Genomic DNA, 115,343 nt, shown 5'->3' on the forward strand with positions numbered 1-115,343 from the left:
CACACATCTGCATCTGCTTTGTGTCTTATGCAGTCTTTAAGGAGCTGGAACGACTGCTTAAAATCGCCAAAGCAGAGTTTTCTGCAACAAGTGCAATAGAGCTGACAAAGAACATGTATCAGATAAAAGTATTCCTGCCAGAATCAAAAACTTATACAACTATACCACTAAAACCCACAGAGCAACAACAGGAACTTATCTCTATTATCATGAAAATTTAGAGTGGGTGTCCCATCGCACAAAACAGGGGCAATTCGTCAGAATAATGGACCATTTCGACTATTACATTTGTAATTTTTTCGATGAGCATAGCTCTCTTATCATCCATCAGTTCCAAGCCTGATTTATGCAAACCTTTTTTTAGCTTTTCTCTTTTTGCTTCCGAGAGATCTTTGGTGAGTAATACTTCACCAAGTTCTACAGACTTATACTTTATGTTTAATTTCTCCAATTCTGACTTTACCATCAACTTACATCGGAGGCTTACCATATATTGAATAAATATTTTCATGAATATTTCTTGTTTATAATGAAGTAAGCATAAAATCTAAGTGATTTTATATGTCAGAATAAAAGATTCAGACAAAACATCTCACTCAATAAAAAAACTATGAACAAAACATTAAATCCCTAACAATTAGGCATTTTGATAAATGTAGTCAATTTAAATTCAAAAACTACTTTCCTTAAAATACTAGAAAGATAATTATGCCAATAACATTGTGTGTTTTAAATCCCATAAACAAAAAAATGGTATCAACATCTGTTAAAAAGCAAAAATACAATGAGCGTTTTCATTGATTAAGGTTTTATTAAATTTAAATTCATTTATAAATTCAAATCTTTAAGTGAAGCTGAAAATCTCCCATAATTAAAAATAAACTTTATAGTCTAAAAATCTTAAATCCATATAACCTAAAAATGCCCAAAATTTCTCTTGAGCATTTAATACTAATGAATTAAAAAAACTTACTCTTCAAAACTATATGTTTTAAATGCAATTCCGTCTAGCTTGTAAATAACTTCACCTTTATCTTTCACTAAGAGATTTAGCTTTCCACTGATCCTTTTTTCTCCTATTTCGGTGTATCGATTTTCAATAATTATTTTTCCACTGGTTTCAAAATCTTTCCATTCTTGATATGGTGGTCCAGATTGATTGGCGACCTTGGTACCGATAGCTTTCCTAAAATCAATTCTATCCAATTCTTGATCTTCACCAAATACAATTTCATCGATTGGAAAGTCCCACAAGTCACCTGATAGACTAAAGGTTATGCTATAACCATAACTTAAAAAATACTGATGCCTTTGGGATTGATCGTCATGGCTTTTTGAAGCTCCACTTGAAATGGTATATAAATTCAAGATATCTGAAGAATAGAATACCCCAGTTTCAGCAACTCCACAATCAGTATCCAGTACAGATTTAACATTCAATTCACCAGAAACATTCTTTTGAATAGTGTTGTCACGTTCAAAAAAAATAGTCCCAGAAAAATTAAAATATAAGGACCCAGTCTCTTTATTATATGAAAAATTTGAAATTTCAAATGTTGAAGTTGGATCAAAATTTGGGGTTAAAAATATATCAATATTTCGATTTGAACCTAATGGCAAAATCAACTCGTCATACCAGACTTTTCGTAAATCTCCATCATGGGTAAAATCAAACTTAAGATTAAACCTTATTTTGTTTTCATCTCGATAAGAAACGTTCACGAATAAATGTTCACAGTTCTCATTAGCAACAACATTGTTGTTGACAACATTAAAATCATCTCCATCGATTTTTAGAACTGCTTGATTTTCAATCACGGGCTCTAATTCATCCTTATCGGTACAAGCTAAAAATGTTACGAAAGAGCAAAAAACCAATAATTTATAAAATTTAATTTTAATCATTTTAATTTGTTTTATTTCTAATAAAATTTAGACCTATTATGAAAAATTTCATTTCTCAAATATAAAAATAAAAAGAAAATTATTAAATGTTTTTTAGTTAAATCATGATTCTTTTTAAAATTAAAAAGCCCAAAATTAAAAATTCTGGGCTTTTTCATGCTTTATTGTGAAAACCTTCGATGTTTTGCAATTTGAAAACATCCTTTCTAAATCTTAGTTCTTGATGCTAGGATTGTCACATCCTGAAATTAGTTGACAGTTTTTCTGTTTTTTTCTCTACATTACCGATAACCATTCTATGCCTCCCGATAAGGATGCCGAACAGGCTTTTCAGGGCACCCTATCACATTTCTCGCCTCTTTCTTTACTTCTCACTTCGCTTCTTCCGCCACCATTTCTTCCAGTACGGCTTCTATTTCAGGCAAAGATTGATAAAGCTGCTCGTAGCTCTCGATGATGAAGTATTTATCTTGGAATTTGTCTTTCCAATATGGGGTATTCATGATTTTTTTGACATCATATTCCAAATGTGCTGGTTCTTCGGAAAGACTATATTTTGTTTCTCCAGCTGAACTTAAGATGCCTGCACCATAGATTTTCACTTCACCATTTTCACGTATCAGACCAAATTCAATGGTAAACCAATAAATCCTAGACAATATTTCAATGGCCCATTTGTTTTCAATATGCTTAAGCGCCAATCCACTTAGATTTTCCAAGAAATCTACATATGGCTGATTTGTCAACATCGGCATATGGGCAAAGGCGTCATGGAACATGTCTGGCTCTTCCAAATAATCTAGTTGCTCCATTTTGCGAAGCCAGGTGGATGAACAGAATCTTTTGTTGTTCATCAGTCCGAAAAACAGATCATCATCTATCAATCCAGGAACTACCTGTATTTCCCAGCCAGTACTTTCTGCTAACCTTCTATTTACATCTTCAAAGTTAGCGATCTTATCTGCTGTAAAATTCACTTCTTTGATTCCTTCCAGATAAGCAACAGAAGCTGCTTTTGGGAGGTTGACAATCTGTCTTTCAAACAAGATTTTCCAGACTTCAAAGTCTTCTGCAGTGTAAGCTGCATAATCTTGTTTCATTTTTTGGAGCCTTGGATCTGTAAAGACCCAATCTTTCGGTTTACTCATCATTATATTTGGGTTATATTTTTTCGTTTTTTTAAGCACAGACCTTGTTGCTTTCATTCCTCCTACCAATATCCAAATTTAAGCATTTCATAAATTTCTTCAATCTGATTTAATTGAATGGGAAGAATAATCAACTTCCTATCATTATCACTTTTTCTACAAAAAGCCATTCAATTTCAATCAATTGAGCTATACTGATAACTGATAACTGATAACTGATAACCTAATAACTATTATTAAAACAGTACTTTATCAAATCTTTAAATCAGATAGACGAGACATTCAATCCATCTCTCTAAAGAAGTGCAAATGTCTTTCTCAAAGCAAAGGTTTTTCTGATTTGCTCTGCCAAAAGGGAGCTTTGGGCAAAATCCAATGTTTGCTGACCATCAGAATATGCTTTTTCGGGAATTTCGTGCGTTTCGTAGATAATTCCATCAGCTCCAGACATTACTCCAGAAAGAGCCATCTGTGGCACGTATGCCCTTATACCAATTCCATGTGAAGGATCTACGATCACAGGAAGATGGGATTTTGCTTTCAGAATAGGAACGGCATTCAAGTCCAAAGTGTTTCTGCTTGCTCTTTCATAAGTTCTGATTCCTCTTTCACAAAGTATCAATTTTTCATTTCCTCCTGAAAAAACATATTCTGCTGACTGCAATAATTCCTCAATTGTACCTGAAATACCTCTTTTGATCATTACCGCTTTATCCACTTTTCCAAGTTCATCAAGCAAGTTGAAATTTTGGGTGTTTCTCGCCCCTACTTGATAGATGTCCACATAAGGATACATTTCTTCAATTTGGGAAACCTGCATTACCTCTGTGACGATTTTGATTCCTGCTTCTTGGGCAAGATCATACCACAATTTCAATCCATCGATCCCCAAACCTCTAAACGCATAAGGGCTAGAACGTGGCTTAAATACACCTCCACGCATCATTTTGATGTTATTCTCTTTCAAATGAGCGATGACTTTTCTGATCTGATCCTCAGACTCTATCGAACAAGGCCCTGCAATAACAGCCATGTCACCATCTTTGATGAAAATGCCATTTCCCAAATCAATAGAGGTAGGCTTGGCTTTCCATTTTTTGGAAACCAGCTTGTACTCATCTGAAACAATGTGTATATCTTCTATCCCTTCTTTTTTCCCGATTCTTCTGATATCAAAATCTTTCTTCCCTATTCCCACCAAATAATCCCCCAATTGGGTTTTTACTTCTGTGATTTTATATCCTATTTGATTGACTTCAGCGATAAGGGAGTCCTTTTGGATGTCGGTGATGTCTTGTTTTAGTTGTATAATCATAACTATTGAATAACTGACTGAATGTATGATTTGATATCAGCATTTAGATTTTTGCTGTCTTTGACTACTTTGATAAATGCACTTCCGATAATAGCACCATTCCCGTATTTCGATGCTGTGGTGAATGTCTCTGCATCAGAAATTCCAAAACCAATCAATCTTGGATTTTTCAAGTTCATATCTTGAACACGTTTGAAATAGGAAATTTGTTCTTCTGAAATGCCTGTTTTAGCTCCGGTGATGCTGTGTGAGGAAACCATATATATAAACCCATTGGAATTTTCATCAATTTCGCGAATTCTAGATTCACTTGTTTGCGGAGAAATCAAAAAGGTATTGCTCAAGCCATACTGATCAAACATTTCCTTGAATTCATCCAAATATTGCTGCATTGGAAGATCCGGGAGAATCAAACCGTCCACTCCTACTTCCTTACATTTCTGCAAAAAAGCTTCCATACCATATTGGATTATTGGATTCAGATAACCCATCAAAACAACTGGAATACTTACTGTTTGACGCATGTCTTTGATTTGCTCAAAAAGTTTTTTCAAGCTCATACCATTTTCCAAGGCAATCATATTACTGTCCTGAATGGTCGGTCCATCAGCAATGGGATCAGAATAAGGCACTCCTATCTCTATGATGTCAGCACCTGCTTCTTCAATGGCTTGCATAGTTGGCAAAGTATCCTCCAAAGCTGGAAATCCAGCAGTGAAATAGATGGACAATGCCCGCTCTTTTTTATTTTGAAATAATGTATGTATTCGGTTCATTGGAATTCTAAGATTTTAAAATTAGTTGGAAAGTTTTAATGTTTGAAAGTTGATTGGAAGATTTCAAGATTGTAAGATTGGCAAAAGCGAAATAAAGATTATTGAGTTATTAATTGATATCATCCTTTATTCCTCCAACTTCATCCTTAAACCATTTCTCCTTCAATACCCTCCCCACTTGATATAGGTATCTAAGTCTTTATCTCCACGTCCAGAAAGGTTGATGACAATAATATCGTCTTTTTTGTACGTTATCATGTTCAAAGCATGAATGGCGTGGGCAGTTTCTATGGCTGGGATGATTCCTTCCATTCTACTTAGCTCGATTCCAGCCTTCATGGCATCTTCATCTTCTACTGCTACAAATTCTCCCCTTCCAATATCAAACAAGTGCGCATGAACCGGCCCTATCCCAGGATAATCCAAGCCTGCTGAGATGGAATGTGGTTCTATCACTTGGCCATCCTCTGTCTGCATCAAGAGTGTTTTGCTACCATGCAAAATCCCCGAAGTACCTAGCGCTGTAGTGGCTGCTGATTTACCAGAACTAATCCCCAAACCTGCTGCTTCTGCGGCAATGAGCCTAACTTCGGGCACATTATAGTAATGGTAAAATGCTCCTGCAGCATTACTTCCTCCACCTACACATGCGATGACGATATCTGGATTTTCTGTCCCTTCTTTTTCCAACAATTGCTTTTTGATCTCTTCGGATATCACAGATTGAAATCTGGCTACCATTTCCGGATATGGATGTGGTCCAACCACTGATCCGATAATGTAATGCGTATCCACCGGATTGTTGATCCATTGGCGCATTGCCTCGTTGGTTGCATCCTTGAGCGTCTGACTTCCAGAAGTCGCTGGTACTACTTTGGCACCGAGGATCTTCATTCTTTCCACATTGGGACGTTGTCTTTGGATATCCAATGCACCCATGTAAATCGTACAATCCATCCCCATCAAGGCACAAACTGTGGCCGTAGCTACACCATGCTGACCAGCACCTGTTTCAGCAATGATCCTTTTTTTGCCGAGTTTTTTGGCTAAGATGATTTGTCCAACGGTATTGTTGACTTTGTGTGCACCTGTATGGCATAAATCTTCTCTTTTGAAATAGATCTTTGCTCCATATTTTTCCGACATCCGCTTCGCAAAATAAAGCGGTGTAGGCCTGCCTACAAAATCCCTCAATAGAGATTGAAATTCTTCCTGAAATTCACTTGTAGCAACTATTTGCTCATAGTTGTCTCTCAACTCCTCAATGTTTGGATGCAACATCTCAGGGATATATGCTCCTCCAAACTTCCCATAAAATCCTTTTTCGTCAACTTTAATCATTTTTTTATAATTTATGATCGGTGTTATAATTTGCTATAATCGAATCATTATTTAACATCGGGTCATGACCCGATGTTAAGATCAAATGCCTCCCGATTTACGGGACAGGCATTTCAGGGCAATCCGGAATGTAATTTCTGTCTTGACTCTTGTATCCTCGATATTCACCGAGGCAAGCTTTTGTCAGGTCCTGAAAATACTTGACACTTTTTTTATACTTAACCTCTCGTTTTATAGGCAAGTCATTTCGACTAAAAGGAGAAATCTCATACTGAATTTCACACCCCTACTTCAATTTTAACTTTCCAGTTTCAAATAGGGACGAGACCTCTACTGTCGTCGAGGTGACTCGAATCTAGTATCTTATCTCTCGCATCTAGTCTCTCGTTTCTCAAACCACACTTGAAATTCTTTCCTTAAACTCCCTAATTTTCCCAATTTCCTTCAATGCTGGATCGATTTCGAATTTTGAATTGATATCCAGACCTAGGAGTTGAGGAATCTCTAATTTAAGCTTTTGTATATCGGGAATGTTTTCGATACTCAATCCTCCACTCAAAAGAAATGGCTTCTCGAAGGGATAATTTTTCAAAACCTCCCAATCAAATGTCTTTCCACTTCCTCCATACCCTTTGGTAAACGTATCAAACAGGAAATAATCAACAAAAGGAACAAATACTTCCAAGGTTTTCCAGTCGATATCATCTTTGATCGAAAATACTTTGAATATTTCCAGGCCTGTATCTTCTTTTACCAACTTGGTGAATTCTAGGGACTCTTCTCCATGAAGCTGTATGATCTGAATTCCAAAGTCTCTAATGGATGTTTTGATTTCATCCAAACTAGCATTGACAAATACACCAACTTTCTTAATTGGCAAATCAACAATGGAATCTGCTAAATTTTGCGGTACGAATCTTGGTGATTTGGGATAAAATATCAAACCCATCCAATCTGGATTGATTTGGGCTATCAACTCCCTGATATTCTCTTCAGACCGCATTCCACAAACTTTCAGCTTCATTTCTCTGTCGTTTGTCCCATTGCTGCACCCAACAATTCTCTGTATTCGTTCATGAAATTATAAGCTGCTTGATGTGGTCGGCTGGATTTCATGAAATTTTCACCTATCAAAAACCCTTCAAAACCCACTTGTTTCAAGCTAACCAAAGTATCTGGTCTTGAAATTCCACTTTCAGAAATCTTTACAAATTCATTTGGAATTCTATCTACTAGATCATAGGAAGTTTGTAATGAAACATCAAATGTCTTCAAGCTGCGATTGTTTACCCCTACAAGGTCAAGGTATTCATTGACTGACAGAGCAAGTTCTTCTCCATCATGCACTTCCATCAAAACTTCCAGACCAAGTGATTTCGCAAACTTTGCTAATTCTTTTAGTCTTGCAGGCTCCAAAGCTGCTGCAATCAGCAAGATGCAGTCAGCACCTATTGATTTAGCTTCTATGATTTGATATTCTTCAATGATGAAATCCTTTCTTAACAGTGGGCAAAAGTTGAATCTTCTGGCTGTAACCAAATCTTCATTTTTTCCCCCAAAGAATTCTTGATCTGTCAAAATAGACAAGGCCGAAGCTCCTGCTTGCATATACCCAATGCTTGTAGTCTCTACTGATGCACTCGGATTGATATCTCCTTTTGACGGAGATTTCCTTTTAAATTCAGCAATGATCCCCGTTTTTTCAGGATCGGAAATATAGTCTTTCATCGAAACTACAGCAGATTCAAAATAGATACTCTTTTCCAATAATTTTACAGGAACTATACTGCTTCTCTCTGCAACTTCTGTTTTTTTGAATGCAATTATCTTATCTAAAATATTCATGTTTAACTAATTAGGCAAATGAAATGAGTTTTTTGGGATTGACCAAAGCATTGAACTTTTCAAGTGCTTTTCCCGAGAGCAAGGATGCTGTGGCTTTTTCGACCGCATCGGCAAATGGTAAGGATACATCTGCTGTGTGTAATGCAGCTGCAGCATTCGCAATAACAACTGAGTTTTGGGCGTTTGTACCTTTTCCTTTCAGGATAGAATCAAATATTTCTGCAGATTCTAAGATGGTCTCTCCACCTCTTATACTTTCCGCTTCAAGGATTGGCAAATTGATATCAGCTGGACCGAAGAGTTTCTCACCTTCCTGAGAAATCATCTTGAAGTCCCCTGTAAGGGAAATTTCATCATATCCGTCTAATGCGTGAAGAATACTGAAACTTCCTTCCTGATTTTGATAAAGATATGCATAAAGCCTCGCCAATTCTAAACTAAATACTCCAACTAATTGCTTTTTTGGGAAACTTGGGTTTACCATTGGCCCGAGCATGTTGAAAAATGTTTTGACACCTAGATCTTTTCTAATTGGTCCTACATTTTTCATTGCAGGGTGAAAAAGCGGTGCGTGAAGGAAGCAAATCCCAGCTTCATCTAGGCTTTTCTTGATTTTATCGACATCATTGGTAAATTCATAACCGAAGCTTTGAAGCAGATTTGATGATCCACAAATGGAAGATACGCCGGTATTTCCATGTTTGGCGACATTCTGCCCAGCTCCTGCTACAATAAATGAAGCCAAAGTGGAAATGTTGAAAGTATCTTTCCCATCTCCTCCTGTTCCGCAAAGATCCATGGCATCGTACTCGGCTATTTCTACCGGAACGCATTGGTCTAGCATCGCTTCCCTAAAACCACCAAGTTCATCCACAGTTACGGATCGCATCATATAAACTGTCAAAAATGCTGCTATCTGGCTTTGGTTGTATTCACCGGAAGTGATTTTTAACAGAACTTCTTTTGCCTGTTCTTTACTCAATGTCCGATGCTCTATTAAGTGGTTAAGTATTTCTTTCATTTTTATATAGTTAGAAGGTTTTAGGAATTGGAAGAATTTAAAGTTGGAAGAACTTGTCATCCGTGGAGGATTTGTCAGGTACTGAAATTAGTTGACACTTTTTTTTATTTTTCTTTATTCTCTTCAGTTATTCAATTGCCCCGCCAGAGCAAAAGTGAATCAGACATTTACCATTGCATTGGGTTTCAACCCAATGTTTGTGTCAAGTGCCTCCCGAAATTATCGGAACTGGCTCTTCAGGGCAAGATACCTTTGTCTCAAATCTCATGTTTCATGTCTGATTTCTAATGTCTCATGTCTCAATTATCACATCTTAATTCAAGCATCTAATCTCTCGCTTCTCCTCAACCTAGCCAATTCTTCATCATTGCTACCCCATGTTCTGTAAGAACAGATTCTGGATGGAATTGTAGCCCTTTAACATTGTATTTTTTATGTCTTACAGCCATGATTTGATTGTCAGGTGTACGTGCGATCACATCAAGTTCAGGACTCAGAGTCTGTTCATCTATCACCCAAGAATGATACCTGCCAATATTGAATTTCTTTGGCAGATCCTTGAATAATGGATCATTTTCTACAGAAACTTCCGAAGCCAAGCCATGAACCACTTCAGATAAGTTGATCAAGCCTCCACCAAAAGCTTCGCCAATAGCCTGATGTCCTAGGCAAACTCCAAGAATATCTTTATAACTCGCATATTTCTTAATTAATTCGGGCATAATTCCCGCTTCAGAAGGAATTCCAGGACCAGGAGAGAGCAGGATTTTATCATATTTCTCAATCTCCTCCACACTGATTTTATCATTACGGAATATATCCATCTGATCACCAAAACCAAGTTCACGGATGATATACACCAAGTTATAAGTAAACGAATCGTAATTATCAAGGACAAGTATTTTCATATAGTTAGAGTTTTGAGAGGGTGATAGAGTTGGAAAGTTGGAAGGTTATAAGGTTCTAAGGTTAGGCTCTGAGATTGATTATTTTGATTGCAATTATTTATGATATCAATTCTAAGTTATTTTAGTTTCTTAAGATTTGATTAGGGTTGGAAGGTTTTAAGGTTAGGCTCTTAGGTTGATTATTTTGATTACAAATATTTATGATATTAGTGCTAAGCAATTAAAGTGTTTTTCTATTATTTGTTATTCTTTTGATTGTATGTATTGAGGTAATTTATGAATGATTTTATTTTACTAGAAAGGGTGAACAAATCCATTTTTAGTTTTTCATAATCTTGATTGTTTACTCTACCCGCTGCAACCAAGATTGCAAGTTGGCTTCTAACTTCTCCAGCTGATCCTTTTGCATAGTGTAGGTATTTGACAAACACTTTATTATTGTTGTATTCAAATCCTTCAGCAATATTGTTTGAAATTGAAATCGCCGCTCCAATAATTTGATCTCTTGACTTATAATCATTCCTTAATGGACTTAAATCAGCCAATCTATATATTTCAACTGCAATTCTTACAGCTTCCTTCCATATTTCCAAATCTTCAAATGCCGAAACCTTTGCCATATCATTTCAATTCAAATCGTATTGCAAACTAATTATACTATTACCCAATATTTTCAATTTTATAACTTTTCTTTTTTTTAACGAACCAACAACATTAGATCTCTCTAGCTCACAATTCAATGATTCCCAACAACCTTACAACTTTCAAACGTTTCAACCTTTAAATTTGCTTCAATCTTACAATCCGCCACGGCGGACAAGATCTTACAATCCCTAAATAGTCTCCGCGGCTTTTAGAGCGACTCGGAGGGCTTCGAGTTTGTTGGTGACTTCTTGGAGCTCGGAGGCAATGGATGATTTGGCTACAACGCCTGCTCCTGCTTGGAATCGGAGTTGGTTGTTTTCTGATACAAAGGATCTGATCAATATCGCATGGTTGAAATCCCCATTGAAACCTAGAAACCCAATGGCTCCGCCATAGAATTTTCGGGATGTATTTTCCAATTCATCTATCAATTCCATTGCCCTGTACTTTGGTGCACCTGAGAGTGTTCCTGCCGGAAAGGTATCCGCTACAAGCTGTAATGGATTGGCATCTTTTGGCAATTGCCCTGTCACCTTGGAAACTAAGTGAATCACATGGGAATAATATTGAATTTCTTTGAACACTTCAACTTTTACTTTTACAGAAGATCTGCTCAAATCATTTCTTGCCAAATCGACCAACATCACATGCTCTGAATTTTCTTTGGGATCATCATATAGCTTGAGCGCCAATTCTGCGTCTGCTTGATCATTACCCGTTCTTTTGAAAGTTCCAGCAATTGGGAAAATGGTGGCTACATTATTTTTGACTACTATCTGTGCTTCTGGTGATGACCCGAATACTTTGTAGGATCCATAATCAAAATAGAATAAATATGGTGATGGATTTACTGAGCGTAGTGCTCGGTAAACGTTGAATTCATCTCCTTTGAATTTGGTGGTATAATTTCTGGAAATTACGATTTGAAAAACGTCACCCCTAAAACAATGCTCTTGACCTTTCTTCAAAATATCCAAGAACTCAGAGTCTGTATAATTTGATACTTCTTCACCTTCCAACTTAAATGAATATGAAGGAATGTTTTTATTGTTGAGGATTGTCTCAAGTTGGGAGATATTATCGGGTTTTTCTGCTCCTTCCACCTGATGCTCCAAAATATGCATTTCGTTTTTAAAATGATCCACTACGATCACATTTTGATAAACAGCATAATGCATCATCGGGATTTTTGACTCTTTGGTATTTTTGAGATCAATATCTTCAAACCTGGAAACAGTATCGTACTGCATATATCCAAAAAGTCCATTGGTAATAAATTTCAGGTTAAGAGATTTTTCTTCAAATCTAGCCGAAAAAGCCCTCAACGCATCAATAAGCTTCTTCCCATCAGACAAAGTATAACTTGAGCTGTTTCCCAAAGGAAGCTCTTCTTTGATTACAGTACCATCAAAAGAAAACGACGCCAAAGGATTGAAACAAATGTAAGAGTAGCTATTTTCCTGACCATGATAATCCGAACTTTCCAACAAAATGGGATTGGCAAACCTATCCCTGATTTGTAGGTAGATACTCACAGGTGTAATGGTGTCAGCCAAAAGCTTTTTGTACTGGGTATTCAGTTTGATTTTTGTCATTACCTGTAATTTTTTGGTGATTTTTTTGCATAAAAAAAGGCTTACTGGGAGAAACCAGCAAGCCTAAATATCTATTAACAAGCGTTACATTTTAGACAATAGCGTTAGGTTCTTCCCCTTGAAAAGAAGTCAAATGCCACCACCAATATTTTGCTTGTATTGTTTTCATTATTTTAACTTGCGACAAATATATAAATGCATTTCTTTTTACAAAAATTAAATCATAAAAATAAAAAGAATTATAGGTTATTCGTCAATATAACTTGTATTATCAGCAAAACCACAGAATAAATCACTTGAAACCATAGCATATCTTGAACTCAGAAGATGAAATTTAAAGTAAAATTCATGCTACTCTTTTATCTGATGTTAAGGATACTATTTCAAAAGCACGAACTATCTCTGTTTCTCTCAAAAAGAAGTATGGCTTTGTTTAAACCCCACTTAGTTTTTCAGTATCTCGATTAACTAATAACCTGGATTTTGATCTGTTGTTGGGTCTAGTCCTTTATTCAGATTTAGCTCCTCAAAAGGAATAGGCCATAAATAATGCTTTTCTGCAATAGTCCTGCCCTTTCCTTCCTGAATTACTGAAGCCGCTTTTCCTGTTCTTTTTAAGTCAAGCCAACGCTTTCCTTCAAACTGGAATTCATATGCTCTTTCCGTCAAGATCAAATCCAAAAAAGATTCCGAATCATAATCAGCTAATTGAAAATCAATATCTGAAGCAACATTTGGATCCAAACCGTAAGCTCTTCTTTGCACTTGATTCAATGCATCTAGAGCCTCTTCTGTAGGAGAATTTGCAGCTCTGCTTGAAGCTTCTGCAAACATCAAAAGCACATCTGAATATCTGTAAATCGGAAGATCATTGCCAGCACCTCGATTAGATATTGCTTGATTATCGATGAATTTTCCGGTCACCAAAGTATTGGGTCCCATCCCAAAATCTACTGGAATCCATAATGCTTTTCTTAAATCACCATCTTGCCAATTCGCATAAAAAGGATCTGTGGACAAAGCATAATGTGCAAATGCACCTCCAAAATTATAAAGGTTAGTACTTGGATGATTGACTATCCACAGAAGCCAATTTCCTTGAGCTACTTCCCTAGCATATTTTAGGTGAAATATTTCCTCTGTAGTAGTAGTCAAGTCAGGACCAAAAAGATTGACTTGAAAATCCCTTACTGATGTCACTCTCACTAGAGAATGTCTTTCACTGTTGATAACTTCCGCGGCTTTTGTCCTTGCTTCATCGAAACGATTTAAGGTAAGATAGACATGTGCCAAAAGTGTCTTTGCTGCATTTTGTGTAGGTCTTCCTATTTGCTGTTGCACCTCAGGAAGCTTTTGCTCAGCATCTGTCAAATCACTAATTATCAATTCAAAAATCTCCTCTTCCGAACTCTTGGACAAATCCAGCTGATCAAGGTTTGTTTCCATACGCATTGGCACTCCACCCCAATTTCTGACCAAATCAAAATACGCTAATGCCCTAAGGAATTTCGCTTCACCAATATTTCTGGCAAGCGCTTCTTCAGAAATGGAACTTCCTTCGGGAGCGTACCTAAGAACAAGGTTTGCATTTCTGATGCTCAAGTAATAGGCATTCCACCTGACTGTAGTGGCATTGATATTTCCTGCATTGAATCCTTCAAAGTCATTATATTGTGCTCGACTCCCTCGGCCATATCCCCAATCAGTGTGTGTATCCAAGATAGCAAACTGCTCTGCCATTTCCATTCTCAAAGGTGAATAGATGGCATTTACAGCACTTCGGACTTCTTCTTCTGTATTGTAAAAGTTTTCTGCTGCTATAGTTCTTGGATTTTCTTCCAAAAGATCTTCACAGGATGAAGCCAAGAACATAAAGGGAATTAACACCATCCAAGTTCTAAACTGAAGTCTGTTGATGTCTTTATTTTTTGAGTATATATTTGATGATTTCATTTTCTTCGATTAATGTTGACTGGAAAGAAACTGGTTTAAAAACCCAATTTGACACCTACTGTTAATACTTTTGGGACCGGATAGCTATAATGATCTATTCCAGCTTGTGTGTCAGCACCCCGGGAATTGACTTCAGGATCCCACCATGAATATTTTGTGAATGTCAGCAGATTTTGTCCACTTACATAAAGTTGGGCTTGACTTACAGCTCTCCAACCACAATTTTGTATTGGGAAATTATATGCCAATTGAATATTCCGCAATCTCAAATATGATCCATCTTCTACAAATCGATCTGAAATTCTAACTGAATTTGTCCTGCTTATGATTGGGTACTTTGCATTTGGATTTTGTGGCGACCAGTTGTCAAGCAAAACTTCCCTAGGCATATTAAGCCCTTGACCATAATCCATGGTACTTGGGATAGCACTGATATTGAATATGTCATTTCCATAAGCTCCCTGAAAGAAAATATTCAAGTCAAAGTTTTTGAAGGACATGTTGGAATTCAATCCATAGAAGAAATCTGGATTGGGGTCTCCTATAAAAGTCTTGTCATTTTCTGTAATGACACCATCACCATCCAAATCCCTGAATTGAATCCTACCTTGTTCATTGTACCCATCTTCTTGAAACCCCCAAAATTGTCCTATTGGCCTTCCTTCTTGAAGGATACTGATATTGTCAGCAACCACCAAAACATTTACAAAAGCTCCTAAGATGGATTCACCATTGTTTAGTGCAATGACTTTATTTCTATTAAAAGTAATATTGCCATTGATATTCCATTTGAAATTCCCATTTAAAACTGCCGCATCTACTCCCAATTCCAAACCTTTATTTTGCACTTCGCCTACATTTTGGATTGTTGTGGTAAATCCCGAAGAGCTCGGCAAAGTCACTGTGTTTAGGAGATCTGTGGTGTTTTTGATATAATAATCAGCTGTCAAAAAGACCCTGTTATTCAACAAACCAAAGTCCAATCCAAAATTGTATTGCTCTGTAGTTTCCCATCTGAGATTTCCTGGCAAAGTTGTACTTGGTGAAAGTGTTGTGAAAAGTTCATTTCCGAAAACAGTATTTCCTGGAAAAAGTCTGTTGAGTGTGGCATATGGTGAAATAGCTTGATTCCCTGTTTTTCCCCAACTTGCTCTAAGTTTCAAGTCCGAAAGGGCTGAATTATCACGAAGAAATCCTTCCTCTGAAATTCTCCATGCTATAGCTCCAGATGGGAAAAATCCCCATTTATTGCCTGGACTGTATCTTGAGGAGCCATCTGCACGAAAACTCGCAGTCAAGAGTAATTTATTATCAAAACTGTAATTGACTCGACCTAGATAAGATAGTAAAACAGATTTTGCATAGCCCGATGAAGGGATCCCTGGAGTCTCTGCAGCTCCCAAATTGCTACTTCCAAAGCTATCACTAAGAAAACCCACACCATTTGCTGCTAGAAAAGTTGTCGTGAAATCCTGATATGTAAATCCAATCAATGCATCAAGTTGATGTCTATCAGCAAAGGTTTTGTTGTAATTTATTGTGTTTTCACTAAGTAAACTTGTGAATTGTGAAGTGCTGACAGAAGCTACTCCTGGAGAGTTGAAAAAATTTCGAGTTTGATAATTGTCAGTTCTGTCATCTCTGTTTTCGATTCCTCCTGAAATCCTGATTGTCAATTCAGGAATAGGATTATAAACAAATGCTGCATTTGATAAAATTACATTTGCCCTAACTGTATTTGTTTGTTCATTGATAAAATTAAGTGGATTGATAATATCTGGTGCCATAAATGGGTATTCATTAGCCAATACAGTGTAAGAACCATCTTCATTGAAAGGCCTTGATATTGGTGCTGCAGAAATCGCCGCTCCGATCATTGAGCTACCTCGAGTTCCACCTCCACTATCCCTTCTATCTGTTTTCAGTCGGGTCAAAATGTTTGACATTTCCAACTTCATTTTGCTATTGACGGTATGGCTGATATTGAATTTGAGCGAATATCTGTTATAATCACTTCCCCTAATTATACCTTCTTGGCCCAAATGACTCCCACCGATTGCATAGGTTGTTTTATCATTTCCACCTGTAAAATTCAGCGAGGTAGTTCTGATTGGTGCACTTTGAAAAATCAAATCCTGCCAATCAAAACCTTGTCCAAAGCCTTGTATCTGTTCGGGTGTAAAATATGGGGCTTGACCATCATTCTCTGCTTGTAGATTTTGTAATGTGGCATATTCTGACCCATTCATCAAGTCAAGTTTATTTCTCAAAGATTGCACACCATAGTTTGATTCAAACTCAACGGTTGACTGTCCTGCCCTACCTTTTTTTGTAGTGATCAAAACTACACCATTAGCACCCCTCGAACCATAAATGGCCGTAGCAGAAGCATCTTTTAGCACCTCAATACTCGCTATATCTGCATTGTTTAGATTGGTAGGATTTCCAGAAAAAGGAAAACCATCAATTACATACAAAGGGTCATTACCACCTTGAATCGAATTAGTCCCTCTGATTCTAACATTGATAGTTCCACCTGGAGCACCATTATTTTGAATTATTTGAACACCGGCTGATCTACCGGAAAGTGCTTGCAAAACATTGGAGGTTGGAAAAGCATTGACCTCTTCAGGACTGACACGGGAAACTGACCCAGTCAAATCACTTCTTTTTGTCGTTCCATACCCCACCACCAGAACTTCATCCAACCCAACCAAATCTTCTTCCATTACCACATTGATGATCGTCCGATTTCCAACGGCAATTTCTTGCGTTTTGTACCCGACTGAAGAGAACCTCAATATGCTATTTTCTTCAGGAACCTCAAGTGAGTAAGCTCCGTCCAAATCGGTGACTGTTCCCAAATTGGTGTTTTTGAGAACCACTGTAATCCCTGGAGCTGCAACCCCATCTGAAGTTGTGACAGTACCTGAAACCTCTATTGGATCCTCTGTAATTATAAATGCAGACGCATTATTCGGAAATGAGAACAAAATAAAAATTGCCAAAAGCAAATTTATAGGTGTCTTTTTAAAGTTAAACTTGCTCATGGTAATTTTTTCTTCGATAAAATTTCTATTTAATTTACAAGACCCCATTTTGAGTTTTAATTCTACATATTGAGGCATTTATACACAAAACACATTTCAACAATTCTCCAAATGATCAAAAATCATAGAAAAGAGTCGGTTTTTGAGTGGTCAACTGGTGAGTAAAGAAAATTGTCAAGAATCATGCACCAAAAACAAGCCTATGTTTTTTTTTAGTTTGAAAAATAGAACACTTGCAATTCCATGAATTAAAAAATATGATTTTACACTTCTTTGAAAGTGTTTGTGTAAACAAACCATGATATTGTCAACAACCTTCATTTTTCAACAATAAACGGTAATAAAATTACCTTGCTTGAGAAACTTATTTTTAGCGAATAGCTAAGCAGCGTAGATACATGATGAAAAATATTATGACTATCCGTTTTCTTGCACGTAGCCAAACAATAGATTGTCAGATGAACGATTTGTGGCCCTCTTGACTGTGGGCTGTTGTATGCTGACGAGTATCCGCAACTTAAAAAGTAATTTTTTACCCAAAGTGCAACATTGCAGATACTCATAAAAAATCTTTAAACTATCACTTCAGATGCCATATATGGTTTGGAAGGCTTTGATTGATAGCGTATATTTGCACCTCGATTTACAGAATATGCCCATAAAAACGAAAATTTCTTTGGAAAATCTAGAAGTAGCTTTTGCTTCTAAATCCAATACCGAGTTGCGGAAAATGTATCTCATTTTCGCTACCATGAACAACAATACTGCCGTAAAATTGGGCATCAAAATGGCGAATTTGGCTTTCGCAATCAATTTCCCAATCAAAGGATTGATGAAAAAAACCATGTTTGGACATTTTTGCGGAGGGGAAAGTATAGAAGATTGCCAGAAAACAGTGGATGAATTGGCTGCTTTCAATATTGGGACAATCTTGGATTACTCAGTAGAAGGAAAAGGAAATGAAGCCAGTTATGAAGCTACCAAAAACGAGATTCTAAGAACAATAGAACGCTCAGCAGGTGACGAAAATATTCCATTTGCTGTATTCAAAGTGACTGGTCTTGGCAGTTATGAAATCATGACCAAAGTTCAGGAAGGAAAAACTTTGAATAGCAAGGAAGAAATTGCATTTGAAAACTTGAAAAAAAGAGTTGACGAGCTATGCAATGCAGCCTACAAGGCCAAAACAAAAATCCTAGTGGATGCCGAAGAGTCTTGGTTTCAGGATGTGATTGATGATTTGGCATATGCTGCTATGGAAAAATACAATATGGAAGATTGTATTGTTTACAATACATACCAAATGTATCGCCATGATATGCTCGAAAGACTAAAAGCTGCAAAAGCAGTCGCAGCTCACAAAGGGTATAAATTTGGAGCTAAACTTGTCCGTGGCGCATATATGGAAAAAGAAAGGGAACGAGCTAAAAGCAAGGGCTACAAAAGCCCAATCCAACCGGACAAAGCTTCATCGGACAGAGATTTTGATGCTGCACTAAAATTTTGCGTAGAAAACAATGGGCACGTAAGTCTTGTAGCAGGATCGCATAATGAAAAAAGCAATTTGCTTTTGACTAAATTGGTTGAAGAGGCCAACATAAATCCAAATGATAAAAGTGTGTATTTCGCACAACTCTACGGAATGAGTGATAACATTTCCTTCAACCTGGCCAATGCAGGATTCAACGTAGTCAAATATGTCCCGTATGGCCCAGTAGAAAAAGTCATGCCTTATCTTGGCAGAAGAGCCGAGGAAAACACTTCTGTTTCAGGACAAAGTTCCAGGGAATTTGATCTGATCAAAAAAGAAATAGCCAGAAGGAGAAGTGTAAATAATTAATATTCAAAAAAAAAAACAGGAGTCAGGCAATAGTGAACCAACTCCACATCTCAAATCTATACAAAATGCAATTGTTAAGCGAACAAGAAATAGAAAGAAGGAAAGACAGGGAAGAATTGATGAAACTGGGGATCAATCCATATCCAGCGGAGTCATTTCAGATCAATGTGACGGCAGCAGATATTCATAAAAACTACGAAAACAATAAAACTGACTACAAAGATATCACCATAGCTGGTAGATTGATGAGTAGAAGGATCATGGGTTCTGCTTCTTTTGCAGAAATACAAGATGCCACAGGAAGACTTCAAATATACGTTAGAAGAGATGACATCTGTCCTGAGGAAGATAAAACTTTATACAACACAGTATTCAAGAAACTTCTGGGTATTGGAGATTTTATTGGTGTCAAAGGTTACATTTTCACAACACAGACAGGTGAAATTTCATTTCATGTAACTGATCTAAAGGTACTTTCGAAAGCAGTGAAGCCGCTTCCAGTTGTAAAAAGAGATGAAGATGGCAATGTATATGATGGATTTACGGATCCGGAAATGAGATACAGACAGCGCTATGTGGATTTGACTGTAAACCCAGATGTAAAGAAAGTTTTTGTCACCAGAACAAAAATCATCTCCAATATGAGAAGGTTTTTTGATGACAACGGTTGGTTAGAAGTAGAGACTCCAATCTTACAGGCAGTTCATGGCGGAGCAGCAGCCCGTCCATTCAACACCCACCACAATACTTTGGATATGCCATTGTACCTTCGAATTGCCAACGAACTATATCTAAAAAGATTGATCGTAGGTGGATTTGATGGAGTGTATGAGTTTGGGAAAATGTTCAGAAATGAAGGAATGGATCGTACACACAATCCTGAATTCACTTCCATGGAAATCTATGTAGCCTATAAAGACTACATCTGGATGATGGAAATGGTAGAGCAACTCCTTGAAAAAATAACACATTCGATCCACGGAACTACTGAAGTAACTGTTGGCGAAAATCAAATTGATTTTGCGGGACCTTATAGAAGGATCAGTATGTATGATTCTATCTTGGAATATACAGGCATCAATGTGAGCGAGATGGACGAAAATGGACTTAGAGAAGTCTGTAAAAACCTCGGTATCGAAACTGACGCCAGCATGGGCAAAGGAAAACTTATCGATGAGATCTTTGGGGCAAAAGTTGAGGATAATCTTATCCAACCTACTTACATCACAGATTACCCGATTGAAATGACTCCCTTGGCCAAAAAACATAGAAGCAAAGAAGGCATGGTTGAGCGATTTGAGTTGTTTGTCAATGGAAAAGAAATTGCAAATGCTTATTCAGAGCTGAACGATCCGATTGACCAAAGAGAACGATTTGAGGAGCAGCTGAAATTGGCAGCAAGAGGTGATGATGAAGCCATGGCGATGGATGAAGATTTCTTGAGAGCATTGGAATATGGCATGCCTCCTACTTCAGGACTTGGAATTGGTATCGATAGGCTCACCATGATGCTGACCAACAAGACGACTATCCAAGAAGTCCTTTTCTTCCCTCAGATGCGTCCTGAGAAAAAAGTAAAAATCGCAACAGATGAAGATTTCATGGCTTTGGGAATTCCACAGGGATTGATCCCAGCCTTGAGAGACCTCAACATTCATACATTGGAACAACTGAAAGAGCAAGATGCCAACAAACTTTTCAATGATGTCTGCGGAAGAAGGAAAAAGCTTAAGCTTGATGCTTCCAACCCTACCAAAGAAGAAGTAGAAAGTTGGTTAGAATAGGTTGATTTTGATTTTAGAGTTTAAAATTAAGATTTTTGATTAGGCCGGATCGGGAGATTCGGCCTTTTTTTTTATTGGGTGCTCTATCATACAATTATGATGACTTGGGAATTTCTGACAAATTCATAATATTTATCGATTATCCTTGAGTATCTTATTTTGGGAAAGATTAGCTTATTTTTTTCTAGAAACAATTTCTATCACACAAATAAATCAATGAGTATTTTTTCATATTTGACAATATTTTAAACCAAATTTTAAATTTTTTACATTATTTTTAAGAAAATTAGTAAAAAATCAAACCATGAACCTACGACTTAACTCTGAATTTGGAACCTTAAAGGCTGTATTGATGCATAGACCTGGAAAAGAAATTGACCGGTTGACACCATACAATAAAGATTTTCTTTTATTTGAAGATGTTCCATATTTGGATGCAATGCAAAAAGAACATGATTTTTTCACAGACTTGATCAAACAAACCACTGGCGCACAGGTATTTCGGCTTCACGAGTTGTTGATCCAAGTCCTTTCGGATGAAAAACTTCTCTTCAAACTCATGCGTCAAGCCCTTACAAAATCAGGAATGACACACCTGACTGAACATATTATGGGTAGATTGTCCACCGCCGAATGCGCTACTGCACTCACAGCCGGTGTAAAAGTCCATGAATTGAAAAGAAAAATCCCAAACCTAGCTTCAGGAGAACTGATGGACTATGCATTTGTAATCCCTCCAAGCCCAAACTTGTATTTTCAAAGAGATCCTATGGCAGTCACACCGGGGGGAATTATTTTCTCCAGTATGAAAATGGACGGAAGACAAAGAGAAGCTGATTTGTTGAAAAGCATTTTTGAAAATCATCCTGATTTCAAGGAAAATGTCAACCAACTGTACCCTATCAATGGTCATGACAATCCACCAAGTATAGAAGGTGGAGATGTGATCGTCTTATCCAAAAAAGCAGTTGCAATCGGGAATTCGGAGCGAACTGATGAAAAAGCCATCTATCATGTCGCCAAAGCACTTCTGGCAGAAGGAACTGTGGAGAGAGTCTATGAAGTCCATCTTCCCCAAAAGAGAAATTACATGCACTTGGATACTGTTTTTACAATTTTGGATGAAAACCTTGTACTTACTTATCCTGATGCTCTCAATGCTGTATTGCAAACATCCTTATACACCCTCAAAGAGATAAAAGACGATAAGGTAAACATCAAAAGAGAGGTTCTCAATGAATCATTGTTGACAGTACTGGAAAAAGAAATCCCATATCTAGAAATCCTTCACACAGCTGATGGTAATCCAGACTATGCTATGCGTGAACAATGGTTTGATGGTGCCAATGTGTTTGCAATCGGCCCAAGAAGAGTTATTTCCTACAACAGAAACAAGCACACCAACCAAGCGCTCAGAAATCTAGGTGTAGAAGTCCTTGAAATCCCTTCTTCTGAACTTTCGAGAGGACTTGGAGGCCCAAGATGTATGACTATGCCACTCAGTAGGTCGAAGATTTAAGATTGGAAGATTGTGTTGTAATGTTAGAAAGTTGAAAAGTTGAAAGGTTCTGAGAGCTTGTCGCTGTGGCGGATTGGTTTACGCATAAAAAGCCATCCGGTATTTCTTGGTACTTGGTACATTATACTTTTTACAGAATAAGTAGATTTAGGATTGGAAGATTTAAGATTGGAAGATTTTAAAATTGAAAGATTGGAAGATTGTGTTGGAAGGTTGTGTTGGAAGGTTGGAGGATTGGACTATTTAAAGTTTACCTCTGTCTGATTCCAATTAGGCACTTTGTGGTTAATTGCATCTAGCTTTTTTTTACTTCTCTCTTTTGTCACACATCTCAATTCTACCTATCAAAGAAAGATCTTCTTCTACTGACTTTTAGATCTTGGAGGATGGCGGATTTTACTCTAATATCTACACTGTAAGAGGTAAATGTCCCAAATGGAATCCATGACACATTCATCTGCCAGCAATGCAAATCCCTTGCTATGGATATCATAGTTTGGGTGATTTTGGCTGTAGAAAAATCATACCCTGTATTAAAGTTAACTTTCCACTTCTCCGTCAAACTCAAATCTCCATTGATATTCAATGCTTGGGTGATATTCGTATTGCCGTTAGTTTGCCTATTGTAACTGACATTATAACCAAAACCTAAATTCCATGGAATACTCCAATCTATATATTGACTGGGGTCATTAACAATTCTTGTGATTTCATTTTCCACAAATTCATTCATCTGACCTCCCTGCTGCAAAAAGTTATTTGTCACCTCATCCCTAACTTCGCCAGGAGATTTTTCACTTTTACTAGGGTTTAAGCTACCATTCAGGTTGATTGTGGCATTTCTGATTCTACCAATTCCTTGTCCCCTTTTCCACGCATATTCATTGATCCTTCTACTTATTTGTGTTCCTTGATTATTTCTAGTTGTTCCTGTTGCATAAGGATCCATTGTAGCAGAAAAATTGACAGAAAGCTTATTCTCAAAAAATGAAGTCCTTGTGTTAAAGTTTATTGGTGCTAATTGAAATGAATCTGCGGCAAAGTTGTAATTGGTGGTTAAGTTTAAAGTCTGAAGTAAAGGAATCTTTTTAGTTTGCGCCTCTGCTGTATCACTTTTTGTTTTAATCTTTGCTTCCAATACATTTCTAATGGAAATACTCAAAGACCTAGATTCTCCCAAAGGTGCTCCTTGGAAAATAAACCCTTGGTGTCTAGAATACAATTGCCTTCTACCTGTACTATCCACTTGAACATTTTGGTAATAGCCGAAAGCTGGATTAGAGAAATCAGGCGTGTAATTGAATCCAAATGATGGTTGAACATGGTGTCTTATTGCCTCTATTTTCTTGCTGTTTTTGAAAGTGTAGAAACCATAAACGTTCGTATTCAAATTGAAAGAAGAGGTATAAAACCCAACTCTGTTGAAGCCATTTTCAATTATCCTATCAACTCTGTTTTCCAGATCATTGTAATAGTAATTGATTTTTTCTAAATACCATAGTTCCGTATAGTTTGCAGAGGCTGTACCTGTGAAGTATTTGAAAAGTGTAAAGTTTGATGAAATTGGAATTGTACTTCTGGCTCCATTATTTGCTTCTCTAAGCAACTGTGGTAGATTCGTCAAGTTAAAATCCATCACATCAGGTGTCAATTGTTGCTGGTCAAACTCTCCAAAATCCTGCTGAAAAGAAAGGTTTGGTACTCCTAAGGTAGGCGTGATTCTATTCGTGATTGAGTTTTGAGAACTAAAGTTCCAAGCTACGTTCAATGTTTTCAATGGCTCAAACTTGACATTTTGAAATGGGTTCTGCCTGTTCATATTGATTGCAATATCAGGAAGAGTCAAGTTCACTTCACCTGTTTGGATATTTTGGGAATGCCTTAAGTTGGCAGACATACTAAAAGGTGTACCGGCGAAAGTCTTGCTATATGCTACGTTTGATGTAAAATCAGAGCGAACATTATTGGCGAAAATATTGGGATTGATCACCAAGTTATTGTAATTCTGAGTTCCTGCATTTACCGAAGCAGAGAATCTCGAGTTCCCCCTTGACTCGGGACTATGCTGCCAACTCACCCAAACCGATGTGAAATCTAATGGATTTTCTTGTGTTTCAGGACTTTTGAATTTTTGAAAATCAACATTAAAACTACCGTTGTATCTATATCTTTTCTTATAAACTGTGGCAGCTTTTGCTCCCCAACCACCATTCGAATAAACATCACCTGTCAATCTAGAATGGATATAATCATTGAAAGCAAAGTAATAACCAAAGTCTCTTAAAAACAGACCCCTCCGCTGTTCTTGCCCATAAGATGGAAAAACTATACCAGAAGCTTTTTCTTCGGGAGTATCAGGAATTATCCCAAAAGGCAATCCAAATGGCGTGGGAATATCATTGAAATAAAGGTTAAAAGGTCCAGTTACTACCTGCTTTCCTCGAATGGATTTAATCTTTGCCGCGCTGATATGCCAATGGGGCTCGGCTAGATTACAGGTGGTGTAGTAACCATGATCCATATAGATACTCCCATCCTGTGTTTTCTTGATTGTTTCTCCTCTCAATAGCCCATCTTGCTGTTCAGTTACTACATCTTTGATAATCGCTCTTTGGGATTTGAAATTGTATCTCATTTCCTTTCTGATCTCGTAAGAAGTATTCCCTTCTTTAAACATCGGGTTCCCTGTAATATTTCCAAGTGAATCTGTCACTCCTGATGCGAAAAGTTCACTTTTATCCCAATCAATGATAATCAAATCTGCATCTAGTCTGATGTTTCCATACTCAAACCAAGCTTCTTTATGCAGGTAAATTTTATTCTGGGAAAAATCAGTAATAATACTATCTTCACCATAATAATTGATTACAGTCTCGATATCACCTTTAGGCACTACATTTGTAGTGTCGCGTTGTGGAATAGAATCTGAAAGGAATATTTCAGGAACTTCTACCTCAGGATTCAACTGAGATGGTGTCCTTAGAATCGAATCAGGAGCTACAATAGGCTTTTCTACGCGCCTTTGCCTTCTATCTTGAGAGAATACAAGTTGGGGTAAAACCCAGAATAAAAGGAAGATAAATAAATAAGGCCTGTTATTCTGCACTGATTGATTCAAATTTGTTTAAAAATTTATAAATTTCGACGAGCAAAGTTAATGGTATTTAATGCTTATGAAACGCATACGAGTTAAAAATATTCTTATAATTTCTTTATTAACATTTTCTTTCCTTTTTACGGGATTTCAACCAACTGGTTCGAGAGCTCCTGAGTTTAAACTAAAAAAGGTGGTAATTGATGCTGGACATGGAGGGAGAGACCCTGGTGCATTGGGTTCTTATTCTAAAGAAAAAGACATAACCCTCAAAGTAGCCCTTCTTGTAGGTAAATATATAGAAGAAAACCTTCCTGATGTAGAAGTGATCTATACCAGAAAAACAGATGTAGCGGTAGATCTCAAAGAAAGGCCAAATATTGCCAATAGAAACAAAGCTGATTTGTTTATTTCCATTCACTGCAACGCTGCTACAAACAGGTCTGCTTACGGAACAGAAACTTTTGTGATGGGTACAAAAAACTTTGAGGCCAATTTTGACATTGTAAAAAGGGAGAACTCTGTAATCATCTTGGAGGAAAACTACAAAGAAAACTATGAAGGCTTTGACCCTTCATCACCAGAATCATATATGATGTTCAATTTGACTCACAAAGCTTTCCTTTCCAATAGCTTATCCTTGGCATCAAAAGTGGAAAATGACTTTACTTCAAGAGTAAACCGTCACAGTAGAGGTGTAAAACAAGCTCCATTGTATGTTTTGTGGAATTCAAGTATGCCTTCTGTCCTTGTTGAGCTTGGATTTATCTCAAATGCAAATGAAGAAAGATACTTGAATAGCAAAGATGGGCAAACATATCTTGCCTCGGCTATCTACAGATCTGTAAAAGCATACAAGGAAGAGATCGAATCATTATAATTTTTTTTCAAATTAGTTTGAGAGAAAAATAATCTTGACCTATAAATATTTTGACATAAAATCCAGAACATTCAAATAGATATCTTTAAAAATTTTAAAAACCTGTTGTCACAATAATGGACAACAGGTTTTTTTATTGCTCAAATCAGTGAAAGGTCTGAAGAAATTGAATCTTTTGATCTTAATAGCTTAAATTTAGAATTGAAAAACAAACCCAATTAACTTTATGGATATTGAATTCAACAAAAACGAAGACCTAAACAAAAATCTACTTTTTCAACTCAATAAAAAGCTACAACAAGTCAAACTCGGAGGTGGTGAAAAACGAATTGCCAAGGAACATGAAAAAGGGAAGTTGACTGCTCGTGAAAGAATTGAATACCTTATAGATTCTGATTCAGAATTCTTGGAAGTCGGGGCCTTAGCTGCGGACAACATGTACCAAGAAGAAGGCGGATGTCCTTCGGCTGGTGTAGTCACAGGGATGGGTTATGTGAATGGCAGAATGTGTATGATAGTAGCAAATGATGCCACTGTAAAAGCAGGTGCTTGGTTTCCAATGACAGCCAAAAAGAATCTCCGTGCACAGGAAATCGCTATGGAAAATAGACTTCCCATCATCTATCTGGTAGACAGTGCAGGTGTATTTCTCCCAATGCAAAATGAAATCTTCCCTGACAAGGAGCATTTTGGAAGACAATTCAGGAACAATGCGAAAATGTCCTCCATGGGCATCATCCAAGTGGCAGCGATAATGGGTAGTTGCGTAGCAGGAGGAGCTTACCTTCCAATCATGTCTGATGAAGCTATGATTGTTGACAAAACAGGATCGATATTTCTTGCAGGTTCATATTTGGTAAAAGCTGCTATCGGAGAATCTGTGGATAACGAAACTCTGGGTGGTGCAACTACACATTGCGAGATATCAGGTGTCACTGACAACAAATATGACTCTGATCAAGAATGCCTCGATGCTATCAGAAAGATATTTGACAAAATAGGTGCTGCCGAAAAAGCAGGATTCGATCGAAGCGATCCAAAAAAACCAAGCAAAGACGAAAAAGAACTTTATGGTACATTCCCATCGGATCGTGTCAAACCTTATGATATGGTCGAGATCATAGAGAGACTAGTCGATAATTCTGAGTTTGAAGAATACAAAAAGGATTATGGAAAAACACTTCTTTGTGGAACTGCAAGAATTGATGGATGGGCAATAGGAATTGTTGCCAATCAACGTAAAATTGTCAAAAACAAAAAAGGGGAAATGCAAATGGGTGGCGTAATCTACTCTGATTCGGCAGATAAAGCAGCACGATTTATCATGAATTGTAACCAAAGGAAAATACCATTGGTATTTATCCAAGACGTATCGGGGTTTATGGTGGGTAGCAAAGCTGAACATGGTGGGATTATTAAGGATGGTGCCAAAATGGTGAATGCAATGGCCAACTCAGTGGTTCCCAAGTTTACAATAATAGTAGGCAATTCTTACGGAGCAGGAAACTATGCCATGTGTGGCAAAGCATATGATCCAAGATTGATTTATTCTTGGCCAACTGCCCAAATGGCCGTGATGTCAGGAGCATCGGCTGCCAAGACACTGCTACAAATAAAAGTCGCATCCTTGAAAAAATCCGGAAAAGAAATAACGCCTGAGGATGAAAAATCACTTCTTGACGAAATTACAGCTAAATACAATGAAGAACTGAGTCCCTATTATGCCGCTGCTCGACTTTGGGTGGACGGTGTGATTGATCCCCTTGACACCCGAAAAGTAATCAGCATGGGCATAGAAGCCGCAAATCACTCTCCAATTACAGAAAGATTTAATGTCGGCGTAATTCAGACCTGAAATACAAGACACAAGTGAATATTGAAGCGAGAGACTAGATCCCAGAGACCTTCGAGGTTTTTTTCCAAACCTCAAAGGTTGACAACATGACCTTTGAGGTTTTTTTCCAAACCTCGAAGGTCTTAATCAGTAACTAAAACCTTCGAGGTCCAAAAAAGACCTCGAAGGTAGACAACATGACCTTTGAGGTTTTTTTCCAAACCTCGAAGGTCTTAATCAGTAACTAAAACCTTCGAGGTCCCAAAAGACCTCAAAGGTTGACAGCATAACCTTTGAGTTTTTTTTTCCAAACCTCGAAGGTCTTTATCAATAACTTAAACCTTCGAGGTCCAAAAAAGACCTCAAAGGTTGACAACATGACCTTTGAGGTTTTTTTCCAAACCTCGAAGGCCTTAATCAGTAACTAAAACCTTCGAGGTCTAAAAAGACCTCAAAGGTTGACAGTATGACCTTTGAGGTTTTTTTCCAAACCTCAAAGGTCTTAAGCAGTAACTAAAACCTTCGAGGTCCAAAAAGACCTCAAAGGTTGACAGCATGACCTTTGAGGTTTTTTTCCAAACCTCGAAGGTCTTAATCAGTAACTAAAACCTTCGAGGTCCAAAAAGACCTCAAAGGTTGACAGCATGACCTTTGAGGTTTTTTTCCAAACCTCGAAGGTCTTAATCAGTAACTAAAACCTTCGAGGTCTAAAAAGACCTCAAAGGTTAACAGCATGACCTTTGAGGTTTTTATCCAAACCTCAAAGGTCTTAATCAGTAACTAAAACCTTCGAGGTCTAAAAAGACCTCAAAGGTTGACAATATGACCTTTGAGGTTTTTTTCCAAACCTCGAAGGTCTTAATCAACCGAAACCATGCAAAATCATAGAAAAGACGCTAGATATTAGATACAAAATATTAGATAACTTTAAACTTTTTTCACCTTAGCCATCCAAAAAATCGTAAATTAGAGATAATAAATACAGAGGATTTTCATGGAAGACCTTACTGAAAAAGAATTGCATGCCTTGATTTCACTTCTAGACGATGAAGATCCTGAAGTAAAAAGTCATGTTCAAGACAAAATAATATCGCTAGGACACAATGTGATCCCAATTTTGGAGAAAAAATGGGAAGATAGTTTCAACCCTGAGCTTCAAAAAGAAATCGAGGATCTGGTGCACAATCTTCAATTTTCCCAGCTTAAAGAAAGGCTATATGATTGGGTCAACACTCCTGATCAGGATTTATTGACTGGTTTATGGATTATTAATACTTATCAATACCCTGACTTGGAATTTGACAAATTGAATACTGATATGCATCAAATATACTTTGATGTATGGACAGCTTTCAAAAACAATCTTCTCCCCCACGAGCAAATCAGAATTATCAATAGTATTTTGTTTAATTCTTTAAGGTTTTCTGCCAATACCAAAAATTTTCATTCTCCTGGAAATAGCATGTTAAGCAATGTTTTGGATACGAAAAAAGGGAATCCAATTAGTCTTTGTGCAATCTATCTTTTGGTGGCCAAAAAACTTGGGCTTCCAATCTATGGTGTAAACCTTCCAAATCTTTTTGTTTTGACCTACAAATCTGCTGATGTCAACTTTTACATCAATGCATTTAACAAAGGCTTGGTATTCAATAAACAGGATATAAATAATTACCTAAGCCATCTAAAAATCGAACCTAGAGCTGTGTTTTTTGAACCTTGTTCAAACAGAGATATAGTTGTTCGGACAATCAGAAATTTGATCGTTTCATTTGAAAAATTGGGAGAAACCGAGAAAATCAATGAAATAAAAGAATTGTTGAAAATTGTAAATGAATGATTTTAACTAATTTTCTAATCAAATAATCTTCTTTTATTCTGAAAACGATCAAATAAATAATACACCAATTGATAAGAAACTAATTCAACAATCTAATATTGCACCCGACAGGCCGGCTTGAACTTGGGCTCGGATTTTTCTTGTTTTGAATATTTTCTAAAGCATTTTCCAAATACTTCATATTAGCACTTTCAGGTACCTGTGGATTGTTGTCAATAGCCCCTCTATATGCAACAGCAAATCCTGTTTGACTAGGTGTGATTACTATCACTTCTGGAAGTTTTGTTACTTGTAATTGCTTGGTAAGCGATTGGCTACCATCATTAAGCATAGAAATCCCAGAAATTTTTCCTTTAAACCTTCCTTCTACGTTTACCTTGCTTTCCTCTTCATCATTTCCAAAATGCGGATTTACCATTGCAAACACGAAATTGTCTTTTGAATAATTGTTGTAAAGATCAATGATCCTGTTTTCATATAATTTTGAAAATGGACACGAAAGTGTGGTGAAAACCAAGACAATAGCCCTAGAATCATTATGATTATTCAATTCAAACATTTCACCATTTAGAATATCCTCTAAACTAAAATTCTCTACTCTTTGGCCAAAAGATTGAAACGTTAGTAGCAAAAAGACAATAGGTAAAATTTTAATAGCTTTCATAGAAGTTTGATTTATATTCTTCATTCCAATAAAGATACTTACAAAATCTCTACCAAATAGTATAAGTCAATACCATTTGCCCCTCCACTTGAACTTTTACTTGGTAAAAATGATCTGAGAAATCTGTGAGATGAATTTTACCATTGATCACTTTGTCTTCAATTGAAAATGGTTTCAAAATTATATTTTCTTTAAGACTTATCCCCTTTCTTCCTTGGCATTTGTAGATGGATTCTTTTGCCGACCAAGCAATTGTATATAGAAGTGGATCATTATTTAAAAATTCAATTTCTGAAGGATCCAAAAATTTTGGACCAAGCCGTAAAATTTTTTCCCTTACAAAATCTAAATCTATGCCGACAGGCATGTCTTTGTGGAAAATAGCAGCAGCAAGACCTCTGGTATGAGTCAAAGAAACATAACCATATCCATCCATAGAATGCGATTTGCCATGCTCGTCTTTATAAAATCCAGGATAAGGAAGAGAAATAATATCCAAAGCATATTTGATAGCAAGTCGTGCCGCCTTCCACTCCTTCATTTTTTCAACATGAGAGATGTTTGCAAGAGAAAGTTTCTCTCTAAAACTAAGAAAACCAACTTCAACTTCAGAAACTTCTTGAATATTATTAACTGCCAAGGCCGATAAAGCACTTATTTTTTCTATTTTTGTTTGCATTGCCCTTTTTGGGTTTTGAATTGCTTACACTGCAATATATGACGAAAATTCAAGTAACTAAACTTCATACACTTACAGGACACAACGACTGCATCTATGCACTGGCAGAAGGTTTTGATCCACAGTTTTTCTACACAGGCTCTGGTGATGGAATGGTGGTAGAATGGGACTTATTGAATCCTAAAGATGGGAAATTAATTGCCAAATTACCACATTCTGTATATGCTTTGGAAGTAGATAAAGAAAAAAAATTACTTTTTATCGGTCACAACTTCGAAGGTATCCACGTCATCGATCTTCAGGAAAACAAAGAAATTTGGTCTCTCAAAATTACGGACCAATCGATTTTTGACATAAAAGTATATGAAAACGAAGTATTTGTAGCTACAGGTGATGGAGTCATCTCTATCATTGATATCAAGGAAAGATCACTCAAAAAGCACCTCAAACTTAGTTCAAAAAGTGCCCGAGTAATGACTATTGACAAGGCAAAAAAACAACTCGCAATAGGATTTAGCGATCATTCTGTCAAAATAATTGATATTGTCAATTACACTCCACTTCATTTGCTCAATGGTCATAGTAACTCGGTATTTGCATTGGCCTATTCTCCAACTCAGGATGTTTTGGTTAGTGGTGGAAGAGATGCTTCTTTGAAATTTTGGAACTCCAATACTTACGAGCAAACAAATAAGGTAATAGCACATATGTTTGCCATCAATTATCTTTCATTTAGAGAAGATGGCATGTTTTTTATAACTTGTAGCATGGACAAATCCATGAAAATTTGGGATGCCAATGAACACAAACTGCTTAAGGTAATAGACAAAGCACGACACGCAGGACATGGTACATCCATCAATAAAGTGCTTTGGAGCACATTTAACCAATCTATTATCTCAATCAGCGATGATAGAAGCATTTCAATTTGGAAAGTAGATATTTGACAATTATGAAGATAACAGCATTAGAAATCCGCAAAAAATCTTTTGAGAAAAATTTCAGAGGTTATGACAAAGAGGAAGTTGACGCTTTTATGAGCGAACTTTCTACTGAATGGGAGAAATTGGTAGCAGAAAATGAAGAACTTCAGAGAAAGCTGGATCAAAGCAACAAAGAAGCTACCAAACTCAAAGAAGTAGAAGCTTCACTTTTCAGAACTTTGAAAACAGCCGAAGATACTGGCGCAAGTATCATCGAAGAAGCAAATGAAGCCGCCGACCACATCGTCAACGAAGCACACCAAAATGCGGAAGCCATGCTGAATGATGCCAAAACACAATCTCGGAATCTCATAGATTCAGCAGAAAGCAAAGGCAAGCAAATCATGGCTGAACTCAAGGGCGATGTCAGTGATTTGGTAAATGGTTATGAATCCTTGATTCACCAAAGGGAGTTGATCTTGAAAAACCTCAAAAAGCTAGCTGAGGACATAGAAGACAACATCAGTATGTCAAACAATGACATCAAAAAAGTCAATGTGAAAGTCCATCAGGAAATGGTCGAAACACTCAATAAAAACAATGCTTTCACCATTGCCAACATCAATGACCTAAAAGAAGAAGAAATGGTCAAACACACCTTGGTAGATGAAATTGACAACTTAGATGAAGCTCCTGTTTTAGAACAAGATGAAGAAGAAATCATCGAAAATACAACTGTTATACAGGAAGATGAAAACTTGAAAGAGGATCAAGAGGAAGTATCCCCTGATCCTGTAACAGAGCCACAAATTAAGTCAAACCAGGAAATTGAGGAACCTGAAGAAGATAAAAATAAAGGAAATAAGAATAGATCATTTTTTGACGATATAGATTGATGGGAAAAGTATCATTAGAAGGAATAGAGTTTCATGCATATCATGGGGTATTCTCTGAGGAAACAAAACTAGGGAATCGATTTACAGTAGATATCCATGTAGATACAGACTTTAAAAATGCTATGCTTCATGATCAACTCCGAGACACTGTGGATTACGCCAAAATTTATCAAATAGCCAAATCCCACATGCTTGAACCAGTCAAATTGTTGGAACATTTGGCACACTTGATCATTACTGATATTCTAAAAATCTATCCTTCTTCAAAAAAAGTCTCTGTCACGATCAAAAAACATAACCCTGCTATCGGAGGTGTTGTCAACTTCTCTGTAGTAACAGTTTCTTACCCAGAAGATTATGCTTAAAAAAATCACACTTTATTGCTGCTTTACTTTTCTAAGCATTTCAGCATATTCACAAAGTAAGCTCTATCAAATCTTTACGAAAGAAGGGCAATTGATAGAAGAAAAGGCTTTTTATCAAACTTTAAATGAAAAAGAAGTCATTTTCTTTGGTGAATTACATAACAACAGTGTTGCACATTGGCTTCAGCTTCAAATTCTCAAAAGCCTAAAGTCAAACGAGAATGAAATTATTTTGGCAGGTGAATTTTTTGAAAGAGATGATCAATTGAACATCAATGAATGGCTAGAAGGAAGAATTACCGACAAAAACTTTGAAGCCGAAGCAAAGTTGTGGAACAATTACGCTACGGATTACAAACCATTGATGCTTTTTGCAAAAGAAAATAAAATCCCTGTAGTCGCATCCAATATTCCCAGAAAATACGCTTCAGTAGTAAGTCGAGAAGGTTTGAAAAGCTTGGAATCTTTCTCTGAAGAAGCCAAAAAATCAATCGCTCCATTGCCTATTGAAGTAGATATGTCTTTACCGGGGTATCAGGGAATGAAAGAAATGATGCATGGATCAAGTATGAATGTTGATTTTATGGTAGAAGCCCAAGCAATAAAAGATGCCACAATGGCTTTTTCACTTTTTGAACACATTGGAAAGGGAAAAACTATCTTTCATGTAAACGGTTCTTATCATTCCAATAATTATGAAGGCATCATTTGGTATTTGAGAAAGGAGTTTGAAGATGCTGGAATTGTTACTATTGCTACTGTGGAGCAAAATGATACGAAAGCGCTTGAAGAAAAATCAAAGGGAATAGCAGACTTCATCATTGTCCTTCCTAGTGATAGTCCGAAAAGTTATTGATAAAGAATGTATAGCAGAGCAGAAAAATCCAAAATCAGAAAAGACTTTTGGACGGCATTTGGTCAATACATGAAGCCGGTTCCTTCAGAAACTGGCTTTCGCGTGAATTGGTCCAATTACAAGACTGGTGTCAAGCATATTTTTTTCAGAATGAAGGCGGAGTTGGATTTTGCATCCATTGGTATTGAGATCAACCATGCTGATGAAGAGCTTCAGCTGCTATTTTTTGAGCAATTCCAAGAATTCAAAAAAATCCTTCATACTCAACTCAATGAAGAGTGGGATTGGGAATTGCACCATATTGACGAATCAGGAAAGATCGTTTCAAGAATTCAGAAAATAATCCCCAAAGTAAATGTTATGGATCAAAACGACTGGTCAAAAATCATATCATTCCTCAAACCGCGAATCATCGCCTTAGACGCATTCTGGGCAAATATGAAGCCTGCATTTGAGGAGCTTTGAGTTTGGGATTAGAAAATTGAAAGATTGAAAATACTTGACCATGGTGGATAAGATAATTGGGTTTGTGGATTTGTATTTTATTTTTCTATTCATTAAGAATAACAATTTAGGACTAAAACACTAGAGTTATTAATTTGGACTTCATTTACAGAATCTACTCCACCTCCACTTTCTCCAACAAAATCTCAGAAAGAAGTTCTAATTCTCCTTTTTTATACAAAGCTTCCATTTCTTCTACGGGTATCGTCTCATCCATAGGTTTGTAATTTTCATAATCTTGAAGAATCAAACCTCCTATTTCATGCCTATTGATGGCTTTTCGAAATCGGACTCCTCCTCCATCTGTATGGTAAGAGTATGCTAGATAATCCATCAAAAAGGAATCTTGGTTAATCCAAAATAGAAATTCATCATCAAAATCCTCTCCTCCTCCCTCTTCTGAAAAAGTCACTTTGATCAAGTGGTAATTCTTCCCATCAATATCTGTTTCTCCGATATAGGTCTTAAAAACAGCTGGATCATTCAATCCATAAGGCAAATAAGCAAAATACGCCACGGAATTTACTGAGTTAGAGAATGCTTTTAACCTCTCTTCTTCAAGCTTGACTATTTCATCGTTTATCTTTCTCGTAAAACCTTCATTATTCAAAAAATCTTTTACTATCCCAATGCTATCATTAAACTCCCGCGTATATTCAAATGCATTTTGGGATTTGAATATAGTATAATGTCGGTTTCTAAAATCAAAGCTGATCTTAACTTTTTCGAATCCTTCCCCTCCATGTGCTAGAATTGCCTGATCGATGATTTTTTCTGCTTCTGTGCGCTGCTTACAGCTTAGCAATACAGAAAATGCAATTAGTAGAATGAATAAATTTCTCATAATCAATCGATAAAGCTATAAGACACAATCTCCTTCAGGCGAATATGATTCCCCAAGCTATCTGCTTCATAAACCTCTCTTTTTGATGGGAAATCAATCCCACGATATTTGATCGTTTCAGCAGTATTGCTAACTGTGTATCCATTTTTTCCGCTAAGTTTATACCCTATAAACTCACTTGTATTTGGTAAGAAATAGCAAGAATAAACCTCCGAATTTCCACCACCTTCTTCTCCAAAAACCAATTCCACGGTCTCTACTTCTTTTTCATCCATCAATTTGATTTTGCTCATATAATTGATCTTAGAAGCTTTGTCAATAACACCAAAAGGCAGAGTGAGTGCAATAAAAGCTTTTTTGATTTCAGCTTCTTTATTGGCCAAAAACCCTTTATTCTGAATATCATTTTCCCCCATCAAATACTTTGTATTAACTCCATCAAAAGTGACAATGTGATTTACACTGTCTTTTTCCCAAGAGTTTTTAGCCTCAAAAAAAGGCTTCAATCTAAACTCCATTCGAAATTCACTCGACTTGCTTACTTTTCCCGATTCATCAATTTCTTCAACTTTTTTCAAAACCGAGAACTTTTCCAAGGTACTCCAAGCACTTTCTGGATCATGGAATTCTTGTGATTCTTCTATGATATTCTCAGCTTTTTTGTTTGGTGAAGTTTCACAGGCAGCTATTACCAAAATGATTGCACAGGGTATTATATATTTATTAATTACTTTCATTGAATAGAATATTATGATAAAACGCTTTTAGCAGTAAACAAGGTTGATCGTTTTTAGATTTCGAGAGTAATGTTGCCAGTTGACAATTAATCTACCGTAAATCTCTTCAAAAAAGTCCAAATAATCATACCAAAAACAATCCCATATTGAATAAAAAGCAAAATAGCATTTTCTTCTACCAAATCATTGCTGTAAGCAGCATAAGAAAGAAATACAGTCCCACTCCAAGCCAATAAGACTTTGTTTTTGGTCAACAGACTCAGCCCAAACGCAGGAATAAGATACCAAGGGTGAACTGTAGTTTGAAACAACAGATAAACCAAAAATATCCATACTATCCCTTCAGCCAATTCAGCTGTTTTCTGAATTTTCCATTTAAAAACCAGAATTATAATTGTTATAAATGCCAATAAATTTAAAACAGGCCCGAGTGTTTGGATCGGATTATAGTCCAGCCAAAAACCAGAAATCCAACGCAAAATATAATATATCGAAGCATTGAATTCAAAAGAACTTTGGTACAACCTGAAGCTTTTCCAAAAATTCAAATAGCCTGTTCCAAAGACCAAAGGCATTAGACTAGCGCCAACCACAACCATTGAGACGCCCAAAAACCAAATTAGTGATTTCCCTTTCCATGCTCTAATCCAAAGTGGTAAAATCATCAATGGACTCAACTTCACCCCCACTGCCCAAGCCCAGGATATGCCAGAACTTTTTGTTTGATTTTTATGGTAAAAATAGAGCGCAGCCAAAAGCCCTGTCAAAACAATCCCTTCAAAATGTAGATTCCCTGTAAGCTCTAAAATCACCAGGGGGTTGAATGCATAAAGCCAAAGTTGTGAAATCTTCAACCCCAATAAGCTGAGCAAGCTATAAAGAAGATAAAAGGTAAATCCTTCAAATACCAAAATCAGTAAGCGAAGAATTACAATATTGGCAAGCAAATTCTCACCTCCTAAAGCAGCTATATAGAAAAACAATTGATGAAATGGTGGATAGACGGAGTAATACTCTTGGGAATTCATTCCGTCAAGCAAGGTTTGCCAATAAACACTCACCTCGTTAGAAAGCAAAGAAAGCGAATCATCTGGGAGATACAGATAGGGGTTTATCCCATTTCGAATCAATTGACCATCAAAAACAAACCGGAAAAAATCATCTGAAAGAACCGGCTCTGAAATTATCAGAATCATTCTCAGCAAAAGAGCAGATATCAATCCCATTTTTAAAGAAACTTCCCATTTCACAGAATAAAAGTAGATGATCAAACTTGCCCAAAAACAGAGGACATAAAGAGCAAACTGAACAAAAAAATCACTTCGATCAATACAATAGCCCATAATAAATAGTGCTATTGCGTAGATCAAAATGACCGAATAAAACTGTATTCTGTTTTTCAAAAAGAAGCTTTTAAAGGGTTTTGAATTAATTTTTATAATTGGCCTCAATTATTTAAATAATGTCACGAACTGAAAATAGTTGATACTATTTCTATTGATAAATTAAAATTAAACCCCTTCGGGGTTAATCTTTTCGGGACGAGATATATGATTTATCCACCGCATTTTATGCGGGGCTACTCAAGGTTAAACCCCATTCGGGGTGTAAATCACATTACCTCATGTTTATCATTCTTCATTCTTCTTACTCTTCTGCATATTCTCAAGTCATCGGATCATGACCCGATGCTTGGATCATAAGCCCTTTCAGGGCTATCTTGAGTCTCAAGTCTTGTATCTCGCTTCTCGCTTCTTGAAAATCAATACTTCAATTTCAATTCATCCCTTAAAAATTCGTCTTCGACTTTGTTTCTTTTCCAATAGTCAATGACTTTCAAAGCTTTGCGTCTTGCTTGTGTACTTTCTTTTGTGCCGTCTGTTTTAGTATGGGTTTCTTCCCAGGCCATTATTTGATAAGGGAAATCTTTTTCAAAATCAATTTTCAACACACGAGTACCAGAACTGTAGGTCAATTCTAGCTGCTTGCGATCATTGCTGATATCTTGGATTCTAATAAAAGCCTCTTCTGAAGCCAATTCCTGATGGCTAAAACGCTGATAAATCAAAGATGGGAAAACACTCACACCACCCAAAGGAATCTCCGAAGGAGAAATTCGTATCAGATTCCACAAATCATCTTCCGCAAGACCTGTCACTGAAATAGAAGCATCACCTTCTTTTTCAAAATAGGAATTCAGTTTTCCAGAATAGGAATTAGTCCCAGACAAGTTGATTTGAGAAAAACTCTGACCACACCATTCCTGAACACTTGAGGAAAATTTGAGTCCTTGAGACCTTTCTTTGGTAGGGGTGAAAGCCGAAAGCATGATATGATATGGATAGATACCTGTCACAAAATCTCGGGTTTGATTCATTTTCAAAACTCCGATTTTATCTTTTCCAGCTTCTTCTGAATTGTCTAATTTCACTTGTTTTTTTCTTGAAAAATCTTCTGTGACAAAGATCAATACCGCCTCACCCTGACGCTCTTCTCCGTATCTATACTGTTTTAGGTCAAAACTACTGATCTCAGCTTTTCCTTGAAACCAATATTTTCCCCATTCTTCAAAATCTACGTTTTCACGCTTGGGTCCTTTTGAGCATGAAAAGGCAAATGCAACTATCAAAAAGAGATATACCAAAGGTTTTTTCATAATTATTCGAATTAAAATTATTCCTAAATTTACACATTTTTAACGACTACTTTTTACACCTAAAAACACCCTAGAATTTGGTTAACCAATCATTATGAAATAAAATGACTATTTAAGGCTTTTTACAGGTATTTAAATCTTTTTTTTAGTAAAAAATTCGATTAATTATATAAACATTTAAATCTTTTTCTATAATTTTTGGATGTAAAATAACCAAAAATAAAGCTAATGAAACAAACTTTAACCATGAGGTTCATTTTTTCTGAACCTGAAATTCTAACCAACAATTTAAAAATCTATTTTTATGACGAAAACAGAAGGTTAATTACCGGAGATGGGATTTTGATAAATCAAGAGGGTATAGTAGAAATAGAAAGCAAACACATTTCACTAATATCGTATTTCCCTTACCAAATAATGGTAAAAAGAGGGAATGCGAACATAGTCCCAGTACTGATTACATCCAAAGATGTTCTTGCAAGTTGCCTTGACTCTAAATCTCCCAAAGTACTTCGCTTCAACGTAGACCTGAAGCATTTACATACATTTTTAGATTATGAAGAAAAACCAGCTCAGAACGTTATAAATGTCCGAGAAGAATTCAGTGATGAGCCAGTCAAACCAATGCGAGAACATATCACCAAGGAACCTTTAGCAGCAATGGAAATCTCAGAAACAAGATTCAATGAACCCATCAAGCCTAGAGAGATTTTTAGACTACCCGAAGATGTGGATAGGGATATGAAAGGTAAGATCGTAGAAGCCAATGGCAATGCTGTAAAAAATATTCCTTTTGTAATTTATGTAGAAGAGAATAGTGTTGATGATCAACATAAAGATGTTAAGCTTCGGCCACTTCTTTCTGGTATATCGGATCACCTTGGAGCTTTTAATGTTAAGGTACCAAATAAACCTTTCCTAAATGCTTTTGCCACGGTAGGTGATGCTATACATGATTTTTTAGAAATAGTATTGGAAGATGGCCGACTACCGCATTTCACCTTACTTGTAACAATTAATAATAACAATACGCAAACTGGAAATAATAACAAAGATGAAGATGACTGTGGGTGTCATGATACCCCTCCCACACCGAATCCTCTTCCTGACATGGAGGACCTGGTAAGCAGCGAATCACAATATCAACAGGATATCGGAGGATCATGTGTCAATTTCACAACACCTAACCGCGCTCTAGAGGAATTCACCTATCATTCTGTAGTCAGACTTTCAGATCCGGAAGTAATGAATGCTCCAGGATACATTGAAAGTCTAGAAGGCAAAATCAGACAATTAGAAAGAGCGATTGAAGAAGCTCAGAAAAATGAAAATTTGCAAGCTCATACAGATAGCCAACTCAAAAGCACAGGTGGTTCTGGCAGGAATGTAACTTTACCAAGTTATTTTATTACAGAAATCACCAATTTATTGAATCTTATCAACACGGGGAATTTCCCTAATTTCAGAAACACCCAAAACAAAACAAGATATCAATTACTGGAAGACGTATTTGCTTCTATTATAAACAATGCTCAATCACGAGAGCCATTGAGTCCTCAAATCAGAACTTCTGTCACCAATCATTTTTCAAGCTGCTTCCCTGAGGCATCAAGCGGAAAATTAAGAGAAAGTCAACTTACTGATTATTTTAATTTCACAAACACACAATCTTGGCTTTGTGTCCAAGCAAAATTAAATCATTTTATCACATTACAAACCAATTTCAGAAGTAGTTCATCAACTTCTACTCCCACCCCCACTCCTACAGCGAATGACCCTATAAGTCCAGCGACAGACCATTCGATTATGAATCTTGAATGGATGCAGGCAGAACTTCAAAGACTTCGTCAAACTAGGGAAAGAGCTTTGAGTAGAAACCACCTCGGACTATCAAGATCCGAGATATCAATTGAAAATCAGATTCAATGGGACTCTCCCCTTCCTTTGGTACAGCCTGCTAGCATTGCACATGGCCATTTACTTCATTTTAGGCAGGTTTGGAAAGCACATGGGTACAGTATGGGGGATTTGCTCTATTCACTACCCCTTGCACCTGGTCAGCAGAAACAAATCGCCATTCATGATTGGGATAGAAGGGACACCGCTAGCCGAAGTGAAATCCAAAGTGTAGAAGAATCATTATCAAATAGCTTTTCCCAAGATAGAGACATCAATGAAATTGTAAGATCAAATTTACAAGAAAACATTGAGGCAAGTAGCTCTGCCAAAACAAAAGGATTTTCTGCTGGTGGTGGCTCCGCAACAAGTGCTGCCGCAGCCATCCCTATTGGTGGTATACCTGTGAATCTAAAGGTAGGTTTCAGCGGTGGTGTAAGCGGCGGGAGAAGCTCTGCGAGCTCTGATGCTTCCCAGACATCTAGCCGAAACCTCTCAGCAAGCAATATGCAAAGCATACGTGAAAAAACGATGCAAAATGCCTCTTCCCTCAGGTCACAAAGAAGCACGGTCATCACTACTGTATCCCAAAGTGAAACTACAACAGTCACTACTGAAAGCGTAGGCAATTACAACCATTGTCACGCCATCACGATTCAGTATTTTGAAGTATTGAGACACCTTGCTGTGTATAACGAGCTAGTAGATGTCCAAGAATGCTTATTTATTCCACTTACTATCACTTTATTTGATGATGCGAAAATAGTGCGTTGGGCAGATTTACTCAAGCCTGCACTTCGCGCTCCTGCATATCAATACGGCAAGCTTCTAGAGGGATTTGACTCTGTCAGGAGATTCTATGAAATAAATTCCCTAGGAAGACCCTCTTCTGAAGTTTACTACAATCGTCCTTCGGCAAGATACTGTGATGAAGATATCGTCAAGATATCGGGAAACTTTAGAATAAAAATTCAATTCACCTGCCCTACCAAGGCTCTAGTTCCAATGGACGATGCCCTAGCTCAGAGATACGAGCGGATTGCTAATGGAAACAATAGCATGGGTTTAGTCAATATTCCTCCTAGTTTATTCATAGACCAAGATGTAGATAGAGCAAACTGGAGAGCCAAATTAGGTTTCATTTCAGAAATCGAAGACATCAGAATAAAAGTCAACAATGCTTTTGACCAAGATCGTGAGCGTGTATTTTTTGAAGAAATCCAAAAGGTGAATGCCATTGGCCAGTTTGCCGCTAGCATTAAAATATTCATTAGCACGCCAAATCACGAGGAAATTCCTGCGAGAATATCATTAACAAGGAGAAGTAATGTCCGCACAGGGGTAAGAAATGGTGAGCCACCTATCTTTGATTTTACTTTTACCAGTGTATCTAATGTCAGCATTGCTAAGAGAGTAGATATTCTTTCATTTGGCATCACCGCTGACCATGCAGACACATTGCCAGATGGCAGCAGACTAATCGTGGATCATATCAAAGCAAATTATGAATCTGACTATCTAAGTGCTCAGCTTTGCGATGCAAGACCTTCAGCAGATTTGACCTTGGGTTCGGTATCTGTAAGAACACCAATGACAGAAAGCGAAATGGTATCCCCAAGAGCTGAGGATCTCAGAAATAGAAATGAACTTCTTGACCATATCAATAGCAATATTGAATATTATCACAAAGCTATCTGGGTACAAATGGATCCTGACAGGAGACTCATGCTATTGGAAGGATTCAAAGTGGAAGTACCACCACGTGAAAACCCAGCCTACAGACCTGGAAATGGTGAGCCTCAGTATCTATTTGGAGACGATCCCAACCAGAGAAATATGATCAGCCTAGCCTCAGTCATTGAAAATAGACTGATAGGAATAGCTGGAAACTCACTTATTATGCCAGTAGCAAAAGGCCATAACCTCAATCCATATTTCAGAAATATCAATGATGAAGTAGAAATCGACGGTAAAAAAGTATCTAGACTTATGCTTCACTATATGCCTGAAAAAGGATTCAAAGAGACTCCATTCAGAATTTCTATTCCTACAAAAGGGGTATTTGCGGAAGCTGTCATGGGTGCATGTAACTCTTGTGAAAAAATAGACAATACCAGATATTGGGAATGGGACAAGCCAATTCCAAATAGCCCTACAGCTATACAACCTGTGTCTATGGATTCAAGGAAATCAGAAAATTGGGATATTCTCAAGCCAAGCGGCATGTCAGAATCAATGATTTCGCAAATGACTCCTCAAAACTATGCTTTACCTAATGCGCTGGCAGAAGCTTTGAAAAACATTACCTCAAAAGATGTCTTCAACAATCTAACAGGATTAGATCAAAATCAGAAAAATGCAATAGAAGCGCTCAAGCTCCAAACTGCCGCAGCGGTAGACTACGCAAAAACAGCAGCAGATTTGGCTAAATCAGCTGAAATACCCAAAAACGCAGATCTGGTAGCTGAATCCATTAGGAGAAATGTCAAAGACCCAGAAAAAGCAGAACAGTTGGTAGAAGAATACTACAAGAAACTCATCGGTGAGCAAAAAGCAAAAGATGGCAAGGAAACCAATCAGCTTAATAATAGGCTTGCAGATAAATTGATAAACAGTGACAAGGGTGGAGAAATTAGCATCAAAAACCCTGATGGATCTACAACTACGGCTAAATTCCCAGCAGGAACTGAAAGCAAAACTCCTAAAGAAAATATAAAACCTAAAGAAACCGATGACAAAAACAATCCCATCAATGATTCATCAAAAGAAATAGATCTATATAATCCAAAAATAAATCAGGCAAGAACCATTATTGATCAAAAACTAGGTGAGTTGTTTCCGTTTTTATCAAACTTACTTGCAGGCAAAATTACTCAATCGAACCAATCCAGCACTGTAGACGATGAAGACGGCCCTATGGCATAAGTTCTTTTGACAATACTGATGAAAATCTATCTGTATGGTAGGTCGAGAAATTGACCTACCATATCAGAAAATGATTGGTGACCAAAACCCTCTTTCTAATAAATTAAATAATACACTAATGGCTCAAACTAATAATTTCGATTACCCAAAGGGGTATGCTATATGCCTAGGAATTGATGAATTTGGAGATAATAATAACCTTGTAAATGCTGTAAGGGATGCAAAAATATGGAGTCAAAAATTTTTAAACACCTTCAAATACGATGAAATAATAACATTGACAAACCAAGACGCTACTATCACAAATTTCATAGCTTCTATCTTAAGATTTGCCGCCAAAGCTCTTCCTGGAGATATAGTGACTATAACGCTCGCTACGCATGGCTCATTTAAAGGAAAAACCAACTACTTTAGCCTCGCTACAGGATTAGAAATGTCAGAAGACTGTATATACTTTCTTTTGAAAGCATTTCGACCTAAGGTCAGGATATGCATTTTCTCTGATCTTTGTCATGGCGGCACTTTTGTTGAACCTAACAATACCCGTGAAGTTCAAGGTCGTGAAATGAAATGGATTTTGGATTCTTTAAAAGGTTTTTCTCCAGCTGACCTTAATACAATCAAAGAGATGTTTGACAAACAATGTGAAATACCAATCACTGCTTCTGTCGCTCACCTTTCACCAACAAGTGATGACGCTACTATCTTAGATGGAATAAATCTTTCATTGATAAATAAAGAGCTAGTTGGATGGCGCAATACCTTGGATTGGTACACAATTGTAGAACTTAGAGATAAACTTAATGAACTCTACATATCATATCATAGATCCGATAAGTTCGATTATGCATCTAGCTTCCAAAACTATGTCAATGACTGTCCAAATTTCAAAAAACTTTTTGACGAATTAATGAATCTAGCTGGAGTGAATACAATTAAAGCGCTTTTCATCAAGCTAGGTGATGATAAAAATGAAAAATTAATTTCAGAATTTTCTAAAGGAGTGATTCTAAATTTGGGAATCCTAACAACTCCAGCGGGCAAAAATGATATCGAAGAAAAAAAGAATCTCTTCAACATTTTCAATGGATATTTAAGTTGGAAAAAACTGATCAAAAACAATACTCCAATTATCAATTTCGCAGGTCTTAGGTCTCAAGCATTTAGAAATCAATATATATTCGCAAAATATAGCCCTGCATACAGGTCAGAACAAAGGGGATAATTTCTGTAAATTTTGATTTATAGCAAAACTTAATTCTTTAGATGAAAAACTTATGATATGCGGTGGGGGTTTTTGCCCCCACCTCCTATTATTAGTAAAAGTTGTAAAGCTCATCCAAAAACTAAAACAACCACTTTCTAAAATTCACCAATCAGCCTACTATTCTACCTAGCAAGCCCTGCAATTTGGGGATGTAGGGCGCGGCGCACAAGTCAGCCATTAGCCAAATGCTATGCATTCATAGATACCATTAAAAAACAAACACATTATCTATAAAATCCCTGATAGATGAATGCATCAATCAGGGATTTTTTTCGAGGGATTTTGGCTAGTGCGCTAAATGTTAGCCCTAGTTTTATATTACAGATAGAATCACAAATAATACTGTTAATACTAATCCAATTACTGCCAGTGGAATAGACCATTTATTTCAACCTTCAATTTTCACTTGTTGTTCTTGTCTGATTATTATAACGCTACCTAACTCACTGATTTTTCTATTAACAGATTCTATGTCGCCAGCTTTATTATATGTACTAATATCATTTATAATATTTCTTTCAGTATCAGGTAAGTCAGAAAAAGGGGCTATGGCTTCATTCCTTTTGATGAAATCCGTAACTTTTGACTTTATATGAATAGTTTGTTCGATAGTAAAATCTTTACCAACTTCCCTAGTTACCACCTTAGCTAAAATCTCTCTGAGCCATTTATTCAAGGCTTGTCGATTTGATAAATCCTCAGTACTAAAATTTGTAACTCCTGAGTAAATATTAAGCAAGTCTTCTGAATTCTCAATTGTGTTTTCAGAAACTCCTTTTATAAAAGTCTCAATAAATGTATTCTTTCGTTGCGGATTTCGGAGCACTGAAGTGTCAATACACCAGAAAAGTTGATGCGAGGTAGAACCTGCCGGCAGGCAGGTGTTCAATTAACCACGTCACCCGCCATTGAGCCAAACGCATGTTGAAGGCTGTTTTTCATTTTTTAATCATATATTTATCAATCTACTCTGGTAATTTGTATCTACCTCCAATTATTCTCCAAGTCTTAGTCTGTTTGCCATAAACGAATCGAAAATCAGGTATGTATCCATTTGTCCCAACGCACGCAATTGAATAATTTGCTTCTCGAAAATGCAGTCCATTTTTAAGAAAATTCCTTTTTTTACTTCTAATGCTAAATCCCCGAAGTTAATATCAATCGTATCGTTTGAAATCTGTTTATGAGTAACTCTATATAACTTTAATGTTTTCCCGTGTTTATAGGCGTATTCAAATAATTCATCGGATGACAGAAATTTATAAACACTATTTTGGTCAAAATTATTCTTTATCCTTTCAGTCTGCTCGTTTGGCTCAATGAATCTCCATCCACTCGATAATTGTAAGTCAATGCTACTGTTTAAGGCTTTTTAAGTAAATACTATCCAATGTCTGTTTGTCAATCTGTTCTTGATTGTTCGGTATTGTTTCAAGCAGCGAACTAATCCGTTTGAAATATTTTTTCTTGGGATAAATTAAAACTACTGCATTCCCGTTTCCATATAGATTTTTTTGCTCCTCACTTTTTAAAACTTCAATTTTATCTATCCAATTTGGTTTTATGGAATTTGGAATTGAGTCTAAAGAATATTCCGTTTTGTCCATTTTAATTACAAACTTGGGTAACGAATCAAGAGGCTCGTTATTTATTCGAACATTTATATGATTCTTATCCTGTCCATAAGCTAAAAGTGAAATCGAAAAAATCAGTATTGAAAATATGTATCTCATTTGCTGTTCAGTTTTCTAAAATTGATTACAACGGGATTCATCTTAGTGACGGCGGGCAGGCATTCGGAGCCGTTCTCTTCCAGCCTACTCCTAACTTCTTAAAGATAAGAAACTTTCTATTTACTCTGAACCGCCCGCTGTATCCAAGGTGATGTTAGGCTTTGTAATTTAATTCCAATGGAACCTTTTTATCGAATCACCTTCATTTATTTTTAATTTATATATTTCATTTTGAGATAGTTGTATAGCCCTTACTGGAACCTTATACCTATCCTTACTTTTTTCTTGAAAATACATGGGTTCGGTTTTGGGTATATATACAAATATTGAATCTTTAGTAGAAGTGTAAAACAATTCAAAAGTGGAATCCCCTTGGCAGAAATAAGCATCTTCACTATTAAATTCACTGTTAAAGTATGGAATACCTGATATGTAAACTCTTCGTTTTGTGTAATTTACTCCTAAGTTAAAACCTGTGAGATGAATTGTTTTTCCATCCAAGACAATACTTGTTCGGTTAACTTCAATTCGGTTAGGTAATTCCATAGGTTCCGGTTCTACATATATTATTATGATTCTTATTAGATATAACCCAAAATAAAAAAAGCCAGGAGTAGCTAAAACAACAGAAAATATATTTAGGGATTTCTCCGAGTTTTTTAAAATCTTTTTAATTGAAATTATGAACGCAATTGAGGTTAATAAGCCAATTCCAATAAGTAGTGGTAAAAAGAATAAGAAATTGTAAGCAAACATAGGACCACCATCAAAATCAGTTGGAGGGTTTCCAAAAATTACAATCATTAGGGCGATTGAAATAGCCCCACAGATCAAACTGAAGTATTTTGAAAGATTTTTGACCATTAAATTTTGTGCGGTTTATTATTATAGAGCCTAACGTGATTCAGCTTGGAGACGGCGGGCATTTGGAAACGTTCTCTTCCAACCTACTCCTAACTTCTTAAAGATAAGAAACTTTCTATCTACTCTGAACCGCCCGCTGTATCCAAGGTGATGTTAGCGAAAGTTGTTTCTTATCTGGTAACCCAGTTTTCTAACCTAATACCAGAGATTCTTTGAAACTCTTTCAAGTTTTCTGTCACCATTATTAGGTCTTTTTCTATTGCTGTGCAACCAATCAAGAGGTCAAAATCACTAATTTACAAGCCTCTAGATCTTAATCGGGCTTTCTCTTTTCCATACAGGTAAATTGCGCTAAAAATCGGAAGGACAGCAACTTGATTTGCAAACACTTCAATTAAATCAAGATTCTTTTGAGGGTTTTTACTGTTTTCAGCTCCAAAAACTAATTCTGCCAAAGTAATTTCTGAAATAGCAAAACTCTCAGTACCTAGCTGTTCAAACTTTTCTATCAATCCATATTTCCCCCTTAAAAAATGGATACAAATATTAGTGTCTAAAAGATACTTCATTCGAAACCAGGATTTTCTGTTTTTTCTATTCTGGATTCTCTAATTTCTTTAATGATTTCGTCCGAATCTTTATCATCTTCCCATGCGCCAAAAAGCGTCCGAATTTCCACCTTTTCTTCTTTTATATCAAGAGACTCGGTCAACTTAATGATCAGTTTTTTCTTGGAAAGATTATCCAAACCTTTCAATAGACCAAAATACTTTTCTAATGTCTTGTTGTTTAAAGTGAGGTTTGCCATGATTTTTTTCTTCAATTTACGAAATTAATGGTTTGGTGGTCAAAAGATTTGGATAATTAAATACCCAACTCTCTTTTCTTTTTCTGAATCAAGTCTCCCATGTCACTCAAATCTTTTACAAAACCAGATGCTTTTATAAATTCATTTTCCGTATTAAACCAATAGACTTTTTCATCCCCTTTAACTTTTAATTTATACAAAGGAGGGTAAACAATCTGTATGAGAGAAAGGGATTCCACATCCATCCAATTTATTTTTCTTTCGTTCTCACCATTTTTAATGGTTACATTTTGGCCTCCTAATTTTACTACCACAAATTTATCCTTAATAGCAATAAATAGTGGGAAGCAAATTATTCCTATCATTCCAAAAAATAATGTGGTAACGATATTTTGTTCCATTTTCTCACCATTTATCCAGAATAACTCCGGAAAGAACCAAGACAAAATGGACGTAATTGACAATATTATTCCCAAACCAAGAAATAGGTATTTCAGAAAGTAGTGATATAGATTATTGCTTTCCATGGTTTTTCAATTTTTGCCAACGTTTTGGCGCTTGGCGAAGAAGCGGATTTCGAAGCACTAAACTGTCTGCCAGCAATGAACTTGATACGAAGTACGAAGCTTCATTTAAGCACTGAACCCGCTTTTTTGCCAAACGCCTGTTATAGGGCGTTTTTCTTTCGGTCGTCAATGAGTTGTCAGTCTTCATAATGCTTTTAGTTGGCAATGAATCGTTCATAAATCCAGTAAATTAAATACCCTACAGCAATCAGTCTTACGATAATACTAAAAGCTGAATGTTTTACTTGTCCTTTTTCAAGTGTCAAAGGAAGTTGTTGTTGAATCGTCCATTCAGGATTTAGTTGCATTCCGAATTGAAAGTTTTTGTCGTCTGTTGTTTGAACTTTTAAAACTTGACCACCACCAAATAGCGAATTAATTTTCAATAGTTGAGCCGTTGAAATAGTGTCAAGCGGAATTGTCCACTTACCACAAACAAGTTTTTTGTCTGTCAACAGAACAACTGCTCGTTGTGAAGTTACCCAATCAAGTCCGCGTTGAATGTCTTGATTTGTAGTTGTCACGATACCTTTACTTGCGTCTGCCGCCAATACTTTTTCATTCGGGTTGTCTCGTTCAAACTTTCGTCTTGCTCGTCCTGTCCCGTAAATTAGGTCAACAAGTCCTTTTAATAGTTGATTTATCATTGTCGTTGTGTCGTTTTTTAAAATGCCCTACAACTCCAATATACCCGATACAACTTTCGTATAGTAATCTTCAATGAAGGAAAATATGCGAATGCTATACGCTGGAATTGGGTAGGATTATTCCCCAATCTTCAAACCTAGCAATTCCCCATTAAAGAAAAAATACCCCCATCAGGGAATTTTTGATAAAAGCTAGCTATTTCATCCTCTCCGCTACCAATATTTATAAATCGTCCAAAGAATCTTATAGCCAGCTCCAAACACACCTTTTACTGTCCCACTCACTTTGGAAATACCTATCCTCTTTTTATAATCAACTGGGACTTCTGTGGTTTTATAATCAGCTTTTGCTGCTTTGATCTGCATTTCTATTGTCCATCCATAGTTTTGATCCACCATTCCCAAAGCTGTCAATTTATCCCATTTGATAGCTCGAAACGGCCCTAAATCGGTGTATGAAGTTTTATAAATCAAACGCATCAGTGAAGTAGAAAGCCAATTTCCAAAAACTTGCGGAACAGTCATGGAACCACTTTCCTTATTTCCCAATGCCCTAGAACCAATCACCATATCAAAATCATCCTCCATGATTGGTTTTACCAAGTCTAGCAATTGCTCTGGATAATCAGAGTAATCCCCATCCAAAAACACCAAGATATCAGGAAGCTCTTTCTGTTTGGATATAAAATCCATTCCAGTCAAGCAAGCTTTCCCATACCCCATTTGCAATTCATCCAAAACAATAGCACCTGCATTTTGAGCTACTTCTCTGGTAAGATCAGTAGATCGATTATTGACCACCACAACATTTCTAACCAATTTCGGTATGTCATTGATCACTTTACCAATGGAGTTCTCTTCATTGAAAGCTGGGATGATTACATCTATTTTTATATTGGTCAAAAGATTTTATTATTTAATGGCTTAATAATAATTCTACGGGTTTTGGAAATGATGTGGGTATATATTGCAGTTTAATTGGCAATTCCTTTTCTAATAAATCTTCTGGACTCAAATCTAGATAGTCATTTAAATCACAGAAAACGTAAGTAAGTTTTAAATATCTTCTAATTACCATCAAGGGAAGAAAGTTTTCTTTAGTTGACATCCACTGCATTAAATCTTTTTTCCCTTTCGAGCTATTACATGATCTACAAGCAAAAATAAGATTTTCACCAGTATCAAGCCCTCCATATTTTTGAGGGAAAATATGATCTAAAGCAAGATTTTGGGTACCTCCACAATAATTACAAACTTGACCTGATTTCAATTTTATTTTTTCATCATCAAAAATACTTCTCATCTTCATCGTACCTTCTTTCAATCCTTTGAATAGTTTTGCTCTTATAACATAGTTAAAAGTATTGTACTTTTCTTGATTTCTATCCACTGCAGAATGTGCCATTGCCAAATTTGCATAACTCCAAAAAATCAATTCTTTAACTGTTGTGTACTTAGGCTTTTTCATTTTAAAACATTTTACAATTCAATTTCTGAAAAAAATCCAAATATCCACTCAATATCCATAAATATCTACCTTATCCAACACCTTCTCAAATTCTATAACTTCTAAATGATTCGATACTAACAAGTGTAAAACCCAAAGCCAACATTCCATGAAACACAAGCATTTCATAAGTCTGGAAATATATTGAAAGCACTACCATAACAAGAAATACTAAGGCCATTATCCCTTCCAAATACGTCGTGACTGGCACTTTGAGCTGATGATAAATATTGCGTTTCCAAGACTGTCTGTCGCTTAGATTATATTTTGGTGTTCGGATAAAGGGTGATTTCTTTCCTGTCAAACCTTCCCATACTGCTTGGGCATTGTGAATGGATAGCCCCATGGAAACAGAGAGAAAAACCGGTAATTCCCAAAGAAACCTAATAATCCCTTTGGTCGAAAACGCTACCAAACTGAGATTTGCGAAGAAATAAACCAAAGCAATAATTACAAAACCTATCAGAAATAGCGCTGCCCCTTGAAAAATTTCTCCAGGAATCACCCCCTGCTGAAATCCCCACCAAAGCGGAATGCTGCACAAGCTCACAATCACCACCGCTATGAAGATCACTGCATTGAGCAAATGTGCTGATGCGTGAAGTTTTTTCCTCAATCCTATCGGCTGCTGCCATACGTTTTTTAAATGCTTGGTAGCACACTCTGCGCCACCTTTGGTCCAGCGAAATTGCTGGGACTTGATGGCTGACATCACTGGTGGCAACTCGGCAGGTGATTCTATATCTGGCCTATAAATGAATTCCCAACCTTTTTGCTGCGCCCTATAACTCAAGTCCAAATCTTCTGTCAAAGTATCATCATGCCAATTTCCTGCATCTACAATACAGGATTTTCTCCAAATCCCACCCGTACCATTGAAATTTATAAATGCCTTTTGTTGATTTCTCCCCATCTGCTCTACCATAAAATGTGCATCCAAAGCAAATGCCTGAAGTCGGGTCAAGATGGAATAACTTTCATTCAAATGTGTCCACCGACTTTGAACCATACCGATTTTCTCATTTGAAAAATGACCAATTGTTTGGAGTAAGAAATCTGGATCAGGAACAAAATCAGCATCAAAAACAGCTATAAATTCACCTTTTGCTACTTCCAACCCAGCTTTCAAAGCGCCTGCTTTGAATCCTGTGCGGTCTTGTCGATGGATATATTGAAAATCTATTTCTGGATAATTCTGAATAAATTGTTTAACAATCCCTGCTGTTTCGTCTGTACTGTCATCCAAAATTTGTATTTCAAGTTTGTCTTTGGGATAATTGAATTTTGCAGCTGCATCAAGTAATCTTTCTACCACATATCTTTCATTGAAAACAGGTAGCTGCACCGTAACCACTGGAAGATCTTCCCATTTAGGTTGAAATGCTTTGGGGATATTTTTCCTAAACTGGAAAAAATGATAAAGCAAATTAGCTTGGGCAAGGCTATATAAGAGAATAAATAACATCGCTAGGGCATAAATACCCATGATGAGATATAATAAGATCATTAAGATTTGACAGTAATGGATTTGTTTCCGATGATGATTGGCATTTCATTGATTCTGCCTTCTTCATCAGCATTTTCTAATTTTAACACACCTCTTGGACACACAGCCGAGCAAACTCCACAACCTACGCAAGATGATCTGACGATGTTTTGACCTCTCTGGGCATACCATCTCACATCTATTCCCATCTCGCAATATGTGGAGCAATTACCACAAGAAATGCACTGACCGCCATTGGTAGTGATTCTAAATCTTGACTTGAACCGCTGTACAAGCCCAAGATAAGCCGCCAATGGACAGCCAAATCTACACCAAACTCTGTTACCCATCAAGGGATAAAAGCCAGTTCCTATCACTCCTGCAAAAGCTGAACCAATCAAGAACCCATAGACAGAATGAAGTTGGTCAGTGGCATTTCCCAAAATAGCAAACCCAGAGAAGTAATTTGCAATCGTCACTGCTGTCATCAAAACAGCAAAGACCAATACTCCATGTATCATATATCGCTCAATTTGCCATGATTTTAGAGATTTATCTGACAATTGCCGATAGGGATCTCCCAATGTCTCTGCCAAACCTCCACATCCACAGACCCAGCTACAATACCATCTTTTGCCATAAAAATAAGTGAAAATTGGAACTCCCAATACAATCAAAATAATCCCCCAAACAAGCATAAACATACCCAAAGCTCCAGAACTCAGCATCCCATCGATTCGGTAGTCATAGAAGAATGAATAATCCAATGGCCAAATATTCTTAAAGTCATGCCAAGGCATATTGAGCAATACCAAGATCTCGGGCAGAAGAAAAGCAAATGCCAATTGGAAAAACATAACTGAAGCCGTTCTGATGGTCTGATAGGCATTCCCCTTATATTTCCTAAACATCCTGATCCCCATCACGACGATTGCCAATGTGTAAATGAATCCATACAAAAACCATTGACTCGCAGGATTACCCGAAAGCGCTATGCTCAAAGGATCTACCATCAAAATCAGATTGGTCAAATAGGCAGGAAACCAATACAAAATGATATAAAAAACAATCAACCATGTGCCTGTAATGATTCCCAACAACCCTCTGGCCTTCATGGAAGAAAAGTAGATCCCATCATTTTTGATGCCTTCTGGTTCATTTCTATGTAATGGGAAAATATACATCAACCCTCCCAATACACCCAAACACACCGTGATGGCAAGGTAAAAATAAGGATTTTGACTAACGGGGCCTGTTGATGCGGCTTTTGTCAAAGGGTAAGCATAATCATCCCAAATCACTTTGTCCCAATCTTCATTGGCCTTGAGTTTTTCATTGTAATTATCAAAATTTTCATTGAAATCTGAGATGAAAGCAAAGTTTGATTCATAATATTGACCATACATTGGTCTCAAAACCTCCACCATTGCATCCAAGTGAATATCTTTCACTTCATTTTCAACCATTTCTTGCTCCAATTGGTACGAACCAATAAATGGCAGAACGGAAAAAATCGCCAATCCTAGAACAAATAGTATCAATCCAATTCGCAGTATTATATTCATGCCCTTGATCCAATTAGTTTTTTGAAAAATGACTGCTTCTGCAATTTCAAAGTTTTCCCAAATTCCATGTTGTACTTTTTCAGAACTTCTTCATGAAATGGCTTGTAAAATTCTGGGTTGAAATTGGCTTTATCAATTTCAGAAATGACTTTTTCCAAAGAATATCCCTTACTGATTGCTTTATCAAAATACTCGTGTCTCAATCTCCATCCAAAGGCATTGATCCCAAGCAACTTTTGATCTGATTTGGAAAAAAACAATCTCAAACAGGCCTTTCCATTCGACGCTTCCCAATAAAAACTATCTTCATTGTCTCCAATATTAGCTGGAACAAACCCGTAAGTTTGGTATTCTATATCCAAAAATTTGGCAGAATTGAACCAAATTCCTGGTTTGTAAGAAACTGATTTACGACTTGTCAAGTTATGGGCCAATGTCTCTCCATGCATCCTCCCTGTGTACCATACTTGTTCTATACTTTTCCGATCTGGAGCTGGCGCATTTTTGAATTCTGCACAATCACCAATGGCATAAACATCAGGAATATTTGTTTTGAAGTACGCATCAATCAAAATCCCACGGCTTAATTCAAGTGTGGGTTTTTCTGAATTTGACTCATTTCCCTTATTCAAAAAGTCAATGTTCGGGCTTACTCCTACGGTCAAACCTACAAATTCACAAGAAATCACTTCCCCAGATTTTGTTTTGACTGCTTTCACTTTTCCATTACCATCATCAATAATTTCCTCCAATTCGGTCTCTAACCTCAAATCTATATGATGCTCCAAAATATGTCGATTGATCAATTTAGATTCTTCAACTGGAAGAATATTGTCCCAAAAATTCTTTTCCCTTACCAAAAAAGTAACAGGAATATCCCTACTCATAAGCATTTCGGCCATTTCTATCCCAATCAATCCCCCTCCTACTACGACCGCTTTTTGGATTTCATGCGTGTTTTTTTCCATCAATTCCAAATCCTGCATGGAATATAAACCCTGCACCCCATTTAGTTCTTGCCCTTTCCAGCCATATTTATTTGGTTTTGATCCTGTTGCCAAAACCAAAACGTCATATTGCATTTGGGATTTGTCTGAAAAAATTAGGTTTTTCTCTTCAAAATCAACTCGATCTACCCAAGCTTGTTTGAGTTCGATCCTATTCTTTTCCCAAAACCAATCCTCATAAGGCTTTGTGTGTTCGTATTTCATGTGCCCCATATAGATGTACATGAGAGCCGTTCTAGAAAAAAAATGGGCTGTTTCTCCAGAAATGATGGTAATTCTGGTTTGGAAATCCTTTTTTCTAATATTTCGAGCACAGGTCACGCCGGAAATCCCATTTCCAATGATCACTACATGCCTATCTGTGCTATTCGTTGAGGGACCAATCATAGTCTAAATGGGAGACTTTAGCTTTTGGGTTGATTTTTACTTTTGAATATTTGTTAAGGTAATCAATTAAACTTCCATTTTTTGTAAAATCACCCTTGAACCAAGAGAAAATCTTAGAAACCTCGATTTTGTCTGCACTGATTTTATTTCTTTTGTGGTCATTGATAAAGCTTTTCGCTACTTTATCCAACTGAGCATCAACTTTTTCCGCCACAAAAGCTTCGTTCAAAAGTGGTGGGCATGAATACGAGGCGCAATTGATAGCAAAATGAATTCTAGGCTCATCAAATTCCTTTCGCAAAATCTTATGCTCAATTTCATCCAAGCTAGCATCTTGACCACCAATTTTAAAGAACTTGATGTGCCAAACAGTATTTACCAGAGGAATTTTGATTTTTGGATGTAAGTCTTGAATACTCTCTACAGGGTAGTTGTCAGCAATCAATTTGATCGTAAATGCATTGTAAGCATTGATCCAATAAGCCAATTGTTCCTCTTTTGTCCATGTTTTTCGATCAGGCGCATTATTGCTTAGCAAATCACAATAAATATGCAGTTTGGCTTTGTCTTCTATAAAGCCTTTATAATCTACAACACCAGAGGAGGAAACATGTTTTTTGAGAAGAGCGTCGAATTCTTTATGAGAAGGAGCTTTTGTGGCTTTAGCTCCAAGATTGGAAGCTCCACAAGAGAAATTAAAGAGTAAAATGCTTAGAATAAAGAAGAAGGATTTCATAATTGCTATTTTTTCTTAATAAACGAGCTAAACCGCATCATAGATGACCAAAAAGTAAAATCAATTGTTTAATTGAGAATTCACGACTTTAAAATCAATTGCTAAATTGGGAGCAAGTAGTATTTGCTCAAATCTAATAAACCTTTTCCCCTTTTTTCAACCAAACTCCCCAAGAACGGCTGTAAGCATGTACAGAATCTGTCTTTTGCCCATTACTGAACACAGGCATATCCTCATTGACCCAGTGAAAGATACCTCCGTATAAATTGTAAACATCTTTATAACCAGCCTCTTTAAGCTTTTTTCCAATTTCCTGACTTCTCGCTCCTATGGAGCAGTACACGACTATTTTTTGATCTTTAGGAATGGTCTTGACAGCTTCTAAAGAAAATGTATTATAACCAATCCATTTTGCCCCTTTGATATGACTTACATCAAACTCTTCCTTCTCTCTTGCATCAAGAAAAACAGCTTTCTCCAAAATCTCATTATCTTCTATTCCAACTAACGGAAAGTCTTTATCATATACTCCTTTTAGTAATGTTTTGTAAGCGAAACTTTGTGCAAAAGACATATTTATAAGAAAGTAGAAAATAAATAAAATTGAATATTTCAAATTCATAAAATTGCAAGTCTAATTATCCTAGGTATATTTTTGTGATTTTGTAACAAGTATATAGTACAATGAACCAAGCACTCCCATTTACTAGGCTGGGCTTAATTTAAACTTTAAGACATTAATCCACAAACCCAAGCTCCATTGTATATACTTCCAACAACCCTCTATCCACAAAATCACCCATAAAAATCACTTAGTCTTGCCAACCCTTTTTTATTCAAAATGATGATTCTTTTTCCTTCAAATTCAATCAGCTCGTCCTTCTTAAATTCCGAAAGTAACCTTATGACTGTTTCAGTGGCTGTCCCCACAAGTCCTGCTATTTCTTCCCTTGTCAAGACGATATCAATTTTCTCGCCTTCACCTCCATCAACTCCATAAGTATCTCCAAGTTTGAGAAGTGTAAAAGCAAGCCTTTCACGAATGGATTTTTGGGTGGCATCCGTCAATTTCTCTTCCATGACACCAATATCTTGGCACAATGCTTTGGTAAGCCTTCTATGAAAATTATTATCCTCAAAAAGGATTTTTAAAAATACTTCCTTTGGTACAAAGCAAATTTTAGCATCTTCGACAATTGTCGCAGTACTTGAATACACCTCTTCCCCGAGCATCGAAGAATACCCCAGAAAGGCACCTTTCTGAGCTAATCTAATTATTTGTTCCTTGCCGTTTGATGCGGTTTTGAATACTTTGACTATACCTGCACTAACGCAAAACACACCTAAGGGCTTGGTTCCCTCGTAATATAGAATCTGACCTTTTTTATGCGAGATGAAATTTTTGTTATCAGAAAGGTTACACAAATGGGCGTCTGAGAGGTCGGCAAACATGGAAAACTTTCTGCTGAGGCATAGTTCGCAAGGACTGCTTTTTTCTCTAATCATGTCAATCTGTTTAATTATGCTGGGAATTAATTAAGTAGCTAAAGGTAACGAAAATAGACCAAAAAACCCTATAAATAAAGTTTTCTAATCAATCGGTGGTAAATCTCTAATTTGAACAAACTGACCTTTTTCTTGGTCAAATTTGAGAAACAAATGCTGCTTACCATTTGTAATTCCTATGTAAGGGGCATTGATGGACCTGTTGTAAACACAAACTTGTTCAATGGTTTTTTGAGTTAACTTAATTTCTGGAGCTTTGCATTCGACCAACAAATAAGGTCTGCCATTTCTATCATGGACCAAAACATCAAAGCGCTTTTGCAGAAGGTTATACTTTAGTCCCCTTTCCATTGAAAAAAGGCTTTTTGGGTAACCATAAATTTGTATCAAAACCTGAATGATATGCTGCCTCACCCATTCTTCTGGTGTCAATATTAAATACTTCTTCCGAACTGCATCAAAAATGCTTACTTTTCCATTCTTTTCCTCTTGAAGTCTAAATTCAAACTTTGGAAAATTTAATGGTTCGTTAAGAAAAGGGAGATTATGCTCGTCCATTCCGCAAATATGGGGGCTTTTACTGAAGAATATAAACCAATCACACCAAATGAATAAAATATTCCGTTTGATTTCTCTAATCTACTTCCTCTGTTCTTTGATTTCCTGTGGCAAAGATAAGGAGGCTGTAGATTTGATTGTACATAATGGGACAATCTATACAGTTTCTGAGGGGTTTGATATTGTAAATGCATTTGCAGTACAAAACGGAAAATTCATTGCTGTTGGAAGTAATTCAGATATTCTATCAAAGTATGAGGCTACTGAAACTATCGACGCAAAAGGGCTATCGATTTATCCAGGATTAATTGATGCTCATGCGCATTTTTATCGATACGGAATGGGACTTCAGACTGTCGATTTACTTGGAGTTGAATCTGAACAAGAATTGATAGATCGAGTAGTAAGTCACCGACAAAATAATCCTGAAGCACATTGGATCTTAGGTAGAGGCTGGGATCAGAATTTATGGGAATCAAAAGAATTCCCCACTAAGGATGAACTTGACGAATTATTCCCTGAAACTCCCGTACTGTTGACAAGGATAGATGGTCATGCCGCTTTAGTGAATCAGAAAGCACTTGACCTTGGAGGGATAACAGCAAAAACCGAGATGATTGGGGGAAAGGTAATCTTGGAAGACGGAAAACCTACAGGAGTTTTGATAGACAATGCCATCAAACTGGTTTCATCAAAAGTTCCTGATCCAAGTGAAGAAGAATCTAGAATAGGTTTATTGGCAGCGCAAAAGAATTGTTTTGAAGTAGGACTGACTACTGTAGTAGATGCTGGACTAGAAAGAAGCATCATAGAGCTAATGCATCAATTGCATAAGGAAAACGCTTTGAAAATGAGGATTTATGCAATGGTGAATCCTACGGATGAAAACATGAATTATTACTTTGAAAAAGGTACTTATCAAGATGATAATTTGACTGTAAAAAGCTTTAAAATCTATGGAGATGGCGCTTTAGGTTCGAGAGGTGCGGCGCTTTTGCAACCATATCATGACCACAGTGTCAATTATGGTTTTCTTTTAAATACTCCAGAGGCCTTTGACGAATTGGCAAAAAAAATGTATGAAAACGGATTCCAAATGAACACACATTGCATTGGTGATTCTGCAAACAGGACACTATTGGACATTTATGCAAAACATTTGAAAGGAAAAAATGACCTTAGATGGAGAATCGAACATGCCCAAATTGTAAGTAAAGAAGATATCGCTAAGTTTGCTTCTTACAGTATAATCCCTTCTGTTCAGCCTACCCATGCGACTTCGGATATGTACTGGGCAGGTCAAAGATTGGGACCATTCCGTATCAAAACCGCTTATGCATACAAAGATTTGCTAGATCAAAATGGCATGCTTGCCTTGGGTAGTGACTTTCCTGTGGAGAACATCAACCCTATGTATGGATTTCATGCAGCTGTGGTCAGGAAAGATGCAAACAATTTTCCTGAGGATGGATTTCAGATGGAAAACAGAATCAGAAGGGAAGATGCTCTAAAAGGGATGACTATCTGGGCGGCCTACTCCAATTTTGAAGAACATTTAAAAGGCAGTATAGAAAAGGGGAAATTGGCCGACTTTGTGATTTTTGAAAAAGATATAATGACAGCACCACATAAAGAACTGAGGAACCTCAAAGTAAAAATAACATATATTGGTGGGGAAAAAGTATTCTGATCTATACATATGAGGAGAAAGGCAAAAGAAACAATTTCTGCACACCTTTCTCCTAAATCTATTCAATTCTTTAATTCTAATAAATCAAATTACTTTTTTAAAAATTTAAATTTCACCAATCTAACTATTAAATTTTAATATGATCAAACGCTACTTTGCCAGTAGAATACAATTCTAGAATATGTATATCCGTTTTCATACCAGTAGAATCTAAATAATTGAATTAACCTGTGATTTCGAACCAATATCAATAAATATCCAATATCTATTAGTATCAGTTTGCCAAAAAACAATCGTTTAATTGATTAGTGGCATGATTGCGGATAATCATATTCTAGAATTAATGTTTGATTTAGATCAATATCAATCATAATCTAATATCAATTAACAACTTTTTCCCCTCTGGTGGATATTAAATCTATTATGTATATCCGCTTTCTAGACAGTAGCCAGATAAATTGATAAATTTTAAGCCAATTAATGCACTAATAAACAAATAACAAATATCCGCATGATTTTACTATGGAATTCCCCTACTGATGTCTTAGCGGATAATCACATTAATTTTTATTTACATCAAAAAAGTGTTTTGATGAAATGAATCAACAATTTATTTTGACCTGCTTAATACCCTAAATTGATCCATCACTTTGTAGGTGGCACGTGTAAGATCAGTGGATAAATCTGGAGAAAGCAAATCAAATGCAGCTGGCGTGTATCCTTGCCAAATAGTATTACCCTTTTTATTATCAATCACAAAAATAACAAGCATACCATTATTCTGAGAATATTTCACTTTGTTGTAATTCTCATCTTTATCCTTATCCTCTGGACGTAACTCATCCTGGTCTTCTGTTACAAAAGCCCCTTTTCGTTGCAACCAATAATCAAAATTAGGTTGTTCATAACCTCTATATTTCACTTCTTCCTTAAAAACCTTGTAATTCACCAATAAATCAGGCTTATCATCTTGAAATCTAAAACCTTGTGATCCCAAACGGTTTGAGATGGTACGTTTGATAATATTGACAAATTCTACATCTTCTTCCTCAGGATTGTCTATGAATGCAAATGTCTTGTATTTTTTAAAATTCGCTGAATAATTGAAGTCATACTCTGCAATAAAGTCCTTTTGGGAAAGGCATCCTGTCATAATCAGAACAAATGCCACAAAGAAAATTGGTGAATTTTTCATGTTAAGTTATTTAGTTAAATATTTATGTCATAAGTGTATTTACGATTTTCAATAAAGTTTTAGCCTTTAGTTTTTACATACAAAAAGACTAAATTTAAATTATAAGTCATCATGATATGCTAGCCGAAGAGAGCTATGTAGATGGTGCTTATATTAAGTTTGGTTTGTTCGTGGGTAATACAATTTTAGAAGGGTATAATTTAAGAAATTCGCTTCATGTTCGAAAGATTTTTAACAAATTAAGTTCATATATGTTTTTTTGTTTGTGAAATATAGGTTATTGGTGATCAAAGATTTATGTAAATATTTCTTCAGAAAAAGGCTCATTTGATGCCAAAATCGCTTACTTTCGTTTATAGTACTGCATCAAAAAGAAAAAAAATATACCCAAAAAAAAATCTATGTCGCTATTTATCATCGGAGATGTTCATGGCTGTTTCCATTCATATCTTAAACTAATGGATCATTGGGAGCCAAAAACAGAAACCCTTATTCAACTTGGTGATCTTGTTGATAGAGGTAACTTTTCACCGTTGACTGTCAGGTTAGCTTTCGAAATCAAAAAGGTTTTTAAAAACTCAGTTCATTTCCTTAGAGGAAACCATGAACAAATGATGATCAAATACCTTCTTGGAGGAGACCACTCAGATCATTGGCTGAACAATGGTGGAAGACAAACTCTTGAACAGTTTAGTAAACACAAGATAGATCCAAAAAAATACATAGACTGGCTTAATGCAATGCCATTATATTGGGAAAACAAAAATGTAGTAGTATCCCATGCTGGATTCTCTGGAGTAGGATCTCCTCTAGATCTAAATAATCCTGATGGAGTACTATGGAATAGAAAATCATTGGTGAATCTTGGGAAAATCCAAGTAATTGGACATACGCCACTAGTGGATGGTAGGCCTGAATTTCAAAGTAGCAGCAACTCTTGGAATATTGACACAGGTGCATACAAAGGAAATTGCCTAACAGGAATAAAGCTTAATAATGACGGGACTTTTTTGGAAGTAATCAGTATTCCCACTGATCCTAAAGATATTGACAATCCATCAAATCAAGCTTCCACTATTAAAACAAAAAAAACTATTCAAAAAAATTTTATTACTTATAAGTAATTAATTCTAAATATTTTTCCCCTATAAAAACCAAACTCTAAACAACTATAGGGCTGTCTTCAATATAATCACTTTAAAATTTTGGTTGTTCATCAATTCTCAAAACATAAAAAATAATATGTATATCCGCAATAGCACCACTATCCACATTTAGATAGGTACACACCTAGAATTCAGCTGCTGACAACTGTCGACAGTCAATAGTCGACGATTATCCGTTTGATCGAATTGCTTTATTTTCCTATTGGTGTCATTGCAAATAATCATAAAAAAAATATCTACATCTGCCTAATTATCAATAGCCTAACAAATGGCAACATTTTAAACTTTTAAAATACTTATTACCAAACACTTACAACCACCCTTATATTTTCATTTGAAAATTCACCCCTTGATATCATTGAGGATAGTCTTAAACTCAAATACTGGTCTTAACAATCATACTACTTTTCAAAACTAAAATAAATCAAACATAATCTTCTCCCTTAGCCTTGGCATCAATGACAAATTCCCTAAACTTCTTTTCTGCATCAAGTTTACAAATTAGTAATACATTTTCAGATTCATTGACAAGGTAATTTTCCAGACCCTGTATTACTACTAACTTGTTTGGAGAAACCTTGACAAAACAATTTTTTGTATCATACAGTAAAGCATTTGCATCCACCACGTTATTTTCTTGATCTTTCTTTTGAAGCTCGTGTAAGCTCATCCATGAACCTAAGTCTGACCATCCAAAATCACCTAAGATTACAAAGACTTCATCTGACTTCTCCATTACCCCAAAATCAATCGAAATATTTTTTACCTGAGAGTAAGCCCTTATCACAAAATCATTTTCCTTGTCTGTATTGTAGAAACTAGCCCCTTCCTCAAAGACTTCTGCTACCTCAGGCATATACCTTTCAAATGCCTTTATGATACTTTGCACTTTCCATACAAACATTCCCGAGTTCCAAACAAAATCCCCACTCTCAAGAAATGTTTTAGCTAATTTTAAATTCGGCTTTTCAGTAAATGTTTTTACTTTTTTTGCTGCTTCAGTATCATCAATGAAATATTGAATATAACCATAGCCTGTTTCAGGTCTATTTGGGTGGATACCTATAGTTATCAGACGATCAGTGATTTCAGAGGAAAAAAGAGATTTTTCTATATTCTGGATAAAATTAATCTCATTCAAAATCAAGTGATCAGATGGCGTGACGATCACTTTAGCATCTGCATCTTTCTGCAAGATTTTATAACTCGCATATGCTATACAGTTTGCTGTATCTCTTCTTTGCGGTTCTTTCAAAATATTAGTCTCCGGAATATCTGGCAATTGTTCTTTGACTAAATCAAAATATTGCTTGTTTGTAACTACCAAAAACCTATCTACATCAGTCACATTCAAAAAACGATCATAGGTCATTTGAAGTAAAGTTCTTCCTGTCCCTAATATATCAAGAAATTGTTTGGGTTTATTATTTCTACTATAAGGCCAAAAACGGGAACCTATCCCACCTGCCATGATAACTATATATGGTTTTTCTTGCATTTATTTTTGTTATACAATTCCCTCTTTCATTAAATCATGAATATGAATAAATCCCGCGATATTATCACCATCCATAGCTACCAATTGTGTAATATTAAATTCTTTCATTTTATTCAAAGCCCTGATTGCAAATTCATCTTGAGAAATACGTTTTGGATTCTTAGTCATTATTTCAATAGCCTTGACTTGGTTGATATCCGCACCAGACATCAACATCCTTCTCAAATCCCCATCAGTGATTATCCCTAGCAGTTCTTGATTTTCATCTACTACAGCCGTAGCTCCTAATCTTTTGCTGCTTATTTCTACGATAATTTCTGTCAAAAGGGCATCTTTTTTTACAATCGGGATCAAATTTTTTGGTATTACATCGGAAACTGTCAGATAAAGTTGCTTTCCGAGAGCCCCTCCTGGGTGATAGACGGCAAAATCTTCGGGGGAAAACCCTCTAGCTTCCAATAAGCAAACAGCAAGCGCATCGCCCATAGCCATGTGTACTGTCGTGCTGGTAGTTGGCGCAAGATTATTTGGACAAGCCTCTTGATCAATCGTCGCATTTAAAATAAAATCAGCATTTTCAGCTAGATAGCTATTGACATTACTTACTAAAGCTACGAGTTTAGACCCCAATCTCTTAAGCAATGGAACCAAGACTTTGATTTCAGGGGTGTTTCCACTTTTCGAAATACAAATTACGAAATCATTTTTTTGTATCATACCCAAATCTCCATGAATGGCATCGGCAGCATGCATGAATAAAGCAGGAGTTCCAGTGGAGTTAAGTGTCGCAACAATTTTGTTGGCTACGATAGCACTTTTGCCAATTCCCGTAATTACGACTCTTCCCGAGGAGGCCAAAATAGCCTCAACACAAGCAACAAAATCATCATCTATAAAATTTATTAGATTTTGAACCGCATTTGCCTCCTTTTGGAGTACTTCGATAGCGCTAGTTTTAATATTTTTTGTTAATTTCAATTTTGACAGGCTTTATCATTAAATTTGTATCAAAGGTAAAAAAGAAATCCTTAAAGTTTAATGAATACCCAAAAGCGGAACATTAAAACGTCATTGTGAAGTGGATCAATCAGTAAAAGAAAATCTAAAAGAAATATTTGGTTTCAGTCAGTTTAGAGGAAATCAAGAAGCCATCGTTGATAACATCTTGGGAGGTAGCAATACATTTGTAATCATGCCAACAGGTGCAGGCAAATCACTATGCTATCAGCTTCCAGCAGTAATCAAAGATGGTACAGCTGTAGTCATATCACCTTTGATTGCATTGATGAAAAATCAAGTTGACCAACTCAATGCCTTTGGTATCAACGCATACTTTCTGAATTCAACTCTAAACAAATCAGAGACGACGAAAGTCAAAAAAGAAGTTCTTGCAGGAAAGACAAAGCTTCTATATGTAGCACCAGAGTCTCTTACCAAGGAAGAAAACGTCCTTTTCCTGAAAGAAGCAAATATCAGCTTTGTGGCAATAGATGAAGCGCATTGTATCTCAGAATGGGGACATGATTTCAGGCCTGAATACCGCAGAATCAAATCTATCATCGCCCAGATAGGTGAAAAATTGCCAATTATCGCACTCACTGCTACCGCTACCCCAAAAGTACAACAAGACATTCAGCGAAATCTTCAAATGGAAGAAGCTGATTTGTTTAAGTCTTCCTTCAACAGAACTAACCTTTACTACGAAGTAAGGCCGAAGGTGAAAAATGAGACCAAAAAACAAATCATCAAATATATAAAAAGCCATAAAGGTAAGTCAGGCATCATCTATTGCTTAAGTAGAAAAAAAGTAGAAGAAATAGCTTCTCTACTAAAAGTAAATGGAATCAATGCAGCACCATATCATGCAGGATTGGATCAAAGTGTCAGAATCAAAAACCAGGATGATTTTCTTAACGAGGAACTTGATGTAATAGTGGCGACTATTGCTTTTGGGATGGGAATTGATAAGCCTGATGTAAGGTATGTGATTCACTATGATGTACCAAAATCTCTTGAAGGTTATTATCAAGAAACTGGAAGAGCCGGTAGAGATGGTCTTGAAGGCCATTGTCTAATGTTCTATAGATATGAAGATATTGTAAAATTAGACAAGTTCAACAAAGATAAGCCCGTAACAGAACGAGAAAACGCAAAGGTATTGCTTCAGGAAATGGCTGCCTATGCAGAAAGTTCTGTTTGTAGAAGAAAAACGCTTCTTCACTACTTTGGCGAATACATGGAAAAAGACTGTGGCTTCTGTGACAACTGTAAACACCCGAATGAGAAGTTCGAAGGCAAAGATTATTTGGTCTCTGCTATAAAAGCTGTCAAGGAAACCAACAACCGTTTCAATATAGAGCATATTGTCAAGGTAATCAGAGGAGAGCAAAATGACTATATGAAAAGCTATGGTCATGATAAGCTCAGCATCTTTGGTGTTGGTTCTGAAGAGGATGAAAGACTTTGGAAGACCATCATCCGCCAAGCCATGATCAATGATTTCATTGAAAAAGACATAGAAAATTATGGAGTCATAAAAGTAACTGCCAAAGGCTTAGACTACATCAAAGAGCCATACAGCATTTCGATGAGCAAAGACCATGATTTTGAGAAAATGCTACTAGCTGAAGCTAATGATGATATATCAAATGGTGCAAAAGCATATGATGAAAAGCTTTTTGAATTGCTCAAAGCTGAGAGAAAGAAAGTGGCAAAATCAAAAGGATTGCCTCCTTATGTGATTTTTCAAGACCCATCATTGGAAGAAATGGCTACAGTATACCCTACCACTAGAGATGAATTGGCGCAAATAAATGGCGTCGGTATGGGAAAAGTCACTAAATTTGGCTCGTCATTTCTGAAATTGATAGAAAACTATGTCGAGGAAAATGATATCATGACAGCCTCAGATGTAGTCGTCAAAACTGCTGGAAGTAGATCAAAAGTAAAAATCTCAATTATCCAACAAGTAGATAGAAAAATCGATCTTGATGAAATTGCTGAAAATTTGAATATTTCCATGGCTGAATTGCTTCAAGAGATAGAGCAAATCATCTACAGTGGCACAAAATTGAATATCAATTATTACATTGAAAATATCATGGATGAAGAACGAGAGGATATTCTACATGATTATTTCATGACTGCAGAAACGGACAACATCAAATCAGCTTTGAGTGAACTCGAAGATGAAGATTTTGCCGAAGAAGAAATCCGTGTGTATAGAGTGAAATTCATCTCTGAACACGCAAATTAAACTGAAATTCACAAATGAATATATTATTATTAGGAAGCGGAGGTAGAGAACATGCCTTTGCTTGGAAAATTGTAGGCAGCCCGAAATGTTCAAAACTTTTCGTAGCACCAGGAAATGCAGGAACTGCCCAAATTGCACATAATGTTTCGATTGGCATCAATGATTTTGAAGCTATCACAGAATTTGTATTGGAAAACAATATCGGAATGGTGGTAGTGGGTCCTGAGGAGCCTCTTGTAAAAGGAATAGTTGATTATTTTCAAGCGAACCCAGCTACAAAAAACCTACCTATCATTGGCCCAGGTCAACTTGGAGCTACAATGGAAGGGTCTAAGGACTTTTCAAAGCAGTTTATGGAACGAAACAATATTCCAACAGCTGCTTCAGAGACTTTCACAAAAGATAACATCGACCAAGCTTACAAGTTTATTGATGCACAGACCATTCCAGTTGTTTTGAAAGCAGATGGTTTGGCAGCAGGAAAAGGTGTTTTGATCTGCCAAAGCCACCAAGAAGCGAAGGAATCTCTTCGAGAAATGCTTGTGGACAACAAATTTGGCGAAGCCTCATCAAAGGTTGTGATAGAGCAATTTCTCGATGGCATAGAGCTTTCTGTTTTTGTGGCAACAGATGGAAAAAGTTACAAAATCCTCCCTGAGGCAAAAGATTATAAGAGAATAGGCGAAGCCGATACAGGTTTGAACACTGGCGGTATGGGAGCTGTAAGCCCTGTTCCATTTGCAGATGCAGATTTTATGCAAAAGGTGGAGGAAAGAGTGATCAAGCCTACTGTAAGCGGACTTCACAAAGAAAACATTAGATACACTGGATTTCTATTTATCGGCTTGATGAATATAGGAGGCGATCCATATGTGATCGAATACAATGTCCGAATGGGTGATCCAGAAACTCAAGCTGTCCTTCCAAGGATAAAAAGTGATTTCGTCGATTTACTATACTCCATGGGTACGATGCAACTGGATGAATATAGAATTGAATTAGAATCATTTACCACCACCACAGTCGTGTTGGTAGCAGGTGGATATCCAGGAGATTATAATAAAGGCGACAAAATTTCAGGCTTAAGTAAGCAAGTAAAGGATAAAAATTCGTTGGTATTCCATGCTGGCACTACGCTAAATTCGGATGGCGATGTATTGACAAACGGCGGAAGAGTACTCGCCATTACTGGTATAGGTCAAGATGTAGAATCTGCACTTACAAATGCATACAGCAAAGTAGCTGAAATCACTTGGGATGCTCAGTATCACAGAAAAGATATTGGTCAGGATATTCTGGCATTAGTAAAGTAAACCCAATTTAACGAGGAGCGAAAGGCTCCCTTTTGATATAATTATGGCAGGATGTAGTAGCTGCTCTACCACCACCGGATCGAGTGGAGGATGCCAAAACAACGGCACTTGTGGTACGAGCGATTGTAATAAAATGAATGCATTCGACTGGCTATCCCATATGGGAATCCCAGTTGTAGATAAGTATAACGTAGTCGAAGTAAAATTTAAGGGCGGTAGAAAAGAATATTACCGCAATGTAGATCACCTTCAACTCACTACTGGAGACCCTATTGTCGTAGATGTCCCCAATGGACATCACATTGGCTGGGTTTCATTACAGGGAGAATTAGTACGTCTTCAAATGCAAAAACGGAAAATCAAGGATGATGATAGCATCCTAAGGATATACCGTGTCGCAAATCAAAAAGACATAGAAAAATGGGAAGAATCAAAGAATCGAGAAGTCCCTACTATATACAGAACAAAGCAAATCATTGATGAGCTGAAGCTTGACATGAAATTGTCTGACGTGGAGTTTCAAGCTGACAATTCTAAAGCTACATTTTACTATTCTGCAGAAGATAGGGTAGATTTTAGAGAACTGATCAAACTGCTCGCCTCGGAGTTCAAAATCCGTGTAGAAATGCGTCAGATTAGCCTAAGACAGGAAGCGGGAAGATTAGGTGGAATCGGTGTTTGTGGAAGGGAACTTTGCTGCTCTACTTGGATTCATGACTTCAAAAGTGTCAGCACTTCTGCTGCCAGATACCAAAACCTTTCCCTAAACCCAACAAAGCTTTCCGGTCAATGCGGTAGGTTAAAATGCTGCTTGAATTATGAGTTGGACACTTATATGTCTGCACTGGAGGATATCCCGACTGTAGAAAAACCATTGTTCACTGAGGCCGGACCAGCAAAACTTCAAAAGACGGATATTTTCCGGAAACTGATGTGGTTTAGCTACAACAATGAAAACAACTGGCATTCCATTACCTGCGAACGTGTGAAGGCTATTCAGTTAATGAATGCAAAAGACATTAAGCCTTTTGACCTACAAAATGATCACTCTAAAGATGCTGAAGATAAAATCAGTAGGTCTAATATGGAGTTGGAGGCCCTCGATAAAAAGTTCAGTACGACAACTACGAGGAAAAAGAAGAAAAAGAAGAAACCTAGAAGTCGCGTGGAAGGAGAAACTACTCCTCAAGTTGATTCTACCCAAAGGCAAAACAAGCCCGCGCCACAAAACCCAAAAAATCCAAATGCTTCCACTGAACCTAAAGAGGGTAACAGAGATAGGAATAGATTCAAAAAGAACAGGATGGGGAGAAAAAATGTGGACCAAAATAATAAAACCGAGAATAAAGTAGAAGGGAATAAAAATACCGGAACACCAAAACCTCGGAATACCCCAAGGCCAAAGCCAGAAGGAAACGCTGAAAACAAACCAAGAGAGAACAAACCGGCGGGTAAAAGAAGATATCCACCAAGAAATAGAGGAGACCAAAACAAAGGTGATCAAAATGAATAAAATAGGTGGTTTATTTCTTATCCCATTTATATTGATATTGGTTTTTTCCTGCAATAGCGATAGGGTTTTTGAAGATTATAAGGGAATGGAAACGCAATCTTGGCACATTGCTGATACAGTTGCTTTTGATTTACCTCAATCAGATGAAGCTATAAGTTCATTAATCGGGATCAAATACAATGTTGATTATCAGTTTAGAAACCTTTATGTCAAGTATTTTCTTTCTGATAGTCTTGGGAATAAATTTGAATCGCAATTGCTTAATGTATCCTTGTTTGATAGTAAAGAAGGCCGGCCCACAGGGGCTGGTTTTGGTAGTTCTTATACTAGATTTGACACTTTACCTTTGCAAACAAAAAAACAATTCTCCAAAATCGAGTTTGTACAATATATGCGCGTAGAAGATTTGAAAGGGATTGAAGCTATAGGCTTCAAACAGGTAGAAAAAGAGTCCGATAATTAGAAAATCGGACTCTTTTATTTTTCAAGAATATCTTTTCCCATCCAATATTGACGGCTAAAGTAAAAATGATACGGCCACGATTTTTGCTTCAGTTGCATACAGTGATAGACAAAAGCTTCCTTGGAACTGCTAGCATTATAAAGTCTTTGGTCATCCGTCAAAATGGCTTCTACATAGCCCTCCACTTCTTTCTTGACAGCTAAATCTACCCATGAAGATTCTCGATAATTTGATATATTGACTCCATTACTCGTGGACAACAACCTGCTTTTTAGTGTCCAACTTTCTTCGAAACCTGAACTAGTATTTTGATCATATTCTACAGATTTCCCTTTTGATAAATCCTCCACAAACCTTAAGTACTTCTTAAGCATATCAATACCAGGATTATTGAGTTGCTCTTTTTTAAAATCCTTAGATGTCAGACTTGTAATTAAACTGATCTTTCTCTTCGCTCTTGTGATTGCGACATTCAACCTATTTTGACCACCATTTTTGGAAAGCATACCAAAGTTAGCTATCAATCTTCCTGCTTTGTTTTTCGCATATCCTATGGAGAATATGACCCAATCAAATTCATCCCCCTGCACATTTTCTATATTCTTGATTGATAATTGACTGTGATCAATAGACTCATCCATTTCAGCCAATTTTGATATCAATTCCATCTGAAAAAAATTAAAAGTGATGACTCCAATAGAATAATTTGGATGGATCTTCTGCACTTTTTTTATGGTTTCTAGCACTGTCTCAGCTTCAACCTTATTTGTTTGATTTTCCCATATTCCATCGACATGAATAAACTCAAAGGGTATTTCATTGGCATTCACCAACTCTCTTTCAGTCAGCATTTCCAACTTATTTTGATAGAAGTGATGATTTGAAAACTCAATCAGCGGTTTTTGAGAACTTCGGTAATGTCCTTTCAGCCAAAACTTTTTGAAAAAACTGGACGATAGATCTAGCAATGACTCTGTATCTACTTCCAATCCCTCTTCGTCGGAATCCACCCTGACCTGATACATGTCAAAAGGCTGTAGCTGTTGGGAATCTCCAGCAATCACAACTTGCTTGCCTCTTAGCATGGCTGGAAGTCCTCGTTCTACATAACATTGGGATGATTCATCAAAGATGACCAAGTCAAAATTTTGCTTCAAAGGAAACAATGCTGAAACCGTCTCTGGCGAAGCCATCCAACAAGGCATTAAGTTAAATACCTCTTCCTCAAAATTTTCCACCAACTTCTTGATGGACCACAGCTTTTTCTTCTTACTTACTTGGTGCAGTAATTCCCTATAAGTTGTTCTATTATTAAGTCTATTAAATTCAAGTTTTTTAAACGTCTGTTCCCGAATCCTGAGCTCGGAAATATGCTGCGACAAACTCCATTTCTCTTCTACAGCATCTATCAAATCTTTATGTAAGTTCAGAAACTTTACTGTACCAACCTCTCTCAAAACAGGATATTTTGACTCAATATGATCTATCCAAGCAGTACTCAGACCTACCAAAAACAAATAACTCAATTGTTCATATTCGTGGTCTGGAAATTCATCCAAAAGCTTTTCCATTACTTGGATATCTGTCACAGAAAGCCTTTTTCTCAATTTATCAAATTCCACCAATTCCTCGAAAACGTGTGGTATTTGCTCTTTTTGTTCCAAAAAAGATTTTTCAGGAGCATGCGAAATCAGATGTTGAATCTGTATTTTACTCAAATAAATACTCCATGAATCAATTTTTGACTCCAATTTCAAAATGAAATTTTCAATTCTATTGATCAAACTTAAAACCTCCTTTGATGATGAATCTGAACTCAAAATTGCATTTTCCAAGCCCTCTAAATCCTTCATCACCAATCTAGCTTGGATAGCATCTAAGTGCGTTGAGGAAAAATGATTGAATGTAGAAAAGTCAAATGGCTTTTGGGGCAAGTTCAACCAATCTTTTTGGTTGAGCAATGTATATTGGTGATTGAGGTTTAATCTGTTTTCCAATTTCTTTACCAACAAACTAAAATCATGATCATTTTCCTTCAAATGATGTGTTTTGATCAACTCGATTACTCTACTGAATTTATTTTTGTTGAATTTCAAATTGATTTTACCCCACCATGATTTTCTACTTTCTATATATTCCAACAATTCTGACAAAGTATCCTGAACTTCCCCATCTGGAATTTCCCACTCCACCCCTTCTTCGGAAAGCAAAGATTTTACTGTTTCGAATTTATTTTCTAACCAAAGAAGATCAAAAACATCACTCGGTTGGTCAATGATATCATCAAAAACAATTTGTCTATCTAAGAGGTGTAAATATTGCTTGAATTTGCTTAAGCTTGCCTTTTTCTCAAAAATCGAGAATAAAAAAGATGCGTTTAGCCCATCAATTCCCGCAAACTCTTTACCAAAATCCGATTTAATACTTTCGATCTCCGAAAGAATTTCTTTCAAACGCTTCGAAGCTGTCACACCAAAACTGCTAAAATCAACTCTGTGAAGCCAAAATGAACGCGAATTTTGATACTTTTTGTAATAAATCTCATATTCCTTCAAATCTCTCAAAAAATCAGCAACTCGGTCCCAAGTGAAACTCTTGTAAAATTGGGTCAGATCAATAGACTCATCATCAAGTTTTGACGTCATGTAGAGCTGTTTGATTGGTATTCCACATTCTTCAGTATTAAAAAGACTTTTTTTATAATCATCAAAATAATCCAAAGAAGTGTCTATAGACCTGGATAGTTGAGAGAATTGACGTTCGTACTGAATTGCATCAATTCCCCTATTTAACTCTTGATAGTGATCAATAGAATCGATTTGAGCTTTCAGCTTCTGAAAAAGCAGCTTCCTATCAGTCCTAAAATCATGAATCAACCCCAAAAAGGCTCCAAACCCTTTTTCTTCAAGTCTATTATAGACCACATCTAAAGCAGCTCTTTTTTGAGAGACTATCAGCACTTTTTTGCCTCTGGAAATGTAATCTACCGCCAGATTACTGATCAACTGAGACTTCCCAGTGCCAGGAGGCCCTTCGACCACACAAGAATCACCTGATCTCACGGCTTTTACTACAGCTTCTTGACTTGCATCCAAAGGAAAAACATTATACAATTGGTCTTCCCTTGGTGAGCTTGACTCTTCCTCCTTCGCAAAACGGGCAGCAAGCAAGTCTTCGAGATCGGACTCATTTTCTGCTATCAATTGCTCATAATCTTGAATCAAAAAGCTCGTTTTCTGTGAAAATTGTCCCAAAATAGCATAAGGTCTTAATTTGAGTACACCAGAAGCTAACTGCTCTTCATCAATAGTCTTACTGTTTTCAGGAAATCCAGCTAGCTTTTGCTCATACAGTTCTTGGTTAAAATTTATGGAAAAATTTTCTTTTAGAAAATCATAAATCTTCGACAAAAAACCAGTAACCTCATTTGGTGCTTCTTCAAAAATATGCTCATCCTTGATAGCAGGCGCCAAATATGCTCGCTGATAAGCCAATATAAATGTTTTGTTGAAAATGATCTGTGAAGAAGCATTTCTTTTTATAACCCAATTGTCATCTTCCTTTGTAAGAGTAACAGAAAAAAACAGCAAGGGACATCTTATGATTTGATCATTTATCAATTTGCCTTCTACGAAAGGATAGGCAACATAAAGACTTTTCTCTCCAGTTTCTTCTTCTGTTGTTTTTACTTGTTGGAAAATTGATTGAAGATTTTTTGAAAAATGGTTAAGCTGCTTGTCTCTTGGGTCAGAAGTAGAAATCAAGGGAATGGATTTTTCTCCCTGGATCAATTCCCTGATATATTCGTATGGATCAGAATGCTTTAGGAATTCAAGACTTTTCAAGTCAATCATTTGTGAAGAAAAAAGCTTTGGGAGATACAAAGACCTATTTCTACTGGAGAGATCCGTCAAACGATTAAGATATACCTGAAAAGTGTTTTTGACCATATTTGCTATTTGAATGGGGAATCTTTTTCTTTTGCCATTTGATTATAGACCACTCCATCCATGATTCCCGGTATCCATTTGTTCAAAAATACCGCCAATTTTCCTTGAGTTGTCAAAACAATCTCTCTTTTTCTTTTGGAGGTTGCATTCAGGATATGCTCTGCAACTTCTTCAGGAGACATCATTTTTGCTTCATCACGTGGAGAAGCACCTTGAGGGGAGCCATCGGCAAGCAATGCATTTGATCTGATGTTAGAAGCAGTGAAGCCAGGGCATGCCACCAATACATGTACATCTTTTTTTAGCAACTCAGTACGTAAGGATTCAAAAAAGCCGTTCATCGCAAATTTGCTGGCAGTATATGCAGTCCTAGCCGGAGTTCCTCTGTATCCATTTATTGACGAAATCCCAATGATACTGCCTTTGTTTTGAGTAATTGACTCCAAACAATATTTCGTAGCGTAAACTGAGCCCCAAAAATTGATATCCATTACCTTTTTGAATACTTCAATATCCAAATCTTGAAAAAGGGCCCGCATCGAAATACCTGCATTGTTGATTAAAATATCTATTTTCCCAAATTGGGAAATTGCAGTCTCAGCCATTCTTTTATTGTCCTCTTCTAACGCTGAGTCTGCCAAAACACCTACCGCCGCAATTCCATGGTTTTGTAGTTTGACCAATGAATTATCAAGCTTAACCTGACTTCGACCTGTTATCACCACCTTTGCACCCTCTTTGCCAAACGCCAAAGCACATGCCTCACCTATTCCTGATGTTGCTCCTGTGATGATAACTACCTTTTCCTTAAATTTCATTTCATTTTAATTTGACTGCAAAGATAAAAATTTAGCATGTATGCCTAGCGGTGATTAATTTTTTTGATCAATTTTCTGATTTTTGGAACATGCAACATTTTTTTGATGCTTCTTTTGAAAGAAACCTTCATTTTGAGCATCAACCTTGATCATTTTTCAATTTATTGATAAAATTCATTTAATTGGAGAAATTTCTTAAATCTTAAGACATTCAAGCTTAATAATGTTTTGAGATTATCTAACTTCCAGCTAAAAATGAAAAGAAAACTAGCGATTTTATTCGCAATAATTGCCTGGTTTGCAGTAATTGTTCAGTTTTATATAATGATAGAAAATAGGGTTTCTTCAATATCAGAAACTGTCATTAGATTTTTTAGTTTCTTTACCATTTTGACAAATATCATTGTCGCAATATATTTCTCAAGTCAATCCACCAAAAGTAAAGTCTCTGGATTTTTTGATCAACCTGGCAGACTTACTGCTGTCACTGTTTATATATTGGTAGTTGGGTTGGTATATCAATTTGTCTTAAGGCAAGTCTGGGAACCTACAGGAATGCAAAAAGTGGTTGATGAATTGCTCCACTCAGTGACGCCAATAATTACTTTGATCTATTGGTTTCTATATGAAAAAAAGAAAATGGTCAAATGGTCTGAAGTTCCAAATTGGCTAATTTATCCAGCTGTCTATCTTATTTACATCCTTTTTAGAGGGGATTTTTCCGGATTCTATCCCTATCCTTTTGTCAATGTCCCCGAGATAGGCATTCAACAAACATTGATCAATTCCTTTTTTGTTTTGATACTTTTTTTAGTGCTTTCGTATGGAATGATTTTGATTGGTAAAGGTTCTGTGGCAAATTCTAAAGACACTTAAAAAATTCAACTCTTTCAGAGTTGGAAGCAGATGGCATTATTTGTATAGCTTTTTTCCTCCGCATTGACATGCGGAGTTAATTAAGGTTTATCCCCGTTGGGGATAGTAGTACGCTTTAGTTCCTGGAAGGAACAAATTTGAGTAACCCCGGATAAAATCCAGTGGACAATGAAATCATTTCACTAATCTTACTGACAACTCCAAAGGAGTTGAATTTGAAAAGGATGAATCTTTAATTATTAGAATCTTTTTCAATAACAATCTGATAAAAAAAATTCCAATCCAATTGATCAATAAGGTCAATTACAACAGCTAATTCTGCATTCTTAGAAATGGTTTTTTCTCTAAGTCCATAATCCGAAATCAACTTAACTTTCATTATTATCCAATATGTATTTTCGCAATTATGCCCGTATCCAAATTTATATAGGTAAATACCTTAAGTTCAATGCTGTCGTCAGTTGAGAGACGACCGTCGACGATTATCTGCATGATATCATGCGAAAATTCACCTCCTGGTGTCATTGCGGAAAATCATATTATCCAATATGTATATCCGTTTTCATACCAGTAGAATCTAAATAATTGAATTAACCTGTGATTTCGAACCAATATCAATAAATATCCAATATCTATTAGTATCAGTTTGCCAAAAAACAATCGTTTAATTGATTAGTGGCATGATTGCGGAAAATCATATTATCCAAATAAAGATTTGACCTTATTGCATCCAAAATATGAAAAGCATATTTCAATAATACCCATTTACATTGACTTTTTTGATTAATTTTGCGCCCATGTCGAGAAAAATGAAAAATAAGGTTGTCGAGAACCTGACTATTGAGAGAATTGCTACTGAAGGGAAATGTGTTGGACATCATGAAGGTAAAGTGGTATTTGTTCAGGGCGTGGCACCTGGAGATGTCGTAGATGTAAGAATCACCCGAGGTAAAAGCTCCTTCATGGAAGGTGAGGCCATTAAATTCCATGAATTTTCAAAAGATAGAATTGACCCATTTTGCTCCCACTTTGGCACCTGCGGAGGCTGCAAGTGGCAACATATCAATTATGATTTACAAAAAACCTATAAAAGACAGCAGGTTGTAGACCAGTTTACCCGAATCGGTAAAGTAGAAATTCCCGAGGTACAACCGATTATAGGCTCTGCAAATACACAATACTATAGAAATAAGCTTGATTTTACTTTTTCGAATAACCGTTGGCTTACACGCGAAGAGATTGACTCAGGAGCAGAATTCGAGAGAAATGCACTTGGTTTTCATATTCCGAAGATGTTTGACAAAATTGTAGATATCGAACATTGCTACCTTCAGGGTAATATTTCAAATGATGTAAGAAATGAATTGAGAAAATTTGCACTAAGTAACGCGCTTTCATTCTATGACATCAGAAATCAAGTTGGCCTGCTTAGAAACCTCATCATCCGAACCACAAGCACTGGCGAAAGCATGGTCATTGTTCAGTTTGGTGGTGACAATGAAGCAGAAATTGACTTGGTGATGAATTTTCTTCATGAAAAATTCCCGCAAATCACTGCATTGCTTTACATCATCAATTTGAAGAAAAACGAGACATTCAATGATCTTGAAGTGGTGACTTTTGCTGGAAAAGACTACATTGAAGAAGAAATGGAAGGGTTGAAATTCAGAATTGGTCCAAAATCATTTTACCAAACCAACTCAGACCAAGCATATGAACTATACAAAGTCACGAGAGAATTTGCGGGATTGAAAGGAGATGAGGTAGTTTATGATTTGTATACAGGAACAGGTACGATTGCAAACTTTGTTGCCAAGCAAGCCAAACAAGTCATTGGGATCGAATACGTAGAGGCAGCGATAGTTGATGCCAAGCTAAATTCCAAAGTCAACGGATTGGAAAACACGCTATTCTATGCAGGTGACATGAAGGACATGCTGAATGACGAATTTATCGCGGCGCATGACAAACCTGATGTCATTATCACAGATCCACCGAGAGCCGGTATGCATGATGATGTTGTCAACATGCTCCTTAAACTGGAAGCTCCAAAAATCGTCTATGTAAGCTGCAATCCAGCGACTCAAGCAAGAGATGTTGCTTTGCTTTCAGAGAAATATAGTGTAGATAAAATTCAACCTGTAGATATGTTCCCACAAACTTATCATGTTGAAAATGTAGTACTCCTAACCCTGAAATCATGATATCAGACTTTAACGACCCGGAATTGAGTGGAAAATACCTTGGAACGATCACCAAGGATTTTCTTAATGTTTCAGAAATCCTCAAAGAAGCTTCTTATCAAGTCAGAAGTAGGAAATTCTCCAAATTCCCCATTTTCCCAATATCCAAGGAAGAACAACCTATCGGTCAGCTCCTCTTGGGAAAAGAAGAGAAAAATCTTGATTGGAATTATTACATTACCTATATCGATGAATTTATCCAAAGAAAATTGATCGCAGAGGAACTTCGGGAAGAATTCGAAAACAACTACAAAAACCCTGATGAATTCTGCTGCCTTTTCGTGATGGATAAGGAGTTTACGAGTTTTGTTTATATTCCATTTCCAGAGGAGTAGCAATGAGCTCGCAAAGGGGGTGGAGGAGCAAAGGAGCGAAAGGGATTGAGAAATTGGAAGAACTTGTCCAGAGTATTGGGATTGGAAAATTGAAAAATTAGAAGATTAGAAGATTTTTGGATTAACTTGTCTGATGGGGTTGATTGGAAGTTTGGGAATTGGAATGTTCAAAAGTTACAAAGTTGGAAGGTTAGGGAGTCCTCGTAATGTGGGTGTCTTTGTGCAATGAACATCTTTTCCGTTTAGGGGAATTATACTGGTACAAAAATATTGGAAGAGCTTGTCCGTTGCAGAGGATTTGATAATTCATTGATTTATTGAGAGATTTTTACCATTTTCATTTACGCCTACTTTTCTTCCTTTTTCTCTCTTCCAAAAACTTTCTAATTCCAGAATATGGAGATAGACTATGATAATAGTCCACAAGATGCTTTAGATTTTATATTTTCATCTAATAAATGGATTGAGGAAACACAAACTCAAGAAGTGAAAAATAAACTGACTGAACTTACAAAACTTATTGGTTCTTATCAAGAAAATGAAGCCATTGCTAATAAAAGCGTTGGTCAAAACTATTTGCTTTATACATTTCTTGTAAAACATGATCGCCAACCTATAAGGTTTATGTTTATCTATTATAAACCAAAAGATAAATGGCAATTACAGAAATTCCAATACTATGACAATTTAGAAAATGAGTTAATTGAGGCATCCAGTGCTTACAGACTAACTGAAAATCTCCCATGTGATCAGTAGAGAATTTCTTTATTGAAATAGTTCAATTCACTTCATTCAAAATAACCTTCATTTTCTGCACAGTGGATTTCCCTATTCCTATTACAGAAAGTAAATCTGATTCTGAGGCATTGAATATATGCTGAAGGCTACCAAAATGATTCAGTAGGTATTCTGCCCTATCGGCACCAATTCCTGGAAATCCTTCAAGGATATGGATTTTTTGTTTTAAAAACTTATCTGATTTCTGAAATTTAGGCTTCAATCGTGGATGAAATTTACAATCTGCCAATTTATCCTTTGTAAGTTGTTTGAAAGATTGGAGCATAACTGAAACAGTTTCTTTCCGAGTCTTAGCTCTTATAATAGGGATTTTGAAAATCAAGGATACAGACATTAAAATTGCTTGAACTGCATTTTTGCTAAAACCTAAATTCTTGTATTCTCTTTTTCGACCTTCCAAAATCAGACAAGCAGGTACTTTTGAATTCGCCAACTTACCAGCCTGCTTAAAAAATCTTCCATCTTTAATAGAAGCACTAAAATCTGAAGGGGTTTTTCTCTCAACAATTAATTCCGAATCTAGAAGATAATCCCCTACAAGCAACCGTTCTTTCCTTACAATGATGTTTTTGTAAAAAAGCAGATACTCAAGCATCGCATCAGGCTCCCTATCATCAATCACAATCTCCAACGGATAAAGCTTCGACCCACTCAAAAAATCCTTCATATAGTTAAAAGTTGATTACATCTAAAAATAAAGAAAAAACCAACTATTTTCAATATTAAAGGGAATATTTCGCTCCCTTTAATATTGAAAATAAATTAAAAATGCTTCCAACCTTGAGCCTTTAATTCTACAACTGTACCGCTCTTGGTGACTAGATTTTTGCCATTGTCTGGCTTGGTTGTGTGTCCGATAAAGTGGATGTCTGCATGCTTTTCCAATTTTTCAAAATCCTTTTGATCTATCGTAAACAGCAATTCATAATCTTCTCCTCCATTCAATACACAAGTAATCGGATCAAGTCCAAGCTCCACGGCTGTATCATAAGTTTGCTTGTCGATTGGCAACTTATCTTCATAGATCGTCACGCCAACATTAGATGCTTTGCAGATATGAAAAAGCTCAGAAGCTAGTCCATCGGAAATATCCAACATACTCGTAGGAACTACTCCCAATTCTCGCAATTCATGAATGATATCCATCCTAGCATCTGGCTTCAACTGACGGGCTGTCACAAAAGTGTATTTATCCAAATCAGGTTTCATATCAGGATTTGCCATAAAAACCTGTTTCTCCCTTTCCAAGATCTGCAATCCTACCAATGCACCACCCAAATCGCCAGTGGCACAGATGATATCATTGGTCTTGGCTCCTGACCGATATGATAGCTCTTCTTTTTTTGCTTCACCTATAGCTGTGATCGAAATAACCAAGCCTGACCTAGAAGCAGTAGTATCTCCACCAACCACATCGACATTATAATGCTCTGATGCGGCATTGATACCTGAGTACAAAGCATCGACAGCCTCTACGGAAAAACGATTGGATAAGGCAATACTGACAGTAATTTGTTTTGGAATTGCATTCATCGCTGCTATGTCAGATACATTGACGGCGACGGCTTTGAATCCTACATGCTGAAGTGGTGCATAAGCCAAATCAAAATGTACACCCTCTAGCAACAAATCTGTAGTTACTACCTTCACATGATCGCCAGCTTCGATGACAGCTGCATCATCTCCAATTCCCTTGAAAGTTGACGTGTTTTTGATTTTGATACTTTTATTCAAATGGTCAATCAAGCCAAACTCACCCAATTCACCTATTTCTGTTCTTTTATTATCTTCCATATCAATTGTTTTTTTCCTGACACAATTCTACCAAAACTCCATTAGTAGATTTGGGATGCAAAAATACAACTAATTTATTGTCCGCACCTGATTTTGGAGTTTCATTCAAGATTTCAAAACCTTCAGCCTTGAGTCGTTCTACTTCTGCATAAATATCTTCCACGTCAAAGGCTATGTGATGGATTCCTTCAGATTTTTTCTCTAAATACTTCGCTATGGGACTGTCATCACGTGTTGCTTCCAAAAGCTCTATCTTTGTATCCCCTACCTGAAAAAATGATGTGAGTACACCTTCACCGGAAACTTCCTCTTCTTTATAATTTGATTTCCCCAACAGCTTTTTAAACAGTTCATTTGATTTACTTAAATCTTTAACCGCAATTCCTAAATGTTCAATTTTCCTCATTTCAATTTTTATTTGCCATTTCAAAAATAACACAAACTATACGAGGAACATTAAATTATCATCCAAAAGAATTGTATTATTTCTCCATATGAAACTCATAATGTTGAATGATTCATCAGGTCAATGTCTATTCTTGAATATTATTTATATGCCAAAAAAAATAGAGTTTGGTAAAAATGAATATTAAGTTTTTGGATAAAACATTACAATCACTAAGGGAAAAATTAAAAAATGACTCCACCAGCAGTCGTCCCTTAGAAATAAAAAAAAACACATCTTCAATATTTCAATTTCTTTAATCTACTATCCAAATTTTCTTTCAATAAATAAGACACAACTTTTTTAGAGAGGTCACTTTTTTGAATAAAAAAAATGAAAAAATTTATTATAAAGCTATCGTATGGTTTGAAAAGCTATACAGACAACTCTTTAGAAAAAAATTCGAATTCATTAAATCATCATTAAGCTTGCTGAATTGTATTGAAAACTACAAATGATGGAGATAAAACACTATACTCCTGAAACTCTTCAAATGATGATTCTAAAGTCAGCAAATCAAATTTTATCGTTTCCATGTTATTTAAATACAAGTTAGATCTATTTTGAAAATTTGGACTTTTTAAATGTTTTACAATATTTTCAAACAAAACTTTTTTATCATATAACACTCCTCCTTTGTGATAGAAAATAATTTGAACTAATCTTTTATCCTGAAGACAACCATTATAAGCAGATCTTAGTAATTGGTTCACGCAAAACATCGTAATGTAAAGTGGTCCCCATTGACTATCATCCCCATTCAGCAGGACATATATATAGTGTTTGATTTCATCTTCTTTTAGAATCCCACCAAACTTATACTTCAATACTATCTCAGCACTTTTTGATGGGTCATTCCAACTTATCGCTAGTTTGATACTATCTAACAAATCAACATCTCTAATCTTCTCTGGATTTGGAAACTCAAACAAATGTAATAGTTCCCTGTAATCATACAGAGTCCAAAAATTGGAAATCCAATTAATCTTCTTTATCGACTGAATAATAATTCTTTCCACAAATTGAAATAGTTTCTCCTATTCAATAAGACACGTTGGTCATTTATGGGTCACTTTTTTTTCATTATTTTTCTACTCAAAGCTGAAAATCAGTGTGATTTATTTTTTCTAACTTGAAAAAACAAGCTAGAAACTACTTTTTTATGGTTGTCTCATTTATGAATTCTTTGATTGGAATTGAAAATATACCTTCTTCATTTTTAATTGAGATCATAAGATTTCCAATTGACTCGACAACTCCTTCTATTCCTTTATAAATAATCCTATCTCCTACTTCCACATTTCTTCTTACATAGTATGTGTAGAGGATTTTTTGTACTACATCAATTGATCCCACCCCAAGTGAGATAACAAAAATCAACACCAATCCAGCCAAAATTATCACTAGATTATTGGTAATGGCCGAAGTGTCAATATTTGCTTGATTAAGTGCTGTTACAGAAAAAATAATCAGTATGACAAAAAAGACAAAACCGCTAATTAAAGAACTTCCTGCAATTGAAAGTGCTTCAAGAAATCCTTTAAGAGCTTTTTTAATAAAATTGGCTATATAAAGACCGATCACAAATAGCGCTATCGCACTAAATAACTTAGGTAAATAAGTCACTAAACTACTTATTTCATTTGATATGATAGTCCATCCTAATATATCGGCAGCTACAGTTAGAAATACTAAGTATAAAATCCACCTTACAAATGCAACGATGACAGACGACAACTTGAATTCAACTCCAACTTCTCCAAACAGCTTTGCATCTTTGATTCTTTCAGACAAATCATCTACCCTACTTGTCTTAAGGATTTTCTTTAGCAAAAAAGAGAGCAACTTAGTGATCAACCAACCCAAAACTAAAATCACAACCGCCCCAAACAAGCTTAATAAGTTTGAACTCAATTGCTCTCCCATTTTCAGAAATGCATTCATCGTCACTTCTGCCCAATTTGTAATAGTCTTCATAATTCTTTTCTTTTATTTTTAATTAATGCTTAGGTTTATTTTTGAAAAGATCATTTATAGACACTGGAAATGCATCTGTAAATAAATCCGATAATTCTAAAAGCAGTTTTGCTTTCGAAACATCAGACATTACTTTTTCCTTTAATCCAACAGGGACTTCCTCCAGCCTCGCGTCAAGATTTTTGAATGGATTTTTAGTATTCATTTTCAATTTCTTTATAAGATCTCAACAGATTCATTTTTGCTCTGCTTAATCGCATCTTTACTGCACTTTGACCAACGCCAAGCACTTCCTGTAGCTCCTTGATCGAAGTGTCATCTTGATATTTCAACAATAAAATCATTTTCTCTTCATAGGTGACCCTCTGAAGTGCCATATCTAACTTTTTCGATTCCAATTCCCAAAGAAGATGATCATTATCATCATCTTCTATTTCTGATAACTCATCTACTTTGGATGATTCACGTAACATCTTGGCATTCTTATCTCTATTTAGATGATTTACGCAATAGTTGTATGTTAAGCTATATAACCAAGTTGAAAATTTTGATTTCCCTTTAAACTGCCTAATGGTGACAAACAACTGTAAAAAAACATCATGGGCCAAATCTTCCGCCATTTCTGGTTGTTTGACAAAACTTAGACATTTGTTATACACCCTCTTTGAAAACCTGTTATAGAGCTCCTCAAAAAATTTAACATTACGATCTTTACCTACCCCGTAGGCCAATTCCTCATCTGTTAAAAGAAGTAAATCTACTTTTTCTTTCATATTAGTAGTTGAGACACAAAACAACTCAAAAAGTCACTAATTATATACACAAAAAATTTCTACATTTCTAAGCTAGCTAAAACTGAATAAAGTTCTAATAAAAAACTGAATTTGTTACTTTATTATTACAAAAGTATATTTGTATATGAATCATTTCAGAATGAAGGTTGTTTTGCAAATGATTTGTGAAATCTGAAAATATAAATGATATGATAGTAGTTTCTGAAAAGGCAAAAGAAAGAATCTTGGAGCTTAGAAAAGAAGAAGGCCGATCTGAAAATGAAAATATAAGAGTTTCTGTAAAAGGTGGTGGATGCTCAGGCTTGATGTATGACCTAGGTTTTGACGCTAGCTTAGTAGAAACTGACCATGTATTCGAAGACAAAGGCATCAAGATTCTGGTAGATCGCAAAAGTTTATTATACCTAGCAGGCACAGTTCTGGAGTTTTCTGATGGTCTAAATGGCAAAGGTTTCCAATTTGTAAACCCAAACGCTTCAAGAACCTGTGGATGTGGAGAAAGTTTCTCAGTATAAGCATTTAACTAAGTTGAGTAAAATAAAAGCCTTTGCGACAAATTCGGAAAGGCTTTTATTTTAAATGGTTCTCCCTAATCTTGCACCTAGGCAAACATTAAATTGCCAGATGAATATTTTGAATGCTGTAGCCTACGCCGCGGCACACTAGTGTTGTCTGTAAACATGTATCCACTACAAATAAGGTCAGTTTTAGCTCTAAGTCAAACATTGCGGAGATACATATTAATTTAAGTCATAAACATAAAGATTATGCTCTTTCTCATGGGGCAGATAACAATATACTTTTTTGTTAGTAAAATCAACAGCGAAGGATTCTACGAATTTGTTGTCTGCAAGGATAAATTTCTTCAGTAGATTGCCATCCCAATCGAACTGCAAAAAATTCAAATCTTGATGATTGTAATGTTTATAGATGGCAGTAGATGAATTGTTATAATTAAGCCCGATAATATAGTCCTCATTTGAATCTATATCGACAATAAAATGCTTCGAATCAAATTCTCCTGATTTTTGATACTCAGTCAAAGCATATTTCAAAGAATCAATACTGTCAAAGTTTACAGATGCTATGTTTCGCTGACTAAAATCCCAAATCTCGAGATTAGGAATCAAAATCGATGCTACAGCTATCTTTTGTTCCTTTTCATTCACTGAGATAGCAGGTCTGTATACAGAATAAAGCCAACTTGATTCAATTTCGATATCTAATGGTGGAGTATAATCAAAACCTATTTCAGACTTATTTTTTCTATCAAATAAAATAAATTTCTCTTTTCCCTCTAATACTCCAACATAGTATTCATCTGAACTAAAATAAAAATTCAAGTAATAATTACTTCTATCTTCGATAGCCTTTTGTTCGTGAAAATCAGCCCTGCCTACAATCAAGCCATGAAGATTTATCTTATTAATCATCCTTCGGTCAAAATCATAAACATGTAAGATTGGAGATTTATCAACCAAGGATCTAGAATAGCTCTTTAATAAATGAGGAGCTGAAAATTCCAAATCTCCATTGCCTATAGCACCATATTCAGCTATGAGCTGAAAGTTATTAGTATTGTATATACTCAAAACTTTTCCACTCCCTTTTTGAACTATTAAAAGAGAATCAACTACCAACAAATTAACATTGCCATTACTAAAAATGCTGATGTCTTTGATACAATCTCCAGTTATGGAAACCTCTTCATTAAATTGTTGAACAGTACACTTATTATCAGTACAATTAAGAAGCCAAAAAGCTAAAGAAACCAATACCCAAAAACTGACTAATTTATTTGGGGAAGACTTTGATTTTTGGCTTTTTTGCAGTTCTAGGATCAACCCAAGAAGCAGTGTCAGTCCGGCAAAGGTTAGCAAAGCAAAAGAAACCCCAATGACATAATAGGTATCATACAATTGAAAATCAATAGTTTCATTTCGAAAAATAAAACTCAAAATCAATAACCAAATTATCAATCCAGAAAAAACAACTCTACTTAATCTTTTCATCTATATAGTTCTGCTTGTGTATACGCCTTATTGCATGTAGCGATTCAATAGAATGTTTGATAAACCATCTGAGGTTCTGTTGGCTATTGACAGTTGTCTGGTGACGAGACACATAAAACCTCTTTAGAGCCAACGACCAACATTGTGGATACTCATCAAGTTCTGTTTTGAGTTTCCAAACTAAACAAAATATGTTGAAGAAAGAAGGATTCTGTTTTTTGTAATCCATGTTTATGGATTACCTTTGCCTCCTCAAGAAATAAACCCTTATGGAAGATAATATCAAAAAAATCCAACTTAATGACCTCCACGTAGCTCTTGGAGGAAAAATGGTCCCTTTTGCAGGTTATAATATGCCCGTACGTTATTCTTCGGATATCGAAGAGCATAAGACAGTCCGTGAAGGGGTAGGTGTTTTTGATGTTTCCCACATGGGTGAGTTTATGGTCACAGGACCAAAAGCGCTAGATTTGATCCAAAAAGTCACTTCAAATGATGCCAGTAAATTGGTAATCGGACAAGCTCAATATTCTTGTTTCCCAAATGAAAAGGGAGGTATTGTGGACGATTTGATTGTTTACAAATTTGAAGAAGAAAAATACATGCTGGTAGTAAATGCTTCAAACATCGAAAAGGACTGGGCATGGATCAATCAGCATAACACCATGGGAGCTGAATTGAAAAATATTTCCGATACCCTTTCACTTTTTGCTATACAAGGCCCAAAAGCTATAGAAGCTGTTCAATCTTTAACCCCAGTCAATCTTTCGGAAGTAAAATTCTACCACTTTACAGTTGGTGAGTTTGCAGGTGTGCAAGATGTAATCATCTCAGGAACTGGCTATACTGGTGCAGGAGGATTTGAGATATATGTCAAAAATGAGGATGCAGAAAAGGTTTGGAAGGCAGTGTTTGAAGCAGGAAAGGATCTGAATATCAAACCAATTGGACTTGGTGCCAGAGATACTTTGAGACTAGAGATGGGCTATTGTCTTTATGGAAATGATATCAATGATGAAACCTCTCCACTCGAAGCAGGTCTTGGCTGGATTACAAAGTTCACCAAAGATTTCATCAACAGCGAAAATCTCAAAAAACAGAAAGAAGCTGGAGTGGACAAAAAACTTGTCGGATTTACTTTGCAAGAAAGAGGAATTCCTAGAGGCCATTATCCTATCGTAAATACATCAGGGGAAGTAATTGGAGAGGTGACTTCTGGAACCCAGTCCCCATCAATGGGCATTGGTATTGGCATGGGATATGTAAAAACTGAATACGCTACCCCTGGAACAGAAATCGCCATAACGGTGAGAAATAAAAATTTGGCTGCAAAAGTCGAAAAACTTCCACTACTCAAAAAATAATATCTGACCCGCAAGAGCTAACTTTGGCTTTTGCGGGTTTTTTCATTTATAGAAATGACAAAAAAAATTGAAGTTTGCTTTACTCCGGAATTGATACATCTCCATCAACTTGATGGGAAAATAATAGTGGTAGTGGATATTTTCCGTGCTACGACTACTATGATGGCTGCTTTGGCGAATGGTGTAGAAAGCATTACTCCCGTAGAGAATTTAGAGATTTGTAGAGAAATGTCCAAATCTGGATACATTATCGCTGGAGAAAGAAATGGAGTAATAGCAGAAGGTTTTGAATTGGGAAATTCTCCTCTTTCCTATCTCAACAATGCATATTCGGAAAAAAAGATAGCCATGACCACCACAAATGGGACAGTAGCAATCGAAAAATCCAAGAAAAATTCGGCGGAAGTACTAATAGGTGCTTTTGTCAACCTAAGGGCTACAGCTGATTACTTGAAATCAAAAGAAAACGATGTCCTGATACATTGTGCGGGCTGGAAAGGCAAATTCAATCTTGAAGATTCTTTGTACGCAGGAGCATTGGTAAGTTTACTATCTGAAAAATTCGAGTTTGATTGTGATGGTGCCATTGCGATGAAAGCACTTTATGAAGCAAATCAATCAAACCTAAAAGGATTCCTTTCCCAAGCCTCCCATGCAAAGCGTCTTCAAAACCACAATATCGAAGATGATATAGATTTTTGCCTTACCCTCGACAAGTATGATATAATTGGAAAAATTAAAAACCAAGTACTTGTTTATCAAAAAGTTGAATCAAATTAATAAATACATAGAAAGACACTTCTTTCCTAAAGCTTACAAAAATCATTACCTTTACAGGTATCATAATCATTTAGATCCATTCCAAAAACCTTCTTAAAACATGTCTGAGGTCAAACTCTTCTCCGGAACCAACAGCAAACAATTAGCAGAAAAAATCGCAAAGCACTATGGCAAAAAACTTGGTGACTTGACGATGTCCAAATTTAGCGATGGTGAAATGTCACCTAGCTTCAATGAATCTGTGAGAGGTTGCACGGTATTTTTGATTCAATCTACAAATCCAAGTGCAGATAATCTATTAGAACTTTGCTTGATGATCGATGCCGCCAAAAGGGCTAGTGCATACAAAGTCTGTGCAGTGATTCCTTATTACGGATACGCTAGGCAAGATCGTAAAGATCGTCCGAGAGTGTCGATAGCTGCCAAGCTTGTAGCCAACATATTGACATCTGCTGGTGCAGACAGAATTATGACATGCGATCTACATGCAGGACAAATTCAGGGATTTTTTGATTTACCTTTGGATCATTTAAATGGTTCAGCTATCTTTGTGCCCTATTTGGAAAGGCTTGATACAAAAAACCTTATTTTTGCAGCTCCTGATGTAGGAGGTGTAGCAAGAGCCAGGTCTTATGCGAAGCATTTTGAAGTAGAAATGGTGGTCTGTGATAAGCACAGAAAGAGAGCCAATGAAGTAGCCTCAATGCAGGTAATTGGTGATGTTGAAGGAAAAGACGTCGTATTGGTCGATGATTTAGTGGATACCGCAGGCACGCTTTGCAAAGCAGCTCAAATCATCATGGACAAAGGAGCTTTGTCTGTAAGGGCAATCGCTACTCATGGTGTATTATCTGGAAAAGCTTACGAAAACATCGAAAACTCTGTGCTTCAAGAACTAGTAATCACTGATACAATACCGGTGAAACAATCTTCTGAAAAAATAAGGGTGATTACCGTTTCGGATTTGTTTGCCAAGGCAATTCATGCAGTGACTGGAAACACCTCTATATCAGCATTATTTATCTAAGAATTATTACTTAATTATTTATAAACAATCAATTTTAAAATTTATGAAATCTTTAGAGATTATAGGGTTTAAAAGAGCAAATCTCGAAAAAGGAGAGTTGAACCAAATCCGTGAGGAAGGTAATGTACCATGCGTAGTCTACGGTCCAGGTATCAAGGAACAAATTCACTTCTATTCGCCTGCCATCCTTTTCAGAGACTTGATCTACACTCCAGACGTTCACATGGTAGATTTGAACATCGAAGGAACAATCGTAAAAGCAATTCTTAGAGATGCACAATTCCACCCAGTAAGTGAAGTTTTACTTCATGCTGATTTCTTGGCATACACAGAAAACAAAGAAATCAAAATGGATATCCCTGTTGAGATCAAAGGAACTTCTCCTGGTATCATCAAAGGTGGTAAATTGGAAATGAAAGCTAGAACTTTGAAAGTAAAAGGCTTCGCTTCTAACCTACCTGACAGAATCCCTGTTGATATTTCTCACCTTGATTTGGGTAAGTCTGTAAAAGTAAGTGAACTTTCTGTAGAAGGTTTTGAAATCTTAACAAGCCCTAACGTGTCTATCGCTACCATCGGTATCCCTAGAGCACTTAGAGGTAAAAAAGCTGAATAAGATCAACTTATTACAATATTTGAAAATCCTGCTTGTTCACGAGCAGGATTTTTTATTTTTGTCTCAATATTTTCAAACCAAACTGTCAGGTTTAGTATTAGAATTAAGTTTATTATAGATGAAATATTTGATCATTGGATTGGGCAACATAGGCCCTGAATATGAATTGACCCGTCATAACGTAGGATTTCTAACATTGGATAGGTTGGCTGATAAGCAAGGAGCTACATGGAAAAGTGGTCGCCTCGCTTTTACAACAGAGTTCAAATACAAAGGGCGCCAATTCAACTTAATCAAACCAACCACCTACATGAATCTCAGCGGAAAAGCTGTGAACTATTGGATGAAAGAATTAGGTATCCCAAAAGAAAATATCCTAGTCATTGTAGATGATGTTGCATTACCCTTCGGAAAATTAAGAATGCGTGGAAAAGGCTCTGCAGCAGGACATAATGGGTTAAAAAATATTGAGGAATTGACAGGTGGACAAGATTACCCAAGATTGAAATTTGGAATTGGTGATGATTTTCCAAAAGGAAGACAAGTAGATTATGTATTGGGAAGATGGACTCCAAAAGAAATCGAGGAACTTCCAATTTTTATGGATAAAGCAGTAGATATGATTATCTCTTTTGCAACGATAGGAATCAACATGACAATGACTCAGTTTAATGATTAAAGGAGTTTTAGATTTTAGATCTTAGGTTTTAGATTTTAGATTTAAAAATGTTTCATCTTCGAAATCAGGGACAGTTCCGCAAATCATAAATCTACCATCTGAAATTTAAAATCAACCCACTATTTATCTGTGGCAGAATAAAATTCGTGTACCTACCTCACTTAAGGGAGGATCTGCAAGAACCAACCCAATCCTAAATCTACTTTCTAAAATAAAAAATTAAGTGAAAATCAGCTATTGCTTTTTTTTGATTTTCGGGAATTTGAACTTTACTTTGCAATTACTTCAGTTTATTGATTTATAAAGAAGAGGTGAGAGAACAGGCTCGATGACCCTCTGGCAACCATCATACCCAATATGAAAGGTGCCAAAACCTGCCCAAAATGGGAACTATAAATTAGATGTTATGTATATTTCTAATCAGTCTTTGTATTCTTTAAGGTTCACTTACATTTTTAAAAATGTAAATATAGATCTACTATGTCTCCCTATTTTCAATCAGTATTTCCACTGTATTGCTTTCATATTTCTAAGTTATTTTAGAAGTATCTATCTTCAAGTTTCTTACCCTATTCATTCATAACTAATTCACAGTTAACTAATATACCATGTCTCACTTCGAAACAGATGCCATCAGAATAGGTTCTTCAAAGTCTAACCAAAGAGAACACTCGGCTCCTTTATATCTTACATCAAGTTTTACATTTGACACTGCTGAAGAAGCAAGGGCTATGTTTGCTGAGGAAATCCAAGGAAATATCTATTCCCGCTATGCAAACCCAAACTCTTCTGAGCTACTAGACAAAGTCTGTGCAGCCGAAGGAACTGAAGACGGTATAGCCACAGCTTCTGGAATGGCGGCGATGTTTGGCAGCATTGCTTCGCTCCTGCAGCAATGCGATCACATTTTGGCTTCAAGGTCTTTGTTTGGTTCTACTCATCAACTTCTGACTAGAGTTTTTCCAAAATGGGGAATTACTTCAACTTACGGCGACATCTCTGACATTGAAAACTGGGAAAAACTGATTCAGCCAAACACTAAAATGCTCTTTATTGAAACTCCTTCAAATCCAGGGTTAGAGATTATAGATTTGGAATGGGTAGGTAAATTTGCAGCAGCCCATAATTTAATTTTGGTTGTCGATAATTGCTTTGCAACACCTTACTTACAACAACCTGCCAAATGGGGAGCACATATCGTGACGCATTCTGCCACAAAATACATTGATGGACAGGGAAGAGTTTTGGGTGGATTGATATTAGGAAAAAGTGAATTGATCAAAGAAGTACAATTCTTCACAAGACATACAGGCCCTTCAATTTCCCCGTTCAACGCATGGATTTTGGCGAAAAGCATGGAAACATTAGCAGTAAGAATGGATAGGCATTGTGAAAATGCACTGACAGTAGCGAGATATTTTCAAGAAAGTAGGGATTTGGAATTTGTAAAATATCCCTTTCTTGCTTCTCATCCACAATATAATTTGGCAAAAAAACAAATGAAACATGGTGGTGGAATCATCACTTTGAACCTAAAAGGTGGAATCGAAAGGGCACAAAGGTTTATTGATCAACTTCAAATGATATCTGTGACAGCCAATCTTGGGGACAGTAGAAGTATTATCACCCATCCTGCTTCTACTACTCATAGCAAGCTAAGTGAAGAAGAAAGAGCTCAAGTCGGGATTTCAGACGGTCTTATCCGATTATCTGTAGGTTTGGAACATCAAGAAGACATCATCAAAGATGTCGAGAACGCTTTAGAAAAATCTAGGTAACATACGAAAAGTAAAAGACCTGACAGGTTTTCAAAACCTGCCAGGTCTAAAAAAAGGGAAGACCTCTTGAAGATCTTCCTTTTTTATTTATTTTTGATAAGACTACTTTTTACAAGTAAATTATCAGAATTCCATACTAGCTAACCAAGTCACTCAATTAACCAATAACTATTTCACTTTATCCAACCACAATCGGTAGAACTAATTTCTCCCATTTCACAACTATGCCTGGAGATTCTACAGCAATTGTCATTTGCTCTTGACTTTCTTCTGCCCAAGTAGGGGTAGATTCAACTCTCAACACATCGTTTTCTTCTTTATATTGAAAATGTCCATGTTCCAAATCCCACTCAGAATTGAAAATAACTGTCCATTTTCCAGATTCTTTGGGAATTGTGAATAGAGAATATCTTCCAGCAGGAAGTACAGACCCTTCAACAGTAACATCTGAATCAAACTCAACAAAAGTCGCCTCATTTGCGCCAGTTCTCCATACTTCATTGTAAGGTTCCAAATCACCCCAAATGACTCTTCCTTTTACTGAAGGAGCTCCATATTGGACTTTAACTTTCACATTGTCACCAACTGTACCTTCGGTAGTCCTCAATGGACTAGCACGCTCTTGTACCGGGGCAAGCTCTTCCATTTCAGTATTTGTTTCTTCCTCTTCTGATTTATTCTCTCCACCGCAACCATAAAAGGTCATTGATCCAGCCATCAAAATGGCAATCATCCAAGCATTTGATTTTTTCATGTGTTCATATTTTTTTCAAGTCCGAATTTAAAGAAAAATTATTGAAGTAAATGCTAGCGCACTTATTTCCCTTGCACAAAGATCCGTTCAACTTGAATTTCTTTAATTTTTGACGGCTCGACTTTCAATGGATTGTCTGATAGAATCACAAAATCTGCAAATTTCCCGACTTCAAGAGATCCAGTCATTTCTTCCATAAACGCAGACTTAGCTCCGTCTAGGGTCATGGCTCTCAGTGCTTCTTCAGCCGTCAAAGCCTGCGTTGAATACCAGCCCGTAGGCGGGTTACCTTCCAAGTCCATTCTGGTCACACCAAAGTATAAGGTCTGCATAGGTTCCCATGGTTCACCAGGCATATCTGAGTTAAGAATGAAAGGAACCTTATGGTCAAGCATATTTCTCCAAGCATAGGCATGTTTGATTCTTGTAGGCCCCAGCCTATCTTCTGCCCAGTTGCGATCGCCTACTGCATGACTACTCTGCATACTCACCCATATTCCAAGATCCGACGCTCGTGAATAAAAATTTTCATAGACCACTTGAGCATGTTCCAACCTCCAGCGATGATCAAAAGGCTTCCTCTGAATAGCTTCTTCATATACATCTAGTATCCTATCATTACCTAAGTCTCCGATTGCGTGTATGGCCAGCTGAAACTCCTTTTCTGTTGCCCGAAATGCCAAATTTTTGATCTTAGAAATGCTAATCCTCTCGGTCATTCTCGCCGCCTTGGGATTGTCTGCATATGGTGCAAAGAGCAACGCCGTCCTTGAGCCCAAGGAACCATCATAAAATACTTTGATTCCTTTGACAAAAAATTTTCGCTCTAAATCCATTTCTGGGCCTTTTTCAAACCATTCTTCCATCATTTCATCATCGTTTCCATTGAGCATGCCGTAAACCCTGATTGGAAGCAAATTTGCATCGTCTAATTCTTGGTAAGCCTGAAGTGAAGTCTTCGTCACACCAGCTTCATGGACGGCAGCTATACCTTTGGATTTTAATTTTTCCAAACCTGAAAGAATCGCACGCTTTGCATCATCCACGGTTTCTTCTGGCACAAAGCGGTTGACTAATTGCTGAGCTGAAGTTTCCAAAACACCAGTAGGTTCTCCATTTTCTCTCCTGATGATTGCCCCTACTTCGGGCTCAGGTGTGCTGCTGTCAATCCCCGCGATTTCTAACGCCTTACCATTATAGAAGCCAGCAAACCCATGCAATGCCTGTAACTTGACTGGATTATCAGGAAAAGCCAAATCTAAAGCAGCTCGATCTGGATAGCCAATGCTTGCCCATTCACCCTCATCCCATCCAAATCCCAATAGCCATTCTCCTTTTGCCGGATTAGGAAAAAACACTCTCAAGCGCTCCACCATTTCATCTACAGTAGTGGTTCCTTCAAGGTTAGCTTTAAGTGTTTGCTGACCAAATTCATGTGCATGCACATGTGAATCAACTATACCCGGGATGACTGTCTTTCCCTCGAGGTCAACTTGAGAAGCCTTGGGGAATTGCGACTTTAGCAATTCGTAAGATCCAATTCCTACAATGACTCCAGACTGAACAGCCATTGCCCCTACCACTCCCCCTTCTTCTGCCATCGTAATCACCTCAGCGTTGAAATACAAAGTGACTTTTTCTTCTGTCTGGCAGGAAAACAAAAGACAGCTTACCGTTACTGTAATTAGGGTTTTTATTTTTGATTTTATAATGCTTATTTTCATCTGAATTTAATTTGTCATTCAATTGCCAGACAGAATCTTCCATAAATATAATGACCCCTCAGATAAAGGGCTTTATAGCAATGCTCGATTTTTAGGAATTTGAATCAGTAAAAGAATAACCCCTAAGATAAATGAAACATTTATTCCATGTATTGAAATCCTTGCCGTATGCATTGATTATTATTTTAATGGCAAATGCCTGTCAGCCATCTACACCAGAAACTGAAACTTTTGAAAATCCATTTTCTGGATCTAGTCCTTGGCCAGAAATCAGAAAAGAAAGGCTTCAAAAACTCCTTCCACAAGCAATGGAAGCTGCAAATGTAGATGCTTGGGTAATTATTTGTAGAGAAAACAACAATGATCCAATTGCCCATCATGTTGGTGGGGAAAATGCAGGTGGCACTGCAGTATTCCTTTTTCATAAAGTCGAAGAAAAGTTCAAATCAACGGTGTTTTCACCAATCGGAGAAGCGACTGCTTTGGCTGATTTAAAGATCCATGACGAAGTTATCCCTGTCGAAAGAGGATCTTCTGCAATTTCCCATGCAGCAGAATTTATCAAAACACAAAATTTCAACGCTATCGCTGTCAATAGTTCAACAGAAAATGAATTGGCTGACGGATTAAGTTTTACTCAAAGAAAAACCTTGGAAGAAGCGCTTGGAGACCATGCTAAAAAACTTGTTTCATCTGATGATTTGGTTTATGAATTTTTGGCTATCAAACTCCCCGCTGAAATCGAGATCATGACAAAAGCTGCTCAGGCAACTTCTGATTGGCAATATGAAGCATATTCTCAAATCATTCCTGGCAAAAGTACCGATGCCGATATCGCTAAATTCCTAAAAAAGAAAATGGAGCAATATGGAGTGACTGACGCATGGTCTCCCGACCAAAATCCAAATGTAAATTCAGGAGAAGATAGAGGCCATTCCCATGCTACAGAAAAAATAATCATGCCAGGTGATGTGATTCAAATTGATTTCGGTATTAGAGTTTTTGACATGTGGGTTTCTGACATCCAAAGATTTGCCTATGTGTTGAGAGATGGGGAAGAGGTTGCTCCCGACTCTGTACAGTTCTACTTTGAATCTTCTATTGGCGGGAATAGAATTGCACTGGAAGCAATGAAGCCTGGTATTCTAGGATATCAAGTAGACAAAGCCCAAAGAGACTGGATGGCAGAGAGAGGTTCTGAATATGTAATGTGGAGCACTGGACATCCAGTTGGATATGTTGCACATGATATTGGACCAAATTTGGGAGGAGGAATGCTGGCAGACCCAAGTACAAGACCTGCTTCAATGAAGCCATTGAAGGAAGGGATGCTTTTTGCGTTCGATGGATTTCATGCTTGGAAGTTACCAAACGGAGGCACTAAAACTATGTCAGTAGAAGAAACAGCTGTAGTAACTGCAAATGGAGCAAGATACTTGATAGAACCTCAGAAAGAGTTGATTTTAATAAAGTAAATCGAAATTTCTCTTCCACTCCCAATCCAAAAAGTGCAAAGTCATACTTGACTGGGTCGGCTGGATCAAATTCACGAAGCTTTTGTGTGAGTTCTGTGGCTGTGATCCAGTCGGTTTGTTTTCTAGTGATCAGCCCAAGCTTTCTGCCTACTCGATCTACGTGGATATCACATGGGCAAATCAATTGACTTGGCTGAATAGTTTTCCATATACCAAAATCTACTCCTTGGCTATCCTGTCTTACCATCCAGCGAAGAAACATGTTGATTCTTTTACAAGCTGCTTTTCGCTTTGGAGTAGCAATGTGCTTTCTTGTTCTTTGAGGCGCTTCAGGAAGTTGGAAAAAAAAGTCATGAAAATTGGTCAATAACAATCCCATTACATTGACATCTTCACTGTAGCCTTGGAGAAATGCTGTTTCCAAACTATCGTGATTTTTATAATACCAAGAAAAAAACTCGATGAAATACAATGTATCTATATCATTGAAAGTTCTATGCTTGAAATTCAAAAATGGTTTTAGATCGCTATCCGAGTGATTACACATAAAATCATATGGCGAATTATCCATCAACTCAAACAACTCTAAACATTTATTGATGATAGTCTTTCGCTGTCCCCACGCCAGAATCGATGCTATAAAAGCTGTTATCTCAATATCCTGCTTTTTGGTAAATCTGTGAGGAATGGAAATTGGATCCAGTGCGATAAAGCCAGGTTGATTATACTCGTCTACTTTGGAATCCAAAAAATCTTTCAAATCCATCTTAAATCGCAACTTTCACTTCTCCACCTTGAATTCCATCAAACCACTTGAATGAAAGACTTTCTTCTTCAATTTCAGACAGATGCCAATCAAAACATTTAATATTGGTTAGTGATTTTAATCGATCTTCATCAGGGTAATACATACAAATATCAAAATCCGGTAAGTCTTTTGAGTCTGTAGCGTTCCATTTTTCCAATAGAATTCCATCTTCCATAAACCTGACCTTCGACCCAAAATAGTAATCCTGCAATACTGAAGGTATTCCGTCTTTTCTTCTCATTTGAAAGCAAGTTGGCCCGAACATAATCTGTTTATAAATTTTGGCTTCTAGCAAATCATTGGTGTTTGGCAGAGATTCCCATTCTGATTGGTGTATGGTGACAGATTCTTGGTCAGGTCTGAGCTTGGTCAACAACTTCGAAAATGCAGAAAACAAATACGTAACCCCAATAAAAAGAACCCCAAATGTAGCCAACACAGGATAACTTATGATAAAGAGAGCATTCCAAACGTATCTGAATGCATGGTGGAATATGATTTGGATTTTATTCATGGATGAAGCCTAAGCTCTTACAAAAGTACAAGCTTCCTTTGGAATTACCAAAGTCAGTTTTTTGATCAAAATATTTCTAATCAAAAAAGCCGATTTGGAAAAAACTCCAAATCGGCCTTGAATTATTATTTTAATGATTTACTTAAATTATCAGTAGGAAACTTCCACTGGGAATCTAGAGTTCACTGCTCTTAATTGGTCAAATGCAGCTTTTGACAGCTTCACGACGAGCCTACTATTGTCTCCAGTATTAGGCAATTTACCTACTACCCTTGCAAAAATTGTAATATCATTCTCTTCATTTCTGACACGCATGATAGTTCCAACTGGTGCTTCTTTATGTAATACAAGATATTTTTTGTGATTTCCTGTTCCTTCAATCACTTCTGCTAAACCTGTTTCTTTGATATTCTTGTAAGGAGTCTCTTCAGCTCTCCCTCCAGAAAGAGTAGCTTCTGACCTTTCGTTATTGACAATCACAGGGACTGTAGAACTGATTACTGGAACTGTTGAAGGACCTGCCGCTCCTCTCCCTACTTTCAATTTTTGGCCAAGCGATAGATTATTTGACGTCAATCCGTTCCAATTGATCAAATCCTCTACTTTTGAATCGTATTTTTTAGCCACTGAAAACAACGTTTCTCCCTGAGCTACTGTATGTGTAATCCAATCACCAGGATATACGGCTCCTGTTGCATTGCTGCTTTTTGTTTCTTCAACTTCTCTAGTCGCAACTTCTTTGGCTTTTGGAACCTCTACTTTTGCTTCTTCTACTTTCTTTTGAGCTTCATCCTTTTTGGCAGAGGCTTTGGCCTTACCTGAATCTGCTACTTTTTCTAGCTCCTTATTAGCTTCTACAACTGGCTTTGGAGCTTCAGGTTTGCCTACACCTTGCAAAACCAACGCCTGACCTAGACTCAAATCATTTCCTTTCAAATTATTCCATGACATAATATCTCCAACAGATACATTGTACTTTTTGGAAATTGAGAAGAGTGTTTCTCCTTGGGCTACGTTATGCAAAATTGACCCTTGTGGCAAAGCTGCTGGCGCGATATATGGAATCCGAATTCTCTGCCCCATTTTCAAACCAGCTTTCAGCTCATCATTATTCTGAATAATCTCGTTTACTGAGGTGGCGTATCTTCTTGAAATACCAAACATTGTCTCTTTTTCTTCAACCTGATGAATAATAAAAGTCTTATCTCCAACCTTTTCTATTCCAACAGAATCCAATCTTATCAACTCAGAACCATTAGCGTGTAAGCTCAAAGCGATTAAAAATGCAACTAGTGTAATTCTTTTCATAAGTTATCGTGATAGCTATTTTGACACAAATTTCTGATTAATTTTTTCAAAAACAAGTTTTGAAATACGCACCTTCACAAATCGTTCCATAGAACACCACAATGCCGTTTCAATTGTTAAATATTTTTAAATTAAGTTTTTTGTTCTTTTGGTAAACATCCCACTTATCAAAAATGTATTAACATTGAGCTATCTAAATCAATGTTAATATTTATTCAAGCATTTAGATTAAAAATCTTACGTTTGAAATTACCTTCACTGAAAAGACTGTTTTTGGAAAAGTAAATGATGGAGTTTATTTACTAAAAACGATTGTACGCATTAATTTAAGTGATTATTTTACTAAGTTATGGTATTTCAGATATTCATAGAATATTAATTGGTATATTCAAAAATCAAAAATTGATTGTATGAAAACTATATTCCCTATCATCATTTTATTATCTCTTCTTTTACCTAATATCGGTTTTTCTAGCCAAGACAGTACGAGACAAGAAAGCACCAAAAAGGTATATACTTTTGAGATTACTAGTGATATAGACCCACGAATGAATAGAAAAGTGAGACTTGCACTAGAAGATGCTAAATCAAAAGAAGCCGATTTGATCATAATTGAAATGGACACTTATGGTGGTGCAGTCAATGATGCTGATGATATCAGGACAATGGTTTTGGAGACAAAAGTTCCTATACATGTTTGGATCAACAAAGATGCGGCATCAGCGGGAGCACTGATTTCTATAGCTTGCGACAGCATCTACATGGCTCCTGGGGCAAGTATCGGTGCAGCGACAGTCGTAATGGGCGGAGGTGGAGAAGCTGCACCTGATAAGTACCAATCCTATATGCGCTCCATGATGAGAAGTACAGCCGAAGCAAAAGGTCGTGACCCAAAAATTGCAGAGGCAATGGTCGATCAGAACCTGGAGGTGGAAGGTGTAAGTGAAAAAGGTTCTGTGGTCACATTTTCAGTATCTGAAGCTATCGCAAATGGCTTTAGCGAAGGGCAAGTAAACAGTATAGAGGAAATCATCGAAAAACAAGGGATCGAGTCTTATGAAATAGTAGAATATACGAATTCCAATGTAGAAAATGTCATCTCGATATTCCTGAATCCCGCAGTGAGTGGCTTCTTGATATTGATTATTTTTGCTGGAATTTATTTTGAAATCCAAACACCAGGGGTAGGATTTCCATTGGCAGCATCGTTGATTGCTATCGTTCTATATTTTATTCCGTATTACCTTACAGGGCTGGCTCAAAACTGGGAAATTGCTGTTTTCATTGTTGGTGTTATTTTATTGTTGGTAGAGCTTTTTGTCATACCCGGATTTGGAGTGTTTGGCATATTGGGGATTGTTGGGATTCTGACTGGTTTGACGCTTGGAATGATACCAAACGATGCATTTGACTTTACATTTGTGCCATCTGGAGATCTCTTTGTTGCTATACTCACGGTCATATTGGCAGCGATTGTAGCCATGGCACTAATCTTCTTCTTTGCTCCAAAAGTCAATCAATGGAAAGCTTTTAGTACAATTTCACTTGCCAATACACAACAAAGATCAGAGGGCTACACCTCATCATCTTATCAGGATAGTCTTCTTGGTAAAGAAGGAATTGCACATACCAGGTTGATGCCTAGCGGAAAAATCCTCGTAGAAGACGAAGTTTATGATGCCTACTCTAGAGGTGAATTTATAGACAAAGGGGAAAAAGTCATTGTCATCAGCACAGAAGGAACTTCATTGAAAGTGAAAAAAGGATAAAAGTGAAGATTGCACTTTTATCCTTTTGGAGAAATTCGAAATTTCCAATTTGTATGCGAGCCTGGTGAAATTGATTCTTACCAAGTAGTGTCTTTTAATTTGGGGAATGCCCGAATAATGTCAGAAAGACTTAACTGTCCTACTAACTTCCCATCTTTCATTACAGGAAACCTTCTTATTTTCTTATCCAAAAACTGCTGGGCGGCATCAAACAAACTCAAGTCAGGTTTCATGGTAATGACATTTGTAGTCATGTGTTCTGAAACTTTCCCAGGAAAAGAGGGAGTATTGGAATATTTCCCTTTGATTATTTCCTTAAGACAATCTACTTCTGATATAATCCCTACCAAATTCCCCTCTTGATCAATGACAGGAGCGCCTGATATTTTCCTTTTTGTCAACAAATCCAACACATGATCTATTGAATCGTCTGGCTGAAAAGTTACTAAATTGGTGGACATGTGATCCTGAACCAGAATAGGAGCGGCTGTTTTCTTTGGCTCCACTACTCGTACTCCTTGAAAACTCTTTACCATGGCTAATTACGGGTTTAAGTGAAATTCAAAATAAGAAAAAAAATCAGTCTTTCAAAATTAAAAATTACAACAACCCTATTTCACCCCAAAACAAACCTAGAAAATTGATTTTAATAAAATTTTATTACAATTTAACTCTTTAACTCACTATTAAATTCTCCCACAATTTCTTTACTTATACTCAACACACTTTTGAATGCATTTGGGTCCTTGGATAACTGAACTTGTTCTGAAATAAATTTTGATTCTGTAGGTCGAAAGACTTTGCAACTCCCATGAACTTCTTTAAGGAACTCTGATTTCTTTAAGGACTCGATATGTCTTGGCTCTAAACCTCCACCTGGCATAATTATTATTCTGTCTTGGGCTAACTGCAGAAGTTCTTTCACTACCGAAAGTCCTTCTGAAAGAGTATTTCTAGTCCCCGAGGTTAAGAGCCTATCGAAACCACAATCAATAATTGTCTCCAGTGATTTTTTCGGATCTTTACTGATGTCAAATGCTCTGTGAAATGTACATGGCTTCCCATTGGCCTCTTTCATTAATTCTTTGCACCTATTTTTATCTACTTCCCCATCTGCAGTCAATACTCCAAATACAAAACCATCAGCACCATATGATCCTAGAATTTGAATGTCTTTTTTCATTACTTCAATTTCATCAGATGTATAAACAAAGTCACCTCCTCTAGGTCTAATCATTACAAAAATCGGAATATCTATTCTCCCTTTCAGATAAGCCAAAGCTCCGACACTCGGCGTCTCTCCTCCTTCACCAAAATCAGAACAAAGCTCAATTCTATCAACTCCAAACTCCGCTGCTTTCAATGCAGCTTCTATGGTAAAAACAGGTGCTTCTAACAGTATGTTATCCATTTGGTTTACAGTTTAAATTTTGAATCAATAAGATCTTTTCCATCGGCATGATGCCTTGCATAGTTAAATCCTTGTCGGACTGAATATGCACCATAGGCCCCTTCCTTGTTGATGGCCAAAAACCCAGCCTGAATGTCGTCTATATTTTTATTTTTGGAAATCAGTCTTCTCACCGCTTCTTCACAAGCTTCCTGCGGCGTTCTTCCCTGTCTCATCAGCTCTACTATCAAAAAGCTCCCACAAATCCTTATAATTGATTCCCCTAAGCCCGTAGCGGTAGCTGCTCCTACTTCATCATCAACAAACAAACCCGCTCCTATAATTGGACTATCTCCAACTCTGCCATGCATTTTGTAAGCCAAACCTGATGTAGTACAAGATCCAGCCAATTTCCCATCAGCACCTAAAGCTATCATTCCTATAGTGTCGTGATTTTCTATGTTGATGATCGGCTTGTATTCTGAGGTTTTTTTCCATTCTTGAAAAAGCTCCTCGGATTTTGGACTTAATTTCTCCTCTTCCAAAGGAAAACCTTGTTCTATTGCAAACCGTCTGGCACCCTCTCCGACCAGCATCACATGTGGTGTCTCCTCCATGACTTTTCTGGCAAGTGAAATAGGATGCTTGATTTGTCTTACAAAACCTACACTACCGCATGAACCATCCCCTTTCATAATGGAGGCATCCAATGTCGCAATCCCTTCCCTATCTGGCAAGCCCTGTAGCCCAACGGACAAATTTTCCAAATCCAATTCAGTTACTTTCACACCTTGCTCCACTGCTCCCACTAAATCCCCTGTTTCACTCAATACTTCCCAAGCTTTGTCATTTGCTGCCATTCCATGCTCCCAAGTTGACAATATGAGCGGCTTGAATTTTTCTCCATTATCTTTGCCTCCCGAATTTACACATGCAGTTCCGATCATCCCGGGTAAGAGCAAAGGTGTTGAAAGAATTGATTTTTTGAGGAAAGATCTTCTCGAGGACATATTTTAAGCTTTTGTAATTGATCTGGAAATAGAAAAAAGAATGAAGGCTCAATTTCTTAATTTTTTTGACAAAGTCAGAATACTAAATCTATTATTTTTTAGAAATAAAAAAAGAGCTTCCCTTTTTGAGAAGCTCTTCTATTCAAAAGCTTGTATGATTATCCGTAATGACAGCAGTATGTAAACATTTCACTTAATTTTATACAAACAATCGTCTGCACCCCATAGTCATCCAACAACAGCTGATTGAAATGAATTTCATACAATATTCTAAGTGACTATTGGGAAACAAGCGGACAGATATTTCCATGAAACCAAATTGATTAAAATTCAATTATGCTATTTGAAAACTTCAATAAACTCTGGCTCTGATCTATATTTTTTGAACAATAGGTCTGACATCGCTCGATCTCTGAGGAACTCACTGCTCTGCACAGCTTTTTTCAAGTTTTCAAACAAGGCTTGTTTGTCATCTGTAATGGTAGCCACCATAGCCAAACCATAGAACCCATAGCCGTATTCACGGTTATATTGAACACTTTCTTCAAAAGCCTCCAATGCATTTCTATAGTCTTCGGCTAAAAAATAAGCCAACCCTTTATTGAATAGGTTACTTTCATTTTCAGGAGCACGGTTCAATCTGATAGTCGCAAGTTTGTAATCTCCATTGATAATATCGATAGCCCCTCTGAGCCCTTCATTGAAGCGAAGGAATTCATTTGATTCGTCTCTTTCGAGAGCCGACGCTTCAGAGATAGCCACATAAGCTTCGAAGTAATCACCTCTCAGCAAGTATGCTTGACCAAGATTATGAAATGAATACGAATTAGCATTCAACCTGTTTGCTTCTCTGAATAGGTTGATAGATCGACTTACCAACTGGTTTTTTGTCCTTAGGTCCAATTCTCTTTGAGCTTGATTTAGATATACCACACCTAGATTGTTCAAAGACAATTCTGACTTTTCTTTATTATTCAACAAATTGTAAATATCCTCTTTTTCCTGAAGCCTTTTGGCCACTTGACCAGCATAGACCAATTGCTCATTGGTCAGACCGTCCAATGAAGTTCCATTGTTAAGTAATTTGTAAACACTTGCCGCTACTTCTGGATCTGAAAAGCCTGTGTTCTCGTAAACTGCCAAAACTTTTGCTTGACGTAATTTAGGAAAAAGTTCTTTTGATACCTTATTGTAAGTATTTAGTCTTTGCATTTCACGTAATTGTGTATCAAAGGCTTTATCACTCAAAATTATTTTATAATACTCTTCTTTCTGGGCAGCGGTGATTCCTTCAAACTCTCCAAGCAGTACTCTCAAATCGAACCAATCATTTTTCCTTGAATTTGCAGAAACTTCCACATTGGGGTTATTCAGCATTGTTCTGATTTTTTGAGCCGCAATTTCAGCTCTTCTCAATGCCAAATCATTATTGTTTAGCTCCTGTGGCTCAAATGAATGTAAGCCTGTTATTGTCACTTTCTTGAGAACTTTTCCTGTTTCAGAAAGCGTCAACAAAGGAGAACTATCAGCTTTGACCAATGAATTATCTCGAAGCAAACTACTTCCAAGTGGAAACATAACACTGTTTTCTTGGACAATCTCCCTTTGCAAATCAGAAAAATCTGTTTTCATATAGACTCCAATCGGAGGGATAGGCTCGTCAGGTGTAATCTGACCAATTCTTGCCAAAAGTGGAGTGGTATAAAGACCATCTGCTATTTTTTTTGAAGCGATGTTTCTGGCTTTTCCTTTTTGCATTACCAATCCTTTGAGCATCAAGTCCCCAGATTCCATGCCTGGTAAATATGGAAAAACAAAATCAGCTTCAACCTTAGCTTCATTGATAACTTTGGTGTATTCGCCATCAAAAGCTACAATTTCAGCCAACCTCAATGCTCCTTCACCATAGCTATACTCTGGATAAAGAAGTATTCTGACATCATTTTTGAGATACTGGAGAGGGATTGCTCCTTCTAGCTTGAACCTCACAGAATCTCTATGCATCGTCAATGACTGAGGTTTTGCTGAGATACCATCTAATAAATTATCAAATTTGCTTAGCTTTGGGCTGCAGTTCCAAAAAAGAACGACCAAAAGGAGGACAGGTAAAATATTTTGCGTGATTCTAAACATTTGGCATTAAAATAGATTATTCAAATTATTGCAAATTATTTGTTACATTTATTTAAAACTAACTGAAAATCAATCATCATGAATAAACTTAGACTCTTTTTTGAAGACCGTGCGTTTGGAGTTTGCTCTAGGTTGGGAGAGAAATTGAATTTTCCAATTGACAGCATTCGTCTTTTTTTTATTTACAGTTCCTTCATTACTATGGGTTCTCCGATCATCATCTATGTAAGTATGGCAATGATGATGAAAATCAGGAAGTACTTTAGAAGAATGAACAACCCTGTTTTATTCGATTAAAGCTCAGTGAATTTTCTCTTTTTTCTGACATGATAATGCCAGAGAATTGATTTTATTTTATGATTTGATTTTGATGGCAAGTTTGATGCCATAGAATCTACAAAATCTATTTTTTTCATTTTGTGAAAATCCACATGGGCTTCTAAGATGGCATTCGCATTGCCTATTTGGCCTTTGAAGAGGAAAACTACAGACGCCAATACGTCTAAGAGAACTCTAACAAGGTATTTCAAGACAAAACTTGATCCAATCAAATTTTTATGGAGCATCAATAGGCTGTTTCGGAAATTCAGGTAAGTCTTCTTCGGATTTGACCTAGAAAGGGTTGCCCCTCCAAGATGCTGTACTTCTACTTTTCCTATGTAGCCTAACCTAAATCCAGCTGATCGAAACCTCCAACACAAATCAATCTCCTCCATGTGTGCAAAAAACCTTGAATCAAACCCACCGAAATCGTGGAAAGACTTGGATCTCACTGCCATACATGCGCCAGAAGTCCAATCCACTTCTATAAAATCGTCGTACTGACCAATATCCTTTTCCACTGAATCAAAAATCCGTCCTCTACAATACGGGTAGCCTAAGTCGTCCAAAAACCCTCCGCCTGCACCGGCATGATCGAAGTATCCTTGATTTTGGATGGAAGTGATTTTTGGCTGCACTGCAACGAAATCCTTATTTAAATCTAAAAAATCTATCAACTCAAAATCCCACGAATCTTTAATTTGAATGTCTGAATTGAGTAAAATGTAGTATTCAAAGTCTTCCTTGATAATAGTTAATGCCTCATTGTACCCTCCTGCATAGCCTCTATTTTGAGGTAACTTGAGAATTTGGACTTGGGGAAAATGTTCGGCCAAAAGCTCCAATGATCTATCAGTGCTCGCATTGTCAGCTACTATTACTGGAAAAGTTGAAAAAGAAATTATTGAAGGGAGGTAGCGACGAAGCATTTCCTCCCCATTATAATTCAAGATGATTATTGCAGCTTTCTGCATCAAAACATATTTCCTAAATCCATCCCTGGAATATTTGGCATCATTCCTTCGGTTGCAGATTTCATTTCATCCTTGATTTTCAATTCAATGGACTCCATAGCTTTATTGATGGCAGCAACAGTGAGATCACTAAGCATTTCCCTATCCGCTGGATTAATCAATGATTCATCCATATCAATAGAAACAACCTTTCTGTGACCATTGACAACTACTTTTACCATTCCAGCACCAGCCTCTCCCTCTGCTGTCAGATGAACAAGTTTTTCCTGAGTCTCTTTTATTTTTGCTTGAGCCTCTTTCACTTTGTTCATGATATTCATAAAATCAAACATATTCTCTCGTCTTTGTAATTGATGCAAATATAATCTTTTTATGAATAGAACTTCAACATCTAAAAACAGAATAAAAATCCGAAAATACCAATATTTAGATATATAATTTTAAATTATAAAAATGCATGAAATTTTCACCAACAATATGAAACATTTCTGTTATTTTCATAGTAAATAGATCATATCAGATTAAATTAAACCTAATTTACCCCATGAAAACAGTTGAGAAAATTGATAAAGAGAAAATTGCCTCGTTGAAGTTCAACAAGAATGAAGTTTTGCTTTCCCAGGAAGAAATCCAAAAAAGATGGAACAATTTGTCTAGAGCCCAAGCCTTGGGAAACCTGCTTCAAAGTAAAGTTCAAATAACATTTGAAACCGCAGACCAGAAAACTTTTCAAGTTCAAACCACTATCTGGGCTGTAGGACAAGAGTTTGTAACACTCAAAGGAGGTGTACATATCCCCGTAAATGCTATTTCTGATGTTGATTGATTTTTCAATTTGAAAGACAATGCTCCAAGCATCATTAAATCAACTATGTATAAAAAATGATTATCCGCTTTTCGAATTCCACAATCAATAGAAACCGATAGAATCGCGGATAATCAACATTATCTAATCAATAATAGAATTTTTTACTTCAGCAATTGCATCTTCTAAACTACATGATTTCTGATCTCCTGTAAGTAAGTTTTTCAAGCTAACCTGTTTTTGCTCTATTTCTTCAGAACCCAATATAATCACAAATGGTATTTGCTTTTTGTCTGCATAAGTAAACTGTTTTTTGATCTTTGCTGTATCAGGGTAAAGCTCGGCAGAAATCAAGCTGCTTCGAAGTTGGTTCAAAACCATCAACCCATAATCTCTTCCTTCATCATCAAAATAGGTAATCAAGACTTTGGTTCCTTCCAATTGCTTCTCCGGGAATAGATTCAATTCCTCCAAAACATCATAAATCCTATCTACACCAAAGGAAAAACCAACTCCAGAAACACCATCAAGCCCAAAAACACCAGTCAAATTATCATATCTCCCTCCTCCACTCACAGATCCAATTGATACATTGTTCACTTTCACTTCAAAAATCGCACCTGTATAATAAGACAAACCTCTAGCCAAGACAATATCAAAATCTACAAATTTCTCATCTTCACCATACTTGGTAAGCAACTCGAAAACCTCTTTTAATTCAGCTATCCCTTTTAATCCAACTTCAGAACTTGCCAAGAAAGTTGACAAAAAATCCAGCTTTTCTATATTCGACCCTTGAAGACTGATGATAGGGTTCAGCCTATCAATAGCTGCTTGCACAAAGTCTCTTTCGATCAATTCATCTTGTACTTTTTCCCAGCCAATTTTATCCAACTTATCAATAGCTACACAAAGCTCAGCCTCCCTTCCTGCTGCACCTATCACTTCCGCCAAGCCAGTCAATATTTTTCTATTGTTGAGTTTGATAGCATAATCGTCCAGTCCCAAATGAGCAAAAACCCGCTTGATCATCAACAGAATTTCCAACTCACAAACCAAACTGTCCGTACCAACCACATCGGCATCACATTGATAAAACTCTCTATACCTTCCTCTTTGCGGCCTATCAGCCCTCCACACAGGTTGGATTTGAAATCTTTTGAATGGGTAAGTGATCTCATTTCTGTTCATTACCACGTAGCGCGCAAAAGGCACAGTCAAGTCATAACGAAGTCCTTTTTCGGAAACTTTTGGCAAAGTGGCACCTGCTCCAGCCCCTAAATCAGCTACAGAGACATCTTTTAGATAATCGCCACTATTCAAGATTTTAAAAATCAACTGATCTCCTTCATCACCATATTTCCCAGTCAATGTACTCAGATTCTCCATAGAAGGAGTTTCTAGCTGCTGATAGCCAAAAAGCTTGAAAGTATCTTTGATAATGTCAAAAATATAATTCCTTCTCGCCATTTGAAGTGGTCCAAAATCTCTCGTTCCTTTTGGTAAAGTAGGTTTCTGAATTGCCATGCTGATTTTTAATTTTGCGCAAAGTTAATAGATCGCCCGAAAGAATAAGGCACTTACATGGGAAATTCAGGGAATTCGCTATAAACAATTTCAAGGCAGGAAACCCTTCGTGGATAGTCCAATTTTAGGAGGATTGGGAGATTGGTCTGTGGAGACAGAGACCAAGGTGATTGGAGATCGCCCGAAACTAAAGGGATTAAAACTGGAAAAAGGAAATAATTCTAAATGTTTTTTAAAATATTTGAAGGTAAACGTGGTCAATCCAAAATAATCCGTTAATTTTGCGCTTCATTTGAGTTCACATAAACAGATAAGACAATGGCTGTTACTACATTAAAGAGAAAATTAAAAAGAAAGAGACAAGCTCAAACTACTAGAGTTATCAAAATCAAACAATTGAGTGCCAAGCCGGTAATCAAAAATGTTGATGTTGAAGAGTTGAAGAAAAACTTCTAAGAAGTTATTTCAAAGTTTCTTTTTTCAAGAAATAAAGAGGGCAACGATGAAATCGCTGCCTTTTTTATTTTGCCCTTTTTCCAAGTTCCACTACACGGAGGTTTTGCAGTTTCCCTTGAGTTATTTCAAATAGCAACATGGTACGCATCACATGAAAACCATGTTTCCCAATGGCTCCTGGATTCATATAAAGGCAATTGACTTTTGGGTCAAATTCAACCTTACATATGTGCGAATGCCCACACACAAATAGTTGACATCCATTTTCAATAATTTTTGCTTTTACTCCTTTGGCATAAATAGGCGGTTTTCCACCTATATGAAGCATTCCAATCTTCAACCCGTCTATTTCAAACCAAATCTCTTCTGGAAACTTTTCTCTCGCTTCATTGTCATCAATATTGCCAGTCACTACACGCAAGGCCTTTTCCTTTGGCAAATGTGTAAGAACATCCAAATCCCCAATATCTCCAGCATGCCATATTTCATCCACTTCTTTCAAATGATCTAAAACAGCCTGATCTATATAGCTGTGGGAATCCGAAATCAAACCAATTTTTCTCAATGCTTGTGTTTTTTGAAAAGTGAAAATTATCTATAGCTTTGCGAAAGTAGTGGATTTTAAACTTTTAAATAAAATTTGAAATGAAAAACACAATCATTAATTCAACCAAAAAACTTTTCCTTTTTTTTACACTTGCAATGATAATCTCAATCAGTCAATCATTTGCTCAATCAGAAGTAAAAGTACTGACACCTGATAAGTTTGAAAAACTTTCAAAAAAAGGAAGAAAAGCAGTCATATTGGATATTAGAACTCCGGAAGAGGTAGCTGAAGGTCATATTGAAAATGCGGTTTTCGCAAATTATAGTGGAGGAAACTTCGAAGAAGCCCTTCAGAGTTTAGACAAAAAGAAAACCTATTATGTGTACTGCCGATCAGCGAAAAGAACCGTTCCTGCTACAGAAAAAATGAAAGAAATGGGATTCAAAAAAGTATATATGCTCGAAGGTGGACTAAACAACTGGATAAAATCAGAAAAGGGAATCACTAAAGCTAAATGAAATCATCCATTGAAAACTAGATAAAAGAAGAACAATCCAAAAATATATCCTTAAGTTCTCTGTAGCGTTTTGGAATTGAACGATTACTTTCTATTTTTACGATCGAAAATTTTGACAAAGAAATGAGAGTTATACAATTCAGAGAAGCATTAAGAGAAGCCATGTCAGAAGAAATGAGACGCGACAAAAACGTGTTTCTCATGGGTGAAGAAGTGGCAGAATATAACGGAGCATACAAAGTATCCCAAGGCATGTTGGACGAGTTTGGACCTGAAAGAGTCTATGACACACCGATTGCCGAACTTGGTTTCTCCGGATTGGGCGTGGGTGCAGCGATGAACGGACTAAGACCGATCATTGAATTCATGACCTTTAACTTTTCTCTTGTTGCAATTGATCAGATCATCAACTCAGCAGCCAAAATGTACGCCATGTCAGGTGGGGCATACAATGTACCGATCGTATTCAGAGGTGCTACCGGAAATGCTGGTCAATTAGGTGCTACCCACTCTTCCAATTTTGAAAACTGGTTTGCAAACACTCCTGGCTTGAAAGTGGTTGTGCCATCAAACCCATTTGATGCAAAAGGTCTTTTGAAAGCCTCTATCAGAGACAATGATCCTGTGATCTTTATGGAATCGGAATTGATGTATGGTGATAAAGGAGAAGTTCCTGAAGGAGAATACCTTTTACCAATAGGCGTAGCTGAGATCAAAAGAAAGGGAAAAGACGTTACGATCATCTCTTTCGGAAAAATGATGAAAGTAGCTTTGGAAGCAGCCGAGGAATTGGCAAAAGACGGTATCGAAGCAGAAGTGATTGATTTGAGAACTGTAAGACCTATCGATTACGCTACTTGCTTAGAGTCCGTTAAAAAGACCAACAGATGTGTTGTAGTAGAAGAAGCTAACCCTATCGCTGCGATCTCTTCCGAACTTACTTACAATATCCAAAGAAATGCATTTGATTACTTGGACTCACCAGTGATCAGAGTCAATTCAATGGATGTTCCGTTGAGTTATGCTCCTACCTACATTGAAGCAGTCATTCCAAATGTAAAAAGAACCATTGACGCTGTAAAGCAAGTGATGTATAAAAAGTAAAATTGATTAGATTCAGTAAAAAGCCTGCTAGGAGTTTCTTAGCAGGCTTTTTATTTAGAGTATTTTTGAGGAAGTTTTTCAAGGTTGTTGAAATCAAAACCTAAACATCTAAATCTGAGCAAAAATCATCACTACAAATGATTTAATCATGGTTTTTTTTCAAAAACTTTTCCCTAGGCTGATACCACCCCAAAGAGGATGGAATTCTACAGGGTTTTGTGAACTGAATGAGAGATTAAATCCAGGCGTATAACCTACTCTGAAAAAGAATCCTCCTTTAGGCTGCTGGTATCTATACCCTATTCTCAGAGGTATAATTGCTTCCAATGATTTGTTTTCCTGAAAATTGCTCGAAGCATCAGGGTTAAATTCTAAGGTACGAGATGAATAAAAAGTACCCCCTGTCCCAACTTCCAAATGATGGCATGACCTTCCCCAAAAAGCAGTGATCTCAACAGGCAGCAAAGGTGACCAATAAGGTGAAACACCCGATATTTGATCCCCTCCGCTTTGTTTGAAAAAGGAAAACCCAGCACTTCCTGAAATTTTCAATCTATCATGCTGATGTAGAATACGACTATAATTGAGAGAATAAAACAGGGAGTTCCCACCAAGTTCTACATATACAGAATTTTTTGCAGTGAAAATATCAGCTTCCTCTTGAGCATACAAATGTAATTGGAAAATCATTAAAAATATTGTTGTAATAAAAGTCAATAATTTTTGCCTACTTGTTTTCATAGTATTGAATTTAAGAATTTTATAAAAGAATTATAATTTAACAATAACTTGAGTAATTGTTACTTCTTTTCCAAAAAGGATATGAAGAAAGTAAGTTCCTTGCTGAAGATCAGAAGAATCATCTCAAAAAACAATAACACCCTCACTTACAAACGACTGTTCATTTATCCCTCAAAAAGTTACGAACTCACAATCACTAAAAGTAAATTCAATTAAAGTCTAAAAAATCAATTTTACTTTTCTGAGAGATAGTTGGATTACCTATTTTAGTAATTTCATTTTGATCATTTAATAGAACTGCTGAATTTAAATAATTGGGAGTAATAAAAAAAGGAAATGAATCTATAAGAACATCCTTAGGGTCAAAATAACAAAGTTCTAATGGAAACCCTATTTTAACTAATTGGTGTTTAATCAATGCCTCACCATTTCCTGACAAAATAAATTTAAAATTTAGATCCTGTTCAAATTCTTTAACTAGATCTAACCATTTTATTAGCTCAAGGTAACAAGCGCTACAATTTCCATCATAATAAGCTACAACAGTAAAATTATGCGAACTCACTTTAGATTCTTGGTCAATTTCAATTAAAGAGATTAATGAAGGAGGGAGGATAACCTCTTTACCATGCTATATACTAATTAAATCTTCCTTTTCAATTTTCTTTTTAACATTTTTTCCTGATTCACAAGATAAAAAACCAACAAAAATGAACAGTTGAACAATTATTAATATACTACTTCTGAAATCAAAGCTCAAACTTAACAAGCGCATAATCCAATGATTTAACATTTCTTCCTAAGCCGTATAAATATTTATCATCAAAAACCACAAATTCAAAAACCCTTTCTTCTAACTCTATTTTTTTTACAATATTTCCTGTATGATCAAATACAAAAATTATATTTGAAGGATTCTCATAACTATCTTCTCTACCATAATAAGAAGCATATATATATTGGTCATTTATAAAAACTGAACCAAAATATGTGGTCTTTCCTAAATCATCAAAATCAGGTAATTTGTCAGGCCCAACAATCGAAACCCAAGTATTATTCTCTAAATCAAATATTTGAATCAAAGGAATATTATAATATGTAAGTACAAATTTATCACCATGATTTGCAAGTCTAGCTAACTCAGCAACTTCATTGACTTCATTGACTTGGATTTCCGGATAATTCGACCCCACTTCTGGAAGTTTTCCATAAGAAATTAAATTAGAGCCATCCATATCTGTAGAAAAAAGACGGGCATTAAGGTTATTTGTATCTGTAAAAAAAATTTTATCTCTGTGTATAATTACTCCATTACTTCGGGCATTTGACCTAAGCTTAAATTCATCGTAATATATATTTTTCAATAATAATGAATCTGTATTGTACTCCACTACCTTTTTCTGTTCAATGTCAAAAACACCAAACCTACCACCTTTGGAATTCAAAAACTTCCATGGTACCAATATTTCACCAGGTCCATTTCCTTTACTGCCAAATCTCCCCAAGTACTCATCTTGAGGAACCTTTACCAAATGTAATACGGAATTTGACTTGACCTCATTGATCGCCAAAAAAGAATTATTGATCAAATGCATTGTTGATGGACGAAACAAGCTATCGGAAAATTGATTCAATATATTAGCCTTGATGAACCGGTTCTCATGAAAGTCATTTTCATGAAATATCACTGTTGCACTTTCGTAAAAAATACCCTCAGATTTATGATCACAAGAGAACAAAAAACTTAGGAAAATCATTACACTAAAATACTTCATAATACCTAAAATTAAAACTGTAAATTGGTGGTCACCATAAAGATAACCACCACTTTTTTTAATTAAATTTTTTCGTCATGTAATGACATACAACAGTAATTGGATAACCATCTGAATCATAAGCAGCTATTGAACAAGTTCTGAAGTCATCGTTTTTACAATAATCTTTGCAAGATGATCCTTGTAAATCAGGATCTACTCCAGCAAAAGAAAAACTAATTGCCGCTATAACAAATAGCATAACTAAAGCTGTCCTAACATTATTAAATCTGATTAATAAATTTTTTGTTTGATTAAAGTGAAATAAAGTAAATAAGAAATAATTAAAAAGAATTAGAAAATACCGGTAAACAATTCTTAGTCCACAAATAATAAAAAAAAAAAAAAACCTAATTTTTTCATTAAAAATATGACTTATCTGAATATTAACCAATAAAAA

General features: G+C 36.5%; 104 protein-coding genes, 1 pseudogene and 1 riboswitch. Of the genes and pseudogenes, 38 read left to right on the top strand and 67 right to left on the bottom strand.

Translation table 11 applies throughout. The features are described 5' to 3' along the window. Positions 1–221 (top strand): annotated as a pseudogene (locus MM213_RS08590) (IS1634 family transposase); the annotation flags it as partial. Here the strand turns inward: MM213_RS08590 and MM213_RS08595 are convergent. The 14 genes from MM213_RS08595 to MM213_RS08660 form a co-directional block, all read right to left on the bottom strand. Continuing rightward, positions 218–511 carry a hypothetical protein gene (locus tag MM213_RS08595; protein ID WP_241411387.1) on the bottom strand — a complete coding sequence of 98 codons (294 nt, stop codon included), beginning with the start codon at positions 509–511 and terminating at the stop codon, positions 218–220. The pseudogene MM213_RS08590 and the gene MM213_RS08595 overlap by 4 nt on opposite strands. Before the next feature lie 458 nt (positions 512–969). Next, on the bottom strand, positions 970–1,905 hold the full coding sequence (locus tag MM213_RS08600; protein ID WP_241411389.1) for a hypothetical protein: 936 nt from the start codon (positions 1,903–1,905) through the stop codon (positions 970–972). 371 nt (positions 1,906–2,276) lie between these two features. Beyond that, positions 2,277–3,056 carry a phenylalanine 4-monooxygenase gene (locus tag MM213_RS08605; protein ID WP_241411391.1) on the bottom strand — a complete coding sequence of 260 codons (780 nt, stop codon included), beginning with the start codon at positions 3,054–3,056 and terminating at the stop codon, positions 2,277–2,279. Positions 3,057–3,348: 292 nt separating this feature from the next. Further along, entirely contained in the window at positions 3,349–4,368 is a 1,020-nt protein-coding gene (gene aroF, locus MM213_RS08610) for a 3-deoxy-7-phosphoheptulonate synthase (protein ID WP_241411393.1), read from the bottom strand. A 2-nt stretch (positions 4,369–4,370) separates the two neighbouring features. Further along, the gene (gene trpA, locus MM213_RS08615) at positions 4,371–5,144 is read right to left on the bottom strand and encodes a tryptophan synthase subunit alpha (protein ID WP_241411395.1); all 774 of its coding nucleotides are present in this window, start codon (positions 5,142–5,144) and stop codon (positions 4,371–4,373) included. A gap of 162 nt (positions 5,145–5,306) precedes the next feature. After that, a complete protein-coding gene (gene trpB / locus MM213_RS08620) occupies positions 5,307–6,485 on the bottom strand; it encodes a tryptophan synthase subunit beta (protein ID WP_241411397.1) in 1,179 nt (392 codons plus the stop codon). Between the two features lie 391 nt (positions 6,486–6,876). Continuing rightward, complete coding sequence (locus MM213_RS08625; RefSeq protein ID WP_241411399.1) at positions 6,877–7,509, bottom strand: phosphoribosylanthranilate isomerase; 633 nt, start codon at positions 7,507–7,509, stop codon at positions 6,877–6,879. Continuing rightward, positions 7,506–8,330 (bottom strand): indole-3-glycerol phosphate synthase TrpC, encoded by an 825-nt coding sequence (gene trpC, locus MM213_RS08630; protein ID WP_241411401.1) that lies wholly within the window; start codon positions 8,328–8,330, stop codon positions 7,506–7,508. The genes MM213_RS08625 and trpC overlap by 4 nt, the downstream gene beginning before the upstream one ends. Positions 8,331–8,340: 10 nt before the next feature. Next, on the bottom strand, positions 8,341–9,351 hold the full coding sequence (gene trpD, locus MM213_RS08635) for an anthranilate phosphoribosyltransferase (RefSeq protein WP_241411403.1): 1,011 nt from the start codon (positions 9,349–9,351) through the stop codon (positions 8,341–8,343). A gap of 344 nt (positions 9,352–9,695) precedes the next feature. Next, complete coding sequence (locus MM213_RS08640; RefSeq protein ID WP_241411405.1) at positions 9,696–10,259, bottom strand: anthranilate synthase component II; 564 nt, start codon at positions 10,257–10,259, stop codon at positions 9,696–9,698. A gap of 236 nt (positions 10,260–10,495) precedes the next feature. Beyond that, the gene (locus tag MM213_RS08645; protein ID WP_241274729.1) at positions 10,496–10,879 is read right to left on the bottom strand and encodes a four helix bundle protein; all 384 of its coding nucleotides are present in this window, start codon (positions 10,877–10,879) and stop codon (positions 10,496–10,498) included. Between the two features lie 213 nt (positions 10,880–11,092). After that, entirely contained in the window at positions 11,093–12,499 is a 1,407-nt protein-coding gene (locus MM213_RS08650) for an anthranilate synthase component I family protein (RefSeq protein WP_241411406.1), read from the bottom strand. 468 nt (positions 12,500–12,967) lie between these two features. Next, the gene (locus tag MM213_RS08655) at positions 12,968–14,452 is read right to left on the bottom strand and encodes a RagB/SusD family nutrient uptake outer membrane protein (RefSeq protein WP_241411408.1); all 1,485 of its coding nucleotides are present in this window, start codon (positions 14,450–14,452) and stop codon (positions 12,968–12,970) included. Between the two features lie 35 nt (positions 14,453–14,487). Next, positions 14,488–17,502, bottom strand: a complete 3,015-nt coding sequence (locus tag MM213_RS08660) for a SusC/RagA family TonB-linked outer membrane protein (RefSeq protein WP_241411409.1) — start codon at positions 17,500–17,502, stop codon at positions 14,488–14,490. Between the two features lie 652 nt (positions 17,503–18,154). On the opposite strand from MM213_RS08660, the gene MM213_RS08665 reads away from it, so the two are divergent. From MM213_RS08665 to MM213_RS08675, 3 genes are all read left to right on the top strand, one after another. Beyond that, a complete protein-coding gene (locus MM213_RS08665; protein ID WP_241411793.1) occupies positions 18,155–19,342 on the top strand; it encodes a proline dehydrogenase family protein in 1,188 nt (395 codons plus the stop codon). Between the two features lie 65 nt (positions 19,343–19,407). Further along, a complete protein-coding gene (lysS, locus tag MM213_RS08670; RefSeq protein ID WP_241411411.1) occupies positions 19,408–21,126 on the top strand; it encodes a lysine--tRNA ligase in 1,719 nt (572 codons plus the stop codon). Positions 21,127–21,430: 304 nt separating this feature from the next. After that, positions 21,431–22,645 (top strand): arginine deiminase, encoded by a 1,215-nt coding sequence (locus tag MM213_RS08675; protein WP_241274736.1) that lies wholly within the window; start codon positions 21,431–21,433, stop codon positions 22,643–22,645. 337 nt (positions 22,646–22,982) lie between these two features. Here the strand turns inward: MM213_RS08675 and MM213_RS08680 are convergent, their stop codons facing one another. Then, entirely contained in the window at positions 22,983–25,763 is a 2,781-nt protein-coding gene (locus tag MM213_RS08680; RefSeq protein ID WP_241411413.1) for a putative LPS assembly protein LptD, read from the bottom strand. Between the two features lie 55 nt (positions 25,764–25,818). On the opposite strand from MM213_RS08680, the gene MM213_RS08685 reads away from it, so the two are divergent. The 3 genes from MM213_RS08685 (at position 25,819) to MM213_RS08695 (ending at position 30,290) form a co-directional block, all read left to right on the top strand. Beyond that, complete coding sequence (locus MM213_RS08685) at positions 25,819–26,619, top strand: N-acetylmuramoyl-L-alanine amidase family protein (protein WP_241411415.1); 801 nt, start codon at positions 25,819–25,821, stop codon at positions 26,617–26,619. A 226-nt stretch (positions 26,620–26,845) separates the two neighbouring features. Then, positions 26,846–28,474, top strand: coding sequence for an acyl-CoA carboxylase subunit beta (locus MM213_RS08690; protein ID WP_241411416.1), 1,629 nt, complete (start codon positions 26,846–26,848; stop codon positions 28,472–28,474). Between the two features lie 973 nt (positions 28,475–29,447). After that, positions 29,448–30,290, top strand: coding sequence for a transglutaminase-like domain-containing protein (locus tag MM213_RS08695; RefSeq protein WP_241411418.1), 843 nt, complete (start codon positions 29,448–29,450; stop codon positions 30,288–30,290). A 79-nt stretch (positions 30,291–30,369) separates the two neighbouring features. Here the strand turns inward: MM213_RS08695 and MM213_RS08700 are convergent, their stop codons facing one another. Beyond that, entirely contained in the window at positions 30,370–30,954 is a 585-nt protein-coding gene (locus tag MM213_RS08700; protein WP_241411420.1) for a thioredoxin-like domain-containing protein, read from the bottom strand. Positions 30,955–31,003: 49 nt separating this feature from the next. Continuing rightward, entirely contained in the window at positions 31,004–31,633 is a 630-nt protein-coding gene (locus MM213_RS08705; RefSeq protein WP_241411422.1) for a 4'-phosphopantetheinyl transferase family protein, read from the bottom strand. A 38-nt stretch (positions 31,634–31,671) separates the two neighbouring features. On the opposite strand from MM213_RS08705, the gene MM213_RS08710 reads away from it, so the two are divergent. The 5 genes from MM213_RS08710 to MM213_RS08730 are packed head-to-tail and all read left to right on the top strand — an operon-like array spanning position 31,672 to position 35,138. After that, positions 31,672–32,580, top strand: a complete 909-nt coding sequence (locus tag MM213_RS08710; protein ID WP_241411425.1) for a WD40 repeat domain-containing protein — start codon at positions 31,672–31,674, stop codon at positions 32,578–32,580. A gap of 5 nt (positions 32,581–32,585) precedes the next feature. Next, positions 32,586–33,452, top strand: a complete 867-nt coding sequence (locus MM213_RS08715; RefSeq protein WP_241411427.1) for a DivIVA domain-containing protein — start codon at positions 32,586–32,588, stop codon at positions 33,450–33,452. Next, positions 33,452–33,817, top strand: a complete 366-nt coding sequence (gene folB, locus MM213_RS08720; protein ID WP_241411428.1) for a dihydroneopterin aldolase — start codon at positions 33,452–33,454, stop codon at positions 33,815–33,817. The genes MM213_RS08715 and folB overlap by 1 nt, the downstream gene beginning before the upstream one ends. Further along, positions 33,810–34,673: a ChaN family lipoprotein gene (locus MM213_RS08725; protein ID WP_241411430.1), complete on the top strand. Its 864-nt coding sequence runs from the start codon at positions 33,810–33,812 to the stop codon at positions 34,671–34,673. Before folB ends, MM213_RS08725 begins: the two co-directional genes overlap by 8 nt. A 6-nt stretch (positions 34,674–34,679) precedes the next feature. Beyond that, positions 34,680–35,138: a DUF4268 domain-containing protein gene (locus tag MM213_RS08730; protein WP_241411432.1), complete on the top strand. Its 459-nt coding sequence runs from the start codon at positions 34,680–34,682 to the stop codon at positions 35,136–35,138. A 154-nt stretch (positions 35,139–35,292) separates the two neighbouring features. Here MM213_RS08730 and MM213_RS08735 read toward each other — a convergent pair whose 3' ends face one another. The 4 genes from MM213_RS08735 to MM213_RS08750 form a co-directional block, all read right to left on the bottom strand. Then, positions 35,293–36,021, bottom strand: coding sequence for a DUF6503 family protein (locus tag MM213_RS08735; RefSeq protein ID WP_241411434.1), 729 nt, complete (start codon positions 36,019–36,021; stop codon positions 35,293–35,295). Positions 36,022–36,023: 2 nt separating this feature from the next. Then, complete coding sequence (locus tag MM213_RS08740; protein WP_241411435.1) at positions 36,024–36,758, bottom strand: hypothetical protein; 735 nt, start codon at positions 36,756–36,758, stop codon at positions 36,024–36,026. Positions 36,759–36,844: 86 nt separating this feature from the next. After that, positions 36,845–38,161 (bottom strand): MptA/MptB family glycosyltransferase, encoded by a 1,317-nt coding sequence (locus MM213_RS08745; RefSeq protein ID WP_241411437.1) that lies wholly within the window; start codon positions 38,159–38,161, stop codon positions 36,845–36,847. Between the two features lie 359 nt (positions 38,162–38,520). Next, complete coding sequence (locus MM213_RS08750) at positions 38,521–39,414, bottom strand: hypothetical protein (protein WP_241411439.1); 894 nt, start codon at positions 39,412–39,414, stop codon at positions 38,521–38,523. 228 nt (positions 39,415–39,642) lie between these two features. Here MM213_RS08750 and MM213_RS08755 point away from each other — a divergent pair, with 228 nt between their 5' ends. Together MM213_RS08755 and MM213_RS08760 are read left to right on the top strand one after the other, a co-directional pair. After that, complete coding sequence (locus MM213_RS08755; protein ID WP_241411441.1) at positions 39,643–44,235, top strand: hypothetical protein; 4,593 nt, start codon at positions 39,643–39,645, stop codon at positions 44,233–44,235. 118 nt (positions 44,236–44,353) lie between these two features. Then, a complete protein-coding gene (locus MM213_RS08760; RefSeq protein WP_241411442.1) occupies positions 44,354–45,460 on the top strand; it encodes a caspase family protein in 1,107 nt (368 codons plus the stop codon). A 430-nt stretch (positions 45,461–45,890) separates the two neighbouring features. Here the strand turns inward: MM213_RS08760 and MM213_RS08765 are convergent, their stop codons facing one another. The 16 genes from MM213_RS08765 to MM213_RS08840 form a co-directional block, all read right to left on the bottom strand. Next, positions 45,891–46,178 (bottom strand): hypothetical protein, encoded by a 288-nt coding sequence (locus MM213_RS08765; protein WP_241411444.1) that lies wholly within the window; start codon positions 46,176–46,178, stop codon positions 45,891–45,893. Between the two features lie 679 nt (positions 46,179–46,857). Next, entirely contained in the window at positions 46,858–47,235 is a 378-nt protein-coding gene (locus MM213_RS08770) for a hypothetical protein (RefSeq protein WP_241411446.1), read from the bottom strand. A gap of 168 nt (positions 47,236–47,403) precedes the next feature. Next, the gene (locus tag MM213_RS08775; RefSeq protein WP_241411448.1) at positions 47,404–48,099 is read right to left on the bottom strand and encodes a hypothetical protein; all 696 of its coding nucleotides are present in this window, start codon (positions 48,097–48,099) and stop codon (positions 47,404–47,406) included. A 296-nt stretch (positions 48,100–48,395) separates the two neighbouring features. After that, positions 48,396–48,668, bottom strand: a complete 273-nt coding sequence (locus MM213_RS08780; protein ID WP_241411450.1) for a PIN domain-containing protein — start codon at positions 48,666–48,668, stop codon at positions 48,396–48,398. Further along, positions 48,665–48,922: a hypothetical protein gene (locus tag MM213_RS08785; RefSeq protein WP_241411452.1), complete on the bottom strand. Its 258-nt coding sequence runs from the start codon at positions 48,920–48,922 to the stop codon at positions 48,665–48,667. Before MM213_RS08785 ends, MM213_RS08780 begins: the two co-directional genes overlap by 4 nt. Positions 48,923–48,963: 41 nt before the next feature. Next, a complete protein-coding gene (locus MM213_RS08790) occupies positions 48,964–49,308 on the bottom strand; it encodes a hypothetical protein (RefSeq protein WP_241411454.1) in 345 nt (114 codons plus the stop codon). A 320-nt stretch (positions 49,309–49,628) separates the two neighbouring features. Then, positions 49,629–50,120 (bottom strand): hypothetical protein, encoded by a 492-nt coding sequence (locus MM213_RS08795; protein ID WP_241411456.1) that lies wholly within the window; start codon positions 50,118–50,120, stop codon positions 49,629–49,631. Between the two features lie 213 nt (positions 50,121–50,333). Next, positions 50,334–51,014 (bottom strand): glycosyltransferase family 2 protein, encoded by a 681-nt coding sequence (locus MM213_RS08800; protein ID WP_241411795.1) that lies wholly within the window; start codon positions 51,012–51,014, stop codon positions 50,334–50,336. Between the two features lie 22 nt (positions 51,015–51,036). Further along, entirely contained in the window at positions 51,037–51,588 is a 552-nt protein-coding gene (locus MM213_RS08805) for an HNH endonuclease (protein ID WP_241411458.1), read from the bottom strand. 85 nt (positions 51,589–51,673) lie between these two features. Beyond that, entirely contained in the window at positions 51,674–53,134 is a 1,461-nt protein-coding gene (locus MM213_RS08810; protein WP_241411459.1) for a cellulose synthase family protein, read from the bottom strand. After that, complete coding sequence (locus MM213_RS08815; protein WP_241411460.1) at positions 53,134–54,678, bottom strand: 4Fe-4S binding protein; 1,545 nt, start codon at positions 54,676–54,678, stop codon at positions 53,134–53,136. Before MM213_RS08815 ends, MM213_RS08810 begins: the two co-directional genes overlap by 1 nt. Continuing rightward, positions 54,675–56,072: an NAD(P)/FAD-dependent oxidoreductase gene (locus MM213_RS08820; RefSeq protein ID WP_241411462.1), complete on the bottom strand. Its 1,398-nt coding sequence runs from the start codon at positions 56,070–56,072 to the stop codon at positions 54,675–54,677. Before MM213_RS08820 ends, MM213_RS08815 begins: the two co-directional genes overlap by 4 nt. Continuing rightward, positions 56,050–56,808: a DUF547 domain-containing protein gene (locus tag MM213_RS08825; protein WP_241411464.1), complete on the bottom strand. Its 759-nt coding sequence runs from the start codon at positions 56,806–56,808 to the stop codon at positions 56,050–56,052. The genes MM213_RS08820 and MM213_RS08825 overlap by 23 nt, the downstream gene beginning before the upstream one ends. Positions 56,809–56,941: 133 nt before the next feature. Next, the gene (locus tag MM213_RS08830; RefSeq protein ID WP_241411466.1) at positions 56,942–57,382 is read right to left on the bottom strand and encodes a rhodanese-like domain-containing protein; all 441 of its coding nucleotides are present in this window, start codon (positions 57,380–57,382) and stop codon (positions 56,942–56,944) included. Between the two features lie 221 nt (positions 57,383–57,603). Continuing rightward, on the bottom strand, positions 57,604–58,314 hold the full coding sequence (locus MM213_RS08835) for a Crp/Fnr family transcriptional regulator (protein ID WP_241411468.1): 711 nt from the start codon (positions 58,312–58,314) through the stop codon (positions 57,604–57,606). An 84-nt stretch (positions 58,315–58,398) separates the two neighbouring features. After that, positions 58,399–58,872, bottom strand: coding sequence for a type I restriction enzyme HsdR N-terminal domain-containing protein (locus MM213_RS08840; RefSeq protein WP_241411470.1), 474 nt, complete (start codon positions 58,870–58,872; stop codon positions 58,399–58,401). 49 nt (positions 58,873–58,921) lie between these two features. Here MM213_RS08840 and MM213_RS08845 point away from each other — a divergent pair, with 49 nt between their 5' ends. Continuing rightward, on the top strand, positions 58,922–60,562 hold the full coding sequence (locus tag MM213_RS08845; RefSeq protein WP_241411472.1) for an amidohydrolase: 1,641 nt from the start codon (positions 58,922–58,924) through the stop codon (positions 60,560–60,562). Between the two features lie 610 nt (positions 60,563–61,172). Here MM213_RS08845 and MM213_RS08850 read toward each other — a convergent pair. Further along, complete coding sequence (locus MM213_RS08850; protein WP_241411474.1) at positions 61,173–61,757, bottom strand: DUF4136 domain-containing protein; 585 nt, start codon at positions 61,755–61,757, stop codon at positions 61,173–61,175. 401 nt (positions 61,758–62,158) lie between these two features. Here MM213_RS08850 and MM213_RS08855 point away from each other — a divergent pair, with 401 nt between their 5' ends. Then, complete coding sequence (locus tag MM213_RS08855) at positions 62,159–62,881, top strand: metallophosphoesterase family protein (protein WP_241411476.1); 723 nt, start codon at positions 62,159–62,161, stop codon at positions 62,879–62,881. A 466-nt stretch (positions 62,882–63,347) separates the two neighbouring features. On the opposite strand, the gene MM213_RS08860 is transcribed toward MM213_RS08855, so the two are convergent. Next, positions 63,348–64,421, bottom strand: a complete 1,074-nt coding sequence (locus MM213_RS08860; RefSeq protein ID WP_241411478.1) for a mannose-1-phosphate guanylyltransferase — start codon at positions 64,419–64,421, stop codon at positions 63,348–63,350. A gap of 9 nt (positions 64,422–64,430) precedes the next feature. Then, a complete protein-coding gene (locus MM213_RS08865) occupies positions 64,431–65,399 on the bottom strand; it encodes a KpsF/GutQ family sugar-phosphate isomerase (protein ID WP_241411480.1) in 969 nt (322 codons plus the stop codon). 100 nt (positions 65,400–65,499) lie between these two features. Here MM213_RS08865 and recQ point away from each other — a divergent pair, with 100 nt between their 5' ends. The 4 genes from recQ to MM213_RS08885 are packed head-to-tail and all read left to right on the top strand — an operon-like array spanning position 65,500 to position 70,966. Further along, on the top strand, positions 65,500–67,677 hold the full coding sequence (gene recQ, locus MM213_RS08870) for a DNA helicase RecQ (protein ID WP_241411482.1): 2,178 nt from the start codon (positions 65,500–65,502) through the stop codon (positions 67,675–67,677). A 14-nt stretch (positions 67,678–67,691) separates the two neighbouring features. Then, entirely contained in the window at positions 67,692–68,990 is a 1,299-nt protein-coding gene (purD, locus tag MM213_RS08875; RefSeq protein WP_241411484.1) for a phosphoribosylamine--glycine ligase, read from the top strand. A gap of 43 nt (positions 68,991–69,033) precedes the next feature. Next, the gene (locus MM213_RS08880; RefSeq protein WP_305037285.1) at positions 69,034–70,503 is read left to right on the top strand and encodes a PSP1 domain-containing protein; all 1,470 of its coding nucleotides are present in this window, start codon (positions 69,034–69,036) and stop codon (positions 70,501–70,503) included. Then, the gene (locus tag MM213_RS08885; RefSeq protein ID WP_241411486.1) at positions 70,496–70,966 is read left to right on the top strand and encodes a gliding motility lipoprotein GldH; all 471 of its coding nucleotides are present in this window, start codon (positions 70,496–70,498) and stop codon (positions 70,964–70,966) included. Before MM213_RS08880 ends, MM213_RS08885 begins: the two co-directional genes overlap by 8 nt. 14 nt (positions 70,967–70,980) lie before the next feature. Here MM213_RS08885 and MM213_RS08890 read toward each other — a convergent pair whose 3' ends face one another. Continuing rightward, entirely contained in the window at positions 70,981–74,916 is a 3,936-nt protein-coding gene (locus MM213_RS08890; RefSeq protein ID WP_241411488.1) for an AAA domain-containing protein, read from the bottom strand. Between the two features lie 5 nt (positions 74,917–74,921). Beyond that, positions 74,922–75,734 carry an SDR family oxidoreductase gene (locus MM213_RS08895; RefSeq protein ID WP_241411490.1) on the bottom strand — a complete coding sequence of 271 codons (813 nt, stop codon included), beginning with the start codon at positions 75,732–75,734 and terminating at the stop codon, positions 74,922–74,924. Positions 75,735–75,989: 255 nt separating this feature from the next. On the opposite strand from MM213_RS08895, the gene MM213_RS08900 reads away from it, so the two are divergent. Beyond that, on the top strand, positions 75,990–76,610 hold the full coding sequence (locus tag MM213_RS08900) for a Pr6Pr family membrane protein (protein ID WP_241411492.1): 621 nt from the start codon (positions 75,990–75,992) through the stop codon (positions 76,608–76,610). A gap of 232 nt (positions 76,611–76,842) precedes the next feature. Here the strand turns inward: MM213_RS08900 and MM213_RS08905 are convergent, their stop codons facing one another. After that, positions 76,843–76,989 carry a hypothetical protein gene (locus MM213_RS08905; protein ID WP_241411494.1) on the bottom strand — a complete coding sequence of 49 codons (147 nt, stop codon included), beginning with the start codon at positions 76,987–76,989 and terminating at the stop codon, positions 76,843–76,845. Positions 76,990–77,407: 418 nt separating this feature from the next. On the opposite strand from MM213_RS08905, the gene rlmD reads away from it, so the two are divergent. From rlmD to MM213_RS08920, 3 genes are all read left to right on the top strand, one after another. Further along, entirely contained in the window at positions 77,408–78,814 is a 1,407-nt protein-coding gene (gene rlmD, locus MM213_RS08910) for a 23S rRNA (uracil(1939)-C(5))-methyltransferase RlmD (protein ID WP_241411495.1), read from the top strand. Beyond that, the gene (locus MM213_RS08915; protein WP_241274777.1) at positions 78,811–79,188 is read left to right on the top strand and encodes a hypothetical protein; all 378 of its coding nucleotides are present in this window, start codon (positions 78,811–78,813) and stop codon (positions 79,186–79,188) included. The genes rlmD and MM213_RS08915 overlap by 4 nt, the downstream gene beginning before the upstream one ends. 396 nt (positions 79,189–79,584) lie before the next feature. Further along, entirely contained in the window at positions 79,585–79,944 is a 360-nt protein-coding gene (locus tag MM213_RS08920; protein WP_241411497.1) for a hypothetical protein, read from the top strand. 22 nt (positions 79,945–79,966) lie between these two features. Here MM213_RS08920 and MM213_RS08925 read toward each other — a convergent pair whose 3' ends face one another. The 7 genes from MM213_RS08925 to MM213_RS08955 all read right to left on the bottom strand — a co-directional run bounded on the left by MM213_RS08925 (position 79,967) and on the right by MM213_RS08955 (position 84,975). Continuing rightward, on the bottom strand, positions 79,967–80,653 hold the full coding sequence (locus tag MM213_RS08925) for an ERCC4 domain-containing protein (protein WP_241411499.1): 687 nt from the start codon (positions 80,651–80,653) through the stop codon (positions 79,967–79,969). A gap of 95 nt (positions 80,654–80,748) precedes the next feature. Beyond that, entirely contained in the window at positions 80,749–81,780 is a 1,032-nt protein-coding gene (gene thiL / locus MM213_RS08930) for a thiamine-phosphate kinase (RefSeq protein ID WP_241411501.1), read from the bottom strand. 1 nt (position 81,781) lies between these two features. Next, a complete protein-coding gene (gene mce, locus MM213_RS08935; protein WP_241411503.1) occupies positions 81,782–82,186 on the bottom strand; it encodes a methylmalonyl-CoA epimerase in 405 nt (134 codons plus the stop codon). Positions 82,187–82,647: 461 nt separating this feature from the next. Continuing rightward, positions 82,648–83,244: a hypothetical protein gene (locus MM213_RS08940; protein ID WP_241411505.1), complete on the bottom strand. Its 597-nt coding sequence runs from the start codon at positions 83,242–83,244 to the stop codon at positions 82,648–82,650. 133 nt (positions 83,245–83,377) lie between these two features. Further along, positions 83,378–84,202: a mechanosensitive ion channel family protein gene (locus MM213_RS08945; RefSeq protein ID WP_241411507.1), complete on the bottom strand. Its 825-nt coding sequence runs from the start codon at positions 84,200–84,202 to the stop codon at positions 83,378–83,380. Positions 84,203–84,224: 22 nt separating this feature from the next. Further along, positions 84,225–84,407: a hypothetical protein gene (locus tag MM213_RS08950; RefSeq protein ID WP_241411509.1), complete on the bottom strand. Its 183-nt coding sequence runs from the start codon at positions 84,405–84,407 to the stop codon at positions 84,225–84,227. Next, a complete protein-coding gene (locus MM213_RS08955; protein ID WP_241411511.1) occupies positions 84,397–84,975 on the bottom strand; it encodes an RNA polymerase sigma factor in 579 nt (192 codons plus the stop codon). Before MM213_RS08955 ends, MM213_RS08950 begins: the two co-directional genes overlap by 11 nt. 209 nt (positions 84,976–85,184) lie before the next feature. Between MM213_RS08955 and MM213_RS08960 the strand changes: the two genes are divergently transcribed. Beyond that, a complete protein-coding gene (locus tag MM213_RS08960) occupies positions 85,185–85,511 on the top strand; it encodes a HesB/IscA family protein (RefSeq protein WP_241411513.1) in 327 nt (108 codons plus the stop codon). Positions 85,512–85,736: 225 nt separating this feature from the next. On the opposite strand, the gene MM213_RS08965 is transcribed toward MM213_RS08960, so the two are convergent. Beyond that, the gene (locus MM213_RS08965; RefSeq protein ID WP_241411515.1) at positions 85,737–87,008 is read right to left on the bottom strand and encodes a hypothetical protein; all 1,272 of its coding nucleotides are present in this window, start codon (positions 87,006–87,008) and stop codon (positions 85,737–85,739) included. 269 nt (positions 87,009–87,277) lie between these two features. On the opposite strand from MM213_RS08965, the gene gcvT reads away from it, so the two are divergent. From gcvT to MM213_RS08995, 6 genes are all read left to right on the top strand, one after another. After that, positions 87,278–88,372, top strand: a complete 1,095-nt coding sequence (gene gcvT, locus MM213_RS08970) for a glycine cleavage system aminomethyltransferase GcvT (protein WP_241411517.1) — start codon at positions 87,278–87,280, stop codon at positions 88,370–88,372. A 54-nt stretch (positions 88,373–88,426) separates the two neighbouring features. Beyond that, positions 88,427–89,152 carry a 2-phosphosulfolactate phosphatase gene (locus MM213_RS08975; protein ID WP_241411519.1) on the top strand — a complete coding sequence of 242 codons (726 nt, stop codon included), beginning with the start codon at positions 88,427–88,429 and terminating at the stop codon, positions 89,150–89,152. A 100-nt stretch (positions 89,153–89,252) separates the two neighbouring features. Continuing rightward, positions 89,253–90,179, top strand: a complete 927-nt coding sequence (locus MM213_RS08980; protein ID WP_241411521.1) for a ribose-phosphate pyrophosphokinase — start codon at positions 89,253–89,255, stop codon at positions 90,177–90,179. A 43-nt stretch (positions 90,180–90,222) separates the two neighbouring features. Further along, on the top strand, positions 90,223–90,795 hold the full coding sequence (locus MM213_RS08985; protein ID WP_241411523.1) for a 50S ribosomal protein L25/general stress protein Ctc: 573 nt from the start codon (positions 90,223–90,225) through the stop codon (positions 90,793–90,795). 118 nt (positions 90,796–90,913) lie between these two features. Next, complete coding sequence (gene pth / locus MM213_RS08990) at positions 90,914–91,474, top strand: aminoacyl-tRNA hydrolase (protein ID WP_241411525.1); 561 nt, start codon at positions 90,914–90,916, stop codon at positions 91,472–91,474. A gap of 295 nt (positions 91,475–91,769) precedes the next feature. After that, positions 91,770–91,873: riboswitch (SAM riboswitch) on the top strand. Between the two features lie 209 nt (positions 91,874–92,082). Then, positions 92,083–93,252 (top strand): trans-sulfuration enzyme family protein, encoded by a 1,170-nt coding sequence (locus MM213_RS08995; RefSeq protein WP_241411528.1) that lies wholly within the window; start codon positions 92,083–92,085, stop codon positions 93,250–93,252. Positions 93,253–93,430: 178 nt separating this feature from the next. Here the strand turns inward: MM213_RS08995 and MM213_RS09000 are convergent, their stop codons facing one another. After that, positions 93,431–94,006: a DUF2911 domain-containing protein gene (locus MM213_RS09000; protein WP_241411530.1), complete on the bottom strand. Its 576-nt coding sequence runs from the start codon at positions 94,004–94,006 to the stop codon at positions 93,431–93,433. 62 nt (positions 94,007–94,068) lie between these two features. Beyond that, the gene (locus tag MM213_RS09005) at positions 94,069–95,730 is read right to left on the bottom strand and encodes an amidohydrolase (protein WP_241411532.1); all 1,662 of its coding nucleotides are present in this window, start codon (positions 95,728–95,730) and stop codon (positions 94,069–94,071) included. A gap of 131 nt (positions 95,731–95,861) precedes the next feature. Between MM213_RS09005 and MM213_RS09010 the strand changes: the two genes are divergently transcribed. Next, a complete protein-coding gene (locus MM213_RS09010) occupies positions 95,862–97,205 on the top strand; it encodes a M24 family metallopeptidase (protein WP_241411533.1) in 1,344 nt (447 codons plus the stop codon). Here MM213_RS09010 and MM213_RS09015 read toward each other — a convergent pair. The 3 genes from MM213_RS09015 to MM213_RS09025 all read right to left on the bottom strand — a co-directional run bounded on the left by MM213_RS09015 (position 97,117) and on the right by MM213_RS09025 (position 99,835). Next, the gene (locus MM213_RS09015; protein ID WP_241411534.1) at positions 97,117–97,971 is read right to left on the bottom strand and encodes a TIGR02757 family protein; all 855 of its coding nucleotides are present in this window, start codon (positions 97,969–97,971) and stop codon (positions 97,117–97,119) included. The genes MM213_RS09010 and MM213_RS09015 overlap by 89 nt on opposite strands. Before the next feature lies 1 nt (position 97,972). After that, complete coding sequence (locus tag MM213_RS09020) at positions 97,973–98,527, bottom strand: hypothetical protein (protein ID WP_241411536.1); 555 nt, start codon at positions 98,525–98,527, stop codon at positions 97,973–97,975. A gap of 150 nt (positions 98,528–98,677) precedes the next feature. Continuing rightward, positions 98,678–99,835 (bottom strand): LysM peptidoglycan-binding domain-containing protein, encoded by a 1,158-nt coding sequence (locus MM213_RS09025; RefSeq protein ID WP_241411537.1) that lies wholly within the window; start codon positions 99,833–99,835, stop codon positions 98,678–98,680. A 410-nt stretch (positions 99,836–100,245) separates the two neighbouring features. Here MM213_RS09025 and MM213_RS09030 point away from each other — a divergent pair, with 410 nt between their 5' ends. Further along, positions 100,246–101,604 (top strand): NfeD family protein, encoded by a 1,359-nt coding sequence (locus tag MM213_RS09030; RefSeq protein ID WP_241411539.1) that lies wholly within the window; start codon positions 100,246–100,248, stop codon positions 101,602–101,604. A 77-nt stretch (positions 101,605–101,681) separates the two neighbouring features. Here MM213_RS09030 and MM213_RS09035 read toward each other — a convergent pair whose 3' ends face one another. The 4 genes from MM213_RS09035 to MM213_RS09050 all read right to left on the bottom strand — a co-directional run bounded on the left by MM213_RS09035 (position 101,682) and on the right by MM213_RS09050 (position 106,137). Continuing rightward, positions 101,682–102,140 (bottom strand): CBS domain-containing protein, encoded by a 459-nt coding sequence (locus MM213_RS09035; RefSeq protein ID WP_241411541.1) that lies wholly within the window; start codon positions 102,138–102,140, stop codon positions 101,682–101,684. A 131-nt stretch (positions 102,141–102,271) separates the two neighbouring features. After that, entirely contained in the window at positions 102,272–103,015 is a 744-nt protein-coding gene (locus MM213_RS09040; RefSeq protein WP_241411543.1) for a copper homeostasis protein CutC, read from the bottom strand. A 5-nt stretch (positions 103,016–103,020) separates the two neighbouring features. Then, complete coding sequence (locus MM213_RS09045; protein WP_241411545.1) at positions 103,021–104,004, bottom strand: isoaspartyl peptidase/L-asparaginase family protein; 984 nt, start codon at positions 104,002–104,004, stop codon at positions 103,021–103,023. A 339-nt stretch (positions 104,005–104,343) separates the two neighbouring features. Further along, positions 104,344–106,137 (bottom strand): tetratricopeptide repeat protein, encoded by a 1,794-nt coding sequence (locus MM213_RS09050; protein WP_241411547.1) that lies wholly within the window; start codon positions 106,135–106,137, stop codon positions 104,344–104,346. A gap of 78 nt (positions 106,138–106,215) precedes the next feature. Between MM213_RS09050 and MM213_RS09055 the strand changes: the two genes are divergently transcribed. Then, entirely contained in the window at positions 106,216–106,434 is a 219-nt protein-coding gene (locus tag MM213_RS09055; protein WP_241276142.1) for a PspC domain-containing protein, read from the top strand. On the opposite strand, the gene MM213_RS09060 is transcribed toward MM213_RS09055, so the two are convergent. Next, positions 106,431–107,432 carry a glycosyltransferase family 2 protein gene (locus tag MM213_RS09060; RefSeq protein WP_241411549.1) on the bottom strand — a complete coding sequence of 334 codons (1,002 nt, stop codon included), beginning with the start codon at positions 107,430–107,432 and terminating at the stop codon, positions 106,431–106,433. The genes MM213_RS09055 and MM213_RS09060 overlap by 4 nt on opposite strands. Next, positions 107,432–107,764, bottom strand: a complete 333-nt coding sequence (locus MM213_RS09065; protein WP_241411799.1) for a YbaB/EbfC family nucleoid-associated protein — start codon at positions 107,762–107,764, stop codon at positions 107,432–107,434. Before MM213_RS09065 ends, MM213_RS09060 begins: the two co-directional genes overlap by 1 nt. 212 nt (positions 107,765–107,976) lie before the next feature. Between MM213_RS09065 and MM213_RS09070 the strand changes: the two genes are divergently transcribed. Continuing rightward, complete coding sequence (locus MM213_RS09070; RefSeq protein WP_241411551.1) at positions 107,977–108,258, top strand: hypothetical protein; 282 nt, start codon at positions 107,977–107,979, stop codon at positions 108,256–108,258. A 123-nt stretch (positions 108,259–108,381) separates the two neighbouring features. Here MM213_RS09070 and hisS read toward each other — a convergent pair whose 3' ends face one another. Continuing rightward, entirely contained in the window at positions 108,382–109,764 is a 1,383-nt protein-coding gene (hisS, locus tag MM213_RS09075; protein ID WP_241411553.1) for a histidine--tRNA ligase, read from the bottom strand. Positions 109,765–110,082: 318 nt separating this feature from the next. Here hisS and MM213_RS09080 point away from each other — a divergent pair, with 318 nt between their 5' ends. Next, positions 110,083–110,220: a hypothetical protein gene (locus MM213_RS09080; protein WP_241276137.1), complete on the top strand. Its 138-nt coding sequence runs from the start codon at positions 110,083–110,085 to the stop codon at positions 110,218–110,220. A 64-nt stretch (positions 110,221–110,284) separates the two neighbouring features. Here MM213_RS09080 and MM213_RS09085 read toward each other — a convergent pair whose 3' ends face one another. After that, entirely contained in the window at positions 110,285–110,785 is a 501-nt protein-coding gene (locus MM213_RS09085; protein WP_241411555.1) for a metallophosphoesterase family protein, read from the bottom strand. Between the two features lie 80 nt (positions 110,786–110,865). Here MM213_RS09085 and MM213_RS09090 point away from each other — a divergent pair, with 80 nt between their 5' ends. Both MM213_RS09090 and MM213_RS09095 read left to right on the top strand, forming a co-directional pair. Continuing rightward, complete coding sequence (locus MM213_RS09090; protein WP_241411557.1) at positions 110,866–111,285, top strand: rhodanese-like domain-containing protein; 420 nt, start codon at positions 110,866–110,868, stop codon at positions 111,283–111,285. A gap of 122 nt (positions 111,286–111,407) precedes the next feature. Next, positions 111,408–112,388, top strand: a complete 981-nt coding sequence (locus MM213_RS09095) for a pyruvate dehydrogenase complex E1 component subunit beta (RefSeq protein WP_241276134.1) — start codon at positions 111,408–111,410, stop codon at positions 112,386–112,388. Positions 112,389–112,547: 159 nt separating this feature from the next. Here MM213_RS09095 and MM213_RS09100 read toward each other — a convergent pair whose 3' ends face one another. The 3 genes from MM213_RS09100 to MM213_RS09110 form a co-directional block, all read right to left on the bottom strand. After that, a complete protein-coding gene (locus MM213_RS09100) occupies positions 112,548–113,078 on the bottom strand; it encodes a hypothetical protein (RefSeq protein WP_241411559.1) in 531 nt (176 codons plus the stop codon). Positions 113,079–113,337: 259 nt separating this feature from the next. Further along, positions 113,338–113,694: a hypothetical protein gene (locus MM213_RS09105; protein ID WP_241411561.1), complete on the bottom strand. Its 357-nt coding sequence runs from the start codon at positions 113,692–113,694 to the stop codon at positions 113,338–113,340. Between the two features lie 184 nt (positions 113,695–113,878). Next, complete coding sequence (locus tag MM213_RS09110; RefSeq protein WP_241411563.1) at positions 113,879–114,904, bottom strand: BF3164 family lipoprotein; 1,026 nt, start codon at positions 114,902–114,904, stop codon at positions 113,879–113,881. Positions 114,905–115,343 lie beyond the last annotated feature (439 nt).

The organism is Belliella alkalica (assembly GCF_022549785.1).
Taxonomy (GTDB): Bacteria; Bacteroidota; Bacteroidia; order Cytophagales; family Cyclobacteriaceae; genus Belliella; species Belliella alkalica.

Coding starts and splice junctions, on each gene's coding strand:
- MM213_RS09010 (WP_241411533.1), top strand. CDS start 95,862: ATGAAACATTTATTCCATGTATTGAAATCCTTGCCGTATGCATTGATT.
- MM213_RS09045 (WP_241411545.1), bottom strand. CDS start 104,004: ATGTCCTCGAGAAGATCTTTCCTCAAAAAATCAATTCTTTCAACACCT.
- MM213_RS08675 (WP_241274736.1), top strand. CDS start 21,431: ATGAACCTACGACTTAACTCTGAATTTGGAACCTTAAAGGCTGTATTG.
- MM213_RS08655 (WP_241411408.1), bottom strand. CDS start 14,452: ATGAAATCATCAAATATATACTCAAAAAATAAAGACATCAACAGACTT.
- MM213_RS08950 (WP_241411509.1), bottom strand. CDS start 84,407: ATGAATACTAAAAATCCATTCAAAAATCTTGACGCGAGGCTGGAGGAA.
- MM213_RS08895 (WP_241411490.1), bottom strand. CDS start 75,734: ATGAAATTTAAGGAAAAGGTAGTTATCATCACAGGAGCAACATCAGGA.
- MM213_RS08995 (WP_241411528.1), top strand. CDS start 92,083: ATGTCTCACTTCGAAACAGATGCCATCAGAATAGGTTCTTCAAAGTCT.
- MM213_RS08750 (WP_241411439.1), bottom strand. CDS start 39,414: ATGAAAAAACCTTTGGTATATCTCTTTTTGATAGTTGCATTTGCCTTT.
- MM213_RS09100 (WP_241411559.1), bottom strand. CDS start 113,078: ATGATTTTCCAATTACATTTGTATGCTCAAGAGGAAGCTGATATTTTC.
- MM213_RS08710 (WP_241411425.1), top strand. CDS start 31,672: ATGACGAAAATTCAAGTAACTAAACTTCATACACTTACAGGACACAAC.
- MM213_RS08985 (WP_241411523.1), top strand. CDS start 90,223: ATGAAATCTTTAGAGATTATAGGGTTTAAAAGAGCAAATCTCGAAAAA.
- MM213_RS08955 (WP_241411511.1), bottom strand. CDS start 84,975: ATGAAAGAAAAAGTAGATTTACTTCTTTTAACAGATGAGGAATTGGCC.
- MM213_RS08960 (WP_241411513.1), top strand. CDS start 85,185: ATGATAGTAGTTTCTGAAAAGGCAAAAGAAAGAATCTTGGAGCTTAGA.
- hisS (WP_241411553.1), bottom strand. CDS start 109,764: ATGGCAATTCAGAAACCTACTTTACCAAAAGGAACGAGAGATTTTGGA.
- pth (WP_241411525.1), top strand. CDS start 90,914: ATGAAATATTTGATCATTGGATTGGGCAACATAGGCCCTGAATATGAA.
- rlmD (WP_241411495.1), top strand. CDS start 77,408: ATGTCGAGAAAAATGAAAAATAAGGTTGTCGAGAACCTGACTATTGAG.
- MM213_RS09025 (WP_241411537.1), bottom strand. CDS start 99,835: ATGAAAAGAATTACACTAGTTGCATTTTTAATCGCTTTGAGCTTACAC.
- MM213_RS08605 (WP_241411391.1), bottom strand. CDS start 3,056: ATGATGAGTAAACCGAAAGATTGGGTCTTTACAGATCCAAGGCTCCAA.
- MM213_RS09060 (WP_241411549.1), bottom strand. CDS start 107,432: ATGCAGAAAGCTGCAATAATCATCTTGAATTATAATGGGGAGGAAATG.
- MM213_RS08885 (WP_241411486.1), top strand. CDS start 70,496: ATGAATAAAATAGGTGGTTTATTTCTTATCCCATTTATATTGATATTG.
- MM213_RS08640 (WP_241411405.1), bottom strand. CDS start 10,259: ATGAAAATACTTGTCCTTGATAATTACGATTCGTTTACTTATAACTTG.
- MM213_RS09005 (WP_241411532.1), bottom strand. CDS start 95,730: ATGAAAATAAGCATTATAAAATCAAAAATAAAAACCCTAATTACAGTA.
- MM213_RS09040 (WP_241411543.1), bottom strand. CDS start 103,015: ATGGATAACATACTGTTAGAAGCACCTGTTTTTACCATAGAAGCTGCA.
- MM213_RS08690 (WP_241411416.1), top strand. CDS start 26,846: ATGGATATTGAATTCAACAAAAACGAAGACCTAAACAAAAATCTACTT.
- trpC (WP_241411401.1), bottom strand. CDS start 8,330: ATGAATATTTTAGATAAGATAATTGCATTCAAAAAAACAGAAGTTGCA.
- MM213_RS08855 (WP_241411476.1), top strand. CDS start 62,159: ATGTCGCTATTTATCATCGGAGATGTTCATGGCTGTTTCCATTCATAT.
- MM213_RS08915 (WP_241274777.1), top strand. CDS start 78,811: ATGATATCAGACTTTAACGACCCGGAATTGAGTGGAAAATACCTTGGA.
- lysS (WP_241411411.1), top strand. CDS start 19,408: ATGCAATTGTTAAGCGAACAAGAAATAGAAAGAAGGAAAGACAGGGAA.
- MM213_RS08845 (WP_241411472.1), top strand. CDS start 58,922: ATGAATAAAATATTCCGTTTGATTTCTCTAATCTACTTCCTCTGTTCT.
- MM213_RS08755 (WP_241411441.1), top strand. CDS start 39,643: ATGAAACAAACTTTAACCATGAGGTTCATTTTTTCTGAACCTGAAATT.
- MM213_RS09035 (WP_241411541.1), bottom strand. CDS start 102,140: ATGGTAAAGAGTTTTCAAGGAGTACGAGTAGTGGAGCCAAAGAAAACA.
- MM213_RS08695 (WP_241411418.1), top strand. CDS start 29,448: ATGGAAGACCTTACTGAAAAAGAATTGCATGCCTTGATTTCACTTCTA.
- MM213_RS09065 (WP_241411799.1), bottom strand. CDS start 107,764: ATGTTTGATTTTATGAATATCATGAACAAAGTGAAAGAGGCTCAAGCA.
- MM213_RS08840 (WP_241411470.1), bottom strand. CDS start 58,872: ATGGACGAGCATAATCTCCCTTTTCTTAACGAACCATTAAATTTTCCA.
- MM213_RS08975 (WP_241411519.1), top strand. CDS start 88,427: ATGACAAAAAAAATTGAAGTTTGCTTTACTCCGGAATTGATACATCTC.
- MM213_RS08600 (WP_241411389.1), bottom strand. CDS start 1,905: ATGATTAAAATTAAATTTTATAAATTATTGGTTTTTTGCTCTTTCGTA.
- MM213_RS08980 (WP_241411521.1), top strand. CDS start 89,253: ATGTCTGAGGTCAAACTCTTCTCCGGAACCAACAGCAAACAATTAGCA.
- trpB (WP_241411397.1), bottom strand. CDS start 6,485: ATGATTAAAGTTGACGAAAAAGGATTTTATGGGAAGTTTGGAGGAGCA.
- MM213_RS08890 (WP_241411488.1), bottom strand. CDS start 74,916: ATGGTCAAAAACACTTTTCAGGTATATCTTAATCGTTTGACGGATCTC.
- MM213_RS08815 (WP_241411460.1), bottom strand. CDS start 54,678: ATGAATATAATACTGCGAATTGGATTGATACTATTTGTTCTAGGATTG.
- MM213_RS08810 (WP_241411459.1), bottom strand. CDS start 53,134: ATGATCTTATTATATCTCATCATGGGTATTTATGCCCTAGCGATGTTA.
- gcvT (WP_241411517.1), top strand. CDS start 87,278: ATGGAAGATAATATCAAAAAAATCCAACTTAATGACCTCCACGTAGCT.
- MM213_RS08715 (WP_241411427.1), top strand. CDS start 32,586: ATGAAGATAACAGCATTAGAAATCCGCAAAAAATCTTTTGAGAAAAAT.
- MM213_RS08965 (WP_241411515.1), bottom strand. CDS start 87,008: ATGAAAAGATTAAGTAGAGTTGTTTTTTCTGGATTGATAATTTGGTTA.
- MM213_RS08920 (WP_241411497.1), top strand. CDS start 79,585: ATGGAGATAGACTATGATAATAGTCCACAAGATGCTTTAGATTTTATA.
- MM213_RS09110 (WP_241411563.1), bottom strand. CDS start 114,904: ATGAAGTATTTTAGTGTAATGATTTTCCTAAGTTTTTTGTTCTCTTGT.
- MM213_RS08775 (WP_241411448.1), bottom strand. CDS start 48,099: ATGGTCAAAAATCTTTCAAAATACTTCAGTTTGATCTGTGGGGCTATT.
- trpD (WP_241411403.1), bottom strand. CDS start 9,351: ATGAAAGAAATACTTAACCACTTAATAGAGCATCGGACATTGAGTAAA.
- MM213_RS08705 (WP_241411422.1), bottom strand. CDS start 31,633: ATGCAAACAAAAATAGAAAAAATAAGTGCTTTATCGGCCTTGGCAGTT.
- MM213_RS09020 (WP_241411536.1), bottom strand. CDS start 98,527: ATGAATAAAATCCAAATCATATTCCACCATGCATTCAGATACGTTTGG.
- MM213_RS08790 (WP_241411454.1), bottom strand. CDS start 49,308: ATGGAACAAAATATCGTTACCACATTATTTTTTGGAATGATAGGAATA.
- MM213_RS08645 (WP_241274729.1), bottom strand. CDS start 10,879: ATGGCAAAGGTTTCGGCATTTGAAGATTTGGAAATATGGAAGGAAGCT.
- MM213_RS08625 (WP_241411399.1), bottom strand. CDS start 7,509: ATGAAGCTGAAAGTTTGTGGAATGCGGTCTGAAGAGAATATCAGGGAG.
- MM213_RS08805 (WP_241411458.1), bottom strand. CDS start 51,588: ATGAAAAAGCCTAAGTACACAACAGTTAAAGAATTGATTTTTTGGAGT.
- MM213_RS08850 (WP_241411474.1), bottom strand. CDS start 61,757: ATGAAAAATTCACCAATTTTCTTTGTGGCATTTGTTCTGATTATGACA.
- aroF (WP_241411393.1), bottom strand. CDS start 4,368: ATGATTATACAACTAAAACAAGACATCACCGACATCCAAAAGGACTCC.
- thiL (WP_241411501.1), bottom strand. CDS start 81,780: ATGGAAGATAATAAAAGAACAGAAATAGGTGAATTGGGTGAGTTTGGC.
- MM213_RS09090 (WP_241411557.1), top strand. CDS start 110,866: ATGAAAAACACAATCATTAATTCAACCAAAAAACTTTTCCTTTTTTTT.
- MM213_RS08860 (WP_241411478.1), bottom strand. CDS start 64,421: ATGCAAGAAAAACCATATATAGTTATCATGGCAGGTGGGATAGGTTCC.
- MM213_RS08945 (WP_241411507.1), bottom strand. CDS start 84,202: ATGAAGACTATTACAAATTGGGCAGAAGTGACGATGAATGCATTTCTG.
- purD (WP_241411484.1), top strand. CDS start 67,692: ATGAATATATTATTATTAGGAAGCGGAGGTAGAGAACATGCCTTTGCT.
- MM213_RS09030 (WP_241411539.1), top strand. CDS start 100,246: ATGAAAACTATATTCCCTATCATCATTTTATTATCTCTTCTTTTACCT.
- MM213_RS08665 (WP_241411793.1), top strand. CDS start 18,155: ATGCCCATAAAAACGAAAATTTCTTTGGAAAATCTAGAAGTAGCTTTT.
- MM213_RS08595 (WP_241411387.1), bottom strand. CDS start 511: ATGAAAATATTTATTCAATATATGGTAAGCCTCCGATGTAAGTTGATG.
- MM213_RS08735 (WP_241411434.1), bottom strand. CDS start 36,021: ATGAGAAATTTATTCATTCTACTAATTGCATTTTCTGTATTGCTAAGC.
- MM213_RS08820 (WP_241411462.1), bottom strand. CDS start 56,072: ATGATTGGTCCCTCAACGAATAGCACAGATAGGCATGTAGTGATCATT.
- MM213_RS08760 (WP_241411442.1), top strand. CDS start 44,354: ATGGCTCAAACTAATAATTTCGATTACCCAAAGGGGTATGCTATATGC.
- MM213_RS08830 (WP_241411466.1), bottom strand. CDS start 57,382: ATGTCTTTTGCACAAAGTTTCGCTTACAAAACATTACTAAAAGGAGTA.
- MM213_RS09015 (WP_241411534.1), bottom strand. CDS start 97,971: ATGGATTTGAAAGATTTTTTGGATTCCAAAGTAGACGAGTATAATCAA.
- MM213_RS08700 (WP_241411420.1), bottom strand. CDS start 30,954: ATGAAAGCTATTAAAATTTTACCTATTGTCTTTTTGCTACTAACGTTT.
- MM213_RS08905 (WP_241411494.1), bottom strand. CDS start 76,989: ATGAAAGTTAAGTTGATTTCGGATTATGGACTTAGAGAAAAAACCATT.
- MM213_RS08835 (WP_241411468.1), bottom strand. CDS start 58,314: ATGATTAGAGAAAAAAGCAGTCCTTGCGAACTATGCCTCAGCAGAAAG.
- MM213_RS09000 (WP_241411530.1), bottom strand. CDS start 94,006: ATGAAAAAATCAAATGCTTGGATGATTGCCATTTTGATGGCTGGATCA.
- folB (WP_241411428.1), top strand. CDS start 33,452: ATGGGAAAAGTATCATTAGAAGGAATAGAGTTTCATGCATATCATGGG.
- trpA (WP_241411395.1), bottom strand. CDS start 5,144: ATGAACCGAATACATACATTATTTCAAAATAAAAAAGAGCGGGCATTG.
- mce (WP_241411503.1), bottom strand. CDS start 82,186: ATGAGGAAAATTGAACATTTAGGAATTGCGGTTAAAGATTTAAGTAAA.
- MM213_RS09080 (WP_241276137.1), top strand. CDS start 110,083: ATGGCTGTTACTACATTAAAGAGAAAATTAAAAAGAAAGAGACAAGCT.
- MM213_RS08770 (WP_241411446.1), bottom strand. CDS start 47,235: ATGAGATACATATTTTCAATACTGATTTTTTCGATTTCACTTTTAGCT.
- MM213_RS09050 (WP_241411547.1), bottom strand. CDS start 106,137: ATGTTTAGAATCACGCAAAATATTTTACCTGTCCTCCTTTTGGTCGTT.
- MM213_RS08730 (WP_241411432.1), top strand. CDS start 34,680: ATGTATAGCAGAGCAGAAAAATCCAAAATCAGAAAAGACTTTTGGACG.
- MM213_RS09070 (WP_241411551.1), top strand. CDS start 107,977: ATGAAAACAGTTGAGAAAATTGATAAAGAGAAAATTGCCTCGTTGAAG.
- MM213_RS08740 (WP_241411435.1), bottom strand. CDS start 36,758: ATGAAAGTAATTAATAAATATATAATACCCTGTGCAATCATTTTGGTA.
- MM213_RS08825 (WP_241411464.1), bottom strand. CDS start 56,808: ATGAAATCCTTCTTCTTTATTCTAAGCATTTTACTCTTTAATTTCTCT.
- MM213_RS08900 (WP_241411492.1), top strand. CDS start 75,990: ATGAAAAGAAAACTAGCGATTTTATTCGCAATAATTGCCTGGTTTGCA.
- MM213_RS08725 (WP_241411430.1), top strand. CDS start 33,810: ATGCTTAAAAAAATCACACTTTATTGCTGCTTTACTTTTCTAAGCATT.
- MM213_RS08660 (WP_241411409.1), bottom strand. CDS start 17,502: ATGAGCAAGTTTAACTTTAAAAAGACACCTATAAATTTGCTTTTGGCA.
- MM213_RS09055 (WP_241276142.1), top strand. CDS start 106,216: ATGAATAAACTTAGACTCTTTTTTGAAGACCGTGCGTTTGGAGTTTGC.
- MM213_RS08795 (WP_241411456.1), bottom strand. CDS start 50,120: ATGATAAATCAACTATTAAAAGGACTTGTTGACCTAATTTACGGGACA.
- MM213_RS08780 (WP_241411450.1), bottom strand. CDS start 48,668: ATGAAGTATCTTTTAGACACTAATATTTGTATCCATTTTTTAAGGGGG.
- MM213_RS08880 (WP_305037285.1), top strand. CDS start 69,034: ATGGCAGGATGTAGTAGCTGCTCTACCACCACCGGATCGAGTGGAGGA.
- MM213_RS08685 (WP_241411415.1), top strand. CDS start 25,819: ATGAAACGCATACGAGTTAAAAATATTCTTATAATTTCTTTATTAACA.
- MM213_RS08650 (WP_241411406.1), bottom strand. CDS start 12,499: ATGACAAAAATCAAACTGAATACCCAGTACAAAAAGCTTTTGGCTGAC.
- MM213_RS09095 (WP_241276134.1), top strand. CDS start 111,408: ATGAGAGTTATACAATTCAGAGAAGCATTAAGAGAAGCCATGTCAGAA.
- MM213_RS08925 (WP_241411499.1), bottom strand. CDS start 80,653: ATGAAGGATTTTTTGAGTGGGTCGAAGCTTTATCCGTTGGAGATTGTG.